The following is a 114,369-nucleotide window of genomic DNA, read 5'->3' as shown; positions in this document are numbered from 1 at the left end:
CGGAGGTAAATAATGATAACGACACGCAGTGCGTCCGCATGTGGTCAGGCCGATTTCGGCTGGTTGCAGGGGCGTTACAGTTTCTCTTTTGGCCACTATTTTGATCCCAAACTGATGGGCTACGCATCGCTGCGTGTTCTGAACCAGGAAGTACTGGCACCGGGCGCCGCATTTCAGCCGCGTACCTATCCTCAGGTCGATGTGCTGAACATCGTGCTGCAGGGTGAAGCTGAATACCGCGACAGCGAAGGCAACACCATCAGCGTGCGGGAAGGAGAGGCGCTGCTGCTCTCTGCCCAGCAGGGGGTAAGTTACACCGAAATTAACCTGAGCAAAGATCGTCCGCTGACACGCATGCAGCTGTGGCTTGCCGCCTGTCCGGAGCGTGAAAATCCCAGGATGCAAAAGATTGCCCTGACGGAAGGCCGGTTGTCTCAGCTGATCGCCTCGCCGGATGGGATAGATGACAGTCTGCAGTTGCGTCAGCAGGTGTGGATTCATCAGGTTGAGCTGGCGCCGGGCGAACAGCACTCGCTGCGGATACAGGGGCCACGCGCCTATCTGCAGTCAATTCATGGTTCGCTGGAGGCGATGTCCGGCACAGATCATCAGGAAAAGCTGGGCTGTGGCGATGGTGCGTTTTTGCAGGAAGAGAAGCTGTTGCAGCTGAAAGCGAAAACCGCGACCCGCGCGCTGGTCATCGATATTCCGGTCTGAAAATCGGGCAATAAAAAAGGCGGCCATAGCCGCCTTTTTGCCTTTTAGCGTGTTACTTCAGCATGGTAAAGGCGGTGGTGACGTGTTTCACGCCACTGACGCGGCTGGCGACATCAGCCGCGGCCTGCGCTTCCTGTTGTGTCACCAGACCCAGCAGGAACACTTCGCCATTCTCCGTCGTCACCTTCACGTTGGAGGATTTCACCTGATCGCTGCCCAACAGCTGCGAGCGGATTTTGGTGGTAATCCAGGTGTCTGACGACGTGGTGCCCAGCGTCACTTTCTGGCCGATGCGGATCTCGTTATAGACCTCGGTTGCGCCATCAACGCCCATGGTGATCTGTTTGGCACGATTGGCGATCTCCTGCGAAGGCGCCTGACCGGTCAGCAGCACTTTGCCCTGATAGGCGGTGGCGACAACGCGGGCATCGGTTTTAATCTGCTGATCTTTTGCCAGCGCGTTCGTGACGCGTAGCTCCAGCGTGCCGTCATCAACCTGTGTACCCACCGAGCGGGGATCCGTGGCCGTTTTGGTGGCAACAGCTGCGCCGCCAGCGACGACCGCCACGCAGCCCTGCAGTAGCATGGCGGTTAACAGAATAGCTATAGCATTCAATGCTTTCATTCGTGCTCCTTCAGTCATTCCTGATGGGGAAAGAGAGTGTTATCGATCAGATCGCATAGGCAATTAACGGTGAGCATATGCATCTCCTGAATACGGGCGCTGCGGTGCGACGGAATGCGGATTTCCACATCCTGCGGACCCAGCAGTCCGGCGAGCTCTCCGCCATCATACCCGGTAAGCGCAACGATAGTCATATCGCGTGTCACCGCTGCTTCTACGGCCTTAACGATGTCACGGGTGTTGCCACGGGTCGAGATGGCCAGTAACACATCACCTGCGTGTCCCAGCGCGCGTACCTGCTTGGCATAGATCTCATCGTGCAGACGATCATTCCCAATCGCGGTCAGCATCACGTTGTCGGCACTTAACGCCAGCGCCGGTAAGCTGGGGCGTTCGGTCTCGAAACGATTGATCATGCTGGCGGCGAAGTGCTGGGCATTGGCGGATGAGGCACCGTTGCCACAGCTCAGGATTTTATTGCCATTCAGTAACGACTGCACCAGCGTCATGGCCGCGCGGGAGATGGCATCGGGCAACGCCTCGGCTGCGGCAATCTGAGTCTGAATACTTTCGGTAAAACACGCTTTAATTCTTTCCTGCACACGACCACCTGGTTCTAAACGTCTGCATTAAAGGCATTCGGCAGCCACTCGAGCGCCGTGCCGGTAATGGCGATGATGTCGAAACGGCAATTCACTGTTTCAAAACTGCCGCCGCGTTGCGCCAGCCAGAGAGCGGCAGCGCGCAGCAGCTTTTGTTGTTTATTCCGGGTTACGCTGGCGAGCGCGCCACCATAACGCGCATCGCGTCGGTAGCGGACTTCAACAAACACCCAACAGTGCCCGTCACGCATAATCAGGTCAAGTTCACCATTGCGAAAGTGAACATTACTGGCGACCCATATCAGGCCAGCCTGCTCCAGATAGCGCCGGGCATCTTCTTCATGTCCGGCGCCAATCTGACGGCGATTTAGTTGGCCGGTGCGATTTCGCCCCGGCGATACTGGTTCCATGTCAACTTCCTGTTGATCACACAATCCGTGTCGGCGCTGAGCTTGCCGGTATTGCCATCCAGCGTGAAGCCAGGTGACTGGCGCATCTGGTTAAAGTGGTTCGCCAGCGTCCAGGCATCCATACCCATGGCATAGAGGCGCACCAGCGAGTAGTCATTATTGAATGACTTCGATGTCTGCTGCATCAGGCCAGGATTGCTGCCGGAGAGCAGCGGAATATCGCTGAACTGCAGGCCATCCATTTCTAACCGGAAGTCCGGGCCAGCGCCGGCCTGCGCGCTGCGCGAACTGGCGTAGAGCGAGATATTGCTGCGACTGCCGGTGCGCATGGTGATCATCGGTTTGATCAGCTGCAGTTCATCCTGGGTTGAGACGATGTAGACCGCATCGATGCCACCGCCGCTGCTGGTGCTGACCACATCAGGCGTGCTCTGTTGCGGTGCCGGAATGGTCAGGCCCGCAATGGAAACGCCCTGGGGCTCAGCAGGTGCCGCATTGACCGGCGTACCTGACAGGCTGATGCCCGCGCCGCTGTTAATGCCCTGTTTCAGCTCAGCGGTCGAGCCAAAGCGCTGCTGCATGACGGTGCTGCCACCCAGCGTCTGCCACTCCTGTGCAAAAGCGTTTGTCACGCGATCGCCAAGGCCGCTGCGCGGAACCAGCAGCAGCGGCTGACGTTTGCCCTGGTCCCAGATATGGTGCGCGGCATCGCGTGCTTCGTCTTCAGGAGAAAGCGCAAAGTAGCAGATATTCGGATGGTTCTGGATCTTTTCCGGCTCATTGAGCGCCAGCACGTTTAAGGGTGTCTGGCTGTTGGCGACCTTCTCAACGTTGCTCTTCAGCAGTGGGCCAACCACGATAGTGGCGCCATCCTGCTGTGCCTGCTGCATCACCTGCTCAATCGGCTGGCTGCTGGTGTCATAGACCTTGATCTGAGCGTTGCTGGCCGGTGCGGCGGCGGCAGGCTGAGATTGAGGCTGTGACTGAGGCTGTTGCTGTTGCTGTGGTGTGGTGGTAGCAGACTGCTGCGGTGCGCTGATCGGATCGGCAGACGATCCCGCAGCGGCGGCAGGTTGCGCGCTGGCTGTTGCATCCGCAGCGGCGGGCTGGGCAGTTGCTGCCGCAGGCTGTGCGACCGGCGCGGATACGCCGTTCTTCGCGTCGTTAAAGCCTTTCTGGATGGCATTCGCGAACACCTGTGCCTGGCCATTCAGCGGCAGCAGCAGCGCGATGATGCTGGTAGAGGCTTTGGTGTAGTTCTGCATCTGGCTCAGCTGCGTCGGTAACGTTTTGGCCGCCGGGTTCTGCGGATAGCGAGTCTGCCAGTCTTTGATGCCGGACTTCAGCATTTCTGCATCCTGGGCATTAGCACGCCAGACCGCGAGCAGATCCAGCCAGCCCTGCAGCACATTTTCGTCGGCATTGATCACCAGGTTGCTGGCTTCCTGTGGCGACATCTGCGTCAGGGTCTGCCAGGTAGCGTCAATATTGCTCTGATGATCGGCGTCTTTCAGCAGCGGTTCCTGAGCAATATAGTTGCGCAGCAGTGAGAGTGAAGGGCGGCCCTGCGCGCTGGCAATTTGCAGGCTGTAGTAACGCGCCAGCTGATCCTGCGACAGTGCGCTGGTCTTTACCGCTGCTAACAGCGGTTCAGCGTCTTTGGATTTCTGCTGGGCAATCAACAACTGCGCTTTCAGCAGCAGAGATTCCTGTTGCTGCGTCTCAGAGAGCTGCTGCGGCAACTGGCTCAGTTGCTGAGTGGCCTCGGGATACTTTCCTTCCTTCAGCAGGGCGCGGATTGCGAGTAATTGCCAGTCGGTCTTGCTATCATCGCTGCTTTGCTGCGCTTGCTGCAGATAGTAAGCGGAGCTGGCGGTGGCTGGCCCCTGAATATTGACGGTTGAGGTTTGCGGCGCCTGACCGCTACATGCGGCTAAAATCAGCCCGGCAAGAATGACAGGCAGAAAGCGTCCTGCTTTATGACGAACGACTTTTGAAGGAAGCATACTGTATCCAGTGATGTTTTTTTCAAGATGCTCAATATTAAATCGGCAATTCGGATGAAACAATGAAACAACTCGATCGGGCAGAGATTTCTGCCAGCACGCTCTACATCGTTCCAACCCCGATTGGTAATTTGGGTGATATCACCCAGCGGGCGCTGACGGTGCTTTCGAGCGTCGATCTGGTCGCTGCGGAAGATACACGTCATACCGGGCTGTTGCTACAACATTTCGCCATCAATGCGCGACTCTTCTCACTTCATGACCACAACGAGCAGCATAAGGCTGAGCTGCTGCTGACGAAGCTGCAAGAGGGTCAAAGCATAGCCTTAGTTTCCGATGCTGGCACGCCGCTGATTAACGATCCGGGCTACCATCTGGTGCGCCGCTGCCGTGAAGCGGGCATTCGTGTAGTGCCGCTACCGGGCGCCTGTGCCGCCATTGCCGCATTGAGCGCCGCAGGACTGCCATCCGATCGTTTCTGTTACGAAGGGTTTCTGCCCGCAAAAACCAAAGGCCGTTGCGATGCCCTGCGAGCGCTGGTGCAGGAGCCACGCACGCTGATTTTCTATGAATCAACCCATCGTTTAGTCGACAGCCTGCAGGATATGGTGAGTGAGCTGGGGCCTGAGCGCTACGTTGTGCTGGCTCGTGAGCTGACCAAAACCTGGGAGTCGATTTATGGTGCGCCGGTCGGCGAGCTGCTGGCCTGGGTCAAAGAAGATGAGAATCGTCGTAAAGGCGAGATGGTGTTGATTGTTGAAGGGCACAAGGTTGACGATGACGATGCGTTACCCGCTGATGCGCTGCGTACGCTGGCGCTGTTGCAGAAAGAGCTGCCGTTGAAGCGCGCGGCTGCGCTGACCGCTGAGATCCACAGCGTGAAGAAGAATGCCCTTTATAAGTATGCGCTGGAGCAGCAAGAGGCGTGACAAATGCCTTCGGATGTCCTATTATCCCGCGCCGAAGCTGACCAGACAGTCGCCGCTTTGTCGTCGTCCTCACTTGTGGGGAGACGGGCAGAGGGGAGGAAAGTCCGGGCTCCATAGGGCAGGGTGCCAGGTAACGCCTGGGAGGCGCAAGCCTACGACCAGTGCAACAGAGAGCAAACCGCCGATGGCCCAGAAATGGGATCAGGTAAGGGTGAAAGGGTGCGGTAAGAGCGCACCGCGCGACTGGCAACAGTTCGTGGCACGGTAAACTCCACCCGGAGCAAGGCCAAATAGGGGTTCACAAGGTACGGCCCGTACTGAACCCGGGTAGGCTGCTTGAGCCAGTGAGCGATTGCTGGCCTAGATGAATGACTGTCCACGACAGAACCCGGCTTAACGGTCAGCTTCGACTTTTTACCAGAAACCCCGCTCCGGCGGGGTTTTTGCTTTTGCGGGCTATGTGCAGGCAGCGATGAATGACTGTCCACGACGCTCTCTATGAAAAGAACGCGGCTTAACGGTCAGCGTCGACTTTTTACCAGAAACCCCGCTCCGGCGGGGTTTTTGCTTTTGCGGGCTATGTGCAGGCAGCGATGAATGACTGTCCACGATGCGCTCCATGAAAAGAACGTGGCTTACCGGTCAGCGTCGATTTTTTACCAAAAACCCCGCTTCGGCGGGGTTTTTGCTTTGTGGCGCTATACGAATGCAGCTTAACCGCGGCCGTGCGGTTCATCCCAGTCAAACGCTGGCCCAAGCGAAATCACGCCGTTCGGGTTAATGGTCTTGTGACTGCAATAGTAGTGGTGACGGATATGCGGCAGATTGACTGTCTCTGCAATGCCCGGCATCTGATAGATATCACGCAGGAAACCGCTCAGGTTTCTGTAATCACTGATCCGGTGGCGATCGCACTTAAAGTGAGTCACATAGACGGGATCAAAGCGCACCAGCGTGGTCCACAAACGCAGATCCGCTTCGGTCAGCTGATCACCGGTAAGATAGCGATGCTGGCCCAGGAGCTGCTCCAGTCGCGACAGCGAGTGGAAAAGCGCCGTTACTGCTTCATCGTATGCGGACTGCGAGGTAGCAAAACCCGATTTATAGACGCCGTTGTTCACCGTGTCGTAGATCCAGCTATTCAGCTCATCAATCTTTTCGCGCAGTGCAACGGGATAGTAGTCGCCGGCACGGGCACCGACCGCATCAAACGCACTGTTGAACATGCGGATGATATCAGCCGATTCATTGCTGACGATGGTGTTCTGCTGCTTGTCCCATAATACCGGCACGGTTACACGGCCACTGTACTGCGGGTCAGCATGCAAATAGAGCTGATAAAGGAACTCGTTCTGATAGAGCTTATCGCCCGTCGCATCCTGAAAGGTGTCATCGAAGGTCCAGCCGTTCTCCAGCATCAACGGATGCACCACGGAGACGTCGATCATGCTATCCAGACCCTTCAGCTGACGCATCAGTAGCGTACGGTGCGCCCAGGGGCAGGCCAGCGAGACATAAAGATGATAGCGATCGCGCTCAGCAGCAAATCCCGCTTTGCCCACCGGACCGGCGCTACCGTCCGCCGTGACCCAGTTGCGAAAAGCCGACTCTGAACGTTTGAAACGTCCGCCAGTGGATTTGGTGTCGTACCAGGTGTCATGCCAGACACCGTCAATTAACTGTCCCATAGTGGCTCCAATGCAAACAGGGCGGGGTAATTTCCCCGCCCTGCTAAGTATATGTGGCATTACGCTTTATGTGAGATTAGCGCGCAATCGTCAGTGGTTTTCTTTTGCTGATCAGGCGATCAATGCTGTATGCGCCTGGACCCACCAGACCTAACACCAGGAAACCACCCGCGATAGAGAGGTTTTTCATGAACATCAACTGATTCACACCTTCGGCAAAGTTACTGTGAAACAGAAACGCGGTCAGGATGGTGAAGCCTGCAGTGAACAGGGCAGTGAAACGGGTCAGGAAACCAAACAGAATGGCCAGACCGCCGCCAAACTCCAGCAGAATAACCAGCGGCAGCATAAAGCCAGGGACGCCCATCGCTTCCATATATTGCTGAGTACCTGCATAACCGGTGATCTTGCCCCAGCCGGCCGTAATGAACAGGATTGGCATCAGGATGCGAGCCACTAATAAACCGACATCTTCGAATTTTTTCATCATCTACTCCAGCGCTATCAGGAATGCAGGGCAAGCTGCCCGCAGGGTTTATGCCCGCTGAAAGCACTACTGCGTTCATTGGGTTGATGGCTGGAGATGATAATCGCGGAGTGGAAAGGTTGTAAGCGAGATATACTGTCTGTGTTTTTCAGAAAATCTGATGAAGAAAAGCCGGCCTTTTCAGGACCGGCTATTAACAAAATTAACGCGGTGGCAGAGCCGATTTAATCATGCGCCAGGTACTCCAGGCACCGAATCCCCGTTTGGCCCAGCGTAAGAGCTTACTGGGACTACGAATGGAGTAGACGGCCAGCGCGCTGCTGCCAATAGCCAGATAGCGACGTAAGCTGAGGAAAGTAAACCAGCCACGATCGTAATGGGCGGTCCCTTCCAGCCAGTCACGCCGCGCAGCGCTTAAATCCAGCCGCTGCTGCTGCACATGCTTAAGCAGTTCATGGATGCGTTCTTCACGCTCGCGGCGGCTCATCAGCGTTGTTCCTCAAGCAAATTACGATCAGTTTCCAGCTCTTTACGCGTATGGCGTAACAGCGTTGACTGACGCGACTTGTGAAGTGTCCAGAGTCCCAGAATGACCGCCAGCAGGAACAGTGTGCCGGTTGTGATGCCAATGGCCATCAGACGGTACTGTGCATCTACTGCCCAGATAATCAGAACCATCAGGCTCATCAGACCAAATGCAGTGAACAGCATGGTCAGGCCAACCATCAACAGCAGCTGAATCAGGTTAGCTTTCTCATGCTCCAGTTCCACCACTGCCAGACGAACACGCGTCTCGACCATGCCAACCAGCGTGGTCACAATACGCTGGCCGATGTTAATGACCCCTTTAGCCGGGCCGTGGTTATGCTGTGAGTCAGCCATAGTTAACGACGCGAAATGAGCATGCCCAGTGCGACGCCAATCGCTGCACCGATGCCCACACCATGCCATGGATTTTCACGCACATAGCCTTCAGCTCTCTGTGCCGCTTCACGCGTAGTCGCAGCGATGCGCTCGCTTGATTCGCCCAGACGTTCACGTGAGCTGTCCAGCGCATCACGCGCTTTGCTGCGAAGTTTATCCAGCTCACCTTTGGATTTTTCAGTACTGCTGCTCAGTACTTCTTCCAGGGTATCGGCGAGGTTTTTCAGTTCAGCACGCAAATGTTCCGATGATGTGTCTTTAGACATAAAATACTCCTTTAACATCAGTTGGTTAATTCCAATTAATAGGGCTCCGCCTGTAACTTTTTCAGTTCCCGGCGCGCTTCATCCAGTTTTTGTTGTCGCTTAGCAATCTTTTCCCTGTCATGGCCCTCTTCACGCTCTTCCCTGAGTGCGTGCTCACGCTCTGCAACTTTCTGCTTTTGCGCGTTAATTCTTTCCAGATGGGCGGCTTCAAGCTTTTTATCGCTGCAATCTGCCCGGACTTCGGTCAGCGCGCGCTCCAGACCATTAACCCGGCGCTGGTTGTTGTGCTTTTGCGCCATCCCAATTTCACGCTGAATATCCTGCTCTTTCTGCTCACACAGCGATTCTGCTGCCAGCAGCGAACCCGATAGCGAAAACAGAGCAATGCCCATCAATACTTGATATTTCATCGGTCCTGAACCTTCCATTGCGACCTGACTCCTCATCACCTGCGCGATCTTGTGCCTGCGGGTGCTAAGAATCGACTCTCGCTTAAGCATAGACACCGATAGTAAAAAGTTCAAAGAAGACCGGGAGATAGAGCGGCTTTCAGACCGTCGCGGCATGCGGCAACGGTCTGAAAAAGAGGGAGAGGGGGATTACGCCAGCGAAAGGTGCTGAGAGTGATCGTGCTGCGCCACAATAAAGCCTTGTGGCAACAGGCGGCGCAACACCTTCTGTGCTGCCAGACTCTGTTCTTCGCTGTCAAAATGAATGATCAGCGCATCACCCGCGGGCGTTATGCTTTTGATACGAATACCTTGTGCGCTTAATTGCTGATAGAGATAAAAACCATCTGGCAGCGTTGCACCTGCATGAGAAACCCGAATCTGCACCACTGTCTCGTGCTTCATCAAAGGTGGGATCGCACAGAGCGCGACCAGCGCAAACGCGCCAGCAATCAACCACGGTAACCACCGTTTAGGAATAGCCTGCAGCAGTTTCATTACTCGGCTTTCCCGTTTTGATTCGCCTGTCGTTTACGCCATAACACCACCAGCGATCCCACCAGGCCAAATACCAGCAGCGCCAGTGGCAGCATCATCAGGAAAAACATCATCTCATCTTCGTAACGACGGAAAATCGGGGTTTTTCCCAGCGCGAAGCCGATTACGGTCAAAATTACCACCCACAGGAATGCACTTACCCAGTTAAAGAACTGAAAACGGGCATTGCTGAGGCCTGACAGCCCGGCAATGGTGGGCAGCAGCGTTCGGACAAAGGCGATAAAGCGACCAATCAGCAGGGCAGATAAGCCGTGACGGTGAAACATGCTGTGCGCGCGCAGGTGGTATTGGGCTGGCAGATGAGAGAGCCATTTCTGAACCGTGGGCGTATTACCCAGCCAGCGGCCTTGTATGTAGCTCACCCAGCAGCCCAGACTGGCGCCGGTCGTCAGAACCAGAATCGTTAAAGGGAAACTCATGGTGCCTTTGGCAATCAGTACGCCGACCAGAATCAGCAGACTGTCACCTGGCAGGAATGCGGCAGGAAGAAGGCCATTTTCTAAGAATAAAATCATGAACAACACGCCGTAAATGGCCCATACCAGCGTGGGATCGGAGAGAGTCTCATAGTCCTGTTGCCACAGGGCATGCAGCAACGCTTGCAAAATATCCATCAATCATTCCTGAACATCATTGTTAAACATGTCCCACAGGGACTTAAACGCAGACCGGCATTTCGTTATAAATTTTAGGCGCGCAGCCTGGGCGGGATTTTCCGGATCCTTCCAGAATCGATTGTTAAATCAGCAACTTTATAAACCCTTGTCGCAAAGGGTAATAAAAGGGCGATAACTGTAACAAAAATCGCCTGTCTGAGACAGTAAAACTCTCTTGCGAACAGGAGTTTTACCTTGTGAAACGCCCTGTAAAAAGGAGCTTTACATGACCTGACACTATTGCAGATTAACTGACCATCTCAGGCTGTTTTCAGGCGCTTTTAGCGGGCGTTATTGGACCCATCAGGCAGGATGACCGGATTCTCACCGAACATGTAACGATCCACGTTAAATTCAAAATCATCCGCCGTCGCGTTAAACAGCATCTGTTTAGTATTTTCCAGATGTTGCCACATCGCCAGTTTGCTGGCGGCGGGATCTTTACGCATCAGCGCTTTGAGAATCTGATCGTGGTCGTCGCACCAGCTGAGAATGCTGCGCTGGTCGATATGTTCATGAAGTTTGAGCCAGTAGGGATTGTGCAGGCGGTGCAGCCACATTTTTTCAACGATGGCGGCTAAAGCACTGTTCTGGGTGGATTGCGCGATGCGCACATGAAACTGCATGTCCCACTCGGAATCACGGAAGTGATCCTCCTGGCGGGCTTTTTCCTGAATCGCCATCAGGTCGATAATGTCCTGACGCGTGACCTGGGTGGCTGCGAACTCGGCCACATTACTTTCAATGAGCTGGCGCGCCTGCAGTAGCTCAAACGGGCCAAAGGTGGCAAATTCCAGCTGGCTGCTGGTGGGGGCGATGCGGTTCTGCTGCTGGCTGGCAATGACGTGAATACCCGATCCTTTACGGACCTCAACATAGCCTTCTACTTCCAGCATGATGATCGCTTCACGGACAACGGTGCGGCTCACTTCCATCTCTTCGGCAATCAGGCGTTCAGCAGGCAGTTTGTCGCCCACCGGATAGATTCCGGTTTCAATGCGGCTTTTGAGCTCGCTGGCAAGCTGTTGGTAGAGTCGACGGGATTCAGTGAGGTCCATAGCACAATCCTGGTAGCAGACAGATAAGTTGTTATACCACTTCAGGCGGTGCGAGGAAATGGGCTGGCTCGCGCCAGCCCGGCAAATCAATTGTGAACGGCGCTGGCTGGTGGAATCACCGTTTCCGCTTCCAGCTCTGAAATCGGTTTATTTTTCAGGACGGTCCAGATCACTGCGGCACCCAGCAGATCGAACACCGCCAGGGCAGCAAACAGCGGGCTGAAGCCCAGCGTATCGGCCAGGGCACCCACGACCAGCGCAAACATCGTGCTGGCGGTCCAGGCTGCCATGCCGGTCAGGCCGTTAGCCGTCGCGACTTCATTACGGCCGAAAACGTCTGACGACAGGGTAATGAGCGCACCTGAAAGGGCCTGATGCGCAAAGCCGCCGACGCACAGCAGACCAATGGCGACGTAAGGGCTGGTGAACAGGCCAATGGTGCCTGGCGCAATCATTAACAGCGCACCCATCGTCACCACCATTTTACGGGAAACGATCAGGTTAACGCCGAACCAGCGCTGAAACAGCGGCGGCAGATAGCCGCCCAGGATGCAGCCGAAGTCCGCGAACAGCATCGGCATCCAGGCGAACATCGCAATCTCTTTCAGATTGAAGCCGTACACCTTAAACATAAACAGCGGAATCCAGGCGTTGAAGGTTCCCCACGCCGGTTCTGCCAGAAAACGCGGCAGAGCAATGCCCCAGAACTGGCGGTTACGGATAATCTGCAGCGCCGACATTTTGCGGGTGTTGCCGGTCTGATGCTGCGCTTCCTGACCGGAGATAATGTAGTCGCGCTCTTCATCACTCAGCTTCTTCTGCTGTTTCGGATGTTTGTAAAACACCAGCCAGCAGAGTGCCCAGACCATGCTCAGCACACCGGTCATGATAAAGGCCATCTGCCAGCTGTGTGCCACGATTGCCCAGACCACCAGCGGCGGAGCCAGCATCGCACCGATAGATGAACCGACGTTGAAGTAGCCCACCGCGACCGAACGCTCTTTGGCCGGGAACCACTCACTACTCGCTTTGAGACCCGCCGGGATCATCGCCGCTTCAGCCGCACCGACGGCACCACGCGCCAGAGCAAGGCCGCCCCAGCTGCCTGCCATCGCCGTGGCGGCACAGAAGATTGCCCACAGCACAGCAAACACGGCGTAGCCGACTTTGGTGCCCAGCAGATCCAGCACATAACCCGCCACCGGTTGCATCAGCGTATAGCAGGCTGAATAGGCCGCAATGATGTATGAATACTGCTGAGTAGTGATATGCAGCTCTGTCATCAATGTCGGGGCCGCCACGGCGATGGTATTACGGGTCAGATACCCTAATACCGTACCGATCGTCACCAGTCCAATCATGTACCAGCGTAACCCTTTGATCTTACGCATCCTCTACCTCTTCCAGTTCTGTATGCGGTCTTGCCGCTGTTGTTATCTGGAGCGGGACAGCCCGTGATGCAGCTCTGCTCACGCCCGCAGGTTCTGTCTGAGCAACCCTGTTCTTACCTTGCCATTTGTGGGCCGCTAACGACCTCACGATAGGACGAGAGCCTAACTTGTTATACAACTTTAAAAGTTGAGAGCCATCACAAAAACCCTTTCTGCACTGTGGGATACTGGAAACCTGCGTAATGACAGCCATTTAGCGCGCTGCGGGCGACAAAAATGTCCATGACGGTAGCCAGACATCGCCGTTTATGTGAGCAGGATCGCAAATAAATCCGTAACGGACTAAAATTGGTATGATAACTTTGGGCCATCAGTGGTTCAGTAGATGAGGAAGCATGTATGTCACGTTTCATGACCGAGGATTTTTTGCTGGATAGTGAATTCGCCCGCCGTCTCTATCACGACTACGCGAAGGATCAGCCGATTTTCGACTATCACTGCCACTTACCGCCGCAGCAGATTGCCGAAAATTATCGCTTTGCCAATCTTTATGACATCTGGCTGAAGGGCGATCACTACAAGTGGCGGGCAATGCGCGCCAACGGTGTGGCTGAGGCGTTCTGTACCGGCAATGCCAGCGATCGTGAAAAGTTTGACGCCTGGGCGCGTACCGTGCCGCACACCATCGGCAACCCGCTCTATCACTGGACCCATCTGGAATTACGCCGGCCTTTCGGCATTACCGACACGCTGCTTTCTGAGAAAACGGCTGACAGCATCTGGCATCGCTGCAATGAACTGCTGGCGCAGGATAGCTTCACCACGCGTGGCATCATGCAGCAGATGAAGGTGAAGATGGTCGGCACCACAGACGATCCGCTGGATGACCTGCGCCATCACCGCGCGCTGGCAGACGACACCAGTTTCAGCGTTAAAGTGCTGCCAAGCTGGCGTCCGGACAAAGCCTTTAATATCGAAGCCGACACCTTCCTGCCGTGGATTGAGACGCTGGAACAACTGACCGACATCAGCGTGCAGCGTTTTGACGATCTGCGCAGCGCACTGTATCAGCGGCTGGATCACTTTGCGGCGCATGGCTGTAAAGTCTCGGATCACGCGCTGGATGTGGTCTGTTATGCCGAGGCGGACGACGCCACGCTGGATGTGATTCTGGCGCGCCGTCGCAGCGGTACAGCACCGAATCCGCACGAAACGGCGCAGTTCAAAACGGCGGTACTGGTCTGGCTGGGCAGCGAATATGCCCGCCGTGGCTGGGTACAGCAGTATCACATTGGCGCACTGCGCAATACCAACCCACGCCAGTACCAGTTGCTGGGGCCGGATGTGGGCTTTGACTCCATTAACGACCAGCCGCTGGCTGAACCGCTGGCCCGCCTGCTGGGCGCACAGAACCTTAATAATGCGCTGCCGAAAACCATCCTCTATTGCCTGAATCCGCGCGATAACGAAGTACTGGCGACGATGGCAGGCAACTTCCAGGGTGAAGGTCAGGCGGGGAAAATGCAGTTTGGTTCCGCCTGGTGGTTCAATGACCAGCTGGACGGTATGCAGCGTCAGATGACCCAGCTGGCGCAGATTGGCCTGCTGAGCCGCTTCGTCGGGATGCTGACCGACAGCCGCAGCTTCCTCTCTTACACCCGCCACGAATATTTCCGCCGGTTGCTGTGCCAGATGATTGGCCGCTGGGTAGAGCAGGGTGAAGCGCCAGCCGATGAAGCGCTGTTAGGCCAGATGGTTCAGAACATCTGCTTCAACAATGCGCGCGATTACTTCGGCATCGAGCTGGGAGCCTGATGATGAAAAGGCTAAACCGCCACGACTTCCCGGGCGCACGCTATCGCGACCGGGTGATTCAGTTCGGCGAAGGTAACTTCCTGCGCGCCTTTATTGACTGGCAGATTGACTGGCTGAATGAACATCAGGGCACCGATGCCGGAATTGTGGTGGTGCGGCCGCGCAACCGTGAAGTCAGCGACAGCCTGAATCAGCAGGATGGCCTCTACACCACGCTGATCCGCGGACTCAACGATCAGGGCGAGCAGGTCAGTGAAACCCGGCTGATCCGCAGCCTCAACCGTGAGATCCAGCCCTGGCAGCAGTTTGGTGAATTTATGGCGCTGGCCCGGAATCCCGACCTGCGCATGGTTTTCTCCAACACCACTGAGGCGGGCATCGCCTTTGTTGGCACGGATCAGCTCACCGATCAGCCCGCCAGCAGCTTCCCCGGCAAACTGACGCAGCTGCTGTGGGCGCGCTATTCCCATTTCAATGGCGCCAGCGATCGTGGCTGGCTGGTGGTGCCGTGTGAGCTGATTGACCATAACGGCGACGCGTTGCGCGATCTGGTGCTGCGTTACGCCGATCACTGGCATCTGCCATCCGAATTTAAAACCTGGGTTCATGAGCACTGTGCTTTCTATAACACTCTGGTTGACCGCATCGTTACCGGCTTTCCGGCGGAAAGCGAGCAGTTGCAACGTGAACTGGGTTATGAAGATCGCTATCTGGTGGCGGGCGAAGTCTACTACCAGTTTGTGATTCAGGGGCCGTCGGCGCTGTTCAGTGAACTGAAACTGGCGGCGCTGTCGCCACACGTGCGTCATGTGGATGACATTGCGCCCTATAAAGCGCAGAAAGTGGCGATCCTCAATGGCGCACATACCGCGATGGTGCCGGTGGCGTTTCTGGCCGGTCTTGAAAGTGTCGGGGAGGCGATGGCCGATCCGGCGATTGCCGGATTTGTGGATAACCTGCTGCGTCATGAAGTGATCCCGACGCTGGATCTGCCAGCCGATGAACTGCACGCCTTTGCTGATGCGGTACAACGCCGCTTCCGCAATCCGTTCATTCGCCATGCGCTGCTGTCGATTGCGCTTAATGGCATGACCAAGTTCCGCACCCGTCTGTTGACGCCACTGCTTGCCGCGCATCAGCAAACGGGCAACTGGCCGACACACATCACTTTTGCGCTGGCGGCGCTGATCGCCTTTTATCGCGGCGAGTCAGCCGGTAAAAGCTGGCCATTACAGGATGAGCCGCAGTGGTTACAGCACTACGCCGACGCCTGGAAAGCACTTGATGCGGATCAGCTGTCACCGCAACAGCTGGTGCACGGCGTGCTTAGCGACGCGCAACACTGGGGCGAAGATTTAACCCGTCAGCCCGGACTGGCTACGGTTGTCACCCAACACCTGCAAAATATCATCGCCCACGGAATGCGTGAGGCGCTGAGCCAACTGAGATAACGCTATGCAAGACGCAATTAAAATTGATCCCCGCGACAATGTCGCCGTGGCGTTACGTGACTTAGAGGCGGGCGCCACCATAGAGCTGCCACCACTGAGTGTGTCGGTGCAACAGGCGGTCGGGCGCGGGCATAAATTTGCCCTGCATCCTATCGCCCAGGATGAGCTGGTGATCAAGTATGGGTTGCCGATTGCCCATGCCACCCAGCCTGTGGCCGCCGGTGAGTTAATCCATTCGCAGAACGCCCGCACCAATCTCAGCGATCTGGATGAATATGCGTATCAGCCTGAGTTCGTGACCTTACCGCCGCAGCCGGGTGATCGTGAGGTACAGATCTATCGTCGTGCTAACGGCGAAGTCGGCATCCGCAATGAGCTGTGGATCCTGCCGACCGTCGGCTGTGTAAACGGCATTGCGCGTCAGATCCTGCAGCGTTTCCTGAAAGAGACACAGGAGGCCGAAGGAATCGATGGCGCATTCCTGTTCAGCCACACCTTCGGCTGTTCGCAACTGGGGCAGGACCACGAAAATACCCGCACCATGCTGCAGAATATGGTGCGCCACCCTAATGCGGGTGCGGTGCTGGTGATTGGTCTCGGTTGTGAAAACAATCAGGTCGATGTTTTCCGTGAGACCCTCGGCGCGTTTGAAAGCGACCGGGTCGAATTTATGGTGTGCCAGCAGCATGATGATGAGGTTGAAGCCGGGCTGGAGCGCCTGCATGCCTTGTATGAAAAAATGCGGCATGACCGGCGTGAACCAGGCAAACTCAGCGAGCTGAAGTTTGGTCTGGAGTGCGGCGGTTCGGACGGTTTGTCTGGCATCACGGCCAACCCGTTACTGGGGCGTTTCTCGGACCAGATGATCGCTAATGGCGGCACGACCGTGCTGACTGAAGTGCCAGAAATGTTTGGCGCAGAGCGGATTCTGATGAGTCGCTGTCGCGACGAAGAGACCTTCGGCAAAACAGTAGCCATGATCAATGACTTCAAGCAGTACTTTATCGATCACCAGCAGCCCATCTACGAGAATCCGTCGCCGGGCAATAAAGCAGGCGGCATCACCACGCTGGAAGAGAAGTCACTGGGCTGTACTCAGAAAGCGGGGCAGAGCCAGGTCGTCGATGTGCTGAAGTATGGCGAGCGGTTAAAAACGCCTGGTCTCAATCTGCTGAGTGCGCCAGGCAATGATGCCGTCGCTACCAGTGCGCTGGCGGGCGCCGGTTGCCACATGGTGCTGTTCAGTACCGGACGCGGCACGCCATATGGCGGTTTTGTGCCAACAGTGAAGCTGGCGACCAACACGCCGCTGGCGGAGAAGAAACCGCACTGGATCGACTTTAATGCCGGACGGTTGATCGAGGGCATGAGCATGGATGCGCTGCTGGAAGATTTTGTCGACAGCATTGTGGCGATTGCCAGCGGTCAGCCGACCAACAACGAGAAGAACGACTTCCGCGAGCTGGCGATTTTCAAAAGTGGTGTGACGCTCTAAAACCAAACGCGATCTTGTTCTTTCAGATAGCTCAAAAGCTCAGAGAGCGGGTAGCAGAGTCCGAAGAGCAAAGCGTCCCGCGCCAGGGAAGGCGCGGGCCGAGCGTGCAGGGATGCGTAAAGCGACTTTGCGATCGGACTCTGCCATCCGCGAAGAGCACAGGATTAACAGACGGTAATAACTATCTTAAGCCCGGCTGGCTTCGCGCTCTGCTTCTGCCTGACAGACGGCGGCAGTAAACAGAATATCAGTAGAGGAATTCAGCGCGGTTTCCGCCGAATCCTGCAGTACGCCGATAATAAAGCCGACCGCCACCACCTGCATCGCCAGGTCATTCGGAATGCCGAACATATTGCAGGCTACCGGAATCAGCAGCAGCGAACCGCCCGCCACGCCCGATGCACCACAAGCGCAGAGTGACGCCACCAGACTCAGCAGAATCGCCGTCGGCACATCAATGCTGATCCCCAGCGTATGCACCGCCGCCAGCGTCAGCACGGTAATCGTGATCGACGCACCCGCCATACTGATGGTTGCGCCCAGAGGAATCGACACCGAATAGGTATCCTCATCCAGATCCAGACGTTTCGCCAGCGCCATATTCACCGGAATGTTGGCAGCAGAACTGCGGGTAAAGAAGGCAGTGACGCCACTTTCACGCAGGCAGGTGAAGACCAGTGGATAAGGGTTACGGCGGATTTTAGAGAACACCAGCATCGGGTTCACCACCAGTGCCATCAGCAGCATACAGCCGATCAACAGCGCCAGCAGATGCGCATATTGCCACAGTGCCCCAAAGCCGGTTGAAGCCAGAATCGATGCCACCAGACCGAAAATACCGACTGGCGCGCAGCGGATGACGCAGCGTACCAGCCAGGTTACGGCATGAGACGCATCATTCAGCAAGGCGCGGGTGCTGTCACTGCTGTGACGGAACGCCAGCCCCAGGCCAATGGCCCACACCAGAATGCCAATATAGTTAGCCTGCATCAGCGCGGTGATTGGGTTGGCGACCATGCTCATCAGCAGCCCATGGAGCACTTCGGTGATGCCGGAAGGAGGAACGATTTCCGTTGTGCCTGCCGCCAGTGTAAGTGTCTGCGGAACCAGATGGCTGAAGACCACCGCGACCACCGCCGCGAAAAAGGTGCTCAGCAGATAGAGCATGATAATTGGCCGGATATTACTTTTCTGGCCCTGCTGGTGGTTGGCAATCGAGGCGATCACCAGCATCAGTACCAGCAATGGCGCGACCGCTTTCAGCGCACTGACAAACAGTTCACCCAGCAGACCGACTGCCAGCGCGGCATCGTGTGAAATCCAGGCGAGCGCCACACCAGCGATCAGCCCAATCAAGATTTGCTTCACCAGGCTTCCGGCGAGCAGCGTGCCCAGACGTGCGGAGAAAGTTTTCTGCATAATATTTTCTGTATTTTGTCGCGGATGTAGTTTCAGACGCGATGTTTTACATCGGCTAAAACGGTTTGCCCGGCGGAGTATAAGGAAAACATCAGATGAGAAAAGAGAAAGTTCTGTCAGTGTGGCGCAGGTCAGATTTTAATTATGCTGAATAGTGGAAGTGTGACAGAGGGATGAAATGGCACGACAGTCTGTCGCAAAATAAAACAGGGGCATACGCTGCCCCTGCAGGTAATTATGGTGCGATCTTTTTCTGATCTCTTTTGCGGTTAACCCAGGCATTAATCAGCAGGGTTGAGGCCAGAATGGCGCCGACCACACCCAGTGAGATACCAACCGGGATATGGTACAGGTCCACAATCAGCATCTTAAAGCCGATAAACACCAGCACAATCGCCAGACCATACTTCAGCATCGAGAAGCGTTCTGCCACGTTTGCCAGCAGGAAGTACATGGCACGCAAGCCCAGGATAGCGAACAGGTTTGAGGTCAGCACGATGAACGGGTCGGTGGTTACGGCGAAAATGGCCGGGATACTGTCGACGGCAAAGATCACATCGCTGAGTTCCACCATGATTAGCACCAGCAGCAGCGGGGTCGCAAACAGCACGCCGTTTTTGCGGGTAAAGAACTTCTCGCCGTCGAGATCATCGGTCATGCGTAAATGCTTACGCAACCAGCGCACCACCGGTTTGTCACCCACTGCACCGTCATCCTCTTTCGCCAGCGCCATCTTCACACCGGTAAACAGCAGGAAGGCACCGAACACATAGAGGATCCAGCTGAACTGGGTGACCAGCCAGCTACCGGCAAAGATCATGATAGTACGCAGCACGATAGCGCCTAACACACCGTAGATCAGTACACGGCGCTGCAGGTTAGCCGGAATAGAGAAGTAGCTGAACAGCATCAGCCAGACGAAGACGTTATCTACCGCCAGCGCTTTTTCCAGAACGTAGCCGGTCAGGAAGGCGAGCGTCTGGGTGTTAGCGACTTCACGTCCCACGCTGCCCTCCAGATACCACCAGAAAGCGGCGCTAAACAGCAGTGAGACGGAAACCCAGATCAGCGACCAGACAGCCGCCTGTTTGAAAGACATGGTCTGCGCGCCGCGGCGTCCCTGCAACAGCAGGTCGATAGCCAGCATGATAAGCACCACAACCGCAAAGCTGCCCCAGAGTAAAGGCGTACCCACAGTTTGCATATTCGTATCCTGTCTTAAAAAGAAAAAAAACGGCTGAAGTCAGAAGACGTCAGCCGCTTATTTTTGTGTAAGCAAACCTCGCCTTCCGGCAAGGTCTCACTTACAACACAGAAATCGATTCCGGGTTGCCTGATGACCGGATGCTTTCGCAACGTAGTGACGATCAATCAGCTTACAAGTTACTCCCCTTTGCAGGAGAGTAAGTTACGGTTTAGCCGCACAGGAAGCAACCTATCTCAGACATATTTAGAAATATTTACACAGCAGCCTGATCGGCCGGGAAGATGACACCGGTCTGGCGGCGGATTTCGGTCAGAAGCGCGGCGGTAATCCGCGAAACCTCCAGTCCGGGATGGTCCACCTGACGCTGCTCAACCAGCCGGGCAAACGCAGCCGCTTCATATAGCATGGTGTTGATATGCTGCGGCTCACTCAGCGCCTGCTTTTCAGCACCACGAGGAATAAAGTTCAGCTTCTGGCACTCCGAAAGCTTCTCAATGACCAGCGTACCCGCTTCACCCTGAATTTCGCTGGGCAGTGAAGAGTCACTCACCTTGGAATGCAGAATCGTCACGTCGAAATCGCCGTAGCTCAGCACCACCACGCCATGGGCATCCACGCCGCTCTCCAGCAACGTCGCGGTGGCCTGCACACGGTCTGGCTCGCCCCATAGTGCTACTGCCGATGCCAGGCAGTAATAACCGATATCCATGACTGAGCCATTCGACCAGCGGGGATCAAAGGTATTAGGGTTCTCGCCGTTGAGATAACGCGGATAACGTGAGGAGTACTGGCAGTAATTCAGCAGGGCTTTTCGCAGTGTACCCACGTCTGGCAGCGCCTGCTTCAGCCGCTGGAAGTTTGGCAGGCTGGCGGTTTTAAACGCCTCGAACAGCACCACCTGATGCTCACGGGCGCAGGCGATCATCTGCTCCACTTCCGCCAGGTTAGAGGCCAGCGGTTTTTCGCAAATCACATGCTTGCCGTGCGACATAAACAGCAGCGCCTGCTGGCAGTGCAGGGCGTTGGGGCTGGCAAGATAGACCGCGTCGATCTCCGGGCAGGCGGCCAGGGCATCCAGTGAGGTAAAGGTCTGTTTGCAGGGATAATCAGCAATAAAGGCGTCGGCCTGCTGCTGACTGCGTGAGTAGACCGCACAGAGCTTCATCGCTCCGGTTTCATGGGCGGCATCAATAAACTGGCGTGTAATCCAGTTTGTTCCCACAATGGCAAAACGAATCACGTCATCTCTCCGGCAGCGTTAAAGCGGCAGAGTAACATCTCCCCGAGGCGGTGCAAGGGGGCCGGGTACGCAAGGATTGATCCTGCGATCCGCATTCCAATAATATGCTGAAGCCATGATATTCAGGCATCAACCAGGGAGCGAAGGTGAAAGCAAGTAAGCACGCATTAAACTGGACCACACTACTGATCGCCATTCCGGTCGGGTGTGCGGCGTCGCTGGTGACGCTGGCTTTTCGCGGCGTGATAGAACTGATCAACCATCTGCTCTTTGCCCGAAGTGGCGAAATTACCGAATCCCTGCATCTCTGGCCGTGGATCTTCTGGCCGCTGCTGGTGGGGGCGGGCGGGGTGCTGGCGGGCTATTTTTTGCGTTATGCGGTCGCCATTGAGCAACAGCAGACGGTGAAAACGGATTATCTTGAAGTGATCAACGCCCGACTCGATGCGGTACCGACGCGAACCTCGCTGTTCCGTGCCTTATCGTCGATTGCCAGTATCGGCAGCGGTGCGTCGATCGGTAAAGAGGGGCCGATGGTGCAGCTTTCGGCGCTGTGCGGCAGTGCGATTGGCCGCCTGTTACCGGCCTCACTGAACCTGAAAAACAGTGACGTGGTGGCGATGGCGGCTGCGGCGGGCCTGGCGTCGGTCTATCATGCGCCGCTGGCCTCGGCGATTTTTGTGGCGGAGATTGCGTTTGGTATTTCTGCGCTGCAGCGGCTGATCCCTCTGATTATCGCGTCGGCGACAGCGGTGATGACCATGTGGACGCTGGGCTTCCGCAGCGCGCTCTATCCGCTGGCAGACGCAAACTTCGCCATGGATCTCAGCAGCCTGTTGATGACGGTGGTCATTGGTTTGAGCGCCGGTCTGGCGGGCTGGCTTCTGATTAAATGCATCGCCCGCAGCAAAGTGCTCTTCAGTGGCATCGCTTCTCTGCCCTTGCGCCTGGGCGCGGGTGGATTCGCCGTCGGCTTACTGGCGCTGATCTCTACTGATATTCTCGGCAACGGCTACGAAGTGATCGTCAAGGTCATGGCAGGCGACTATCTGCTGCCGGGCCTGCTGCTGTTGCTGGTGCTGAAAACCCTCGCCACCAGCCTGTCTGTGGGGTCGAACGCTGTCGGCGGACTCTTTACGCCTTCGCTGCTGATAGGCGCGCTGCTTGGGGTGATTATCGCGATGATCGGGGCGGCGCTGCATTTGCCGCTGGGCAATGTGCTGCTTTATGCCGCGATTGGCATGGCAGCGGTGCTGGCGGCGGTCAGTCAGGCGCCATTGATGGCGATGCTGATGGTGCTGGAGATGACGCTGAATAGCAGCCTGCTGTTTCCGCTGATGATAGCAACGGTGCTGGCGTCGATGGTGGTCTATCGCCTGCAATCCGCCAGTACCTATCCAGTGGTGAGTCATCACTTCAGCCGTTCAGAGGCGAAGTATGATTTCGATAACATGCGTATAGCTGAGCTGATTATTCCTGGTGCGGCATTGCAGCCGGAGGAGTCAGTGGGGCAGGCGCTGGCAGTCAGCTCGCTAAAACGTGAACGCTACGTCTATGTAATCAACGCTGCAGGGGCATTCCTTGGCGTAGTGTCGATTCATGAGATCTCACGGCGGGTGCTGGCGCAGGAGATAACCCTCGACTCCCCGGTGCAGTGCGTCATGGATCAGGATTTCCCGGTGGTCTTTCAGAATCAGAGCATGCGTGAGGGATGGGAGGCGTTTGCCGCGGTCACGCTGGAGCGTCTGCCGGTGCTGAATAATCCTCAGGAGCGACGCTTTCTGGGGGCGCTGACTAAAACCAGCCTGATTCAGAAAGCGCAGGAGTTTCTTTAAGCCGCATTGCCGCGCATCGCCTGGTCAGTCATCCACAGGCGTGCGTCAAATTCGAGCTGGTGGTAATCCGGCTCCATATGGCAGCAGAGCTGGTAAAACGCTTTATCGTGGTCTTTCTCTTTCAGGTGGGCCAGCTCATGCACCACGATCATCCGCAGAAATGGCTCAGGGGCGAGGCGGAAAAAGTTTGAGATACGGATTTCCGCTTTCGCCTTGAGTTTGCCGCCCTGAATCCGCGAGATAGCCGTATGCAGTCCAAGTGCATGCTTCATCACCTTGATCTTGTTATCCCACATCACTTTGCTGATTGGCGGCGCGTTGCGCATATAGCGGTTTTTCAGCGCCTGCGTGTAGTCATACAGCGCCTTATCACTCATCACGTCGTGGGTGTCAGGATAGCGTTCCTGCAGAAATGCACCTAAGCGCTGGTGGGCGATTAGCGTCTGGACCTGCTCAAGAAGAGGGGCAGGATAACCCTGAAGGTATATCAGTGAGGACATTAGGGATTCCTGGCGAAAGACAGTATACTGCGCCCCCGATTTTGGGGCGAAAATCAATCAAAGTGTACCACGCCGGAGAATTCATGAGCCAACTTGAACTGAACGATCGCACACTGATCCTGCATCGCTTCCCGCAGATGCGTGACGAAAGTCCATTACAAGCCTGGGATGCGGCTGATGAATACCTGTTACAGCAGGCGCTGCCAGAAGGACCCGTGCTGATCTTCAACGACAGCTTCGGGGCGTTAACCTGCGCACTGAATCCGCGCACTGTCTGGCACGTCAGCGACTCCTGGCTGAGCCAGCAGGCCGCCCGCCAAAATCTGAGCTTCAATGAGATGGATGACAGCAACGTGCACTTTGTTGATAGCCTGGCTGAGCTGCCCGCGGCTCCGGCGGCGGTGCTGATTAAAGTGCCTAAAACGCTGGCGCTGCTGGAGCATCAGCTGCGTGCCATTCGTGAAGTCGTCACGCCAGATACGGTGATTGTGGCGGCGGCGCGCGCCAAAGAGATTCACAACTCGACTCTGCAGCTGTTCGAACAGATCATCGGTGAAACCAAAACCTCACTGGCCTGGAAAAAAGCGCGCCTGATCTACAGCCAGTTCAGTCAGCCTGAACTGCGTGAGGCCACGCCGACGCTGGTCTGGCCGCTGGATGGCACCTCTTATCAGATCCACAACTACGCTAACGTCTTCTCGCGTTCTTCGCTGGATATCGGCGCACGGCTGTTTGTGCAGCATCTGCCGGAAAACATTGAAGGTGAGATTGTCGATCTGGGCTGTGGCAACGGTGTGGTAGGGCTGGTGGCGCTGGAGCAGAATCCGCAGGCCGAGGTGCATTTCCTTGATGAGTCTTATATGGCGGTCGCCTCCAGCAAGCTTAACGTGGAAGTAAACCGTCCTGATGACCTGTCGCGCTGTCAGTTCCTGGTGAATAACGTGCTGAGCGGCTATCCATCAGATCGGCTGCACGCGGTGCTGTGCAACCCGCCATTCCATCAGCAGCACGCTGTTACCGATCATCTGGCATGGCAGATGTTCCGCGATGCGAAACGCTGCCTTCAGTATGGCGGCGAGTTGCGTATTGTCGGCAACCGCCACCTCGATTATCACCACAAGCTGAAGAAGTTGTTCGGCAACTGTACACTGATCGCCTCAAACCAGAAGTTTGTGGTGCTGCGCGCGGTGAAAATGCGCTAGTCAGATCGTCAAAGCGAGTTGCGTCGCCTGTGCTATCGCGCGGCGCGCATCCAGTTCCTCCGCGACATCTGCGCCGCCTATTACGGTTACCACCTGTCCTTTTGCACGCAGCGCGGCTTCCAGTTCGCGCTGCGGCTCCTGTCCGGCACAGATAATCACGTTATCGACCTCCAGCAGCAGCATTTCACCGTTACGCCGCAGGTGCAGGCCGCTGTCATCAATGGCCAGATATTCAATGCCGCCCCACATCTCCACGCCGCGCGCCTGAAGGCTGGTGCGATGAATCCAGCCGGTCGTTTTTGCCAGCCCGGCACCCGGTTTCCCTGATCGGCGCTGTAATAGCCAGATTTGCCGTGATGCGGCAGGCGGCTGTGGGGCAACCAGGCCGCCGCGCTGCGTCAGGCTGTGGTCGATGCCCCATTCGGCGTAAAACGCCGCCAGATCCTCGTCATGCGACGGCTGAGACAGATACTCCGCCACATCAAAGCCAATCCCACCCGCGCCAATAATCGCCACCCGTTTACCCACCGGGCGCTTATCGCGCAGCACCTCCAGATAACTCAGCACGCTGGGGTGATCGATGCCCGGAATAGCCGGCGTACGCGGCTTAATGCCGGTTGCGAGCACCACTTCATCTGCGTCACTCAGGGTATCTGCCGTGACCCGCCGGCCGGTCTGAACTGTCACGCCTGCTGCTGCCAGCTGATAGCGGAAATAACGCAGCGTTTCACTGAACTCAGATTTGCCGGGAATCTGCCGGGCAATATTGAACTGACCGCCAATCTCGGGCGCGGCCTCATAGAGCGTCACCTGATGTCCGCGCTGCGCCGCCTGCAGGGCAAACGCCATCCCGGCCGGGCCGGCACCCACCACTGCCAGTCTGCGCGGTGCGGTGCTGGCGATGACCGGCATCAGCGACTCATGGCAGGCGCGCGGATTGACCAGGCAGGAGGTGATTTTACCGGCGAACACCTGGTCAAGGCAGGCCTGATTACAGGCGATGCAGGTGTTGATGCTGTCCGGTTCGCCGCGCTGCGCTTTGCTGACAAAGGCGGGGTCGGCGAGGAAAGGGCGTGCCATCGACACCATATCGGCACAGCCCGACTGCAACAGGGCCTCAGCGACAGCGGGATGGTTAATACGGTTGGTGGCGATCACCGGCACCGAAACGTGGGCACGCAGGCGCTGCGTCACCCATGCAAAGGCCGCGCGCGGCACGCAGGTGGCGATGGTCGGGATGCGCGCTTCGTGCCAGCCGATGCCGGTATTGAACAGCGTGACGCCGCACTGCTCCAGCTCGCCCGCCAGCAACAGGGTCTCCTCCAGCGAACTACCTTCTTCGATCAGGTCGAGCATCGACAGCCGGAAGATAATGATAAAGGCGTCACCGGTAGCTGCGCGAACACCACGGGTAATTGCCAGTGCGAACTGCATCCGCTGGCGGAAGTCGCCGCCCCAGCGGTCGGTGCGCTGATTGGTGTGTTTCACCAGAAACTGATTAATCAGGTAGCCTTCGGACCCCATGATCTCCACACCATCGTAACCTGCCTGCTGGGCCAGCCGCGCGCAGCGGGCGAAGTCCTCAATGGTCTGTTCAATCGCCGCCTCGCTCATCGCCTGGGGCGTAAATGGGTTAATCGGTGCCTGACGGGCGGAGGGCGCGACCAGATCGGGCTGATAGCTGTAACGACCGGTATGCAGGATCTGCAGTGCAATTTTTCCCTGATGCTGATGCACCGCTTCTGTGATTTGTCGATGCCAGCTGCATTGTGCTTCGTCGGTGAGCATCGCGCCATGCGCGGTGGTAACACCCTGCGCATTGGGGGCGATGCCGCCGGTGACAATCAGCGCCACGCCTTCCCGTGCCCGCTCGCCGTAGAACGCCGCCAGCCGGGCTGCGCCATCCGGATGCTCTTCCAGGCCGGTATGCATCGACCCCATCAGAAAGCGGTTTTTCAGGCGGGTAAAGCCAAGATCCAGCGGCGTAAACAGCGCAGGATAATCAGGATTGACGGACATGGTAATCACTCACAGCAAAGTGGTCGGATGAGTTTACTCTAGCCACTTCTGCATTAAAAAAAAGTGAAAGAATGTCAGGGTGTGAGTGAAATCATAAACATCGGCAGGTGAGCAGGGCGAGCGTGCGCAGGGAACCCGGGCCTTAGGCAACACGGCCATCCGTGGCGTGCGTGGCTTTTAATGTTTCTGGCTCTGAAACCGTTAACGCCGCCGGATCCACGAATAGCGCGAGCGATAGCCGCTGCTATGGTGGGTATTGAAGCGGTAGCTGGAACCGCTCTCGGCCATGCAATAGGTGCAGACATTAACGTTGTCGATCTGCGCGGCCGGCACACCCGCGTTGACCAGCAGCTGCGTCGCCAGTGCGGGCAGATCGAACCAGACACCCTGCTGATGGGCTGCGGCCTGTGGACGTTGTGCTTGTGGGTTTACCGGTTGATTCCGGTGCCAGCGTAGCCCGCTGGCAAACGCTGGGTTCTGCGCAATCTCCGCCAGCTGCGGTTCGGCCAGCTCATAGCAGCAGGGGCCCATCGCCGGGCCAATCGCCACCACCAGATCCTGCGGGTTGCAGCCCTGCTCGCCCAGTTTTTCCACGGCGCGGGTCAGCACACCCGCCAGTGTGCCCTTAAGTCCGGCATGCACCGCCGCCACGATCCGCTGTTGGCGGTCGGCGAACAGCACCGGCAGACAATCGGCGGTGTAGACCGCTACCGGTCGCATTCCGCTGCCGATCACGCCATCGGACTCACAGCTTTTGGGCGGAATGTTCTCACTATCGGTGACCACGGTTGCGCTGTGGCGCTGATGTCCATAGGCGGCATCGGCGGGAGGTGGCTCACCGGCTGGCTGAAACGCATAATCGAGCCACTCCAGCGAATCGAGCAACGGCGAGCGCGGGATCACGGCCATAAGAATCTCCTGTTATAACAGCGTGCGTTGGGCTGCCAACAGCTTACGTTAACTGCTACATTTTTGAAGCTTCTCCTCAGACCTTTCTCACCTTAAGGATGAAATGATGAAAACCTCCGCAAAACTCGCAGCATCCGGACTGGTCGCGCTGCTCCTGACCGGCTGCGCCTCGTCGACACATCAGACCGCGCAACAGCAACTCGGTCAGCAATCGGTGATGGCTGTAAACTGGTTCCAGCAGTCTGGCGAATATCAGGCGCTGACCTGGCAGGCGTTTAACACCGCGCGCATGGCATTTGATCAGGCACCGTCGCTGACCGGCAAACCCAAAGCGGTGATTGTCGATCTGGATGAAACCATGCTGGATAACAGCGCCTACAGCGCGTGGCAGGCGAAAAACGGCCAGCCGTTCAGCAGCAAAACCTGGTCAGCCTGGACGCAGGCGCGTCAGGCGAAAGCGGTGCCGGGCGCGGTTGAGTTCGCGCGTCATGTGACAGAAAATGGCGGCACGCTGTTTTATGTGTCGAACCGCGATCAGAAAGATTACGCTGCCACGGTCGCCAATATGCAGCAGCTCGGCTTCCCTGACGTCAGCGATAAAACGGTACGTCTGAATACCGACAGCTCCAATAAGCAGGCACGTTTCGATGCCATCAAAAATGCGGGCTATAACGTGGTGCTTTACGTCGGCGATAACCTCAACGATTTTGGTGGGGCGACCTGGCATAAAGGGAATCAGACGCGTCGCGATTTCGTGAATCTTAATCATCAGCAGTTCGGGACGCAGTTTATCGTGTTACCTAATCCACTCTACGGCGACTGGGAGAGCGGAATGGCGGAAAACTACAATAAGCTGACCCCGGAACAGCAGTTGTCGGTGCGTGAATCACGTCTGCAGAGCTGGAACGGTAAATAATTCGTCAAGAAAAAGAGCCTGCTCGTTCAGGCTCTGTTTATTATTGGTCCTTATTTACTTACTGTCGTCACTATTTTCCTGCAAATTAAATTAATCATCTCTTGCTCCCTTCTTAACTCAATACAGGTATATCTGACTGGCTTATACCCATTAAGCCGGTTGATTGTGCTAATGGTTAATTTTTTAATTAAGAGGATTCCTGGTGAAATGAACGCTGGCTGGTATGGTGCTGAAAAACCCCTTTGTTAGTGCTTGTATTTATTTGTCAGCATTAACTTTAGTTAATTTTCTAAAATCATGATTTTAATCTATTAAAAATTAATTCTGGTGATTCCTTTTCATCTTTGCTGCTTAATTAAATTTACGTAACCCTGACTCTTACTGACGGCAAACTGACAAAACCCGTGAGAACAAAGCGTTGTGAAATATTGCCCGTGCATTGGGAATGGTTAGCGTCTATAACCTTTTTCTGTGATTCAGTTCTTATTTCCCTGGCGGCTCATGCTTTATTTGTGTGCCGACACATGTTGTGGTTAGCCAGGATGCGACATCCCGGTAGTAGAGAGAAGATGATTGTGACGACACTTAAACCCTTATTAGCGAAAAATCGCAGTTGGGCCTTGCAGCGCCGCCAGCGTAATCCGGATTATTTTAAAAAATTCCTTCATCAGCAAAAGCCGCACTCACTCTGGATAGGTTGCTCTGATAGTCGCGTTCCGGCTGAGGTATTAACCGGCTCCCATCCTGGCGAACTCTTTGTACATCGTAATATCGCCAATATGGTGATTGAGGACGACGACAATTTGCTGAGCGTACTGCAATACGCGCTCTTCTTTCTCGGTGTGAAACGCATTGTCCTTAGCGGCCACTATGGCTGTGGCGGCGTAGAAGCCGCGCAAAACCTGCCGGGCAGCGTGCTGGACGGACAGGAAAGCGCGCTGGCGAGACGTATTCAGACGCTGCGAAATGACATTCAGCAGGGGCTGGCAGAAAGCCCGGCCTCAGACGTGGCGCCGGGTGAACAGCTTGATCGGCTGGTTGAGGCCAACGTGAAGGCGCAATTCGCCAGACTGGTGAAATCTGAACCGGTCCGGCAAATCTGGCAATCGGGCCAGGAACTGGAGGTGTTTGGTTGTGTTTATGACCTGCGCTCCGGTCATCTCAAAGAACTGATTCATCAATCTGCAGAGGAACCTTCATTATGAACCTCGATACCCTGCGTCGCGATATTCCGGCGGGTCTGGTGGTGTTTCTGGTCGCCTTACCGCTCTGTCTTGGCATCGCACAGGCCAGCGGATTACCGCCGTTTGCCGGTCTGCTGACGGGTGTGATTGGCGGTCTGGTCGTGACGTCGCTGAGTCCATCCCGATTTGCCGTCAGTGGCCCGGCAGCGGGCCTGGTCACTATCGTGGTCGCCTCAATGGCGTCGCTAGGCAGCTTCTCCGCGTTTCTCACCGCACTGATTATTGCCGGGGCGCTGCAATGCCTGTTTGGTCTGCTGCGTGCCGGACGGTTTATTTCGCTGGTGCCGGGCAGCGTTATCAAAGGGATGCTGGCCGCGATTGGTTTGCTGCTCATCATGCAGCAGATCCCGGTGGCACTGGGTGCCGCTGGCGATGCGGAGCTGGTGTCGCTGGTGACCGGCGAGATGACCTTCTCGCTGCCCGCCATCGTGGTAGCAGGTGTTGGTCTGGCCATTTTATGTCTCTGGACCACCGCACCGGTGAAACGGATCAAGGCGCTGGCCTGGATCCCCGGCCCGCTGATTGCCGTGCTCATCGGCTGCCTGGCTACCGTGATGGGTGGGAGGCTGTTTCCTGAGATGACGCAGGGTCTGGCTCGCATTTCGCTGCCCGCTTTTGACAGCGTCTCTGCGCTGGTGGCGGAGCTGGAAACGCCTGACTGGATGGCCTGGCAGAATCCGCAGGTCTGGGTGGTTGCGGTGACCTTAGCCCTGGTCGCCAGTCTGGAAACTCTGCTGAGCCAGGAGGCGCTGAAAAAACTGCGTCCTCAGACGCCCGCGCCGTCGCCCAACAAAGAGATGTTCGCGCAGGGTATCGGTAACCTGGTGGCCGGTTTCCTTGGCGCGATGCCGATCACGGCGGTGATTGTGCGCAGTTCAGTGAACGTCAGCGCGGGCGCGCAGACCAAATTGTCGATTTTCATTCACGGTGTACTGCTGCTGATTTGCGGCATGTGGTTTAGCGAGATGCTGAATGCCATTCCGCTGGCCAGCCTCGCTGCCGTACTGCTCTATACCGGTTATAAACTGGCGACACCGCGACTGTTCGTTGAGCAGTTCCGGATGGGCGCGCAGCAGTACGTGCCGTTTCTGGCCACCATCGTTGGGATTATCACGCTGGGTATGCTGGTCGGTATTGGCATCGGTATCGCCACCCAGATCCTCTATAGCATCTACAAGAGTCATCGCAACGCACTGCAGCTCACCCGCTATGATGACCACTATGTGCTGCGCTTTCAGCAGAACCTGACCTTTATGCATAATCCCAGGCTCCAGGGATTGCTGGATGAGATCCCAGAGAACAGCGTGGTCATCGTTGATAACGACAATGCGGAATATATCGATCCCGACGTCAAAGCGGTGCTGAAAGATTTTGGCGATAACGCTGATAAACGCGGCATTCGCCTGAGTCAGTGGCCGGTTGCGGTAAAATAGCGATAAACGCAACGGTAAAGTCGTTTGAGAGGCAAAAATCGGATATCTCGGATATCCGATTTTTTTATTTGCGAGGCATAATAAGTCCCCAATTTTTACTGTCATCTGATGGGGTTAGACTCTTCAGGGTCACTTTGCGGAGTCAGCCCAGGAAGGGCGGTTGACCGCCGGATGACAGTGAGAGTATCCAGGATTTAATCATTCTGACACCACGCGCCTGTGCAGGCTGACGTGGACAGCCAGCCTCTCTGCGACAAGGTCCGGATGTATGCGCATGCAGCTGTTTGAAGAGCACAACGCTAAGAAGAACGCATTTTCGCTGTTTTTAGTGACGTTGTTATTTTGCTTTATCGGCGGACACCTGCGCATCCCACAGGAGCTGTCACTGTTCTGGCCAGTCAACGCGATCGTCACTGGCGTTATCGTCCGAAATCCTTATCTGCATCAGACCCGCTATTACCTGGCTACGTTTGCTGGCATGGTGTTTAACGACACTGTTTTTTCAGGCTGGGCGCTTTCTGCCTTCACGCTGAACCTGGCGAATCTTCTGTTTGTGCTGATAGCGGTTACGCTGCTGATAAAGCATCGTCAGAATGATTCCGGAAGGGAGCGTATTATCAATGTGTTACGTATTTTCCCCGCCTGCCTGCTGGCCGCGTTAGCCTGTGCCAGCTGGGGGGCACTGGCACAGCAGGCTGATTTCACTGTCGGTCTGGCGATGGCCTGGGGTGAGTGGTTTAGTGAGCAGTTCTCTACCGGGCTCATGGTGCTGCCGTTTTTGCTGACGCGTGACTGGTCGTCGCTGTCAGCCCGCCAGTTTTTGCAGCTGCGCAAGCTGGCACCCGTTATCGCTCTGATCTTTTCGATGATGATTGGGGCAATAATGGGTGGCGCAGGTAGCCTGACGTTACCGGTTCCGGCGCTGGTGTGGTGTGCCATCGTGTTGCCGATGCCGCTGACCAGCCTGGTGATTCTGCTGAGCGGTATTGTCGAAATCATTCTGGTTTCGCACGGCGTAATGAACATTCAGGGCGATGATACCCTTCTGCCCGTCAGCCACCTGACCTCGGCGCGGCTGGGTGTGGCGACTATCGCAATTAGCCCGCTGATCGTGGCCGCGAGCATGGATGCTATTCGCCAGCTGAATCAACGGCTCGCGCTGCGCGCGAATTACGATTTCCTGACCCGGCTGCTGTCGCGTTCCGGCTTATATGAAAGCCTGCGTGCGGAGCCTATTTTCCCGGATCGTAAGGTGGGTGTGATTCTGTTGGATGTCGACTACTTCAAAGCGATTAATGATAATTTTGGTCATGACGCGGGAGACAGCGTGCTGGAAGAGATCGCTCGCCGGATGCAGCAGGTTATCGGTAAAGAGGGACGCGTCTGCCGGTTTGGCGGAGAGGAATTTGTGGTGGTGCTGTTCGACCAGAATCCCGCAAAGCTTTATTTTCTCGCCGAGAGCATCCGGCAGAAGATGGCGAAAGAGAAATTCTGGCTACAGGGCAGTACGGCTACCGTGACCGTCAGCCTGGGGCTGGCGCATAGCAGTGCCGGAGAAGCGACGGAGTGGCACCGTGTGATTAACCGGCTCATTTCGGCGGCGGATAAAAACCTCTATCTCTCGAAGCGCAATGGCCGTAATCAGACCTCACCCGTCAACTATTGCGGTATCTCCAGCGACGTAGCATAACGCCACGCCGCCGGGGCGGGTCAGCTGACGCTGCTTTTCAGCGTGCTGGCCTGCTGGTGGCGTTCAATCGCCAGGTCGATCAGACGGCTGATCAGATCCTGATAGCTGAGCCCGGCCGCCTGCCACAGTTTCGGGTACATGCTGATATTGGTAAAGCCGGGCAGGGTATTCACTTCATTGACGATAATTTCGCCGTCGTCAGTCAGGAACACATCGACGCGCGCCATGCCAAAGCACTCCAGCGCGGTAAAGGCCTTGATGGCGACATCACGAATCGCATCGCTGGTTTCCGCTGCGATGGCCGCCGGGACCACCGTCTGTGCTCCGTTCTCAGAAATATATTTGGTGTCATACGAGTAGAAGGCGTCATGCACCACCACTTCGCCGCAGGGGCTGGCTTCAGGTGCATCGTTGCCCAGCACCGCGCACTCAATCTCCCGACCTTTTATCCCCTGTTCAATCAGTACTTTGCGGTCAAAGGAGAAAGCCAGTGCCAGCGCGGCATCAAACTCTTCAATGCTATCTACTTTGCTCACGCCCACTGAAGAACCCTGGTTGGCGGGTTTGATAAATAGCGGCAGTCCAAAGCGGGCAATCACGGCCTCTGGATCCAGATGGGCGCGTTGTGCCTGAGTGACGCTCAGCCACGGCGCGACGTTGAGGCCGGCATCGCGTAGCAGGCGTTTGGTGAAATCTTTATCCATGCTCACCGCAGAACCCAGCACATCGGAACCGACGAACGGTAAAGAGGCCATACGCAGCAGACCCTGCAGAGAACCATCTTCACCCAGCGTACCGTGAACAATCGGGAAGATAACGTCGATTTGCGACAGTGGATGGGCGTTGTGACGGGTGATGATTTGCTGCTGCGTCTTGCCCGGCACCAGCGCCACATCTTCAGCGGCGTGATTCAGTGCGATCAGCGCCGGATTTTCAGCGTTAAGTAAGAAATTGGACGCATCATTCAGACGCCAGTGTCCCTGTTTGTCGATGCCCAGCAACACCACGTCAAACCTGGTTTTGTCGATCGCCTCAAGGATATTTTTGGCCGACTGCAACGACACCTCATGCTCGGCCGACTTCCCGCCAAACACTATCCCTACCCGCAACTTTGTCATCTGTTTTGCCCACTGAAAAAATCAAAACCACAAGATAGCATGGGGTTTGCGCGGGTTAAATTACCTGAAATCTAAATGCTGGCGACAGTAATTGCCTCGTCAGGCTGTTTTAATCGCAGCTACCTTTTCTCCATACGTTATCGACAGGTCGCAGGGATAACTTCGGATGAAGAGCGGTTGCAGATCAGAAAGGATGAGAGATGACTAAATCTGACGATCAGGCAGAGGGCAATGCGGGATATCGCCAGGTTTGGCTGGAGAATATCACAACCCGTTGTCGTACCTTACCCAGTATGGTGTTGCGGGCGCTTTCGGGATAATGATCTGCGATGTGGCGATGACGCCACATTCAGGACTATCGCTGACGATTCGCGGTGCCGCTTGAGAGGATGAAAACTGTGAGCTGAGGTAAAACGGTCAGCGTGGAAGATAGCTTCTGCCAGTCTCGCTTGTGTTCACACCAGCAAATATGAGGATGAGTACGTTTTCTCAGTTGCTCTCATCTTTGTGCGGCACATCATTTCTTTTTTGGTCGGGCGTTATCTTGCATAAAGGTTCGTAGGCAAGACCTGAGATCTTCCTGGTGTCCTTGGCGGGCTTCTTCTCCTTTCGCTTTCCCGACATGACAGGCCACGCGCTAAATAACTCTGAGAGTATTTCGAAAATCTGATGCATAGCTGTTGCTCACTTGTTCGAGTCAGGCAATGCCAATGACTTTAACATGAAGCTAATATTTAATGGGCCGGATTTATGAGAGGCGTTGAGGGTTAGTTACAGGTGAGAAACCGGGTCGCTGTTTCCGGCTTCAGCCATTATTGATGCGTGGTGGACTCTTTGAAACCGTCTACTGATTCTGCTGTGTGGCGCCAGCCGTGCCATTGATGATAAAGACTCGCAGAAGGCTCTGCAATTCACGGTCTTGATTCGGGCTGCTCAGGATAATCAGTTGAGGATTTCCCATGGCAGTGAAAATGCATCGCCACTTTGCCGCCACTCGAAAAGCCAGTAACAAAAAAGCCGCTTCAACGAGCGGCTTAAGTATATGTTTTTTTTATCACTAAATTTGGTGGCCCCTGCTGGGTTTGAACCAGCGACCAGGGTATTATGAGTCCCAATTCGAAGTGAGTTAAATCAGTAACTTACTGATTTTTATATTTTCTTTAGGCCGAATAGAGACAGAAAGCGTTTAATAGCATTGCGCTCTGCTGCCAATTATTTTGAAAACTAGTCAACTAAAATCCGTAACCAATCACGGTTACTAAGAATTCGATAGAAAGGTCGTAAACGTGTTCTCACGTAAGTGATCAGTTGATGTTCACTCATCTCTGAAGCTCTGGAGTTAAAAACGGGTACTGCTTCGTCGTAAAGCTCCCAATAAAAATTAGAAATTAAATTCGTTATTCTGGCGAAAGCTCTTGGCGGATAATCCGAAAAGTAGTGAGTAAAAAACGCCAACCTTTTTTCTATCTCATTGGATGATGAATCTGTTATTAAATAACTTATCTCCCTCCTGAGCCAAACTAACGCGCTGTAATAAATGTCTGGATTTTGAATGTTTTTTTCACGTTGATAAATGCGTAGGTATTTTTCTACATCATGGCGGTCTGGTGTGGGTTCGAGATTCAATGATGCCAGAATCAGGAGTGTGTCTGATTCTTCTCCAGCTATAATCTCTCTTTCTGCCCAATTTGTTATTGCTTTAATGAAATCATCCAAACCGATTACTTCGAAGGTCTCACTGAATACCTTTAGGCATAGTAGATCTTCTAAGCTCAGTTCATTATTATGGCATTCCATTTTCATCACAATTCCATTCTATTCAAAGGATTTAACAACATCGCTTCAGACAAATGGTCTGGTGCAAAGTGTGCGTATCGCATCGTTACCTTAATATCCGTATGTCCCAATATCCGTTGAAGCACAAGGATATTGCCACCATTCATCATGAAATGAGAAGCAAAAGTGTGGCGTAAAACATGCGTTAGCTGTCCGGCAGGTGTCTCAATGCCTGCGCGCTGCATTGCCTTTCTAAAAGCTGAATAGCACGTAGAAAAGAGTGGCTGCGCCTTTCTGCTTAATGGCAACTCAGCCTGCAACTTCTCAGTGATCGGCACTGCACGGTTTTTCTTGCCTTTAGTTTTTACGTAGATTATCTGACCCGCACGAATCTGGTTCCCTTTCAAACCTTCTGCTTCACTCCAGCGTGCTCCAGTAGCAAGGCAAATTTTAACGACTGTCGTTAAATCCTTAGAACGGCTACTCTCACATTCGGCAAGTAACGTGCGTATCTCATCAATGGTGAGATAGGCCATCTCTGATTCACTGATTTTAAACTCGCGCACGTTCTCTAACGGGTTCGGTGCGGCCCATTCATCTAACCGCCGCAGTTCATTAAACATCGCCCTGAAATATGCCAGCTCTAGATTTACCGTGCGCGGCGTAACCGTCTTTACTCGATTGGAGCGGGTGATCTTCCCGCTTAATAGCTGCTCGCTGTAGGACGCAAAAATCTTCGCGTTGAACTCGGTAGCGAGTGGATTTCCCATCGCTTCGCAGGCGAACGCCATCGTAGTTCGCCGCTTCTCACCATCCGCCAAGGTGATGCCATGCGTGTTGAACCACAATTCAACCAGCTCAATTATCCGGCGCTTATCTGTTTTCTCACCCAGCCAAGGCTTGTCCTGACGCTGATCTTTTACGAACTTCTTAAAAGATTGCGCTTCGCCTTTGATGGCGAACTGGCGGCGTATTCTCTTACCGTCTCGGCCGTTCGGGAAAACCTGAGTCTGCCATTCCCCAGTGGGTAATTTACCTATCGCCATGCTATGCCTTTCTCTGAGCGGGCAACGACTTGCTCAAAAACTTGATATTATGGCCGCGCTCACCGCCTGGATGAAGTACGTATGGGCAGTGCAGATCACCAATGTGTTAGCCACGCCGCATATCAGTTGGCCCGAAAAGCCCGCCTGACGGGCGAACTGGCAATGGATTAACAACCTGTCACACAGATGGTAAAGTAAAATTCGCTAACCATTTAACGAAAGGGATCAGCAGGTATGGATACAACAGAGCAACTGGATGGTACGTATTATTTCAACCAATTGCCTAATCTGACGCCGCAGGAGTTGCTGTTCTGGATACTTATTGATGAGACACAAAAGCAACTAGGCGTTCAGGATATTTTGGCCGTTGCGGGACTAATTCTGGGCAACAATAATATCGACGTACCAGGGAAACCTAACACGGCAACCCCCGGTACTTCCGTTGCGTCGCTCTTTTTCCGCAAACACCTTTCTTACAAATTCCGGCGCCGCATTCTGCCAACGCTGACCGCCAAATCTTTCAGCCTGCGTGGGCTGAAGATTTTTTGGGTAAATAATCTGGGGGCATTTGTAGGCAGAGCCGTGCCTGTTGTCGGATGGTTGATTCTGGCAAACGATGTTGCACAAATTAGTTTCCACACTGTCCATCGCTATAACCTGATTGTGCGACCGGAGGATAAAATCTGGTGAATAATATGACAGCAACCCCTGATGCAGTGCGCGAATTTATTCTGCGTGAGCTGCCGCTGGTGACGACGTTTCTGTTGAAGAAAATTGAAGTCGGCGACGATGACATTCTGCAGGAACAGTTCGAGGCGGATGATATCGCTGAAATGGCGAAAAAGTTTTTTAATGACTTTGATGTGCAGCCCGCAGGCTTCAATCTTGTCGTTTATTTCCCCTGGAAAACCTCCTCGCTGTTCTCACGCAAAAATGTAAAACAGGATAAAGAGCCACTGACCATAAGAATGTTTATTGAGTCAGCCCGTGCAGGGCGCTGGCTTTTCTGATTGCTCACAGCAGGTGATAAAGTTCCCCGTTTTGTCAGCTGCCACACAATTACAATAATATGATTTACCTTCCCTAAGGCCTGACCATAACGGAACTCCTTCACAGAAGTATCGCCATATAACACAGAATTATCACCTGGACGCCGCGAAACCGCACAACAGGCCAGCCGTTGCAGAAAACACCCGTACAGCGGCAGGTTGAAAGCCATTATCCGGAGCTGGCCAGCGGTCTGCACCTGCCTAAAATGGCGCGTGTTGTTGCCCCGTCTGAGGCGGTTAAAAGCGGAAACTTTGCTGACCCATTCAGGCCGCGCTATGCCGTCGATCTGCAACTGCTGGACGCTGACGGCAATCCGGACGGCAGCACGCCGGTTTATCCTGCCGTGCCGCTGCCCGTTCCGATGGCCGGTAATGATTCGGGGATGTTTCAGTTTCCGCCAGAGGGGACGCTGGTTGAGGTCGGGTTCACCGGCGGACGTCCAGACAAGCCGTTTGTGCGCCAGACCATGCCGGAAGGGACCAGCCTGCCGGACGTGAAGCCGGGCGAACAGCTGCAGCAGCAGCGCGCGGAAGTATCACAGCGCGTAACGCAGGCGGGAGACTGGGAGCGCCAGACCGATCAGGCCATCCGTGAAACATCGATGAGTCGTGAAGTTAAAGCCGATACGGAAACGCGAGAACTGGTCAGCAGGGAAACGACTGTCAAAGCCACGGACAAAACCACGGTGATCGGCACGTCGTCACTGATGGCCGGGGCAATTCAGCACGTAACCACCGGCAGTTACAGCGTGGCCGCACAGCAGAGCCAGCTGATTACAGTGGGCGGTGATACGGAAACGGACGTCACCGGCAGCGTGGCGATAAAAGTCGGTCAGGCACTAACTGAAAAAATTGGCCAGCTGCGCCAGAGCATTGCCGGGACGCGTCAGGAGATTATCGCGCCGGTGGTGTGGATTGGTTCGGAGAAGATTAACGTGGCCCAGCTGATGCTTGATACCGTGGCCCTTGTGCAGCAACTGGCAGAACAGCTGGCCAGCCACACGCACCCGTCAACCGGCCAGCCCACGAACAGCAGTGCCATCGCGCAGAGTGGCCAGCAGGCCGCCGCGCTCAGTTCGAAATATTCCCCCGTCATCGGCAAGTAAGCCAGCACACTAACCCGCTATCGCAGCGGGTTTTTTATTGCACGTCACCAGAACGCCTCAGACGCACGCCACGCCACGCACAGGCGCGCCCATCACGCACGACAACCATAAACAGATCATCCGCACAGCGCGGCACTGGCTGCGCGTCAGCCCCGGCAAAATAATCGTCGCGCAGACAAAATCGGCGCTACACCGCACCCGCCTGCAGGTTTTGCATCATAAAATTTTTTCAGTTTTATTTTTTTACAAAGGGCATGGCCAGACCGCGCCGGGGCTGGGGTTCTATCGGATTTCGCCAACTGAAAAGATTGAAAAGGATTTCAGCGCTTTTCTGTTTTGAGGATCTAAAGTGGATCTCGTCTTAAATTCATCTAACTGAATTTTAAGGATATTATTTTTTTTGGTCGCCTTCCGGATCTCAGGCGGATCTCTGTAGGTTGTTTGTGACCAAGCAGCAATTCCAGACAGGCCAAGGGCTGCAGAGGTTTCGGGACTTTTTGCAGAACTGAAAAACACAGCAAGAAAAACACTGTTATTATACGCAGTATTGATATTGGCAAGAGGGCGGAGAAATGCGACGTTTTTCACTCAATGGCGCAATTTTATGTTCATAAAATTTAGAGAAAACACACTTGCGATACGATCTAGAAGAAAGAAAAAGAGGCTTGACTAGGTGCTTATGAGTGTTAGGAAAGGGAGTAAAAAACCCCGCAGGGCGGGGTTTTATGCTGCTTTAGGTTCATGCGGCTGACCAGATTGGTCCATTGCAGAACAACTTAAAGCTTCAACATCTTGTACATTGAACTTTTGCCAAAACGATGTGGCTTCGGCTATCAACGAGAGAGTTTCCGTAACATCGAAGCTAATCTCTTGAGTATTCATAACTTACCTTAGTATTTTAACCCTAACGGGGAGTAAGTAGTGATGTTAGGCATTCATATGAGTACCTGACGATGTCGTCACTATAAGATAATATTTTACTATTATCAAATCTTGATGCTTCTGGAAGTTCTTAAAGCGACTATTGAGGCTTCAATACTTGCTTCGATAGTTTCGATAGATGCTGAAAGATGAGGTACACAAGTTACATCTTCGTAGAATCCGGAGCTACGATACCGAGACAAGTTATCATCTGTTGGGTTGAGGATGTAAATTTCTTCCATCTTAGTAGCTTTGGCAAGAGTGTGAGCATAGATCATCGCGGACAGCCAAACCTTACCAGATATAGGGCCTTTACTATGTTTCTGGAAATTTTCCATCATGCATACGTTAAGCCTAGTTCTGCGAAAATCAAGCTGGCAAAGAATCACCCCACCTAAGACCGCGTCAGGCGCATCAACAATTTTCATTGATACGTCTAGGACGCCATTACTTACATCGATTAATGGTTCGCCATAAGTCTCTATCGCCCACCTCCAGTCTAAAGACCCGAAAGCGCCACTCTTCAATAGGGCAATATCCTGCTCATTAAGCCGACCGTACCCGATTGGCCATTTAAAATTATCAGCGACTGCTTGGACCGCATTCACAGCAAAAATATGAACGTTACTAAGCGAAAGCATACTCTTTTCTTTTATTAATTATTCGTTGCTAGGCATGGTATATGGGGGCGGCGAGGGATTCAACTACATGCACGTCCATTACTGGGGGGGAAAAAAAGGGACAGTAAAATAATGGAAACAAAAATCCACCTTATGGAAGATGGCTTAACTGCATGATATGTCTAGTTAAATTTGGTGGCCCCTGCTGGGTTTGAACCAGCGACCAAGCGATTATGAGTCGCCTGCTCTAACCACTGAGCTAAGGGGCCAGCGGAGCGGGGATTATAAAGTATCTCTTCAGGACGATCCAGCACTCAGCTACCGGTTGCTGAAATAAGCAGCAGCGATTTACCTGCTGATTTATATAACAAATCTGGCAACGCCTGGCGCAGTAGTCGCAAATCGGCACGGATAATGCTTCCCCGTGCCTTAAGTAAAACCCGATGTCAGGTGCTATGGCAGATGACTGACTCAGCCCTGACGGTAGCGGGATGCTGATCGATTCCTTGAAAGATGGGGAACCATGGCGCCACGTGCCTGATCGTAGTCGTGCCACATCTGCAGATCTTCCAGCGCCGGAATAGTTACCGTCTCCTTGCTGTCGAGTCCGGCCAGCGCGGCGTCCACCATCTCATCAACGTCCATCAGCATTTCAGCCGGGATTTCATTAATAGACTGGCCTGCGCGATCAAAAATCTCTGTACGGGTTGCGCCGGGTAACACCGCCTGTACCTGCACACCGCTCTCCGCAAGTTCACGCTGCATGGCGCGCGTCAGGGTCAGCACATAAGACTTAGTGGCGTTATAGGCGCCATTGAACATCTCATGCACCAGCGACAGCACCGAGGCGATATTGATAATAATGCCGTGACCGCGTGCTTTAAATGCCCGGCCAGCCGCCTGTGCCAGACGCGTCGGTGCCAGAATATTTAACGCCAGCATGCTGTTGATGCGTGTGATGTCCGCCTCCAGAAACTCGCTTTCGACACCCATGCCTGCGTTGTTCAGCAGCAGCGTAATCTGTGCGTTGTTTGCGAGCTCTGACTCCACGCGCTGCAGGTCCTGCTCATGCGTTAAGTCAGCCTTCATCACGGTTACCCGGATATCGTGCTGTTGTGTCAGCGCATCAGCCAGTGTGGTGAGTCGTGCCTGATCCCGTGCGACCAGGATGAGGTCATAACCGCGTGCTGCCAGTCGTTTTGCGTACGTTGCACCGATACCGCTGGATGCGCCTGTGATTAATGCTGTGCCTGATTGTGACATGTTTGCTTCCTCGTATGATGGTCGTCATAACGGTTATCAATATGACGACCATCATATGATTCGTCAAGCTGGAATATGATGAGTGTAATAATTACTATAATAGCCAGAAGCCATGCAGTTAAAACCGCAGGAGATGAGATGGAGAAGCAGAGCAGCAAGATGCAGACCCGCCAGCGTATCCTTGATGAGGCGGCCAGCGTGATGCGTGAAACCGGCACTGAAGGGATTGGAGTGGCGGCGCTGATGAAGCGGGTTGGCCTGACACATGGCGGCTTCTATGCACATTTTGCGTCACGCGAGGAGCTGGTTGAGGAGGTGCTGAAACATATGTTTGCTGAATCTGATACCTTCAGGCCTGCTAAATCCGTGACCCAACCAGCAACGCAGCTGGCTGATTTTATTGATAGCTATCTTTCCGAGGCGCATCGCAATGCACCGGCTCAGGGCTGTCCGCTGGCGGCACTGGTGAGCGAAGTGGCCCATCTTCCACAGCCGACACGGCAGATCTTCGCCCAGGGCTTCAATACGATGCATGCCGGTCTGGTGCAGATACTGCGTGAGCTGAGATTGCCGGATGTGGAAGCGCTGGCCTCCAGCATGCTGGCAGAGATGGTGGGCGCACTGGCGCTGGCACGGGCCTGTCCGGATGCTGAGCGGGCCAGTCAGATGCTGCAACGCAGTCGCGACGCGCTTAAGCAGCGTACGCTGGAGGTGGCGGCATGAGTGAGCATGCTATCCGCGACATTATCAGCTCCGATCTTGATGTGCTGTTCTGCGGCATCAATCCAGGTCAGTCAACGGCCCATCAGGGATTTCACTTTGCGCATCCCGGAAACCGGTTCTGGAAGGTTATTCATCTGGCGGGATTCACCCGGCAGCAGTTGAAGCCGGAAGAGGAGCAGCGCCTGACGGAAACTGGCTGCGGCATCACCATGCTGGTAGAACGGCCAACTGTGCAGGCAAATGAGCTTGCGCCTGATGAGCTGCGGGATGGCGGTAAACGCCTGATGGAGAAGGTTCTGGATTATCAACCCGCCGCGCTGGCCATTCTGGGTAAGGATGCATTCCGTCGTGCTTTTAAACAGAGCAAAGTCGAATGGGGCAAACAGCCGATATGTATGGGGAAAACCCAGGTGTGGGTGTTGCCGAATCCCAGCGGACTGAATCGTGCATCACTGGACGAGATGGTCGGGGCGTATCGTCAGCTCTGGCTGGAACTGCATCCGGAGAGTCACTGACGTCCGGCAGGGCAGGGGAGTGGCGCGAACAGGGAGGCATAAATAACCCCGGCGAACCGGGGTTTTTGTCGGACTTAATCGTCGAGGAAGCTACGCAGCACTTCCGAACGGCTCGGATGGCGCAGTTTACGCAGGGCTTTCGCTTCAATCTGACGAATACGCTCACGCGTAACGTCGAACTGTTTGCCCACTTCTTCCAGCGTATGGTCCGTGTTCATATCAATACCGAAACGCATGCGCAGCACTTTCGCTTCGCGCGCGGTCAGGCCAGCCAGCACGTCATGGGTGGCAGAACGCAGGCTCTCTGACGTAGCAGAATCCAGCGGCAGCTCCAGCGTGGTGTCTTCGATAAAATCGCCCAGATGTGAATCTTCATCATCACCAATCGGCGTCTCCATAGAGATCGGCTCTTTAGCGATTTTCAGCACTTTGCGGATTTTATCTTCTGGCATCAGCATACGCTCAGCCAGCTCTTCCGGCGTTGGTTCGCGGCCCATCTCCTGCAGCATCTGGCGCGAAATACGGTTGAGCTTGTTGATTGTCTCGATCATATGCACCGGAATACGGATGGTACGCGCCTGGTCGGCGATAGAGCGGGTGATAGCCTGACGGATCCACCAGGTCGCATAAGTCGAGAACTTGTAACCACGGCGATATTCAAACTTATCTACCGCTTTCATCAGGCCGATATTACCTTCCTGAATCAGGTCGAGGAACTGCAGACCACGGTTGGTATATTTCTTCGCAATCGAAATAACCAGACGCAGGTTAGCTTCCACCATCTCTTTCTTAGCGCGACGCGCTTTGGCTTCACCGATCGACATGCGACGGTTAATATCTTTGACCTGTTCAATGGTCAGGCCGGTCTCTTCTTCCACCTGTGCCAGTTTCTGCAGGGAACGCATCACGTCATCCTGCACTTCCAGCAGCTTTTCAGACCACGGCTTGTTCATCGCCAGAGCGGCTTTGAACCAGCTTTCGTTGGTTTCGTTGCCGGTAAACAGCGTGATGAAGTTCTTCTTCGGCATTTTGCACAGCTCAATACAGAGCTTCATGATCAGACGTTCCTGAGTACGGACACGTTCCATCATGGTGCGCATGCTGCCTACCAGGTAGTCGAACTGCTTCGGTACCAGGCGGAACTGTTTGAAGACGTCAGAGAGGTTCTGGATTTCGGCAACGGCAGCAGCATGACTGCGACCTTTGCTCTTAATCACGCTGCGGGTCGCTTCATACTGCTTACGCAGGTCAGAAAACTTCTCGCGCGCCAGTTCCGGGTCGATTGAGTTATCGTCGTCGGAGCTGTCGTCATCCTCTTCATCTTCTTCTTCATCGTCGTTACGATCGGCTTCAGAAAGTTCAGAGCCTACGTGCGTTGCCGTTGGGGCAATATCTTCTTCTGCGTTAGGATCGACGAAACCGGTGATCAGGTCGGAGAGGCGTGATTCGCCTGCTTCAACTTTGTCATACTGATCCAGAAGATAAGTAATGGCTTCAGGGTATTCGGCGACTGAACACTGAACCTGGTTGATACCGTCTTCAATACGCTTAGCGATGTCGATTTCGCCTTCGCGCGTCAGCAGTTCAACGGTACCCATTTCACGCATATACATGCGAACCGGGTCGGTAGTGCGCCCGATTTCAGATTCAACGCTGGATAACACCTGAGCGGCAGCTTCTGCGGCATCTTCATCAGTATCGGAGCTGTTTTCGTTCAGCATCAGATCGTCGGCATCCGGGGCTTCTTCAACCACCTGAATACCCATGTCGTTAATCATCTGGATGATGTCTTCGATCTGATCTGAGTCGACGATATCTTCCGGCAGATGGTCATTGACCTCAGCATAGGTCAGATAGCCTTGCTCCTTACCACGGGTGACAAGAAGCTTGAGCTGTGACTGCGGGTTTTGCTCCATAAGACGGTATCCACACTTCTGTTAAATTAGATTGGTGTCGGTCGGCAGCGCGCCAACAATAAGCAGTGAAGGCGTTTAGTTCTTGCCGCTGCCTTCGTCGCGGCGTGGGCTTTGCCCATCAGTAATCGGCACTTAAGCCGCTTGTTAACTCTGTGCTAAGGGCCTGGCTTACTCGCCATTCTGTTCCCCGGCAGTGCTCGCTCTCCTCACGTACATCAGTACGCTCCGGGAGCTGTGCGCTGGCGGTAACCAGACTGGCATCGACGCCTGCGGCCTTTAAAATTTGTGCTAAGGGCCTGGCTTACTCGCCATTCTGTTCCCCGGCAGTGCTCGCTCTCCTCACGTACATCAGTACGCTCCGGGAGCTGTGCGCTGGCGGTAACCAGACTGGCATCGACGCCGACCCTTAAAATTCGTGCGGCTGCCCTTTCATGATTCGGAATGGACAGCATGCTGAAAACGGTTATTTTCTGGCAAACGCCTGACTGAGTGTCCAGAATTCACGGCGCTCATCGGCGCTGAGTCCCTGAGTGCGCTCACGCGCAATCAAAAACTCCAGGCGCTCTTCAAGCGCTGCATCATAGATGCTGGCCAGCGAGTCCTGAAACACCGCTTCGGCTTCTTCATCTACTATCATGTGGTTCCAGATCGCCAGTGTTTCAAGCGTCTGACTAAAATTTGTTCCGCGATATAACTCTAGTAGCTGACCGGTGGTCAATCCAGGATTCTCATTACAACGGCCCACTAATTCAATAAATAGCGGTAAACCCGGCATTTTTGACTCAGACAGCCCATCCAGAGAAGGCACCATCGTGGCCAGTTGTGGGTTCTGAATCAGTAACGCAATCAGTACACGCATGGTGGTACGCTTCAACGGAGGCGCAACAGGTGCGGTTCCGCTTGCGGCCTGCTTCGGCATCAGCTTTTCAAGCTGATTATCGTCAAGAATACCCAGTTTATTCCCCAGCTCCTGACGCATATAAATACGTAAGGTCTCACCGGGGATCTGCGTTATCAGCGGTAAAGCCAATGTGCTCAGGCGCGCTTTTCCATCGCGTGAGCTCAGATCCACCTGCGGCAGCAGGCTATCAAATAAAAACGAAGAGAGCGGCATCGCCTGCTCCATCCTCGCTTCGAAGGCGACTTTACCCTCTTTACGTACCAGCGTATCCGGATCTTCACCATCGGGTAAAAACATAAAGCGTAGCTGACGACCATCATTCATGTAAGGCAATGCGGTCTCGAGCGCACGCCAGGCCGCTTCACGACCCGCTCTGTCGCCGTCGTAACAGCAGATCACGGTGTCGGTACTGCGAAACAGCAACTGAATATGTTCAGCAGTGGTTGAGGTGCCTAATGACGCAACGGCATAATCGATGCCGTACTGCGCCAGCGCAACCACGTCCATGTATCCCTCGACCACTAACAGGCGGGCGGGTTCAGGATGGTTCTTAACGGCTTCATACAGGCCATAGAGCTGACGGCCTTTATGAAAAATGGGTGTTTCCGGTGAGTTGAGATACTTCGGCGTATCGTTACCCAGCACGCGTCCGCCAAAACCAATGACGCGTCCACGCTTATCGCGGATCGGAAACATGACGCGGTCGCGAAACCGGTCATAGGTACGGCCTTTGTCATTGCTGACCAGCATGCCCGCTTCCATCAATGACTCGCGGTCTTCCGATTGCTTGCCAAAACGTTTGAGAACGTTGTCCCAGCCGGCTGGCGCATAACCTATAGCGAAATGATTGATGATGTCGGCGCTCAGACCACGACGATCAAGATAGTCGCGTGCTGGCTGCGCACTGGATTGCTGCAGGCCCTGCTGATAAAAACCGTTCAGGTTCTCCATCAGCTGATACAGGCTCTGGCGCTGATGGCGTTCCATCTGGCTGGGCCCGCTGCCTGCTTCGTAAGGCACGTCTAAACCGTGGGAAGTGGCGAGCTCTTCAATACTTTCAACGAACTCCAGACGATCAAAGTTCATTAAAAAGTCGATAGCATTGCCGTGTGCACCACAGCCGAAACAGTGATAGAACTGTTTTTCGCCGTTTACGGTGAAAGAGGGCGTTTTTTCATTATGGAAAGGACAGCACGCATGGAAATTCTTACCCTGCTTTTTCAGCTTAACGCGGGCATCGATAAGATCCACGATATCCGTGCGGGCAAGTAAATCGTTGATAAATACGCGTGGAATTCGTCCAGCCATACGCCCCAGATTTTCAGCTCATAAACGGCGACAAGCCGCGCTTCCTTTCGGAAAGCACGGCCTTTTACTTGACTCTGTCTGCGTGAATCACGCGGTGGAGGCGAACCTCCGGAACGACTTAGTACAGACGAGTGCGGCGTGCGTTTTCGCGAGCCAGTTTCTTGGCGTGACGCTTAACTGCTGACGCTTTAGCGCGCTTACGTTCGGTAGTCGGTTTTTCATAGAACTCACGACGACGAACTTCAGCCAGAACGCCTGCTTTCTCGCATGAACGCTTGAAGCGACGCAGTGCTACGTCAAATGGCTCGTTTTCACGTACTTTAATTACCGGCATGTAACTCTCACCTCGATAAAATTCGGTTTTTGCTGCTGACTGCGGCGCCAGCACATTTCAAAATGGTGCAGCATTTTACTCCAACTCGCGTTGGTTTGTAAAGCACCAAGGATAATTTGAAACCAACAGGAGCGTTTGCCTGTGCGGCTGCCGGTTTTTCCAGGGGCGGGAGTATAGCGCACTCTTTAGCCGACAGAAAATGACTTTTTACGCCGGATGTCCGCGCTGCACATCCTATTGCTGTGATAAACTGCGCGCCGCAAGAATGAGGTGATGCAATGCGAATTCTGGGTATTGAAACGTCGTGCGATGAAACTGGCATCGCTATTTATGATGACGAGGCTGGATTACTGGCTAACCAGCTCTACAGCCAGGTAAAACTGCACGCCGATTATGGCGGTGTGGTACCGGAACTGGCCTCACGTGATCACGTGCGTAAAACCGTGCCGCTGATTCAGGCCGCACTGAAAGAGGCCGGTCTGGCGCCGCAGCAGATTGATGCCGTAGCCTACACAGCGGGTCCCGGACTGGTTGGTGCGCTGCTGGTCGGTGCCACCATTGGTCGCGCCCTGGCATTTGCGTGGAAAGTGCCTGCGGTGCCGGTCCATCATATGGAAGGCCATCTGCTGGCGCCGATGCTGGAAGAGAATCCACCGGAATTTCCGTTTGTCGCCCTGCTGGTCTCGGGCGGACATACTCAGCTGATTAGCGTTACCGGCGTCGGTGAATATGTGCTGCTCGGTGAATCGATCGATGATGCCGCGGGTGAAGCCTTTGATAAGACGGCGAAGCTGCTCGGTCTGGATTATCCGGGTGGGCCAATGCTGTCGAAGATGGCGCAGCAGGGCACAGCGGGACGCTTTACCTTCCCGCGTCCGATGACTGACCGTCCGGGCCTGGATTTCAGCTTCTCCGGCCTCAAAACCTTTGCTGCGAATACCATTCGCGCCAATCCTGACGATGATCAGACCCGTGCTGATATCGCCCGTGCGTTTGAAGATGCAGTCGTCGATACGCTGTCGATCAAATGCAAGCGTGCACTGGATGAGACAGGCTTTAAGCGTCTGGTGATTGCGGGCGGTGTCAGCGCTAACCGCACACTGCGCGAGCAGATGGCGATCATGATGCAAAAGCGCGGCGGAGAGGTGTTCTACGCCCGTCCTGAGTTCTGTACCGATAACGGTGCGATGATCGCGTATGCGGGCATGGTGCGGTTAAAAGGCGGCACCCGAGGCGAGTTGAGCGTCAGCGTGCGACCGCGCTGGCCGCTGGCGGAACTGCCCGCCATCTGATGTGAAAAAAGCCGGCTTGCCGGCTTTTTTTATGGTTGAGATTTCTTTTTGCGCTTCCAGATCTTGCCTTCCTGACCCCGCCACAGCCGCTGAATATTGTCGTGATGACGCAGCAGGATGAGACACGAGAGCATGGAGACCGGGAACGTGAACTGCGGTTTGAACCACCAGACATAAAAGGGCGCGATCAGGGCGCTGACGATGGCACCCAGCGAGGAATAGCCGCTGAGTAAGACCGTTAACAGCCAGGTCCCGGTAACCAGCCCGGTTAAGTCCCAGCCAATTGGCGCTATCGCGCCGAATGCAGTCGCCACGCCTTTGCCGCCGCGAAAGTGAAAGAACACCGGGTAGATATGACCCAGACAGGCCGCAATGGCGGTCAGGCCGAGATAAAGCGGCGTGACGTGCATCAGATAGGCCAGCCAGACCGGCACCATCCCTTTCAGCACATCAAACACTAATACGGTTGCTGCGGCGGCTTTGCCGCCCAGACGCAGTACGTTGGTCGCACCGGGATTGCCGGAACCGTGTGTGCGCGGATCGGGCAGGCCAGCGAGTTTGCAAACCAGAATCGCACTGGAAATCGAGCCGCAAAGATACGCGAAAATAATCATACCAAGCGCGAAAGCACTCATAACACCGTACCGTTCCCTTTAGGGTCGTTTTGATCTCATCAACTGTGGATAATACGCATAATCCGCCGGAAGTGGTATCCGGCTTAGCCAAAAACAGAGACCCTCATCATGGATATCGTATTTATAGAACAACTCACGGTGTTCACCACCATTGGCGTTTACGACTGGGAACAGGGCATACAGCAGAAGCTGGTGCTCGATGTCGAAATGGCCTGGGATAACCGTCTGGCGGCCAGCAGCGACGATGTGAAAGATTGCCTGAGCTATGCGGATGTCTCATCGGCGATCCTGACGCATCTGAACGGGGGGCGTTTTGCCCTGGTTGAGCGGGTTGCTGAAGAAATCGCGGATCTGTTGATGAACCGTTTCAGTTCGCCTGGCGTGCGAATAAAGGTAAGCAAACCGGGGGCTGTAGCCCAGGCGGCGCAGGTTGGCGTGCGAATTGAGCGCGGGACTATTCCTAAATAAATACGATGTGATTGCCATCACAATGAAACCAAACCAAATTACTGTCTGTCATAGCGTGTGCCGTTTCGTTACAGCAGGCGAAACGGTGTAGACCTTAAGGTTTAATTCAGGCTTATAGCGGCATAATTTCAGGCGATAGCAGTGCGCTACCGCCTTTTTAATGGTTTGAAACGGATAGAGGGAACATTTGATGGCAGATATTCATCAGCTTTGGGTAGCTGCAATCCTGGGCGTTGTGGAAGGGCTGACCGAATTTTTACCGGTCTCTTCCACAGGGCACATGATTATAGTGGGTCACCTGCTGGGCTTTGAAGGTGAAAAAGCCGAGACCTTTGAAGTTGTGATTCAGTTAGGATCAATTCTGGCTGTGGTAGTGATGTTCTGGCGCCGTCTGTTTGGCCTGATCGGCATCCACTTTGGCGAAGTTAAACATGAAGGTGTCGGCACCGGCCGTCTGTCGTTGATCCACATCCTGCTGGGTATGGTGCCGGCGGTGGTTGTGGGTCTGGTCCTGCACGATCAGATTAAAACGCTGTTTAACCCGATCAACGTGATGTACGCGCTGGTGGTGGGGGGCGTTCTGCTGCTGGCTGCTGAGTACCTCAAGCCAAAACAGCCGAAAGCCGTCGGCGTTGATGATATTACCTATCGTCAGGCGTTCATGATTGGCTGTTTCCAGTGCTTAGCACTGTGGCCGGGCTTCTCACGTTCTGGTGCAACCATCTCGGGTGGCATGCTGATGGGCGTGAGCCGTTATGCCGCGTCAGAGTTCTCCTTCATCCTGGCAGTGCCAATGATGATGGGTGCGACCGTGCTGGACATGTACAAGAGCATCGGTTTCCTGACAATGGCGGATTTCCCGATGTTCGCCGTCGGCTTTGTCACGGCGTTTATCGTGGCGCTGATTGCGATCAAAGCCTTCCTTGAGCTGATTAAGCGTATCTCTTTCGTCTCGTTCGCGATTTATCGCTTTATCGTGGCGGCAGCGGTTTACATGGTCTTCATGTAAACCCTGGGCAGCCTGCTAGTCAGGCTGCCTGATCGCCAGACCCTGCGCGACGGCGTCAATTCGTCGCCGCGTCATCTCTTCCCGCACCTCTGCACCTTTAAACCCTGCTTCGACGACCGCTTTAGTCGGCACCGCCTGCGCCAGCGCAAAAGCACGACGCAGATAGTCGCCCTGTGGATAAGGCATGCTCTCCAGTCCAGCCCGCCCACGTGCATCCGCTTCGCTGGTCAGCGCCATCTGTTCAATGCGCTGCGGCTTACGCCAGGCATCGATCCGATCAAACAGTGCCACCAGTGATGCCGGGGATTGCCGTTCGATGGTGTGCACAATGTCGTGGAATTCGGTCACGATTAACGCCAGATCGCGAATCGCGTTAGGTACCCGCAGTCGCTGACACAGCGCCTCAACCAGTGGAACGCCCGCCAGTCCATGACCGTGGTGGCTCGGCCACAGTTCAGGCGGCGTCAGCGCCTTGCCGACGTCATGGAACAATGTGGCGAAGCGCACATCGATCTCGCTGGAGAGGGCTGCAGCCATCGCCAGTGTCATCAGCGTATGAACACCGGTGTCGATTTCCGGGTGCCATTTAATCGGCGCGGGAATACCAAACAGATTATCCAGCTCAGGAAACAGCACCTGCAACGCACCGCAGTCACGCAGAACCTGAAAATAGACCTGAGGATTACGGGCACTCAGCGCCTTTTCCGTCTCTTTCCACACGCGTTCGGCAGTGAGATTCGACAGCTCGCCGCTGTCGGCCATCTGCTGCATCAGTTGCTGGGTTTCGGGGGCAATACGAAAGTTGAGATGAGCAAAACGCGCAGCAAAGCGCGCGACGCGCAATACCCGCAGCGGATCTTCACTGAAGGCTTCAGAGACATGACGCAGCAGGCGCAGGGCAATGTCACGCTGGCCATTATAGGGATCGACCAGTTCGCCGTTTTCATCCTGCGCGATAGCATTGATGGTGAGATCGCGGCGCTGTAAATCCTGCTCCAGCGTCACATCGGGCGCGGACCAGGTGACAAATCCAGTGTAGCCTTTCCCGTTTTTCCGCTCGGTCCGTGCCAGTGCATACTCTTCGCGACTGACGGGATGCAGGAAAACGGGAAAATCACGACCGACCTGTTGATAACCCTGCTCAAGCATGGCTTCGGGTGTGGAACCAGTGACAACCCAATCTTTATCTGTAACCGGCAGATTCAGCAGCGCATCACGCACCGCACCGCCAACAAGAAACGTCTTCACGCAAAACTCCAGAGAAAAAGAAATGATCTGCATGCCGGGCACGTCCCGCGCCTGAAATCAGCAGTGCATCTCATTTTATTGTTGCACAGATTCCCCGGATTGCAGACATGCCAAGAGGGGGATCCTGCGATCCCCCGTGAAAACCCGACAGAATGGGTCAGTTCATCCAGCGATCGCTTTTCTTGCGGCGCGGCAACATATGCGGCAGTAGCAGTCCCAGCAGCAGGCCGACACCCAGCACGCCGCCACCATACATAAACCACTGCATAATGATGGTGCGCTGTTTGTCATCCAGCTGAACGTTGGCGGCGCTGACTTTCTTCTGCGCGACAATCAGCTCATTTTTGAGCTTCTGATTTTCGCCTTTCAGCCCATTAATCACGCCGTCGCTGCTGGCGACTTTGTTCTGCATCTCAGCGGTACGCTGGTTCCAGCTGTTGTCGATATTATCCAGCTTGGCCGTCAGATCCTTCACCTGCTGCTCAAGCTGCGGCACCCGGGTGCGCAGGCTCGGATTTGCGCTGAGCTGAGACAGAGGAATCCAGGTGGTGCGGCCTTCCGAATCACGGATCTGGCCATAATGAGTATCGTTGTTGGTCTGTAACAGCTGAACTTCTTCCCCGGCATTCAGCTTACCGAGCAGGCGGAACTGATCGCCCGGCCCGCTACGAACCCAGGTCGAAAGCTCATCAGACACATAACGTTTTTCGTCGGCATGGGCAGGTGCAAGGCTGCTAAGGGCCAGCAAAGTGAGTCCAGCGAGTGTAATTTTTTTCATTCGATTTCGTTTGGCTTAGTCTGACTTAAAATTTACCGGCACAGTCTGGAGAGGCCTCGCATAAATCTGAATGAGAACTATCCTGGTCTCATGAGAGTGCGAAAAGGTCTGCGAAAGAGCAAAGAAAGCAGAGACAGCGCGGCTTCTGTGCATTAATCTTCGCCTGATAACCCCTTGCCCTCCAGGCGACAGCATGAGTAACCTGCTGATAATCGCCTGAAATATGCAGGAAAAACCCTCTTAAGTGCCAGCGGCGTAGTGAATAAAAAATTATGACCATCGAAATCGAACTAAAGTTCATTGCAACTCCCCAGGCAGCCGGGAAACTGGCTGAACTGCTCTCCACTCTGCCGCATCAGCATCAGGCTGCTCGCGAGCTGACCAATATCTACTTCGAAACCGACGATAACCAGCTGCGACGCTGGGACATGGGATTGCGTATCCGTGGCGTTGACAAGCGCTATGAAATGACGCTGAAAGCCGCGGGGCAGACGCTTGGCGGACTGCATCAGCGTCCGGAATACAATGTAGAACTCAGTGAGCCAGTGCTCGACATTGCGCGCCTGCCCGCAGAGATCTGGCCGCAGGGCACCGATGTCACTGCGCTGCAGCCGCGCTTACAGCCGCTGTTCACTACCCATTTCCAGCGTGAAGTCTGGCTGATCACCGCAGGCAACAGTGAAATTGAAGTGGCATTTGATCAGGGCGAAGTCACGGCGGGTGAGCTCAGCGAACCGTTGTGCGAGATCGAATTAGAGCTGAAACGGGGTGAACGCCAGGATCTGCTGGCCTTTGCGCAGCAGCTGGTGGCGCTGGGCGGTCTGCGTATGGGCAGCCTGAGCAAAGCCGCCCGAGGCTATCAGCTGGCCCAGGGTAATCCACCGCGTCAGGTTGAGGCGTTCCCGCTGCTGAAAGCCGGTGCGAAAGCGACTGTGGAGCAGGGTATGGTCGCCTCAATGTCGGCGGGGCTTCGTCACTGGCAATATCATGAAGAAGTCTGGCTGCGTGGTAACGCGGCGGCGCAGGACGCAGTGCGCGAAGCGCTGGATCTGCTGCGTCAGGCGTTCAGTCTGTTTGGTGCGCTGGTGCCGCGTAAAGCCAGTAGCGCTCTGCGTCAGCAACTGACCACGCTGGAAGAGACGCTGGTGAATGAAGAGCAGGAAGCCACCACGTTCTGCTTATCTTCCCTCTCTGTTGAGACGCAACTTGCGCTGACCCACTGGCTGGCGGAATCGCAATGGCGTCAGTGGATCGACGCTAAAGGAGAAGCCAAGCTTCAGGGATCGTTTAAACGCTTCAGCGATATCATGCTGAGCCGTGTTAATGCCGATCTGAGAGAAACCTTCATTACGGTAAAACAGCCTAATGAGTATCAGGACAAAGCCACCCGCCTGGCGCGTCAGCTGCTGACGGTGCACCTGCTGGCGGGTTCTTATCCTGTGGAAACGGTGATGGCCTGGCTTGATCCCTGGCAGCAACTGCAGTCAGCGATTCACGAAAAACAGACGTCCGGATTAGCCTGGCTGACGTCGCAGGCCCTGAAACAGCAGCCGTTCTGGCTCACCAGCGGCGCTGCCCGCTAAGGGACATTCCGTCACGCCATCAAGGAGGGAGTTATGTTGTCAGCACTGCCCGCGTTGCTACGCGACCAGGCCGAAGCGGCCGCCCGACAGCTGAAGATTCCGCTGGATTCGCTCAGCCCGGAGCAGGCAACCGGACTGGCTTTCAGCGATTTTGTGCTGGAAAACCTGCAACAACATCCCGACTGGTGGCAGACGATGCTCGACCAGCCGCCTCAGCCTGAAGAGTGGCAACACTATTCTGCATGGCTGAATCAGGCGCTGAATGCAGTCGACAGCGAAGCGAGCCTGATGCGCGAACTGCGGCTGTTTCGACGCCGTATGCTGGTACGTGTCGCCTGGATGCAGGCTCTGCAACACGCGACGACCGAACAGAGCCTGCAGCAGCTCAGCGTATTAGCTGAAGTGCTAATCAGCCGGGCACGTGACTGGGTCTATCAGGATTGCTGTCGCGATTTTGGTACACCCTGTAATGCGGAGGGTGATGCTCAGCCGTTGCTGATTCTGGGCATGGGCAAGCTGGGCGGCGGCGAACTCAACTTCTCCTCTGATATCGACCTGATTTTTGCCTGGCCGGAAAACGGCACCACACGCGGCGGACGGCGTGAGCTCGACAACGCCCAGTTCTTTACCCGCATGGGACAGCGGCTGATCAAAGTGCTGGATCAACCCACCATGGATGGCTTTGTCTATCGGGTGGATATGCGGCTCCGTCCGTTTGGCGACAGCGGCCCGCTGGTGATGAGTTTTGCCGCGCTGGAAGATTATTACCAGGAGCAGGGGCGCGACTGGGAGCGTTATGCCATGGTCAAAGCGCGGCTGATGGGCGATGACCACGATCGCTGGAGTCTGGAGCTCCAGCAGATGCTGCGGCCCTTTGTTTACCGGCGCTACATCGACTTCAGCGTGATCCAGTCTCTGCGTAACATGAAAGGGATGATCAGCCGCGAAGTTCGTCGACGTGGGCTGAAAAACAATATCAAACTGGGCGCGGGCGGCATCCGTGAAACGGAGTTTATCGTGCAGGTGTTCCAGCTGATTCGTGGCGGACGAGAGCGCTCGCTTCAGCTGCGATCGCTGTTGCCGACGCTGGAGGCGATCAAAAATCTGGCCCTGCTTCCTGCTGAGCAGGTCGATGCACTTTGCGACGCTTATCTCTTCCTGCGGCGGCTGGAGAATCTGCTGCAAAGCCTGGGCGACGAGCAGACCCAAACGTTGCCAGAGGATGAACTGCATCGTGCCCGTCTGGCATGGGCGATGGATTGTGTCGACTGGGATGCTCTGATGACGCGGCTCGACGGTCAGATGGCGGCGGTACGCGCCATCTTTGACGAGCTGATTGGTGAAGATACTCCAGACATTGGCGATCAGCGTGAGCTGGCGGAGTTTCAGGTGCTGTGGCAGGACCAGCTGGAGGATAGCGAGCTGGCGCCGCTGGTCCCGCAGCTCAGCGACGAGCAGCGATTAACGCTGCATCAGACACTGGAGGCGTTTCGTCAGGATATCAATCGACGCACTATCGGTCCGCGTGGTCGTCAGGCGCTGGATCAATTGATGCCGCGACTGCTGAGCGAAGTCTGCCCGCGTGACGATGCGGCTGTCACACTGAGTCGCCTGACACCGCTGCTGATCGGCGTGCTGACCCGCAGTACCTATCTGGAGCTGCTGACCGAATATCACGGTGCGCTGCGTCACCTGATTCGCTTGTGCGCCGCCTCACCGATGGTGGCCAGCCAGCTGGCGCGTCACCCCTTGTTGCTGGATGAATTACTCGATCCCGCCACGCTCTATCAGCCGACGGCCACCGACGCCTATCGCGATGAGCTGCGTCAGTACCTGCTGCGCATCCCCACTGAGGATGAGGAGCAGCAGCTGGAAGCTGTGCGGCAGTTTAAGCAGGCGCAGCATCTGCGCATTGCTGCGGCTGATATCGCGGGCACGCTGCCCGTGATGAAAGTCAGTGACCATCTCACCTGGCTGGCAGAGGCGATTATCGAATCGGTCGTCCGTCAGGCGTGGAATATGATGGTACAGCGCTACGGGCGTCCTTCGCATCTGAGTAATGAACATGAGCGCGGCTTTGCGGTGCTGGGCTACGGCAAGCTGGGTGGCTGGGAGCTGGGTTACAGTTCCGACCTGGATCTCGTCTTCCTGCATGACTGTCCGGCTGACGCGGTAACAGAAGGGGAGCGCAGCATTGATGGCCGTCAGTTCTATCTGCGCCTGGCCCAGCGCATCATGCATCTCTTCAGTACCCGCACTTCGTCCGGCATTCTTTATGAAGTCGATGCGCGGCTGCGTCCTTCGGGTGCGGCGGGCATGCTGGTCAGTACCTTTGAGGCCTTTGAGGAGTATCAGCGCAGTGAGGCCTGGACCTGGGAGCATCAGGCGCTGGTCCGGGCGCGCGTAGTATTTGGCGAGGCGACACTGGGTGAACGTTTTAACGTAATCCGTCAGGCGATTCTCTCACTGCCACGCGCCGCGGATGCGCTGCAAACCGAAGTACGCGAGATGCGTGAAAAGATGCGTACTCATCTCAGTAACAAACATAAAGGGCGCTGGGATATCAAAGCCGACGCGGGTGGCATCACCGATATTGAATTCATCGCCCAATATCTTGTCTTACGCTACGCCGCTGAGCAGCCTGAACTGACGCGCTGGTCTGACAATGTGCGCATTTTTGAGCTGATGGCGAAGTACCATAAAATGCCCGCAGATGAAGCGCAGGCGCTGTCGCAGGCCTATGTGACGCTGCGCGACGCACTGCACCATCGCGCCCTGCAGGAGTTGCCTGGTCACGTTGAACCTGAGGCGTATGCAGCGGAACGGCAGACGGTGATGAACAGCTGGCAGCGCTGGCTGGTAACCCCTGCGTCTATCCTGGCGTGATGCTGATAGCACAAATCGCAACTGTGCTATCATCCGCGCACTATTTTTAATGCAGTCTGGAGTGTCTGGAATGAAAGTGACTCTGCCCGCGTTCGGCCAAGCCTCAGTGCTGGTTGTTGGCGATGTAATGTTGGATCGTTACTGGTATGGCCCAACCAGCCGTATCTCCCCTGAAGCGCCGGTGCCGGTGGTGAAAGTGGACACGGTTGAAGAGCGCCCTGGCGGCGCGGCAAACGTAGCGATGAACATTGCAGCACTCGGTGCCGCGTCGCGCCTGATTGGCCTGACCGGTGAAGATGATGCGGCGCGCGTGTTGAGTAACACGCTGAAAGACGTCAACGTTCATTGTGACTTTGTGGCGATCAAAAGCCATCCGACGATTACCAAACTGCGCGTGCTTTCCCGCAATCAGCAGCTGATCCGTCTCGATTTTGAAGAGGGATTTGATCAGGTTGATCCGGCGCCGATTCATCAGAAAATGCGTGAGTCACTGGCAGCAGCAGGTGCACTGGTTCTGTCCGACTACGCCAAAGGCGCGCTCTCCAGCGTGCAGACCATGATTACGCTGGCGCGCGAAGCGGGCGTGCCGGTATTAATCGATCCGAAAGGCACTGATTTTGCGCGTTACCGGGGCGCGACGCTGCTGACGCCGAACCTCTCTGAATTTGAAGCCGTGGTCGGCAAATGCAAAAACGAAGAAGAGATCGTCGCGCGTGGCGCGCAGTTAATTGCAGATTTTGATCTCGCTGCGCTGCTGGTGACCCGTTCAGAAAATGGCATGACGCTGCTGCAGCCGGGCAAAGCACCGCTGCATCTGCCGACTCAGGCACAGGAAGTTTATGACGTGACCGGTGCCGGCGACACGGTGATCGGCGTGCTGGCTGCGGCTCTGGCTGCGGGTGACTCGCTGGAAGAAGCCTGTTTCCTGGCCAATGCCGCGGCGGGTGTGGTGGTGGGTAAACTGGGTACGTCGACTGTCAGCACCGTCGAGCTGGAAAATGCGATTCACGCCCGCCCGGAACAGGGTTTTGGCATCATGACGGAAGCGCAGTTAAAAGCCGCCGTTGAGATGGCCCGCCGTCGCGGTGAAAAAGTGGTGATGACTAATGGTGTATTCGACATTTTGCATGCCGGCCATGTCTCCTATCTGGCAAATGCCCGCAAGCTCGGCGATCGACTGATCGTCGCGGTGAACAGTGATGCGTCAACTAAACGTCTGAAAGGCGAAAGCCGCCCGGTGAATCCACAGGAAAACCGGATGATAGTGCTGGGCGCACTGGAAGCGGTCGACTGGGTGGTGGTATTTGAAGAGGATACGCCGCAGCGTCTGATTGCAGGCATTCTGCCGGACCTGCTGGTCAAAGGTGGCGATTACAAGCCGGAAGATATCGCGGGCAGTAAAGAGGTCTGGGCAAATGGCGGCGACGTGCAGGTGCTGAACTTCGAAGACGGTATCTCTACCACCAACATTATTAAAACCATTCGCGGTAGCTGAAGCAGAGCAGTAAGCGGGAGCCGGGCTCCCGCTAAACCGCTTATTCTGGCTTATTATCCGCAGCAGGCTTCGCCACGTCGGCAGCCGGTGCCGGTGACGCCGCTGGCGAACTCGCTACGGAGGCAGAAGGGGTGACTGCTGCAGAAGTGGTGACAGGTGCCGTTGCGGTCGGTGGCGTACCGGCTGACGAACCCTGACTTTCCAGCTGGGCCAGACGTTGTTCCAGCGCCGCCAGTTTCTCACGCGTACGCAGCAATACCTGCGTCTGCACATCAAACTCTTCACGGTTGACCAGATCCATACGGGTCAGCTGCGCCTGAAGAACCTGACGAATTTTCTTCTCGACATCATCACCAAACTCACGAACACCTTTAGGCATCGCTTCGTGAACCTGACGGGCAAGTTGTTCAATTTTTTTCGTGTCGATCATGATGATTTCCTGGTTACGGGAGCTGTGTCAGCGTGTTTACCAACGTAATAAGTGTTAAGTGTAATGCCAGAAATGAAAAGGATAAACCTCAAATCGGTAACGCAGGAAATGCAAAAGCAATTGCGCTATTGATGATTGCCGCTTCAAACGATCGGCGTTATAGTTTAAAGGCTTATTCTCAGGGCGGGGCGCAATTCCCCACCGGCGGTAAATCAGCTTCGGCTGAAAGCCCGCGAGCGCTTTATCTTGATGAAAAGAGAGATAAAGGTCAGCAGATCCGGTGTAATTCCGGGGCCGACGGTTACAGTCCGGATGGGAGAGGGTAACGACTTCTGTCGGACAATTGTGTCTGCTTCACGTTATTGCCACGTCTTTTTGACGTCACTCCTAAGCACGCCCTGATTCTGGTAACCCATACATTTTAAGGTTTTTATTACCATGAATCAGACGCTACTTTCTGAATTTGGCACGCCTGAACAGCGTGTAGAACGTGCTATCGCCGCCCTGCGTGAGGGACGCGGTGTGATGGTACTCGACGATGAAAATCGTGAAAACGAAGGCGACATGATCTTCGCCGCAGAAACCATGACGGTTGAACAGATGGCGCTGACCATTCGTCACGGCAGTGGCATCGTCTGCCTCTGCCTGACCGAAGCGCGTCGCCAGCAGCTCGATCTGCCTATGATGGTGGAGAACAACACCAGCTCCTTTGGCACCGGATTCACTGTGACCATTGAAGCCGCAGAAGGCGTCACCACGGGTGTCTCCGCTCAGGATCGTATCACCACTATCCGTACAGCTATCGCCGACAATGCCAAACCTTCTGACCTGCATCGCCCGGGCCATGTCTTCCCGTTGCGCGCCAGCGAAGGCGGTGTATTAACACGTGGCGGACATACGGAAGCGACCATCGATTTAGTGACGCTGGCCGGCTTCAAGCCTGCCGGTGTCCTTTGCGAACTGACCAACGATGACGGCAGCATGGCTCATGCACCCGAAGCGATTACTTTCGCTCGCCAGCACAACATGCCAGTAGTGACTATCGAAGACCTGATTGCATGGCGTCGCACGCACGAAACGCGCCACGCCAGCTAATCGTTCTGCTGCATTTAACGGGCCCCTTTCGGGCCTGTTTCCTTTGTGCCGTCCTCAGGATGGCCCGGGGTTTAATTCTTCGCATTCCTTCTCTTTTATCCGATAAATATCTGAAATTCCTGCTACGTTAAATTTCATTCAAATTTCCTGATGATCTCCATCATGCTTATCAGCGTGATAAAGCGGCGAATGCGCGTATCGTAGTGGCTATCAAACAGACGATCCCGGGGATCACGAATGAGCCAGTTACGTATGCCAGCGCTGTTTTTGGGTCATGGCAGCCCAATGAATGCCCTTGAAGAGAACCGCTATACCGCCGCATGGCGTCATGCGGGTGACACTCTGCCACGTCCACGTGCGATTATTGCGGTTTCAGCGCACTGGTATACGCGCGGCACCGCCGTGACAGCAATGGCTCATCCTAAGACGATTCATGATTTTGGTGGCTTCCCGCAGGCGCTGTTTGACACACGCTATCCGGCGCCGGGATCGCCTGAACTGGCCCAGCAACTGGCAGAGCTTTTAGCGCCTGTCGACGTAAAGCTTGATCAGGAATGGGGACTGGATCATGGATCATGGGGCGTCCTCATCAGGATGTATCCCGATGCCGACATTCCGGTCGTGCAGCTAAGCATTGATGGCACTAAACCAGCGGCGTGGCACTTTGAGATGGGCCAGAAACTGGCTGCGCTGCGCGATCAGGGTGTGATGATTGTTGCCAGCGGCAACGTGGTGCATAACCTGCGTAAAGTGCGCTGGGACGGCAACAGCGAAGTCTATCCGTGGGCCAGCAGTTTTGAGCAGTTTGTCCGCGATAACCTGGCGGTGCAGAGCGATGCGGCTTCTCATCCGCTGGTCAACTTTATGGACCATCCGGGTGCGGCGCTGTCTAATCCAACACCCGAACACTATCTGCCGCTGCTGTATGTGCTGGGCGCACGTCAGCCGGATGAAACCATCAGCATTCCGATTGATGGCATGGAGATGGGTGCAATCAGCATGTTGTCGGTTCAGGTAGGTTAGGGCAAAGCTAAGAGAATACAGGCCAGAAGCTGACCTGTATTCTCGCGGCGCGTTAGCCGATAAATGCGTGCGGGTAGAAACGGGAGAGATCCTGAGTGATCAAATCGCGATCTTCACGCAGGCCAATACCCGCCGGTTGATCGTCAATCAGCCAGCTGCCGATCAGCGTATAGCTGTCGCCAAATTTAGGCAGAGGATGGAACTGCTGAACGATCATTCCCTCTTCACCGTATGGCCCATCAACGCGGGCAATCTCCTGACCATTTTTTACGATCCGGATATTGGCACCTTCACGTGAAAACAGCGGCTTCACCACATATTTGTCCATGTGCGGAACGTCATCTTCGGCGAACCAGGCGGGCAGCAGGTTAGGGTGATTCGGGAACATTTCCCACAGCAACGGCAGCAGGGCTTTGTTCGAGACGATGCTTTTCCATGCCGGTTCAAGCCAGCGTACGCCAGCATCACCCAGCTTGGTTGAGAACATCTCACGCAGCATAAACTCCCACGGATAGAGCTTGAACAGGTTACTGATCACCTGATCCTGAGCGTCAGTAAATTCCCCTTTTTCGCCCAGGCCAATTTCATCTATATAGAGAAATTCACTCGGCAGCCCCGCTTCAGTAGCGCAGTCCTGAAGATATTGCACGGTGCCACGATCTTCGTCGGTGTCGCGGCAGCAGGCGAAGTGCAGCCAGTTAAAGCCGTGCTGCTGATGTAATGCGGCAAAACGTTCAATCAGCTTTTCCTGCAGGCTATTAAACTGGTCACTGCCTGCCGGGAGCTGACCTGCGTTGAGCTGATCTTCCAGCCACAGCCACTGGAAAAACGCCGCTTCATACAGGGAGGTCGGCGTATCGGCATTGTTCTCCAGCAGCTTCACATCGCCTTTGCCATCCCAGGCAAGATCAAGGCGTGAGTAAAGCGAGGGCTGACGCTGATGCCATGAATCGCGCACGAAGTCCCAGGTGTGTTTTGGGATGCGGAATTTGGTCAGCAGCGCTTCGCTGTTTACGACCTTATCCACGACCTGCAGGCACATCTGATGCAGTTCTGCAGTGACATCTTCCAGATGCTCGATTTGCGCCAGCGTGAACTGGTAATAAGCATCTTCACACCAGTAGGGTTCGCCATGCATGGTATGAAAACGAAAGCCAAACTCGGTGGCTTTTTCACGCCAGCCTGGGCGTTCTGAAATGGCAATGCGTTCCATTGGGGCGTTAGCCTCCCATTGATCGGCTGGATGTGCCGCTGGCGCTGCTACGCTGCATGCTATTCTGTTTCGCGACGGTTTCACCAAAGCCACCACGGGTAATGGTGGAGGTCGTTGCCGGTTTCGGTGCCAGCGCCGTTTTAGGCACGGTCATGGTTTTGCCGGAAGTGGCAGCACCATAGTTACGGCCGGAGGCATCAACAAACTGGCCGTTTGCCGGGCTGCGGGCATTTTTCGGTGAGAATAGCGGTTGCTGCGCAAAGCCCGAACCACCGCCCATCATGCGGCCCATCATGTAACCGGCCATTAGTGGCATCCAGAAGCTGCCGCCACTCTGCTGCGATTCAGCATTGGTGGTGCCAACGCCCGCCTGAGCCGGTGTCTGCTGACACTGATTTTCACCAAATTCAGCGACACAATCTTCACGCGTGGCATATTTTGGCGCAGTACGTTCAGCCTCTTTTTTAGCCTCATTGAATGCGGTAGTACACTGCGCACTCTGGCCCGGATTGGCTTTCGAACAGTCATCCGCATTCTGGTACATCGAAACCGTTTCATCGTTCTGTTCGCAGCCAGCGAGCATAAATACGGCTGAAACGGCGATAGCAACGGGCGTCAAGTGGCGTGCCTGCCAGCTTTTACGAAAAGCGGCATAGCGAATAGATTTTGTGCGTTTCATTATGATTATCCTGTGCCCAAAGGTAGCGCATAGAATAGGGGAAGGGGGGGTAAAATTGAAGCTGGAGGCCTGATACAACAGGGATCTTTACTTAGTTATACGTTCAACAGAGAGACGGGCCGCAAAGCAGCCCGTCCACTGATTATTGACCGAAAGGATTACCGCTGCTGTGGCGAGCCGCAGGACGCGCTGCCTCAGACGAGCCAGTTGCCACCGGACCGCTATCCACACGAGCGGTCTGCTGGGCATTTTCCGGCGCCACCGTTTCCGGGGAAGTCGGAATCTCTTTACCCAGCTGGCTGTTCAGTTTCTGCAGGCTCTGCTCGTTGAGCGTACCCAGTGCATAGCTGATATTCAGCTGGTTAATCAGGTAGCTATAACGCGCATCAGAGAGCTGCTGTTTCGCGTTGTAGAGCACGGTCGTTGCATCCAGCACATCGACGATGGTACGCGTACCCACCTGATAGCCCGCTTCGGACGCATCCAGTGAGCTTTGCGCAGAGACGACTGCCTGTTTGTAGGCGTTGATGCTGCTGATAGACGCATTCACGTTGTTAAACGAGGAGCGTACCGTCTGTACTGCTGTGCGGTGAGCGCTTTCCAGCTGTTCGCTGGCGCTGACAAAATTGTATTGCGCCTGTTTCACCTGAGAGGTAACGCTGCCGCCGCTATACAGTGGCAGTGAGAAACTCAGGCCAACCTGGTTTGAACCGGTAATTGAATCGGTAGAACCCTGGCTCTGGTTTGCACGGCTGCCGCCATATTTGCTGTTTGACATGCCGGTGGAGGCGGTCAGATCCAGCGTCGGCATATGGCCGGTTTCCGCTGAGCGAATCTGCTCACGCGCCAGATCCTGATTCAGGCGCGCAGAGAGCAGTGACAGGTTACGGCTTTCTGCCTGCTTAAGCAGCGCACTCACCGCTTCGGGCTTATCGGTTCTGAAACGATCAATGCTCAGCGAAGCCAGCGACATATAGTCCATGCCGGTAATCTGACGCAGCGTTTCTACGTTGTTATCAAGATTGTTACGCGCGGTCACTTCATTGGCCAGCACGCTGTCATACTGCGCACGGGCGTTCTGAACATCAGTGATGGCAACCAGGCCAACGTTAAAACGCTGGGTGGTCTGATCCAGCTCGCGGTAGATAGACTGTTTCTGCGCTTCAGTGTAAGAAAGGGTATCAATCGCTTTCAGCACGTTGAAGTAGGCCGTTGCGGTGTTCAGAATCAGATCCTGCTGCGCCACCTGATAGGTCACATCCTGAATACCGGCGGTCTTTTCCTGCAGAGTCAGCGCGCGCCATTTCGACATGTCGAAAATAGTCTGGGTTAAATTCAGAGAGCCGCTGGTCGTGTTGGAATGAAGACCACTACTGTCGCGATAACCGTTATTATAGGCGTAGTCTGCACCCAGTCCGAGCTGAGGTAATAATGGGCTACGCGCTTCGTTGATTTTCTCAAAAGCAGAATCACGATCGGCAGCGGCGCTGCGCAGATCCGGGTTGCTCAGACGTGCTTGCTGGTAAACCTGAAGCAGGTCTTCGGCCTGGCTGGCGAAGCTGAAACCGCCCAGGCTAAGCCCAATAAAAAATGGGAGCAGTTTTTTCATTTGCATTCCTTTTGTTGCAGCAAATTGCAGTGGGTGCGCTGCCGGGTAAGCCAAAAAATTATCGCCGATTCTAGCAGAGGGCAACTGTGAGATAAGTTGGCTGAAAGTGCCTTCTATCTCTAATCTACGTAAATATTTCAGAAAGAACTACTTACATGGAGCACGGTTACAGGCTTTTTTCGCTCCACCCCAATCTGCACAAGGAACCTGATGATGCCGGAAGAAAAAAAATCCCCTGTGACTTTCACAAAAAACGATGTAGAAATTATTGCACGAGAAACACTCTACAAAGGTTTTTTTTCCGTTGAGCGATACCGCTTCCGCCACCGCCAGTTTAATGGCGAAATGAGTGGAGAAGTGCAACGCGAAGTTTTTGAGCGCGGACATGCTGCCGTGCTGCTACCTTATGATCCCTTACGCGATGAAGTGGTGCTGATTGAACAGATCCGCATCCCGGCTTATGACAGCAGTGCTTCACCCTGGCTGCTGGAGATGGTCGCCGGTATTATCGAACCCGGTGAATCAGTCGAGCAGGTTGTGCGCCGTGAAGCTGTTGAAGAAGCAGGATTGGACGTCGGTCGGGTTAAGCCAATGCTTAGCTATCTGGCCAGCCCTGGCGGCACCAGCGAACGTTTATCGGTGCTGATTGGGGAAGTGGATGCCAGCCAGGCAGAGGGATGCCATGGTCTGGAGGAAGAGAATGAGGATATTCTTGTCCATGTGGTGAGCCGCGAACAGGCGTACCGCTGGGTGGAAGAGGGGATAATTGATAATGCGGCGTCTGTCATCGCCTTGCAATGGCTGGCGTTGCACCATGAAAAACTACGCGAAGAGTGGATACAAAAATGAAACAGCGCTATACCCCTGACTTTCCCGAAATGATGCGGCTCTGCGAAACCAATTTCGCCCAGTTACGCCGCCTGCTGCCGCGTAAACATGAGGCGGGAGAATCGGTGATCTATCAGGTGAGTGGCGCCCGTTATCAACTGACGATTCAGGAGTCGACACGCTACACCACGCTGGTGGAGATCCGCCAGGTCGCACCTGCCGTGAGTTACTGGAGTCTGCCCTCGATGTCGGTCAGGCTCTATCACGATGCGATGGTCGCCGAAGTGTGTTCAACTCAACAGATCTATCGGTTCAAAGCGCGCTATGATTATCCTAATAAAAAATTGCATCAGCGCGATGAAAAACATCAGATAAACCAGTTTCTCGCAGACTGGCTGCGTTACTGCCTGGCACATGGCGCGATGGCGGTTCCGGTCTGCTGATGCGTATAATGCAGTAAATGGCGTGGAGACGAAGGAAACGCTTTGGATAGCCTGCTAACTCTTCCTGCAGCGAACGGTTCCGAAATCAGGATTTTGCAAATCACGGATACCCACCTGTTCGCGGGAAAACATGAATCGCTGCTTGGGGTGAACACCTGGTCGAGCTACGACGCCGTGCTGGATGCGATTATTGCGCAACATCGCGACTATGACCTGATCATCGCCACGGGCGATCTCGCCCAGGATCACTCTATCGAAGCCTATCAGCATTTTGCTGAGGGCATCTCTCGCTTGCCGCGGCCCTGCGTCTGGCTACCCGGTAATCACGATTTTCAGCCCGCAATGGTGGATACACTGGCGGCAGCGCACATCAATGCCCATAAGCAGGTGCTGGTGGGTGAGCAGTGGCAGATTGTGTTACTCGACAGCCAGGTCTACGGTGTTCCGCATGGAATGCTGAGCGACTATCAGCTGGAGTGGCTCGACAACGCGCTGGCCCGCTTTCCGCAACGGCATACGCTGGTTATGCTGCATCACCATCCGCTGGCCTCTGGCTGCACCTGGCTCGATCAGCACAGCCTGCGCAATTCGCATCAGCTTGATGCCGTGTTGCAGCGCTACCCGTTAGCCCGGACGCTGGTCTGTGGCCATATTCACCAGGAGCTGGATATGGAATGGCATGGCCGTCGGGTGCTGGCGACGCCGTCTACCTGTGTCCAGTTCAAACCGCACTGTACCAGTTTTGCGATTGACACCGTGGCTCCCGGCTGGCGCTGGTTTACACTGCATCCGGATGGCGGCCTTGAGACCGAAGTGAACCGGCTTGACACCGACGCTTTTCGTCCCGATTTAGACTCCGAAGGATACTGACGCGTGGCAGCACTGCTCTATCTGCACGGTTTTAACAGTTCGCCGCAGTCCGCGAAGGCGACTCAGTTCCGGCAATGGTTAGCGATGCAGCACCCGGAGATCGACATGATCGTGCCACAGCTGCCGACCTTTCCCGCTGATGCGGCGGCAATGCTGGAAGACCTGGTGCTGAGCCGCAGTGGCGAAACCCTGGGCGTGGTAGGATCGTCGCTGGGCGGTTATTACGCCACCTGGCTGTCTCAATGTTTTATGCTGCCGGCCGTTGTCGTCAATCCCGCAGTACGCCCTTTTGAACTGCTGGTGGATTTCCTTGGCGAAAATCAGAATCCCTACACGGGCCAGCAATATGTGTTAGAGTCACGCCACATTTACGATCTCAAAGTAATGCAGATTGAACCGCTGGAAGCGCCCGATTTACTCTGGCTGCTGCAACAGACCGGCGATGAAGTTCTCGATTACCGACAGGCACTCGACTATTACAGCGCGTGCCGTCACACGGTAGAAGAGGGCGGAAATCATGCATTTACTGGATTCGAGCGCCATTTCCCGCAGATTCTGGACTTTCTTGGTCTGAATCATCCCTGAGTAATGCGGAAATCGCACCAATTTCACCCTTCTAATCAGACATTTACGATGAGTCAATCAAACTATAACGCGGATGCCATTGAGGTCCTGACTGGCCTTGAGCCTGTTCGCCGTCGTCCGGGCATGTACACCGATACGACGCGGCCCAACCATTTGGGTCAGGAAGTGATTGATAACAGCGTCGATGAGGCGCTGGGCGGCCACGCGAAGCGGGTTGAAGTGATTCTGCACGCTGACCAGTCGCTGGAAGTTATTGATGACGGGCGCGGCATGCCGGTGGATATTCACCCGGAAGAGGGCGTACCTGCTGTCGAGCTGATCCTGTGTCGTCTGCATGCGGGTGGCAAGTTCTCCAATAAAAACTATCAGTTCTCGGGCGGTCTGCACGGCGTCGGCATTTCTGTGGTTAACGCCCTGTCAAAACGCGTCGAAGTCACGGTGCGCCGTAATGGCGAAATCTATGACATGGCGTTTGAAAATGGGGACAAAGTTCAGGATCTCACGGTTACCGGCACGGTGGCGAAACGCAACACCGGTACGCGCGTCCACTTCTGGCCTGATGAAAGCTTCTTCGACAGCCCACGCTTCTCGGTATCACGCTTATCCCATCTGCTGAAAGCCAAAGCGGTGCTCTGTCCTGGCGTTGAGATTGTCTTTAAAGACAAACTGAACAATACCGAACAGACCTGGTGCTACGAAGATGGCCTGACGGACTACCTGTGCGAAGCGGTGAATGGCTTACCGACGCTGCCGGAAAAACCCTTTGTCGGCAGTTTTGCCGGCGATGTGGAGGCGGTGGACTGGGCGCTGTTATGGCTGCCGGAAGGCGGTGAACTGTTAACCGAAAGCTACGTTAACCTCATCCCGACGATGCAGGGCGGGACACACGTTAACGGTCTGCGTCAGGGACTGCTGGATGCGATGCGCGAGTTCTGCGAATACCGCAATATCCTGCCGCGTGGCGTCAAACTCTCAGCGGAAGATATCTGGGATCGCTGTGCCTATGTGCTGTCGGTCAAAATGCAGGATCCTCAGTTTGCCGGGCAGACCAAAGAGCGTCTCTCTTCACGTCAGTGCGCAGCCTTTGTCTCTGGCGTCGTCAAAGATGCCTTCAGCCTGTGGCTGAACCAGAACATTCAGACGGCAGAACAGCTGGCTGAGCTGGCGATCTCCAGCGCCCAGCGGCGTATGCGGGCAGCCAAAAAAGTGGTGCGTAAAAAGCTCACCAGCGGTCCGGCGCTGCCGGGCAAACTGGCGGACTGCACCGCGCAGGATCTGAATAAAACGGAATTGTTCCTTGTCGAAGGGGATTCGGCAGGCGGATCGGCCAAGCAGGCGCGCGATCGTGAATATCAGGCGATCATGCCGCTCAAGGGCAAGATCCTGAATACCTGGGAAGTCTCGTCCGATGAGGTGCTGGCATCACAGGAAGTCCATGATATTTCTGTGGCGATCGGCATTGATCCTGACAGCGAAGATCTTTCGCAGCTGCGTTACGGCAAAATCTGCATTCTGGCGGATGCGGACTCAGATGGTCTGCATATTGCCACGCTGCTCTGTGCGCTGTTCGTCAAACATTTCCGCTCACTGGTCAGCAATGGTCACGTCTATGTGGCCATGCCGCCGCTTTACCGTATTGATCTCGGTAAAGAGGTCTACTATGCGCTGGATGAAGATGAGAAAGAGGGCGTGCTGGAGCAGCTGAAACGCAAAAAGGGTAAACCTAACGTTCAGCGCTTTAAAGGGCTGGGTGAAATGAACCCGCTGCAGTTGCGTGAAACCACACTGGATCCGAATACCCGCCGCCTGGTACAGCTGACTATCAGCGAAGAGGATGTCGATCAGACGATACGCATGATGGATATGCTGCTGGCGAAAAAACGTTCCGAAGACCGGCGCAACTGGTTGCAGGAAAAAGGCGACACGGCCGATATCGACGTGTAAAAGACAGGACGCGAAAGCGTCCTGTTTTGTTTATGCTTGCACCTGTACACCTTCATCGAACCTGGCTGATTTAGAGAGCAGAGACAGCAATCTTGTGAAAATTACCCTGGAAGAGCTACGTGCCTGGGTGGCGGTGGTAGACAGTGGTTCCATTACTGCGGCGGCATCCCAGCTGGCGCAGACCAGTTCAGGCATCAGCCGGGCACTCTCCCGGCTGGAGAGCAAGCTGCAGACCACGCTGTTGCATCGCACTACCCGACGGCTGGCGCTGACCGAAGAGGGTCAGGTTTTTCTGGAGCATGCGCGCCAGATCCTGGCCTCCGTTGAGCAGGCCGAAGAGCAGATTGCCCTGCGGCGCGAGATGCCGTCAGGACGGCTTCGGGTGAACGCTGCCACACCCTTCATGCTGCATGTGATTGTGCCGCTGGTAGACGATTTCCGCGCCCGTTATCCGCTGATCCAGCTTGAGCTGAATACCGACGATATTATGATCGATTTGCTGGAGCAGCAGACGGACATTGCTATTCGTATCGGTGAACTGCGTGACTCTACATTACATGCACGGCTGCTCGGCAGCAGTGCGATTCAGTTGATGGCCAGTCCGGCCTATCTGGCAAAAGCGGGCACGCCACAAAGCGTGGCCGATCTCGCACAGCATCAAAAAATCGGCTTTAGTCATCCTGAATCCCTCAACGTCTGGCCGGTCCTGCAGCCTGATGGTGATTTCATGCGTATTAAGCCGACTATCTCAGCTTCCAGTGGCGAAACCATCCGGCAGCTGGCGCTGGCGGGACAGGGCATTGCGCGTATCTCCGACTTTTTCAGCCGGGAAGATTGCGCCACTGGCCGGCTGGTGCCTGTACTCTCCGCGGAAACCCGCGATCTGCGCCTGCCGGTGCATGCGGTTTATTACCGAAACACCACGCTCTCTTCGCGCATCGGCTGCTTTCTGGATTTTCTTCGCAGTGAGATTGATCGGCGGCAACTGCTGTAAGCCGGTCTGCCAGAAACAAAAAAACCTCTGTCGCAGGACAGAGGTTCAGATAGATGACAATTACGCATTCGGGCACATCTGACCGCAATGCATTCGCTCAGCGCGCAGGGGCCAGGGTCAGAGGAGGAAAACGTCCCGCGGCCTGGGACAAAAACGCCGGGAGCGTTTTTGAACAACGCAACGCGTTGGCCCGGTAACGGGCGCACCTCAGGGATGAGGTGCGTAATCGCGCGGGCCGGGCATGTCATGGATGACGGCTTTTGCGTTTTTCCGATCTGACCCTGATCCCTGTGCCAGCTCGATCTCACAGCGACGGTGGCCGGAATTTATCCCCAGCCTTAACCCCAGCTACACAACCGCAGTAAAGCCTTCAGCACTAATCAGGCGCTGGGTTCCAGCACCAGAATCTTCACATCCACCACATCATCTTTAATGATGCTGCGATGCGCATCCATGTGCGGCATCTGCTGATGCTGCTCAAGATGGCGCAGGCTTTCCCACTGCTCTAACATGAAAATGGAGTCCGGCGAGTTCTGCTTCCACGGCACCTGCGCCTGATGGTCCAGCAACGCGTCATACTGATGGCAGCCATCTTCTTCTAACACCAGCGGGATCAGCTTTTTCACCGCATCCAGCACGGCCTGACGGCGACCGGGTTTAACACAAATTTCAGCAACGACGGTTAACATTCGTGAATTCCTCTTTCGTGGGAAAATAGGGGTAGCCCCTCATCATCTTACGCAAAAACGCGGCTAAGATGGGTCCGATAAGCGGCAATATCACGCGGCACGTCCGGTGCTTTGATCACATCGTTGCAGATAAAGGTCGGCAGCGCTTCCATTCCCAGGAACTGGTTGGCTTTGTGGAAGTGCAGATAGAGACCATCGACGCCAACACCTTCAAAGAACTGCTCCGGGTCAGTAAAAGCCTGTAGCGGCGCATTCCACGTCAGTGACAGCATATATTTTTTGCCCTGCAGCAGACCGCCGGAACCGTACTTCTTCGCCGCATCAGAACGGGTTCGGCCATCGCTGGCGTAGAGCGAGCCGTGACCTTCGGTAAAGACCTCATCAATGTAACGCTTCACGGTCCAGGGTTCGCCCATCCACCAGCCCGGCATCTGATAAATCACGACATCGTTGTCGACATATTTCTGCACTTCATCGGCAATCACGTAGTTGCTGTCGGCCACGGTCACTGACACTTCATGGCCCATATCACGCAGCTGACTGGCTGCAACATCGGTCAGGGTGTGGTTCAGTTCACCTTTAGAGTGGGCAAACGTTTTGCCGCCATCAATAATTAAAATCTTGCTCATGCACAGGTTGCCTCGTTTTCTGAATATGGCGCCTAGCTTACACGTGCGCCATTCCCGGAAAAATGGGAGGTAGATCACAACACTTTTGCTGTGGCAGCAACAATACGCCGGTTTATGGCACCATCGTTGGGCAAACTCACTATGAAAACAGTCAAGAAAACATCAAAATGAAAAAAATCGTTTTCTCTTTACTGCTGGCCAGCAGTGCGGTCCAGGCACAATCTCATCTCGACACCATTCTCAGTTCTAAAACGCTCAGGGTCTGCACCACCGGGGATTACAAGCCTTACAGCTTTCTTCGCCCGGATGGTCAGTATGAAGGGCTGGATATCAGCATGGCGAACGCACTGGCGACGTCGCTCGGCGCGAAAGTGGAGTGGGTACCGACCACCTGGAAAACCCTGATGCCTGACTTTCTGGCAAAACAGTGTGATATCGCCGTCGGCGGCGTCTCCGTCACGCTGAAACGTCAGCAGACCGCCTGGTTCGCCCGGCCGCTGGATGTGGATGGAAAAATCCCGCTGGTGCGCTGCACGGATAAAGACCGCTTCCAGACCATTGAGCAACTAAACCGGCCTGACGTGCGGCTGATTGAACCGGCTGGCGGCACCAACGAAGCCTTTGTACACAGCCATCTGCCGAAAGCCTCACTGACGCTGTTCCACGATAACGTCACCATCTTCCAGCAACTGGTGGATAAAAAGGCGGATGTGATGATTACCGATGCCTCTGAAGCGCGTTTTCAGCAGCAGCATTACCCGACGCTCTGTGCGATCAATCCCGACAAACCGCTACAGTATGGCGAGAAGGCTTATATGATTCCGCGTGACGATATCAGCTGGAAGCTCTATGTCGACCAGTGGGTGCATCTCAGCACCGCCACCGGCGAATATCGTGATATTGCCCGCCAGTGGATGGGCGCAAAGCCCTGACGCACTCGCGCTGAGAGTCCATGCACCTGGCGCGAGAATCAGGTACTTCCGTCGGCTGAAATCGCGCTGAGTGACGCCTGCTGTCCCGCGCTTCCCCTGTGACTAACACTGGCGAATAAGGTACTATCCTCGCCAAACCACCGCCGGGTGTCCCGCCGTTGTGGGCCACGATGTGAGGATGAGAAATTCATGAGTGAACTGACGCAGGATGGTGCAGAGCGTCTTGCCCTGCATACCTTTACCGAGGATGCGTATTTAAAATATTCGATGTACGTCATCATGGACCGCGCGTTGCCTTATATCGGTGACGGGCTGAAGCCTGTACAGCGACGCATTATCTACGCCATGTCGGAACTGGGTCTCAATGCCAGCGCCAAATTTAAAAAATCCGCGCGCACCGTGGGTGATGTGCTGGGTAAATACCATCCGCATGGCGACAGCGCCTGTTATGAAGCGATGGTATTAATGGCGCAGCCGTTCTCTTACCGTTATACGCTGGTCGATGGACAGGGTAACTGGGGTGCACCGGATGATCCCAAGTCGTTTGCAGCCATGCGTTACACCGAATCACGCCTGTCAAAATATGCCGAGCTGCTGTTAGGTGAGCTAGGCCAGGGAACGGTGGAATTTCAGCCGAACTTTGACGGCACGCTGCAGGAGCCAAAAATTCTGCCGGCGCGTCTGCCTAATATCCTGCTCAATGGCACTACCGGCATTGCCGTCGGTATGGCGACCGATATTCCGCCGCACAATCTGCGCGAAGTCGCTCAGGCCGCCATTGCGCTGATTGACGCACCAAAAACGACGCTGGAAGCGCTACTGGATATCGTTCAGGGGCCGGATTACCCGACCGAGGCGGAGATCATTACGCCGCGTGACGAGATCCGTAAAATGTATCAGACCGGTCGCGGCTCTATTCGCCAGCGTGCGGTATGGAAAAAGGAAGAGGGTGAGGCGGTCATTACCGCGCTGCCGCATCAGGTCTCCGGCGCACGCGTGCTGGAACAGATTGCTAACCAGATGCGCAATAAAAAGCTGCCAATGGTTGAGGATCTGCGTGATGAGTCTGACCATGAGAACCCGACCCGTCTGGTGATCGTGCCACGCTCCAATCGTGTCGATCTCGATCAGATAATGAATCATCTGTTCGCCACCACCGACCTTGAGAAAAGCTACCGCGTTAACCTCAACATGATCGGGCTGGATAACCGCCCGGCGGTGAAAAACCTGCATGAGATCCTGACCGAGTGGCTGGTGTTCCGCCGCGACACGGTCAAGCGTCGTCTTAATTACCGACTGGATCGCGTGCTGCGCCGCCTGCATATCCTGGAAGGATTGCTGGTTGCGTTCCTGAACATTGATGAAGTCATCGACATCATCCGTACTGAGGATGAGCCGAAGCCGGTTCTGATGTCACGTTTTGGCATCAGCGAAACCCAGGCCGAATCGATCCTCGAACTGAAGTTGCGTCACCTGGCGAAGCTCGAAGAGGTGAAGATCCGTGCCGAGCAGGCGGATCTGGAAAAAGAGCGCGATCAGCTGCAGGCCACGCTGGCCTCTGAACGCAAGATGAACACCCTGCTGAAAAAAGAGTTACAGGCTGATAGCGCCAGTTACGGCGACGATCGCCGTTCACCACTGCGTGAGCGTGAAGAAGCCAAAGCGCTGAGCGAAACCGAGCTGGTGCCGTCTGAACCGGTCACCATTGTGCTGTCGCAGATGGGCTGGGTGCGCAGCGCCAAAGGTCACGATATCGATCCGGCCGGACTGAGCTACAAAGCGGGCGACAGCTATCTGGCTGCGGCACGCGGCAAGAGCAATCAGCCGGTGGCCTTTATCGACTCCACCGGCCGCAGCTACACGCTGGATCCGACATCACTGCCTTCCGCGCGCGGTCAGGGCGAGCCGCTGACCGGCAAGCTGACGCCACCGCCGGGTGCCGTCGTTGAACAGGTGCTGATGGAGCCGGATGACCAGCGTCTGCTGATGGCTTCTGATGCAGGCTACGGCTTTATCTGTACTTTCAGCGATCTGGTATCACGTAACCGCGCCGGTAAAGCGCTGCTGACGCTGCCGGAAAATGCCCGCGTGATGACGCCGATGGCCGTCCATCATGAAGATGACATGCTACTGGCGATTACACAGGCGGGACGGATGCTGATGTTCCCGGTTGGCGAACTGCCGCAAATGTCGAAAGGCAAGGGCAATAAAATCATCTCGATTCCGTCAGCGGAAGCGGCTGCCGGTCAGGATAAACTGGCCTGGCTGATGATTCTGCCGCCGGGCAGCGCTATCACGCTGCACGTGGGCAAGCGTAAAATGCTGCTGCGAAGTGAAGAACTCCAGAAATTCCGCGCCGATCGCGGACGTCGCGGCACGCTGTTACCGCGCGGCCTGCAAAAAATTGATCGTGTTGAACTGGATGCGCCTGCGCGTCCGGCGAGCCCGGATAGCGAAGCGTAAACTACCCGGCTGACCCTGCGTCAGCCGCGGCTCAATGAGGGAACTATGTTACTGATTCTGCGTGCCATTATCGTCATCATTTATTCGATTTTAATCTGTATTTTTGGCTGTATCTGGTGTCTTTTTTCACCCCGCGATCCGCGCCACGTCGCGACGTTTGGTCGTCTGTTCGGCAAATTGTCGACGGTGTTTGGCCTGAAAGTAGAGTTGCGCAGACCGGAAGGCGCAGAGAATTATGGTAATGCGATCTACATCGCCAACCACCAGAACAACTACGACATGGTCACTGCGGCTAAAATGGTGCAGCCCTATACGGTCACCGTGGGCAAGAAGAGCCTGCTGTGGGTGCCGTTTTTTGGCCTGCTCTACTGGCTGACCGGTAATCTGCTGATTGATCGCGATGACCGGGCTAAAGCGCGCGGCACCATCGGTGAGCTGGTGGATCAGTTCAACAGCAAGCGCATCTCGATCTGGATGTTCCCGGAAGGGACGCGCAGTCGTGGTCGTGGCTTGCTGCCGTTTAAAACGGGTGCCTTCCACGCTGCCGTGGCGGCCGGTGTGCCGATCATCCCGATTGTGGTCTCGAACACACACGGCAAGATCAATCTTAACCGCTGGAACAATGGACTGGTCATCGTTGAAATGCTGCCACCGGTTGATGTTAAAGCTTTCGAGTCGTCGTCGGTACGTAAGCTGGCAACCCACTGTCGCGAACAGATGGCGGCAAAGCTGGAAGAGTTGAACGCCGAAGTCGCCGAACGCGAAAAAAACGGAAAAATCTGACCGGCGAATCACTCGCCGAACTCATCTGCAGGGATGCAACCCGGCGAGCCTTTACCGGCTCGTCGTGAACGCAGCACAGCAAAACAGATCAATAAAAACAGGGTCGGCGCTCAGCGCCAAGCGTAAAGGGTCAGAAGTTTTATGTCTTTCAGCAGACGTCAGTTCATCCAGCTTTCTGCCGGAGCGGCGCTTAGCGCCAGTGTACTACCTCATGCGGCGCGCGCCGCTTCTCCAGCTAATGGCGATACGCCACTGCCCATTCCGCCGTTACTGGAATCCCGTCGTGGCCAGCCGCTGTTTCTGACGATGCAGCGCAGCCACTGGTCCTTTAATGGTGACAATAACAAAGTGCCGGTATGGGGCATTAATGGCCTCTATCTGGGGCCGACCGTTCGGGTTTACAGCGGCGATGACGTTAAGCTGATCTACAGCAATCGGCTGAATGAGTCAGTCTCCATGACGGTCAGCGGTTTGCAGCTGCCAGGGGCGTTAATGGGCGGTGCGCCACGTATGATGTCGGCCGGTGTGGACTGGTCGCCAGTGCTGCCGATTCGTCAGGCGGCTGCAACCTGCTGGTATCACGCTAATACCCCAAACCGCATGGCTCCGCACATTTATAATGGTCTGGCGGGCATGTGGCTGGTAGAAGATGATATCGGCAAACAGCTGCCGCTGCCGAAGCATTACGGTGTCGATGACTTCCCGATTATCATTCAGGACAAACGGCTCGATAACTTCGCCACGCCAGTCTATGACCCGCCACAGGATGGCGGCTTCCTGGGTGATACTCTGCTGGTGAATGGCGTACGCAATCCCTTTGTCGAGGTGTCACGCGGCTGGGTGCGTCTGCGCTTGCTGAACGCCTCAAATGCGCGACGTTATGAGATGGTGCTAAGCGACAACCGTCCGTTTATGGTCATCGCCAGCGATCAGGGCTATCTGCCTGCACCGGTGGCGGTGCAGCGTCTGTCACTGGCACCGGGCGAACGCCGCGAAGTGCTGATAGATATGTCGCAGGGTGATGAAGTGTCGATAACGGCGGGTACGGCGGCGGGCATCATGGACAGGCTGCGCGGTTTCTTTGAGCCATCCTCTATTCTTACCTCTACCCTGATCCTGACGCTGCGACCCACCGGCTTACTGCCGCTGGTGACAGATAATCTGCCAATGCGGCTGCTGGCCGATCAGATTCTGGATGGTGTGGCGGTTCGCACGCGCGAATTCCGCATTGGCGACAGCATGCCGGGCATTAATGGCGCGCTCTGGGATATGAACCGCATTGACACGACCGCGCAGCAGGGCACCTTTGAACGCTGGATCCTGCACGCTGACCGGCCACAGTCACTGCATATTCAGGGCGTGATGTTCCTGATTAAAAGCGTGAATGGGGCGCAGCCGATGGGCGAAGATCGTGGCTGGAAAGATACGGTCTGGGTGGATGGCAGCGTGGAGCTGATGGTCACCTTCCCGCAAAGCTCATCCGATCATTTCCCGTTCGTCTATTACAGCCAGACGCTGGAACTGGCCGATCGGGGTACGGCGGGGCAGCTTGAGGTGCAGCCCACTTCATAACAGCGCGGTCAGGCTGGAAAGACCGGCCTGACCGCGTTAATTACACGCTACTCTGCAGTTCCAGGGCAGCGTGTACGCATCACCGGGCGACGCATCCCCTTAGTTAAACGTCTCCGGATCCGGACCCAGACGATTGCCGCTGTCCAGTTTCGCAATATCACTCACTTCATGCTTATCCAGACGGAAGTCGAACACCTTAAAGTTCTCTTCGATACGCGCTGGCGTCACCGACTTCGGAATCACCACCAGGCCGCTATCCAGATGCCAGCGGATCACGATCTGCGCAGGTGTCTTGCTGTATTTCTTCGCCAGCGACTTAATGATCTCCTGATCGAAGACCCCTTTGCCGCCCTGAGCCAGCGGACTCCAGGATTCGGTCTGGATCTGATGCAGCGCGTTCCACGCATGCAGCGTACGCTGCTGAAGCATCGGGTGCAGCTCAATCTGGTTTACGACTGGCGTCACACCGGTTTCATCCAGCAGGCGCTTCAGGTGCGCTTCATGGAAGTTACAGACGCCGATGCTTTTGGTCAGTCCCTGCTGCTGCAGTTCGATCATCTTCTTCCAGGCATCAACGTAGTTGTCTTTTTCCGGGCACGGCCAGTGCATCAGATAGAGATCGACCTGATCCAGTTTCAGTTTCTCCAGGCTGGTTTCCATCGCCTGCTGAACGTTCTGCTGATCGTCGTTCCACAGTTTGGTGGTCACGAAAATCTCTTCGCGCGGCACGTCGGTTTCCTGGAGCGCCTGGCCAATCGCCTCTTCATTTTTATAGGCGGCGGCAGTATCGATGGAACGATAGCCGACCTCAAGCGCTTTCAGCACCGCATGACGCGCATCTTCGATGCTGGCCTGCCATACGCCGAGTCCCAGTTGCGGCATCATATTGCCATCGCGCAGTTTGATAATGGGTTGGTCTGCCATAGTTGCTCCTTTCCGTTGCGGTTAATCCGTGAGATTTCACTGTGCTTAAGTCTAGCCAACAATTCTCAGCCTGCTTAGCTCAGTCGATAACAGCACGCCTGGTCTTATGCCCGATTCGGTAAATTTATTGCCTGATTCTCCTGGCTGCTGGCGATTCAGGCATTCGCACGGCAAACTGGCTTTTTGGCTGAAAAAGGAGTCGCTATGGCGCACGATGCACTGTGTCACCGGCTGGCACAGCAGGTCGTCACGTTAATGACCCACGGTCACGACCGTCTCTGTCCGGTCGAAAATGTGTCGCTGATTTATGCGAATCAATATCGTCCGCGTACGCCGATGATGTATCAGCCCGGCATTGTGATCCTGTTTCAGGGCAGCAAAACCGGTTATCTCGGCAGCACCGTTTTTCAGTATGACGCCAGCAAGTATCTGATGCTCACCGTGCCGCTGCCGGTGGAGTGCGAAACCTGGGCTTCGCCGGAGATACCCATTGCCGGGCTGTGCCTCAACGTCGATACCGCCAGTCTGCAGGATCTGCTGATTGAAATTGGTGATGACGATCAGTTTCAGCCGCAGCCACAGACCTCGGGCATTCACTCGGCCTGGCTGACGGAGCCGATGCTGTGTGCCGCTGAGCGACTGCTGGATGTGATGACCCAGCCGCGCGATGCGCGGGTGCTGGGGCCGCACATCGTGCGGGAAATTATCTACTATGTGCTGACCGGCCCGATTGGCGGCGCACTGCTCTCACTGGTGAGCCGACAGACGCAGTTCAGCCTGATCGCGCGCGCCCTCCGGCGGATTGAGAATCACTATGCGGAAAACCTCAGCGTCGATGCGCTGGCGGCAGAAGTGAACATGAGCGTTTCAGCCTTTCACCATAACTTCAAAGCGGTAACGCAAACCTCGCCACTACAGTATCTCAAGCGCTATCGCCTGCATCAGGCGCGATTGCTGATGCTGCACGATGGACTGAAAGCGAGTGCGGCGGCGGTGCGGGTTGGCTATGAAAGTCCTTCGCAGTTCTCGCGGGAATTTAAACGTTATTTTGGCGTGACGCCGGGGGAAGAGGTTAATCGTGTCAGGCAGACGGTGACGGATTCCTCTTTGTAGGTCGCCGATCCGGCCGCCCGGAGGCGGCGGATCCCGAGGCTGTGGGCACGTCAGGCGCGTTTCTGGCGACGCTGTTTCCAGATCACCAGAATGCTGCCGAACAGACCGAGCACCAGCAACACCATCGGCAGTATCATCAGAATCGCCATCACCTGATCTTCATGACGCTTGATGAACGGCACCTGGCTGATGCCATAGCCAAAGGTCACCACAATGCCGACCCACAGCAGACCGCTGAGCCAGTTAAACAGCTGAAAACGACTGTTCTGTAAGCCCGCAATGCCCGCCATGGTAGGCAGGATGGTGCGGATAAACGCGAGGAAGCGGCCGACCAGCAGCGCCATCAGACCGTGACGGTTAAACATATTCCAGGCGCGCTGGTGATACTGCGCGGGCAGATGCATCAGCCAGCTCTTAACCAGTCGGGTATTGCCCAGCCAGCGACCCTGCAAATAGCTCAGCCAGCAGCCGAGGCTGGCAGCTGTCGTCAGGATCACCATGGTCGGTACAAAATCCATCACCCCTTTAGCCACCATCGCGCCTGCCAGCAACAGCAGACTGTCTCCCGGCAGGAAAGAGGCGGGTAACAGACCATTTTCCAGAAACAGCGTCAGAAACATCACGCCATACACTACCCATACCACATCCGGATTTGCCAGTGCGGCAAAATCCTGATGCCAGAGCGCCTGGACAATCTCGTGTAAAACACCCATTAGCGATTCCATCACGTCACAAGGAACAATCCGTCTGCGTTCAGACAGTACAGTGAACTCACCAACAATCTGAACGATGCGGGATAAATTTTAACAACAAATGAGCCGCTGCCCGGCAAACACTGCGGGCCACCGCGACCCGGTTTATCTTCTGTTTACTTTCTGTTGAGCGACTCAGCGCGTCAGGCGCGAAAAACCGGCTTCCAGGTCAGCCAGCAGGTCATCAACATGCTCCAGGCCAATATGCAACCGCACCAGCGTGCCGGTGAAATCCACACCGCCCGCCGGACGAATCTCTGCCAGCTCTTCCGGCTGATTCGCCAGGATCAGCGATTCATAGCCGCCCCAGGAGTAAGCCATGCTGAAATGATGGAAGTGATCGAGATATTCCGCCAGCTGGGGTGTGTCTAATTTTTCCTGCAGGATAAATGAGAACAGGCCGCTGCTACCGTTAAAATCGCGCTTCCAGAATTCATGACCTTTGCTTTGCGCCAGCGCCGGGTGATTCACCCGCGCCACTTCGGGACGCGCCGCCAGCCACTCTGCCACCTGAATTGCGCTCTCTTCATGCTGGCGCAGACGGGTACCCAGCGTGCGCAGACCCCGGCTTGCCATGTAAGCGGTATCGGCATCGGCCATCTGGCCCATAAGATAGGAGTTCTCGCGCAGCTGGTCGATGCAGCGCGCATTAGCGACTGCGGTACCAATCATCGCATCGCTGTGACCAATCAGATATTTGGTGCCGGCCTGAATGGAAATATCGATACCGTGCGCCAGCGCATTAAACAGAATACCGGCCGCCCAGGTGTTGTCGATCATGATGATCGCCTCGGGCGCTTTGGCGCGTACAGCCGCCACAATCGCTGGAATATCCTGAACTTCCATGGTGATAGACGCGGGGGATTCCAGGAAAACAACCCGGGTATTCGACTGAACCAGTTCACCGATTTCGCTGCCGATGCAGTGATCGAACCAGCCCGTAGAAACCTGCAGCTTAGCCAGAATTTTCGTACAGAAGTCCTGCGTCGGTTCATAGACCGCGCCACTCATCAGCACGTGGTCACCCGCTTCAACAAATGCCAGAATCGCATTGGCCACGGCAGCCGCGCCGCAAGGGTAGAGCACGCAGCCTGCGCCGCCTTCCAGCTCGGTCATCGCATCCTGCAGCGCAAAGTGCGTCAGGGTGCCACGACGGCCATAAAAGAGTTCACCTTTTGCCCGACCGGCGGTGGCGCGTTTTTTCTCCGCAACGGTATCAAAAACCAGTGAGGAGGCCCGTTGAATCACGCTGTTCACCGAGCCCTGGGTATAACGCTTGCTGCGTCCTGCATTGACGAGCGTGGTATCAATTTTTCTGGTGGTCATGAGTCGCCTTTACCGCTTCGGACTAAGCTCTCACGTTACCACGAAACAGCCAGCAGGGTTGAGACTCAATGGTGATTATCAGAGTGCATCGCAGGAAAAAAAACGGCCCGCTCACGGGCCGTTTTTCTTTGCGTTACATCACGCCCATCAGGCGCGGTAACCAGAGCGAAATGGCGGGAATATAGGTAATCAGCATCAGAACGATAAACAGCATGCCGTAGAACGGTAGCATCGCCCCGACCACCTGCTCAATCTTCTGTTTACTTACCGCGCTGGCGACAAACAGTACTGTGCCGACCGGCGGCGTAATGAGACCGATGCCGAGATTGGTCAGCATGATCATGCCGAAGTGCACCGGATCGATGCCCAGTGAGGTCGCCACCGGCAGCAATACGGGCGTGAGAATCAGAATCAGCGGCGCCATATCCATCAGCGTGCCCACCACCAGCAGCAGGATGTTGATGCACATCAGAATCACATATTTATTATCAGAGAGGCTGGTAAAGGCTTCGGTGATCATCGTCGGCAGTTGCATGAACGTCATCACCGCACCAAACCCGGCGGCGAAAGCGATCAGCACCATCACGATGGTGACGGTTTTAATGGTACGAAACAGCAGGATATGCAGCTGATTCCATTTAAAGTCGCGATAGATAAACATGGTGACGAAAAAGGCCCAGATACAGGCGATCGCCGCGGACTCTGAGGCGGTGAAAATACCGGAGAGAATCCCACCCATGATGATGACCACGGTAAACAGGCCCCAGAACGCGTCAAAGAAAATCTTCAGCGCCTGACGAAACGGAATGCGCTCGCCTTTGGGATAGCCGCGTTTGCGTGCGAACCCCAGGCACATCACCATCAGGCAGCCTCCCAGCATCAGTCCCGGCAGGATACCTGCGACAAACAGCGAAGAGATGGTGACCATGCCGCCGGTTGCCAGCGAGTAAATCACCGAGTTGTGACTGGGTGGCGTCAGCACGGCCTGAACGGAGCCGCTGGCCGTTACCGCAGCGGCAAAATCACGCGGATAGCCTTTCTCCTCCATCTGCGGGATCATCACCGAACCAATCGAAGCGGTGTCCGCGACTGACGATCCGGAGATGGCACCAAAGAAGGTCGACGCGACGATGTTAACCAGTGAGAGGCCACCGCGAATAAAGCCGACAAAGATATAGGCGAAATTGACCAGCCGCCGGGCAATCCCACCCTCCGCCATGATCGCACCCGCAAGAATAAAGAACGGGATGGTCAGCAGCGAAAATTTGTTAATGCCATTAGTTATCTGAATCACCACCGCTTCCAGGGGCAGATCGATCCACCAGGCGCCGATAAAAGCGCTCAGGCCGACCGCAAACGCGACCGGAAACCCCACCAACAGCAACACCAGCAAACTGCCTATCAAGATTAATGCATCCATCTTCTGCTCCGGATTAGTGGGTGCCGCCCAGTGTGACAATGGGTCGCTGACTTTGATCGCCGGTCAGCAATCGCTCAACAACAAACAGCAGGGTGAAGATCGCGCCAATCGGGATCGGCAGATACATTTCGCCGTAGGTCACCGCCGGCAGTGAGGCGAGCGTCTGCACCCACATCGCTTCACACAGGCTGTAACTGGCCTGGAAGATCACCAGACAGGTGATGATCATCAGCAGATCGCAGACCCGCAGCATCAGGCGCTGGCGGGCAGGTGACAGACGATCAGTGACCATTGACACGCAGATATGTGTTCCGGCACGAAAGCCGACCGGCGCGCCGATAAAAGTGAATATGATCATGCAGATAATGGCGACCGGTTCTGGCCAGGAGAGTGCGCCGTTCATCACGTAACGGGCGAAGATGCCAACAGGAATGACCGTCACCATGATCAACAGCGCCACGGCGGCCACCAGCATGCACAGCAGATAAAGCCCATCCATCAGACGCGTATAAGCAGACATAATTAATACCTGATTTAGCACGCCACACGGCAGTGTGGCGCGGGAAGGGTTATTTCACGTCGGCGATTCGGGTCATCAGATCCTGATATTTGCCGCCGAATTGATCGCGCACCGGCTGGGTAGCCTTAACGAAGTAGTCGCGGTCGGTCTGCTGGAAGGTCACGCCACCGGACTTCATTTTGGCGATCGACTGTTCGGTGTAGGTCGCCCAGAGCTGACGCTCTTCATCCTGTGCCTCTTTACCGAGCTTTTTCAGCAGTGTCTGATCGTCGGGTTTCAGGCGATCCCAGGCACGTTTCGAAAACAGAATCATCTCTGGCTGAATAAAGTGGCCGGTGAGGGTGTAGTACTTCGCGACCGGCATGTAGTTGTGGGCGACAAAGGTAGGTGGGTTGTTCTCGGTGCCATCGACCACGCCGGTCTGCATCGCACTAAAGACTTCGCTGACGCCCATTGCCACCGGATTTGCGCCCATCGCTTTCAGCGTCGCCAGTGAAATGGCGCTGTTCTGCACCCGGATCTTCATACCTTTAAGATCGTCGGGTTTTGCCAGCGGCTTCTTGGTGATCATGTTGCGCTCACCGGCATCCGTCCAGCCCAGGAAGACCATGCGGGCGTTGGGATCCTTATCAAACTTGCTGGCAATCTCGCTGCCTATCTCACCATCCAGCACTTTATGCATGTGGTCGATGTCGCGAAAAACGTAGGGCAGGGTCAGCACGCTGGTTTCCGGGGCGATAGACGTGACCGGAGCCAGTGAGACGCGGATCATATCGATGGCGCCCAGCTGCACCTGTTGCAGCGTCTGGTCTTCATCACCCAGCACGCCACCGGCGTAGATCTTCATCTCCAGCCGTCCATCTGTGGCCTGTTTGAGTTTGTCGCCCATGTGTTGCAGGGCAACCACAGTGGGATAGCCGGCTGGCTGCACTTCAGCGACTTTAATCACCTGTGCCGTGGCGGTGGAACTTATCATGATTGCCGCCAGGGCACTGGCCAGGCATGTTTTTGTCAGTCTCATTATTTTGTCTCCCGCAGAGGTAGGACGGCCTGGAGTCTGGGCTAACCGCAGAGTGCCGTGTGGAGCCAGCATAGTGAAAATGCGTCTGAGTAAAATGCAGTAATGTTGATTGAATGAATGGCGTCACATTTTGAAACGTTGTTTTAATAAATTTTCATGCAGCTTCACATTTTCGAAACGTCCCTGACGGAAAGTGTGCAAAGCTGGTCAAAGCGAGGTCTGTGACCAGGGTTGGGTTTGTAAATACTAATGAGAACTACTATCAATTCGCCGCCATTTTGCTATTATTCGCGCTTGTTTCGCATCCCTGAATCAGAAGTTGGAGAAGCAGCGTGGTAGCCAGTGATTTGATGCAAACGGACCTCTCCGTTTGGGGCATGTATCAACATGCCGATATCGTGGTAAAGGTCGTCATGATTGGCCTGTTGTTGGCATCGGTCGTGACATGGGCAATCTTTTTCGGCAAATATGCTGAACTCAGCGCCGCTAAGCGCCGCCTGAAGCGTGAGCAACTGGCGCTGGGCGAAGCCCGTAGTCTTAATGACGCCGCCCGCATTGCTCAGTCGTTTACCGGTCACAGCCACAGCGTCGTGCTGCTGAACGATGCGCAGAATGAACTCGAATTGTCGGCAGGTGTGGAAGATACCAACGGCATTAAAGATCGCACCAGTTTCCGCCTTGAGCGCCGCGTGGCTGCTTTCAGCCGCCATGCAGGCCGGGGCAATGGCTTCCTGGCAACCATCGGCTCTGTCGCCCCGTTTATTGGTCTGTTCGGCACTGTCTGGGGCATCATGAACAGCTTTATCGGTATTGCGAAAACCCAGACGACGAACCTTGCGGTGGTGGCACCGGGTATCGCAGAAGCGCTGCTGGCAACGGCGGTGGGTCTGGTCGCTGCGATTCCGGCGGTGGTGATTTACAACGTCTTTGCCCGCATGATCGCTAACTACAAAGCCTCGCTGGGTGATGTTGCCGCTCAGGTGATGCTGTTGCAGAGTCGTGACATCGACCTGGGCACTGTGGCCAAAGAGGTTCCACGTCCCGCGACCGCCCAGAAACTGCGCTTAGGGTAAGCTGTTATGGCCATGCGATTAAACGACGATCTGCAAACCGACGGTGAAATGCATGAGATTAACGTGACGCCGTTTATCGACGTCATGCTGGTTCTGCTGATCATCTTTATGGTAGCCGCGCCACTGGCGACGGTCGACGTGCGCGTCAATCTGCCCGCCTCAACCAGCGCGCCGCAGCCGCGCCCGGAGAAGCCAGTTTATTTGTCTATTAAAGCGGATAAGCAGCTCTACGTCGGTAACAATCAGGTTACGCCTGACTCGCTGGTGAACGTGCTGACCAGCCAGACGCAGGGCAACAAAGAGACGACGATTTTCTTCCAGGCGGACAAGTCGGTGGATTATGAAACCCTGATGAGCGTCATGGATAAACTGCGCACGGCGGGCTATCTGAAAATCGGGCTGATGGGCATGGAAACCGTGAAGAAATAGCGAATTATCGGGCATCCTTAGAAGGCGACTATTGAGGTCGCCTTTTTTTATGCTGGCTCTCTGACCACATAAAATCGGGTCAAGCAGTGCTCAAGCCGATCACTTATGCTGCCTGATTCGGATTGTTAATTTGTTGTTACTTATGTACATAGATTTGTAAATTGCAATGGTGACTCACGTCACATTAATCCCGCTTCAGTCAGGCTAAAACGGCTAAAAAACAATAGGAAGCCGTTATGAGTCACACCCCGTCTTTACAAAAGCCGCCGAAAAGTGCTGCCCGAACTATCTTCAACGTCACCAGTGGTAACTTCCTGGAGATGTACGACTTCATGGTGTTTGGCTACTACGCGACCGCCATTTCAAAAACCTTCTTCCCGGGTGATGACCCGTTTGCTTCCCTGATGCTGACCCTGATGACCTTTGGTGCCGGCTTCCTGATGCGCCCGCTGGGGGCGATCATTTTAGGTGCCTACATCGACCATCATGGGCGCCGTAAAGGCCTGTTGCTGACGCTGGGCTTAATGGCGATTGGTACCCTGACCATTGCGGTGGTACCGGGTTACGCTACCTTAGGCGTGGCAGCACCGATTCTGATTCTGCTGGGGCGTCTGTTGCAGGGCTTCTCGGCGGGGGTTGAGCTGGGTGGCGTATCGGTCTATCTGGCCGAAGTTGCACCCAAAGGACGCAAAGGCTTCTTCGTGAGCTGGCAGTCGGGCAGTCAGCAGATTGCGGTGATCTTTGCTGCCCTGCTGGGCCTGATGCTGAATCATCTGCTGGCGAAAGAAGCGGTAACGGAGTGGGGCTGGCGTATCCCGTTTGTGGTTGGCTGTCTGATTGTGCCGTTCCTGTTCTATATCCGCCGGATGCTGGAAGAGACTGAAGCGTTCAGTAAACGTAAACATCACCCGAGCATGACGGAAATCATGCAGTCGGTCGCCAGCAACTGGGCGCTGGTGCTGGCGGGCATGCTGATGGTGGTCACCACCACGGTGATGTTCTACATGATCACCGCTTTTACGCCGACCTTTGGCAAAACTGTATTGATGATGAGCGACAAGCAGGCGTTTCTGGTGACGCTCTGTGTGGGTGTTTCCAACCTCTTCTGGCTGCCGCTGATGGGTACGCTGTCGGACCGCGTGGGACGACGTCCGCTGCTGATTATTTTTACCCTGCTGATGATTGCCACCACCTGGCCGGTGCTTCACTGGATGGTGGGATCGGCCAGCTTCGCTCACCTGCTGGAAGCTGAGCTGTGGCTGTCGTTTCTCTATGCCAGCTATAACGGTGCGATGGTGGTTTATCTGGCAGAAATTATGCCTGCTGAAGTGCGCGCTGCCGGTTTCTCCATGGCTTACAGTCTGGCAACGGCGCTATTTGGCGGCTTTACACCTGCCATCTCCAGCTATCTGATTCACGCCACCGGTGACAAAGCGATGCCTGGCGTCTGGCTCACCTTTGCGGCGGTCTGCGGGCTGATCGGTACGCTGTTGATTGGCCGGATGGTGAAGCAGTATCAGCGGCGTCACAGCGCCACAACGACGGTCAGCGCGTCACTTTAAAACGATAAATCGACGACCACGCTGTCGCTGTAATTTCCCGCAGGCGGCGTGTTCTGAGTGGTCAGGATGCGCGCGGTGTAGTTAAAGCCGCGCGTCAGTCCATCCGCTGATACCGCTGTCGAGGTGGTACTGCTCCAGCGTTCAGTGCCTGCCGCTCCCCAGCGATTGCTGGTGGCACTTTTATAAATCTCATAACTCAGACGGTTCGCTCCGCTCGCCATGTTCCTGACGCTGCCCGCCGGATAACTGCCATTGTTCAGCCCGACGGTATAGGTACTGCCTTTACTGCACAGCACGTTAATGGTCTGTGATACAGCGGAGAAGCTACTCACCAGCGGCGCACTGCCAAAGCTGATGTTGGGTGCGGTGATCGTCGTGCAATCGTTGGTGAGGACAGCGGTAACGTTAATCGGAATCACGCCGCTGCCTTTCTGCTCGCTTAAACAGAGATTACCCACGCCAATGCTGGTGCAGATGCGGTAAGTCACAGCCATATTTAGCGTAACGGAATAGGTTCCCGCTGCAACCACCTGACCGGGAACAGTGCGCAGATAGACGGGAAGGGCAAAGTTAAGACTGCCCAGCAAACCTGCCAGATTTATCAGGGTTTGTGAGCTGTAAACAAACGGCGTGCTGCCAATCGTCAGTTCGCTGGCGCAGGCGCTGTCGGTGCAGAGCCGTACTGGCACATTATCGCTGCCGGTGTCACCACTGCGTTTCAGGACGCCCCGTGTGCCGCTGATATTGGTCGCGCCGGTCAGCTGAAACGTTATCTGGTTATTGCCAAGCAGTGACAACGCCGAGCCTGCGCCACAGTTGACGTTGGCGTTAGTGGTCACCGAGCTGACGGTGGTATTCGCCACAAACGTCGTGACCGAGCCGAAGCTGGCGGTCGACGCGGGCAGACCGCAGGCGGCGTAGCTCAGCGACGGCAGTGTCAGCAGCAGGGCAGCCAATAACAGAGATTTGATCATGGTTGGGTTCCGGACGTGAAAGATTCAGCGGGAGAGGCGGCGCTGCCTGCGGCGGGCGCGGGCAGCGCGCAGGTCAGAGGGCCATAGGTTTTCAGCGCCTGCGGCTGACCGCTGGCGATGCGCAGTTCGGTTTCACAGCGGCGGCCATCGGGCGTCACCACCTCCATCGGGTTTCTGGCAGTGAGATTTTCCATCCAGACGATGCCATCCCAGCCGACATACTCAGTGGCATGATCCGCACGCTGTACCAGGCTTGAGACTGGCAGCGGCTGGCCCTGTGCATCAACCAGAATCACGCTGGCAGAGCGCAGTTTTTCCACCGGGAAGTTAAGCAGGTAGCCGCTCTGACGTTTCACCGCAAAACGCTGCTCAACATGGGGCGTGGTCATATCGGCGGGCAGGTCGAGGGTGTCGATATCATATTTGGCCGGGTAGTAGCTGCTGATGGCGGGGACCAGCAGATAGCCCTGTTGGTTAGTGCGTCCCATCGACTGATTTTCATAGCGGACATTAACGTCGGGATAGCCCGTTTTCACCAGCACAAAAGCGTCGTTGATGGCGTTGGCGGCAAAGACGCTGTTGTCCATTAATACCAGTGCACCGGCGACATCGGCCCACTGAGTCAGATTGTCATCATCACCGTAGAAGCCCCCCGAGGTGTCGATATGGTTATTGCGGTAGCGCAGACTGCCCTGCCGGTAGTCGCCACTGTCGCCACTGTCGCCACTCTGATTCGCCCATGAGGCATCCCAGGCGAATCCACCGTCGCTGGGCATGGCACTGGAGGCATAGAGACGCTGGCTATCGCGACCGCGTTGATCGCGCTCGGTGCTGATCGCCGCGCTGCCCTGCTCGCCAAACGGGATCACCAGCGAGAGCGCACCGGTCCAGCTCTTCTCCTCCTGATCGCGGCTGGCGGAGACATAGAGGCTGCTGTTTCCCCACAGATTCTTACTCCATGAGAGGTTCCACAGGCGGGTGCGATCGCCCTGGCCGTCGGTGATATCGATGAAGGCGGCGCCGACGCTGCCAAAGCGGTTCAGTGAGATGCTGGCGCTGTATTGGGCAGTGCGGCGCGATAGCGTGTAACGGCTATCCGCCTGACTACCGGCACGGCTGCCGACCAGGGCCAGATTGCCAAAGTCGCTGCTGCGCTGGGTCTGCTGCGTGCCGATGTTGAACCAGCGATTGTTGTACTGATAGCCCCAGCTATATTGCCTGCCGCTGTCGCCATCAAGATGACTTTGTGCCACCGCGCCGTTAACCACGCCCCAGCTGCCAACCCGAAGCTGACCTCCCAGCCCACCCATCGCCAGATTTTCGCTGCCCTCGGCGTGACTCTCCAGCGTCAGCCAGTCGGTTATGCCGTAGCGATATGAGCCACTGGCGGCAGCCGCACCGTAATCGAAGTTTTTAATGCCGTAATTTTCGCGAATCGCCCCGGCGGAGATAGCGTAGTCAGCCAGCCCCGATTTCAGCAGATTGCTGGAGACATAAAACGGCATGGTGGTGGTGACGCGTCGGCCGACCGCATCCGTGGTGGTGATCACCGCGTCACCCGCACCATTGACGAATGGCACATTGGTTAATGACCAGGGGCCAGGCTGCACATTTGCCTGACCGGAGCGATAGCCATTGATAAAGAGATCGACGGTGGAGGGGACTGCAGCCTGGCCAGAGAAGGCGGGTAGCGGATAGGTCACCAGGTCAGGACGGACGCTGAAGTCGCGACCCACACTGATGCCGCCGAGTCGGATGCTGCTGCTCCAGGCAAGCGAGTCAGTCACCAGATCCCCGACCCGCCAGCTCATCACCGCGTTCTCATCTTCATTGCTCCACCAGCTGTCGTAACGGATATAACCGTTGTCCTGATAAGCGGGGCTGCCTTCCAGCTGCTGCTGCCAGACGCCGTTGGTAGAGACGTGTCCGGCATCACCGAACAGGCGCAGTTCGTTCCAGGCAGAAAGCCGGGTGCCGGTGGTATCGGTACGGCTGGCGTAGAGATCGTAGTTAATCAGCGCGCCGGCGCTGGTGCGCCCCGGATAGCGCGGTCCGTTCTTCGCCTCGCCAATCACCTGACCGGGAAGCCATTCCGGTGGTACGGTGAGCAGCAGCCGCTGACGGGCGGCGTCATATTCCACACTGACGGATTGCAGGCTGCTGACATCGATCTGCGCCTGCTCACCCAGCTTATCCAGTGGCAGACCGGCACGTTGCAGATCGCCGCTACGCAGCCAGAAATGGTCGTTGCGCTGCTCGACTGGCACAATGTTGCCGTTTTCCTGCTGGTTAATCACCAGCTCCAGCATATATTGCTGACCGCTGCTGCTGGTCTGCAGGCTGTGCGGTGGCGGCAGGGATGAATAGGTCTCCGCCAGCACAGGATCCGGCGTTAAGGCGTAAATGACGCTGGCTACCGTCAGCGCGCAGGGATGCAGGGAAAAAGGTCTCATTCAGCGCTTATTTCTGGGCAGCGCTGCGCCACGGGCTCTTGTTGACCTCTGCAGTGAGTTCGCCGCTGACCGGCGTGGTGAGTGGCCAGCGATATGTGCTGTCCGCGAGCACATAGCCATATAAACCGTCGCCCAGTCTGCGACCGCCGATAGTCACATTGCTCAGTCGGGCATGGCCATTGCCGCTGTTGGTCAGCTGCAGCCAGCGCTTGCCTCCCTCGCTAATCTGTTGCCAGCGCAGAGCCGGACGGGCGCTGTCGGTGGAGAGCCCGGTGCCATACACGAACAACGGCACTGAGTAACGCATCTGAAAGGTCAGCCCGGCCTGATTCTCGCCAGGATTGCGCGGCGTGGGAATCTCATCCAGCACCACCCGATAAGCCTGCTCTTTACCGGCCGCAGGCGGCGTCTGTTTAATCAGTCTGACCAGCTGTTTTTGTCCTGGCTCCATTCGCACCATTGGCGGGCTGGCGACCACCCGCTGCTGGGTCTGGTACTGTTCCTGTCCATTGATTTGCTGCCAGCTGAAAACACGGATCTGCATCATCGTGGTCGTGTTACCGCGATTCTCCAGCCAGAGTTCGCTGGCTTTCTCTTCAGGATTAATGGCGGGATCGATAGGCCATATCATCACAGAGTTAGCAGCAAAGGCTGCATGGAAAAGGGGAGAACTTAACAGCAACAGCAGGGCGCGCAGTGGCTTCATGATCGTATCCTTGTTTTCTATCGCCTCACCAGCTCAGGGTGACGGTCAGCGTATCGGTATAAACGCCGGCGCGCGCAGTGCCGGGCAGTTGCAGCTGGCCATAGATCGGCAGCGTAATGTTATTAGCATTGCTATAGCTCAGCGGCACCGCCTGATTGACCGGGATCACCGTGGTGCGGCTGGCATTACTAAAGAGCGTATAGGGAACGGTATTGCTGAAGTTGGGCAGTTTCAGGTTGCGGGTGGTCGTGAAGTTGGCGCCCTGATTAATGCTCATGCTCAGCGTGGTGCCCGGCGTGCAGGCAAGATTTATCGAGGTACTCTGCACAAAGCTGGCGCTGGCGGGAGTGGCCGCCACGCCAGACTGTGTGCCAAAGTTAAGTGTGCCGAAAACACCGGTATTGGTTCCGGATATTACGCAGCCTGCCACGACAGAAGCCGTGACCTGAAAGGTGCTGGTGGGCAGGCCCCAGGCGCTGAAACACCTTATCAGCAGAGGCAGACCGCATGCGATCATCAGGCTGGATCGCCAGAGAACCACCCTTATCTACCTGCGACAGTCGTTAATAGTTCACGGCAACGTTAATCGTATCGGTATAAGTTCCGGCAGGAATCAGGGGATTAAAACCGCCGCCAATAACCCGGCCATAAATGGCGTAGTTGGTGCCCAGTGTTGGGTCCGTGGTTCCACTGGCGGCGATTGGCGTATTGTTGGCGATAGCCGTGGTAAAAGAGGCGTCACTGTAGAGGGTATAGGCGATGCCCTGTGCATTATCCGATCCCAGAACCAGATAACGTGGTGATGCAGAGGCGGTGCCATAAATGGTCGCTGGCGCAGTATTGCTGCTGGTCACCACCACGTTATAGTCCTGACCCGTGGTACAGCGGACAAAAATACCGTTACCCGCCGCACCGACCAGCGTGGCGTTCAGGGTGTCGAAGGTCGCTGCACTGCTACCAAAATTCAGGGTACCGAAGTTAACGCCCGCCGTAGCTGACTGACCGTTAACCAGGCAACCCGTGGTCAGCGTTAACGTGGCATTGATGGTTCCCGAGGTCGTTGCCGCCTGGGTTAAGGGTGTCATTGCGACAGTTAATCCTGCAGCGGCACACAGAAAAAGCTTGAGTTTCATAATATTTCCTTACGGATTATCGAGAGTCAGTGCTTTTTCACCCGGTGTTTATTAACGATTCAACTCAAAATGATGAAATAAAAATTACAAGGCGGTTAGTGCCACTGTCCTGAGGAAAATCTTAGACTTAAGAATGATGATTTATATTAGTTTTACTTACTATAGATCAGTTAAAGCGTTACGCGAAGCCCTGCCAGTTATTTTTCATTAATCAAATGGCCTAAGTGGCCGATAACCCAGTAACAGCAAGCCATAAAAGCAAGAAAGAAAAAGAAAACTCTTTGTTTTTTCGGTCTCTGGCATGCTTTCCGCTTCGGTGATATGTTCCTTTACCAATCAGACATAATAACGATTTACCGGCTGTCTCAGCAGGCGGGAAATAAGATGCAGGTTTAAAATGCCCTGCGTCTGGGGGCGCGCTTTACCGGGCCTCCGGGATAACAAAAAACCGAAATTTAATGACTTTCACCCAATGGGTGTTTTTTGAATCATTTTCTGACTTTACACAGCACCCGTTTCTCAGCGGGTGGTGAGGAGCTGCACATGTTGCTTGTCACCTGGGATAGCGTTTTGATCTGCGTTTCGCTGATCGTCGCGTTTATTGCCTCATTTACAGCGCTGGATACTGCCGGAAGGGTGGCGGTATCCCGTGGCTGGAGCGCCCGATTCTGGTTGCTGGCAGGCGGTACTGCGATGGGGATTGGCGTCTGGGCAATGCATTTCATTGGTATGCTGGCGATGATGATGCCGATGACGATGCGCTATGACACGCGGCTGACGATACTCTCGCTGCTGGTGGCGATCATGGCGTCAATGTTTGCTTTTGGCCAGACAGCAGGCGGCCTGCATCTCACCCGTTATCGGTTACTGCGCGGCACACTGATCCTGAGTTCAGGGATTGTCGTGATGCACTACCTCGGCATGTATGCGCTGCTGATTGAGCCGCGACCTGAGTGGAATCAGCTGCGGGTAGTGCTCTCCGTGATCATTGCGTTTGTTGCTTCGGGCGTGGCGCTGTGGCTGGCGTTTCATCTGCGCCAGGGTGACCATCATCTGCTGCTGATGCGGGGACTGGCCTCACTGGTGATGGGTATGGCCATTGCTGGTATGCATTATGTCGGCATGTCGGCAGCCCGATTCAGCGAGAGCAGTATGATGCAGCCGGGTGGTGTGAGCAATCCAGGACTGGCGGTTTGGGTAACGCTCATTACGCTGATTATTCTGGGCATTACGCTGCTGAGTTCCATGCTGGATGCCCAACTGCGTGCCGCGCGACTGGCGACCCGACTCAGACACGCTAACCAGGAACTGCGTCAGCTGGCAATGCATGACAATCTGACCGCGCTACCCAATCGGGCCATGCTGGAGCAGCAGCTCGATCTGGCGATTAAACAGGCTATGCTCAACGAAAATCGCTTTGCCGTGATCTACATGGATCTTGATGGGTTCAAAGCGGTCAATGACACCTGGGGACACCACGTCGGTGATCGGTTGCTGGTGGCCGTGTCGGAACGGCTGCGTAGCCAGCTCAGCAACACGATGCTGCTGGTGCGTCTGGGAGGCGATGAATTTGTACTGATGGCGGAGACATGTGATATCACTCCAGCCCGTCAGCTGGCGCAAAAACTGGTCAAAGTGATCAGTACGCCGTTTGAACTGGATCGCTATGTGTTACACGTTTCCCTCAGTGCGGGCATTGCGATATTCCCGCTGCACGGTCGTAACCGGCAGGAGCTGTTATTCAATGCCGACTCGGCGATGTACCACACTAAACACAGCGGACGTAACGGCTGGTGCCTGTTTGAGCCGGCGATGAGTGATGCAACGCAGCATCAGCTGGCGCTGGCAAACGATCTGTGGGAGGCGATCGATCGGCAACAGATGCGACTCTTTTATCAGCCCAAATTCCGTTCCGGCGGCACACGGCTAATGGGATTTGAAGCACTGCTGCGCTGGCAGCATCCGCAACGCGGGTTGCTGACGCCTGAGCTGTTTCTGCCGCGCGCCGAAAAAACTGGCCAGATCGTTGCACTGGGCAACTGGGTGATGGATGAGGCCTGCCGTCAGCTGAAAATCTGGCATAACCAGGGCAACAGCGACTGGACGGTCTCGGTCAATCTCTCCGCGTTGCAGTTTCACCAGCGTGATTTACTCCACACGCTGATGCAGACGCTGGCGCGTTACCAGTTGTCAGGCAGCGCACTGATGCTGGAAATCACGGAAGCGATTGCCATGCGTGATCCCCTCTTCAGCCAGCAACGTATTCGTGAACTGCAGCAGGCGGGCGTCAGTGTGGCCATTGATAATTTTGGCATCGGCTATGCCAACCTGTTGCATCTGAAAGATCTGGATGCCAGCGAACTCAAAATCGACCGCAGCTTTATTAACTGCCTGCGACCCGGCAGTGAAGATGCGACCGTGGTCAGCGCCATGCTGACCCTGGCGCAGAGTCTTAACCTGCGCATGGTGGCGGAAGGGGTTGAGACAGAAGAGCAGCAGCACCTGCTCACCAGCCTGGGCTTTGATGCGCTGCAGGGATATCTGCTGGGCAAGCCGACGCCAGCGGATCGCATAGAGGCGTTTCGTTTTGCCGGACTGCGACCCCCTCTGGCATCAGCATCCGTCTGACGCTGACGATAGATTTCAGCACTCAGAGTGAGTGGAAAGATGCAGGGTTCGCGGCTCATTAACCGGCGGGCAGTGCCGATAATTAAGAAAAGAAGTTTTAAAAATCCCTTACCTAAACACAAGCACGGCTTTTCGCGGGAACGCACTATGTTAGCAACCTCATACGACTCTTTTATCGTCATCGTCTCCGTTCTTGTCGCGATGCTGGCTTCGTTTACCGCCTTAGATATGGCGGGACGGGTGGTGCACTCCACGGGCAAAGTCGCGCTGGTCTGGCTGTTTGGCGGCGGTTTCTCCATGGGCATCGGCATCTGGGCGATGCACTTCATTGGCATGTTGTCGATGAACATGGAGATGGTGATGAGCTACAACGCCGGGCTGACCGCCTTCTCCGCTGCCATCGCGGTCTGCGCATCGATATTTGCCCTGTGGCTGGTCTGCAGTGGCGATTTGCCCCTGCCGCGCCTGGCGGGCGGCGCACTGATTCTCGGCAGCGGCGTCGTGGCGATGCACTATACCGGGATGGCAGCCCTGATGTTCTCGCCGGGTATTGTCTGGCGGTGGGGCTGGATAGGCCTTTCGGTGGTGATCGCGCTCGCCGCTTCTGGCGCAGCGCTGTGGCTGGCGTTTAACCTGCGTGAAGGTCAGACTGGCCGGGTGACCCTGCTGCGTATTGGCGCATCCGTAGTGATGGGCTGTGCGATTGCGGGCATGCACTACACCGGCATGATGGCGGCAGAGTTTCCCGCTCACAGCCATTCGATGGGGCAGGGCGTTAACAGTAACTGGCTGGCGATTCTGGTCACGGTAGTCACTATCTCAATCCTGGGGATTACTCTGCTGGTCTCGATGCTGGATGCGCGGATGCAGGCGCGCACCTCCATTCTCGCCAGCTCACTGGCTGAAGCGAACCGCGAGCTGGCACAGCTGGCGCTGCACGACAATCTGACTCGCCTGCCAAACCGCATTCTGCTGGAAGATCGACTGGAACAGGCGATCAACAAAGCCAATCGTGAGCAGACGCTGTTTGCCCTGATGTTTATGGATCTGGACGGATTTAAGGCGGTTAACGACGCGTTCGGGCATCACATTGGCGACCGTCTGCTGGTGGGTGTGACCGAGCGGATGAGCCAGCAGATGGCTGGCTATTACACGCTGGCGCGACTCGGCGGTGATGAGTTTGTACTGCTGGTGGAGATCGACGATCCCAACGATGCGGCGGCCATTGCCGATAAACTGGTGAAAGCGGTGGACCGTCCGTTTGATATCTCACGCTATGAGCTGGTGGTCTCGCTGAGCCTCGGCATCGCTGTCTATCCTGGCGATGGCGAGGATGAGCGTGAACTGATGTTCAACGCCGATGCGGCGATGTATCACACCAAAAATAATGGCCGCAATGGTTACACCTTTTTTCAGCCCTCAATGAACATTCAGGCGCAGAGCCAGCTTCAGCTGAACAATGATCTCTGGCAGGCGCTGGATAACAATGAGCTGCGCCTGTTCTATCAGCCAAAATATTGCGCGCCACGCGGCCCGCTTCTTGGTTTCGAAGCGCTGCTGCGCTGGGAACATCCAAAGCGGGGTCTGTTATCGCCTGACAAATTTCTGCCAATGGCGGAAAAAACCGGGATGATTGTCAACATCGGCAATTGGGTGATTAATGAAGCGTGTCGCCAGTTGCGCCAGTGGCATTTGCAGGGCCATACGGACTGGTCAGTGGCGGTGAACCTGTCGGCGCTGCAGTTTGAGCAATCGAATCTGGTAGAGACAGTGGTAGATGCGCTGGCAAAACATCAGATTCCGGCCGAACTGTTGACGCTGGAGGTGACGGAAACCACTGCGATGCGCGATCCCGATGAGAGTGTGCGTATTCTCACCCAGCTGACTCAGCTTGGGGTGAAAGCCTCGATTGATGACTTTGGCACCGGCTACTCCAGCCTGCTCTACCTGAAAAGGCTACCGGCCAGCGAACTTAAGATCGATCGGGCCTTTGTGAATGAACTCCAGCATCAGCCGGAAGATGCCACCATCGTGTCGGCGATTGTGGCACTGGCGCAGTCACTGCAATTGAAAGTGGTGGCCGAGGGCGTTGAAACCGCTGAACAGCAGGCCTTTCTGACCGGCCTGGGTTGCAATACGCTGCAGGGCTTCCTGCTGGGCAGGCCGGTTCCCGCGGAACAGGTGCCGGAGCTGGCTAACTTTGTGGTAGCAGAAGACGAAGAGGTCGTTACGGATATCCGCCAGATGAGTGAAGCTGAACCGCTGCTGACACCGCAGGTTGCTGCGATCTGACACACCTGACACAGCGTAGCATCCGCGTGAATTGAGACGATAAGCGATTCGCACCGCCTGTCATTGATCGCCTGCCGTGGTAAAGTCTCGCGGCCAGATTATTCACGGTAAAACAGGGAGAGGCGACCCGTGGCGAAATACCAGCGATTGATGGATGAGATTCAGCAGCAAATAGAGGCCGGCATCTGGCTGCCAGGCACCCGTTTACCTTCGTTGCGTCAGCAGGTTGCGCAGCAGGGTGTCAGCCTGATGACCGTGTTGCATGCCTATGAGTTGCTGGAAAGCCAGGGCTGGATCGTTTCTCGTCCTCAGTCAGGTTACTACGTGGCACCGCGTGCCCTGGCGCCCGCACCGCTGAGCGTGGCGATCAGCGAACAGGTTGATATCAACGACTTTGTGTTTGATGTATTGCAGGCCACGCGCGATCCCGCCATCGTGCCGTTTGGTTCTGCTTTCCCTGATCCCGCTCTGTTTCCGCAGCGCCAGCTCATGCGCTCGCTGGCAAACGTCTCTCATCATCTCACCCCAACGGATGCGCTGCACAATCTGCCGCCTGGCAACGCCACGCTGCGACAGCTGCTGGCCCAGCGCTATGCGCGCCAGGGCATTACGCTGTCGCCGGATGAAATTGTCATCACCAGCGGGGCACTGGAGGCACTCAATCTCAGCCTGCAGTCCCTGACCGAGCCGGGCGATTACGTGATAATTGAGCATCCGGGTTTTTATGGTGCGCTGCAGGCGATTGAACGGCTCAAACTCAAGGCGCTGGCAATTCCGGTCGATGCAAAGCAGGGCATCGACCTTGCCCAGTTGGAGGAGGCCCTGCAGCGCTGGCCGGTGAAAGCCTGCTGGCTGATGACGACGCTACAAAATCCGCTGAGCGTGACCTTAACCCCGGAGCGTAAACAAGAGCTGGTCGAACTACTGGCGCGTTATCAGGTGCCGATGATTGAAGATGATGTCTATGCCGAACTCTGGGCGGGTGATGTTGCGCCGCTGCCGGCTAAAGCCTGGGATCGTCAGGGGAACGTGCTGCATTGCGGCTCGTTTTCAAAGTCGCTGGTGGCAGGATTTCGCGTTGGCTGGGTTGCGGCAGGGCAACATGCGCAGCGCATTCAGCGGCTTCAGCTGATGAGCACGCTTTCTACCAGCGCGCCAATGCAGCTGGCGCTGGCCGATTTCCTCGCTACGCGGCGTTACGACACCCATCTTAAGCGGCTGCGACAGATTCTGGCGAAACGACAGCAAATGGTGCGCCAGGCATTACTGAAAGTACTGCCACCGCAGTCAACGGTCAGTGAAGGGCGCGGGGGCTATTTTCTTTGGGTGACACTGCCGGACCATATTAATACGACCCGGCTCTATCAGCAGGCGCTGGCGAAGGGGATCAGCATTGCACCGGGGCAGTTATTTTCGGCAGGAGAGCAGTTCAGCCACTGTTTTCGGCTGAATACCGCCTGGCCGTGGGATAGCCGGGCCGAGGCGGCAATAGAAACGCTGGGTCAGTTGATGGCGAAGCCGCTGGCAGATTAAACCTGCGCCGCTTCCTGGTGACCCCAGGTCAGGTAGTAGACATCATAGAAGTCCACTTCCCCTTTTTGCGTCAGCAGACGCTGGATGCCTGTCTTCACCCGTTCCGGTGCTTCAGGCAGCGACAGAATGCGAGAGATAGCCTGCTCGCGCACGGGCTGAATGTAATACCACTCGCCGTTGTAGCAGACGCGCAGATCGAGTGCATCAATATCTTCAAAGCGATATTTCGGATTGATATCCAGCAGCATCAGAACACTCATGACCAGCACAAATGCGGTGGCAAACCAGAAGGCGGGCCAGCCGAGCATCTCGGTAGAGAAAATCAGCGCCACGCACAGGCCGTAGCAGAGATACATGACTGCCCAGAGGCCGGGGTGTTTTTTCAGAAACGAGAGGCTAAAGCGCGGCAAATTGTCGCGACGTTCTTCGCGATTAAGCGTAGCGATCTCGTCAATCAGGATTTGTTTAATAGCGTCCATTTGTTACCTCACTGTCATCTGTTAGCTATTACAACAGATAACAGTCAAGCATATCAGAAACAGATTCGTGCATTTTTTATATAACAGTTGATAAAACAGTTGTTGGCCATCCTCCCACCTGACATTTTGCAACACTTTGCCGCAGTAAAAACCGCTACCCTCTGCCACCCATGCACACTCTTGCCCTATTGTTAACGATACATTTGGCTTTAGGCAGCAATATCAGTCAATTATCCAAAATGTGTTGTCTGGCGCACATTGCATTGTGCCGCGGGTTTGCCACACTTAATAAAAAACCGGAGAACCTGTATGTGTGCCTCATCCTCCAGCCTGATGTTAATGATGTCCTTTGCCGCAGGCACTTTCTCGGCCGGGGCTTCTGATAATCCTCAGCATCTTATGCTTGGCATCCCGTCGGGTGGCGTCCCGAATAACCCGTTACCTCTGATTATCTGGCCGCGCGTGGTGCCGGAAGATGAGGAAATCGCGACGTGGTTTGAGAAAACGTTTGAAGAGAACGGCTGGCCACCCGCCTGGCGCTATCCGATTTTTCCCTACACCCACTTTCATCCCAACACCCATGAATTGCTGGGCGTGGCGGAGGGCTGGGCAGAAGTACTGTTTGGCGGCGACAGTGGCCGGATGGTGACGCTGCGCGCCGGTGATGCGGTGCTGATTCCGGCAGGCGTCGGCCATCGTCAGGTCAGCGCCAGCGACGACTTCATGGTGATTGGTGCCTATCCGCACGGCATGTCGCCGGAGACGCTGCGTGATGAACCGGCTAAGCTGAAAATGGCCCAGGAACAGGTAAAAAAAGTGCCACTGCCGACGCAGGACCCTTTCACCGGTAAAGAGGGCGCATTGACGGAGATCTGGCAGCCGATTGCCGCCATGCATTTACAGCAACAGATGGACCTGTAGAGACCTGCGTCCGTCGTGAAATGGTTAAGCGCGAGCACGGCTCGCGCTTTGCTTTTCTGGCCTGAAATCTCTTTTAAACGTTAATGCCATGGGCCTAATCCTGTTGTCATTCCATTGAATATTTGTCCGCCGCTGCCGATATATCACCTGCTAATATTAGTTATTCTTCTTAATGCGCTTGTGTTTGCAGACCTTTTCCGCTTTAGTCTCGGCCAGTTTATTAAGAACATTCCTAAGCCACTACCCGGCTATCGAGCAGCAGGCAAATAACAATGGATAATAACTCTGATGTCATCTATCGCATGCTGGTACAAAGCGTGATCGATTATGCGATCACCATGCTTAAACCGGACGGAACCGTCGCCAGCTGGAACGGCGGAGGCCTGCACGTCCTGGGTTACAGGCCAGACGAAATTATTGGTCAGCACGCCACCCTGTTTTACAACGAAGAGGATCGTCGTCGCGGTCAGCTGCAGCGTGAACTCGATATTGCGGCGAACGCCGGACGGTTTGAAACCGAAGGCTGGCGCTGTCGTAAAGATGGCAGCACCTTCTGGGCGCATGTGGTGATCTATCCGATCCGCAATGAAGTGGCCCGGCTGGTCGGATTCGCCGCTATCTGCCGTGACTGTACCCGGCAGCAGGAGCAGCAACACAAAGAGCGGGAGCAGGAGTCGCGCTTCCGTCTGCTGGTGGAAGGCGTCACCGATTACGCCATCTACATGCTCGATCATGACGGCAACGTGGTGAACTGGAACGCGGGTGCACAGCGGGCCAAAGGCTATGTGGCAGAAGAGATCGTCGGTCAGCATTTCTCCCGCTTTTACAGCGCGCAGGATCGGCTGAACCATGTCCCGGAGCAGAACCTGCAAACCGCGTATCGCACCGGCCGTTTTGAAGATGAGGGCTGGCGTTATCGCAAAGATGGCAGCGCCTTCTGGGCGCATGTCGTGATCGACACGATCCGCGGCGATCAGGGCCAATTGTTGGGCTACGCCAAAATCACCCGTGACTGCACCGAACAGCAGCGCATTCGCAGTGAGCAGCGGGAGCAGGAGCAGCGTTTCCGTCTGCTGGTAGAGGGCGTCACTGATTACGCCATCTATATGCTCGACGTCGACGGCGTGGTGGTGAACTGGAATGCCGGTGCCGAGCGCGCCAAAGGATATAAGGCAGAAGAAGTGGTCGGTCAGCACTTCTCACTGTTCTACAGTTCCCATGAGCGGCTGAACCGGACGCCGGAAGCTAACCTCGGTATCGCGCTCAAAACTGGCCGCTTTGAAGATGAGGGCTGGCGTTACCGCAAAGATGGCAGCGCTTTCTGGGCGCATGTGGTGATCGACGCCATCCACGATGATGACGGTAAGCTGGTCGGTTTCGCCAAAATCACGCGTGATCGCACCGAACGCCGTGAGCAGGAGCAGCAGATTCTGCGCGCCCGCGATCTGGCTGAAGCTCAGAGCACTCAGAAAACCGCGCTGTCCAAATTTCTCGATAACATCATCGCGAACATTCCCTCCTGCGTGATTGTGGAAGATGCGATCACACGTGAAATTCTGCTGGTTAACGACCGCACTCAGCAGCTGTTCGGCCTGTCGAAATCACTGATCGTCAACAAGCGCCCGCACGAATGCATGTCCCCTGAACTCAGTGACTACTTCAATAATCTGGCCGATGTTGCGCTGCGCAGTGAGGGCATGCATGAGCGTGAGCAACTGCTGATGACCGCCAGCGGCGAGCGTATCCTGCATACCCGCGCGACCGCGATTAATGGTCAGGATGCACGTCGTAACTACTTAATGCTGCTAGTGGAAGATGTCACCGACCAGCGCGCAGCCGATGCCCGAATTCACCATATGGCGCATCATGACAACCTGACCAGCCTGCCTAACCGCATTTTGTTCCGCCAGCGTCTGAGCGAAGCCTTACGCACCGCTGGACAGATGCAACGCCAGACTGCTGCGCTCTGCCTTGACCTTGATAACTTTAAAAATGTGAACGATGCGCTGGGTCACCAGATTGGCGATGAGCTGTTGCGCAGCGTGGCTAAGCGTCTGCGCAACGCGCTGCGTGATCAGGATACGCTGGCGCGTATTGGTGGCGATGAGTTCGCCATCGTGCTGCCTCACGTCGCCGGTAATGATGAGGCGAGCGCAGTAGCTCAGCGCCTGATCGAGGCGATTCGTCCACCGGTTAACATTGAAGGCCATAATCTGTCGGTGGGGCTGAGCGTGGGCATTGCGCTTAGCACCACCATCACTAATACGCCGGAGCAGCTGCTGCGCTGTGCTGACATGGCGCTGTATGAAGCCAAGCGCAATGGCCGCAATCGTTATGAACACTTTACGCTGGAGATGGATGATGTGGCGCGCAGTCGGCGCCTGATTGAAAACGATCTGCGTGATGCGATCAGCGGCGGACACCTTCGGCTCTACTATCAGCCCATCACCAACGGCGATCATCACACCATTATTGGCTACGAGGCGCTGATGCGCTGGCATCATCCGATTCGTGGCTTGATCATGCCTAATGACTTCATCCCGATTGCGGAAGAGACCGGCCTGATTCATATGCTGGGGGCGTTTGCACTCTATGAAGCCTGTCGTGAAGCGGCGAGCTGGGAAGGGGAGCAGTCGGTTTCGGTCAACCTCTCTCCGCTGCAGTTTAAAAACAGCTCGCTGGTGCCGGTGGTGGAAGGTGCGCTGAAGGAGTCGGGTCTTGATCCGGCGCGGCTGGAAGTCGAGATTACCGAATCGGTGCTGCTGGATGACTCACTGGGAAACATCCGGACGCTGCAAAATCTCAAAGCGCTGGGCGTACAGATTGCACTGGATGATTTCGGCACCGGCTATTCGTCGCTGAGCTATCTGCGCTCTTTCCCGTTCGACAAAATTAAAATCGACAAATCGTTTATCAACGATATGGGCGACAGCCGCGAGGCGCTGGCGATTATCCGCGCCATCACCGGCATGAGCCGCAGTCTGGATATCCAGATCACCGCCGAAGGGGTAGAGAGCGATGAGCAGTTTGCTAAGCTGCGCGACGAAGGCTGTACGCTGTTCCAGGGCTTCCTGTTTGGACGGCCTCAGCCATCGGAACTGCGGCTGAAAACGCTGGGTTAACCCGCGCGGAATGAGTCGACGCTGGGATAATCAATGCTGGATCAATCATAAAGGCCATGCTGCTGGACCGGCGCATGGCTGAGATTATCGCGGATGCGTCGCACCGACTCACGCACCACCAGCCTGCCATTCAGTAGCAGACTGCCGGTCGGCGTTCCGGGATTCAGCCGCATCTCCTGCAGCATTCTCACTGCCGCCGCACCCAGCTCATCACGCGGCACCTGCACCGAGGTCAGCGGAATATCGTGGATAGCGGCCAGGTTAAACCCATCCATGCTCATCACCGAAATATCCTGCGGTACCCGTAAACCAGCCTGCTCCAGGGCCGTGACGGCACCTGCTGCAATGTAATCGCCGCTGGCGAGAATCGCCGTAGGGCGCAGCGCATCAGGGCAATGGCGCAGATATTCACCCAGCCGTTCCGCTGCCTCATTGCTGCTGAAACTGTTGAGGGTCAGCAGATGCTGACGACTGTCAAAGCGCAGGTTCATGGCGTGCCAGGCGTCCCGGACGCCCTGAAGTCGCTGCTCCATGGTGTAGCGGCGCAGGCAGTGCAGCGAGAGAATTTGCCGGTGTCCCTGCTCAAACAGATAACGCGCTGAAAACTCTCCGATCAGCTGATGATGCGGCGAGACCGAGGGCAGGCGCATACGACGATCTCGGGCGTTAATCAGCACGCAGGGTTTGTTCATCTCTGCCGCCAGCTGATGAATATGCTCATCATCAATGCCAATCAGCAGCGCCGCTTCGGTCTGCTGCATCTTATCGATAAACAATGCCGCATCACTTTCCACCTCTTCCAGGGGGCAGTAGCGCAGCCGCACTTCATGCGGCTCCACCGCCTGACTGATCCCCTGAATGACCTTGTAATAAAAAATATCACTGCGTACATCGAAGGCGCGGGGCGGGGCAAAGACCATCAGGTTATTCAGCAGCAGGCGACCGCTATGCAGATTGGTCAGCACGCCCTGCTGCTGCGCCACGGCCAGCACTTTATCGCGGGTGGCGGGCCGGGTATTGGCTTTACCCGCCAGTACGCGCGACACCGTGCTGATCGAGACGCCGCTCAGTGCCGCAATTTCACCCACTTTCAGCCTTTGTTTCATTCTGTGATCGCCTTCAAATCTGCTAATGAAAAATTTTTCATAGTCTGCTGAATCGCGTCAGATAAGCGTTTCAGTGCCCATTTCTGTCGGGTTAAAGCCTGCCATGAAAATCGTTGCAAAAAAGTGGCTGTACCCACGTTTCGCACTTTTCTAAGTTCGTGAAAAGGACACGCGGTACGCCAGCTGGCGGTGTGCGTCATCAATGGTAATCAGGAGTGGCACAATGAGCCTCGAATCAACAACGAAACCCATCAGTGCGTCACGCACGGTGCGCGTGATTAAAAATTTACGCTGGTGGATGCTGGGAATGTTCCTGCTGGGTGTGACCGTCAACTACATCACCCGCAACTCGCTCGGCATTCTGGCACCGGAACTGAAAAACAGTCTGCATATGAGTACCGAGCAGTACTCCTGGGTGGTCGCTGCGTTTCAGCTGGCTTACACCCTGTTTCAGCCTGTTTGCGGCTGGCTGATCGATGTGATCGGACTGAAGATGGGGTTCCTGATTTGTGCGCTTATCTGGTCGGTGACCTGTCTGCTGCACGCCGGTGCGGGAAGCTGGCTGCATCTGGCGCTGCTGCGTTTCGTCATGGGTGCGTCGGAAGCGGCGGCCACACCGGCTAATGCCAAAGCGATTGGTGACTGGTTTCCCAAAAAGGAGCGTCCGGTTGCGGCGGGCTGGGCGGGCGTCGGCTTTTCGATTGGTGCCATGCTGGCTCCCCCGATTATCTATGTCGCCCATATTACTTTTGGCTGGCAGGGCGCATTTCTGCTGACCGGCGGCCTGGGCCTGCTGTGGGTGGGACTCTGGTGGTGGGGCTATCACTCGCCGGAGAGCCATCCTCGTCTTTCAGATGAGGAACGTGCCTTCATTAATCAGGATAATGAAGCCATCGGTGAAAAACTGCCGTTCTTCACCGCGCTGAAAGTGATTGGTAAAGAGAAGAAATTCTACGGCATTGCGATTCCTGCGTTTCTGGCCGAACCGGCCTGGGCGGTGCTGAGCTTCTGGGTGCCACTCTATCTGGCCAATGAGCGCGGCATGGATCTCAAGCAGATCGTGATGTTCGCCTGGCTGCCATTCCTGGCTGCCGACCTCGGCAGCGTCGCCAGCGGTTATCTGACCAAAATCTATGTGCGCTGGTTTGGCATGACCCGCGTCAACTCGATCGTCGCCAGTTCGGTGACCGGCGCCCTGCTGATGGTCTCGCTGGCGCTGATGACGCTGGTGAAAGATCCCTGGCTGGCCATTGCCCTGATTTCCGTTGGTGGCTTTGGCCATCAGGTGATCTCCTGCATGCTGAGTGCGCTGGTGGTCGAGCGTTTCGATCGCCGCCAGATGGCCACTGTCAACGGCATGCGCGGCTCCTGCGCCTGGATCGCCAGCTTTATCTTCTCGCTGATTATCGGTGTCACCGCCGATACCATCGGCTTCAATCCGCTGTTTGTGGCGATGGGCTTTTTTGACCTGATTGGTGCCGTTTTCCTGGTGATGCTGATCGCCGAACGCCGCCAGCGCCCTGCTAACCCATAAGGATATCGCGATGAAAACCCTGAAGAACTGGACGCTGCATCAGCAGGCCGATCACTTTGTTGAGCTCAAGGTCGAACAACGTCATTTCCTGCGGCTTTATGTGCTGGAAGAAAAGCTGATGCGCGTGCTGCTGAAACGCGACGGTGAGCTGGCGCTGAACCGCACCTGGAGTATTGCGCCCGGTCAGGATGTGCCCTGGGAGGGACGTGACCGCGAGGCGCTGGATGGTTTTACGTTACCAACGTTTCAGGTGGAGCACGATGCGCAGCAACTGCGTCTCAGCACGCAACAGCTGCGCGTCACCGTGCATCAGCCGCTCTGCCTGAGCTGGGAGCAGTTTGATGGGGAGAGCTGGCAGCCGCTGACCGCCGATCGCCACACCGGTGCCTATCTGTTGAATGCGCACGGCGACGGTGTCGAGCACTATCAGCGTCGTCAGCCGCAGGATCGGGTGTATGGTCTGGGTGAGAAGAGTGGCGACCTGAACCGCGTTAACCGTCGTTTTGAGATGCGTAATCTCGACGCCATGGGCTACAACGCCGCCAGCACCGACCCGCTCTACAAACATATTCCGTTTACCCTGACGCAGCGCGATGGCGTCAGCTTCGGCCTGTTCTATGACAACCTCAGCAGCAGCTGGCTCGATCTGGGGAATGAGCTGGATAACTACCATCTGCCTTATCGCCGTTACCGCGCCGAGGCAGGTGATCTCGATTACTACATGATGCTCGGCCCGACGCTGCTCGACGTGACCAAAGCTTTTGTGCGTCTCACCGGACGCACGCTGTTTCAGCCGAAGTGGAGCCTGGGTTACAGCGGTTCTACCATGCATTACACCGACGCGCCGGACGCACAGCAGCAGCTGCAATCCTTTATCCGTCTGTGTCGCGAGCATGAGATTCCCTGCGACTCGTTCCAGCTCTCATCCGGTTATACCTCGATTAATAACAAGCGCTACGTCTTCAACTGGAACTACGACAAAGTCCCGAATCCCAATGCGCTGAGCGACGCGTTTCATCGTGCCGGCATGAAGCTGGCGGCCAACATCAAGCCCTGTCTGCTGCAGGATCATCCTCGCTATCAGGAAGTCGCATCACAGGGGCTGTTTATTCGTGACTCTGAGCAGGATCGCCCGGAGCGATCGGTGTTCTGGGATGACGAGGGATCGCACCTTGATTTCACCCATCCGCAGGCGGTGCGCTGGTGGCAGGAGAATGTGACTCAACAGCTGCTGGAAAAGGGCATCGATTCCACCTGGAACGACAACAACGAATATGAGGTGTGGGATGGCGAAGCGCGTTGTCACGGTTTCGGTCAGCCGATTGCTATCAAGCATATCCGTCCGGTAATGCCGCTGCTGATGATGCGCGCCTCGATGGAAGCCCAGCAGCAGTTTGCGCCAGACAAACGCCCTTATCTGATCTCCCGTTCCGGCTGTGCCGGAATGCAACGCTATGTGCAGACCTGGAGCGGCGATAATCGCACCAGCTGGCAGACTTTGCGCTACAACATCCGCATGGGGCTGGGCATGAGCCTGTCCGGGCTGTTTAACGTCGGACACGATGTCGGCGGCTTCTCTGGCGATAAGCCTGATGCCGAGCTGTTTGTGCGCTGGGTTCAGAATGGCGTGATGCATCCGCGTTTTACCATCCATTCATGGAATGACGATCACACGGTGAACGAGCCGTGGATGTATCCGGAAGTGACACCGATGATCCGCGAGGCGATCCGCCTGCGCTATCGGCTGATGCCTTACCTTTACAATCTGGCGTGGCAGGCGAGCGAAGAAGATGAGCCAATGCTGCGTCCGACCTTCCTCGATCATGAACAGGACCCGCAGACTTATCAGGAGTGTGATGACTTTATGCTGGGTCGCGATCTGCTGGTTGCCAGCGTCGTAGAGCAGGGCGCGCGCAGCCGCGATGTCTATTTGCCGCGTAACCGTGGGGGCTGGTATGACTGGCACAGCGGTAAAGTGTTTGCGGGCGGCGAAACCATCACGCTGGATGCACCGCTGGATCGGCTGCCATTGCTGGTGCGGGCTGGTGCGATCATCCCACTGGGCGAATGTGAAACCACGACGGATGCCCGCCGCGACACGGTACGGCAGTGGCAACTGTGGCCAGCACCAGAAGGCATAACGACTCAGGGCGAAATGTTTGATGATGATGGCGAGAGCCATGGCTGGCAGCAGGGCAATGCACTGTGGCTGAGCTGGACATTGTGCAGCAGCGCTAGCCGAATCGACCTGACGGTGGAAAAACGTGGCGATTACCAGCCCGCCTGGCGCGAGATCGCGCTGTTATTGCCTGAAGGCGAACATCGTGAGCTGTGGGTGAATGGCGATAAAGCGGCAAGTTACCGGCTGGAATAGCGGTGCAGTAGTGTCAGCAAGACGGAAATAAGATCGGCCCCGAAAAGGGGCCGATAAATATTATTCTGCGTGATTCTCGGTGCTCATGCGGCCCAGATCTTTATCGACCAGGAACAGACCGTTGCCGCTGTTGCTGACCAGCGCCAGTTTATCCAGCACAGTTTTGAACAGCTTCTCTTCTTCGTGCTGCTCAGCCACATACCACTGCAGGAAATTGAAAGTAGAGTAGTCCTGTGAAGTCATAGCAGCGTGGGCCAGCTCATTGATTTTGCTGGTGATCAGCTGCTCATGCTCCAGCGCCTGCTGCAGAATTTCATTCAGCGAGGTAAAGGCGACGGGTGGTGCGGCAATGGTGCCCAGCACCGGCATGCCGCCAGTATCGCTCAGGTAGTCAAACAGACGCTGCATGTGCTGCATCTCTTCGCGTGAATGCATCTTCAGGAAGGAAGCGGCACCCTCAAAGCCTTTGTCGCTGCACCAGGCGCTCATTTGCAGATAAAGATTGGCAGAGAAAAATTCCAGGTTCAGCTGGTCGTTTAAACGCCCAGTCATTTCAGCAGTCAGCATGGCCGAGTCCTTTTAAGAAGATGTTAAATACAGATGTAAAGTCGGTGAATTATGCATCAAACATGTGCGTAATGTGAAGCCTTTTCGGCAAAATAAGCTATTTTATCTGATTGATTTAAATAGAATTATTTCGGAAATTGAATGCGACCAATTCTCATCCTGCATCATACTTTGCCGGCCAATTAATTCAGGGTAATCAGCACCATGATAGTGCGACCGGGGGTGTTCATGCTGGTGCAGGCGCTGCAGCGACAGGTCAAATAACCGCATTCTGATGACGACCCGAAAATATAACGTTGCGGTATGGCAACGTTATTCCGGAGAAAAGTATATAGCCGGCATGAATAAAACGTCCCATCGCGACAGACGAGACAGTAATAATCATGTTTACAACTGCTCTGGCATAAATCCTGCTTGAAACTCACTTCCCAACGTTGAAATTTGCAATGCCAGGGAATTTGCGGCAAGGCAGTTATCAGGAGAAAGAAATGTCAGACGAGAGTGTGGTTAATCCGGTGAAACTGACGGCGACCAAAGGCAGTTATGTGTCGTTAATTTTTGCCATTCTGTTTTTTTCAGGGCTGTTTTATCACGTCGAGGGCCTTTCATGGTTAGGTGCGTTCGACTTCACCACTCTGGGCGGCAGCTTTGGTACCATGAAAGATCCCGCCAGTAACACCTTTCTGGGCGCAGGCGGACTCAGCGCCAAAGCGGGTTTCCTGTTTGCGCTGTCGCTGACGCCCACGGTGATGCTGGCGCTGGGCGTGCTGGAAATCTTCACCCACTATGGCGCGATTCGCGCAGCGCACCGGTTGCTGACACCTTTGCTTAAACCGCTGATGGGATTACCTGGCCATTGCGGTCTGGCGTTAATCACCGACCTGCAAAGCACTGATGCGGGCGCGGCATTAACCAAAGAGATGGCTGATCAAAAGCAGATCAGCAAAAAAGAGGTGGTCGTCATGAGTGCCTGGCAATATTCCGGTGCCGGGTTAATCAATAATTACTTCGCCATCGGTTCAGCGCTGTTCGCCTCCATGACACTGCCGATTATTATTCCGCTGTTATTAATGTTTGTTCTTAAATTTGTCGGTGCGGCGATAACGCGCGCTGTGTTAAACAGTGTTTATAAAAAGGATTTCGCTGATGGAAAATAAAATCGCAACCAGCAGTAATCCCTTTGATGTGTTTGTAACCGGCGCGCGTAAAGGCTTTCACATCGCCATTCATAATCTCATGCCGAATGTGGTGATGGCGTATGTGCTGGCTGAGGTGCTGAATCTGCTCGGCATCATGCAGTTTCTCGGGCATGTTTTTGCGCCGGTGATGGGGCTGTTTGGTCTGCCGGGTGAGGCGATTACTGTGCTGCTCACCGCGTGGCTCTCATCGTCGGCAGGCACGGGTGTCGCGGTCAGCCTGCTGACCAAAGGGCTGCTGACCGGTGCGGATATTACGATTCTGGCCCCGGCAATTTTCCTGATGGGATCGCAGCTGCAATATATGGGGCGGCTGCTGGGCGTGGCTGATGTGCCCAAAAAATACTGGCCGCTGCTGATGCTGGTGAGCATCATTAACGCGCTGATCGCAATGTCTGTTATGCGTCTGTTTATTCAGGAGTAACGCTGTGTCTGAGGTTTTAGAGCATTACCACTATTTGCATGAAATTCCGGAGCTGGGTTTTCAGGAGGTGAAAACCTCGGCTTATATCGCGGACCAGCTGGAGAAAGCGGGCCTGAAGGTAACGCGTAACATCAATAACACCACCGGTATTGTGGCGGAGATCGACAGCGGTGTTCCGGGTCCGGTGCTGGCACTGCGCGCGGATATGGATGCACTGGGTCACATCATTGATGGCGTGCCGTGCGCGCGTCACACCTGCGGTCACGACGGTCACTCATCGGTCGTGCTGACGGCGGCGACGGCGCTGCTGCAGAAGGGCACGGTGAAACGTGGCCGGCTGAAGATCCTGTTCCAGCCCGCCGAGGAGCTGGGTGCCGGGGCGCTGGCAATGATCGAAGGTGGCGCTCTGGATGATGTGGAGATGATTCTTGGCTTCCACCTGCGTCCGCTGGAGGAGTGTGTCGTCGGCCAGGCGGTGCCTGCGGTACTGTACTCCGCCTGCAGCACGCTCGAAGCCACCATCAAAGGCCAGCCCGCCCATGCGGCGCGTCCGCATCTGGGTGTGAATGCGCTGGATGCGGCCGTACAGGCAGTGCAGGCGGTTAACGCTATCCATCTTTCGCCCGGCCTGACCTGGAGCGTCAAAGCGACTCGCTTCCTGTGCGATGCGGGTGTCACCAACTCGGTGCCGGATGAAGCGCGCGTAGTCTGGGATCTGCGTTCGCAGGAGAACGGGCCGATGACGCTGCTGAAAGAGCAGGTTACGCGTGCCATCACTCACAGCGTGGCGGCACTGGGTGCCACTGCTGAGGTCCGCGTGCTGAAAGAGATGCCCGCCGCCGAGATTGATGATGAGGCGACGGCGGTGATCCGCGCCGCCATCGTCGAGGTGCTGGGCGAAGAGGGCGCACTGTCGACCCGCACCACACCAGGCAGCGAGGACTTTTTCTACTATCCGGTGAAGCGTCCGGGTGTGAAAGCGGGCTTCTGGGGGCTGGGTACCAACCTGACGCCAGGACTGCATCATCCTGATATGCGTTTTGATCTCAGCTCACTGGAAATTGGCGTGCAGATCTTTAAAGCCTGTGTCAGAAAGGTGCTGGGATAGAGATTAACGTTGCCCGTCTCCTTGCGGCGGGCAACGTCATTCTGTCAGGCTGGCACCCACGGTCCGGCCAGTTGGGGTTGCGGAAATCCTCCTGTGAGAATACGCAGTTCCGCATCACGTGGGGTATTGTCGCCCGCCCCCTGAATGCTGACGATATCCTGCGGGCAGGCGGAAAAGGCGACATAGCAATCCATCTCGGCGCGGAGGATGATGTAGTCTCCCGGACGCGTCACAACCGGCAGCGTTTTTAGCGTCATGCCGTCTGACTGCACCTGAATATTCATAAAGATATTAAACGACGCCAGATTGCCGTGCGGCAGCTTTACGCCCAGCGCCGCCATACTCTCAAACAGATTGTCATGGCAGTTTCGGTGCGGTTCGGTACACCCCAGAAGCTCATAACGGCGTGCATCGCATGCTGCCATAAAGGTGTCGTGTACGCCCGGCGAGGTATCTGCAACCAGCGTCAGGATAGGATGGCGCTGGCTGGTGATAAAACTGTCACCAACGTGAGGATTGAGGCGTTGGTTCCAGACGCGTGTCGCCTCCATCGACATATATTCAGTCAGGTCGTTTGCGTTATACGCCCAGCAATCCACGACCTGTGTGCCGTGCAGATTAATGACCTGCACCGCTTCGCCTTTGCGCAGTAAAACGGCTTTACCGTGACGCGCGGGGATAAGCAGCGTATCGCGCTGCGGATATTCAGCTGACATAAGATTCTCCTGACTAATGTGGCAAGGTGCGCCGGTAGCGCGTCATGCGAAATTCAATGCGGCGGGTCAGCCCGTCGAGCAGGCTGTTGAGTGCCCAGTAGCTGAGCGCTACGGTGAGGTAGATCTCCAGCGGAGCATAGGTCTCGGAGATCGCTTCCTTAGCTGCGTACATAAACTCCTGTACTGAGACGATGGAGAGCAGCGCGGAATCCTTGATCAGACCGATGAGCAACCCGACCAGCGGGGAGAGCATCTGTGGCAGCGTCTGCGGAAGTGCCACATCACGCAGTTGCTCCATCCGGCTCAGCCCGAGCACGCGACACGCCTCCCACTGACCGCGCGGCAGCGTCTCAATCGCACTGCGTATAACCTGGGCAACGTAAGGGGCGTAGTAGAGCGTCAGCGCCAGCACGCCTGCCTGCGGCGAGCTGAGGGTGATGTTATAGTCTGGCAACACGAAATAGAGCAGATAGATCACCACCAGCAACGGCAGCGCCTGGGTTAGCGCACTGTATAAACGCAACAACTTTCGCCAGAAATGGGGAGCGCGCAGCATACCGATCGCCATAATGATGCCCCACAATAACGAGCATAATGCAGCGACGGCGCAGAGTTGCAGCGTCACCGCCATCCCCTCGCCCAGTGAGGGCAGTGCTGTAAGAATCGCCTGCCAGTCCATCATAGGCGTTTCCCTCTGAGTTCCAGCCGGCGGGCAATGCGCATCAGCGGCAGCGCGATTAACAGATAGCCCGCCGCGACCAGCAGTAATACCTGGGTTGCCTCATAGGTACGTGCGATCACAATCTGTCCGGCGTAGGTCAGTTCGGTAAGCGCCACCACCGACGCCAGTGGCGTGGTCTTGAGCAGAATAGTAAATTCGCTCACCAGCATCGGCAGGCTCGATCGCACGACCTGCGGGTTGATTACATACCACCAGGTCAGCCACCGGCTCAGTCCCAGTGTGCGTGCCGCTTCGCGCTGACCGCGCGTCACCAGGCTCTGATTCACGCGCAGAATCTCTGCCACGTAAGCGCCACTATTGAATCCAATG

Annotated in this window: 103 protein-coding genes, 1 tRNA gene, 1 other RNA gene, 1 pseudogene and 1 riboswitch (1 of these 107 only partly in view); of the genes and pseudogenes, 50 read left to right on the top strand and 56 right to left on the bottom strand. The window is 55.5% G+C overall.

All coding sequences use genetic code 11. The features are described 5' to 3' along the window. The first annotated feature begins 12 nt into the window (after positions 1–12). Positions 13–717: a pirin family protein gene (locus H7K52_RS13465; RefSeq protein ID WP_182630128.1), complete on the top strand. Its 705-nt coding sequence runs from the start codon at positions 13–15 to the stop codon at positions 715–717. 52 nt (positions 718–769) lie between these two features. Here H7K52_RS13465 and dolP read toward each other — a convergent pair whose 3' ends face one another. From dolP to H7K52_RS13445, 4 genes are read right to left on the bottom strand one after another with little or no spacing between them, the layout of a single operon-like run. Beyond that, on the bottom strand, positions 770–1,342 hold the full coding sequence (gene dolP, locus H7K52_RS13460) for a division/outer membrane stress-associated lipid-binding lipoprotein (protein ID WP_008925774.1): 573 nt from the start codon (positions 1,340–1,342) through the stop codon (positions 770–772). Positions 1,343–1,356: 14 nt separating this feature from the next. After that, a complete protein-coding gene (gene diaA, locus H7K52_RS13455) occupies positions 1,357–1,944 on the bottom strand; it encodes a DnaA initiator-associating protein DiaA (RefSeq protein ID WP_003855538.1) in 588 nt (195 codons plus the stop codon). A 14-nt stretch (positions 1,945–1,958) separates the two neighbouring features. Continuing rightward, positions 1,959–2,354, bottom strand: a complete 396-nt coding sequence (locus tag H7K52_RS13450; RefSeq protein WP_003855539.1) for a YraN family protein — start codon at positions 2,352–2,354, stop codon at positions 1,959–1,961. Continuing rightward, positions 2,312–4,360 carry a penicillin-binding protein activator gene (locus H7K52_RS13445; RefSeq protein WP_140034120.1) on the bottom strand — a complete coding sequence of 683 codons (2,049 nt, stop codon included), beginning with the start codon at positions 4,358–4,360 and terminating at the stop codon, positions 2,312–2,314. Before H7K52_RS13445 ends, H7K52_RS13450 begins: the two co-directional genes overlap by 43 nt. Positions 4,361–4,422: 62 nt before the next feature. Here H7K52_RS13445 and rsmI point away from each other — a divergent pair, with 62 nt between their 5' ends. Together rsmI and rnpB are read left to right on the top strand one after the other, a co-directional pair. Further along, positions 4,423–5,289, top strand: a complete 867-nt coding sequence (gene rsmI / locus H7K52_RS13440) for a 16S rRNA (cytidine(1402)-2'-O)-methyltransferase (protein WP_003855541.1) — start codon at positions 4,423–4,425, stop codon at positions 5,287–5,289. A gap of 33 nt (positions 5,290–5,322) precedes the next feature. Then, positions 5,323–5,701: RNase P RNA component class A (rnpB, locus tag H7K52_RS13435), an RNA gene on the top strand. Positions 5,702–6,002: 301 nt separating this feature from the next. Here the strand turns inward: rnpB and H7K52_RS13430 are convergent. The 10 genes from H7K52_RS13430 to H7K52_RS13385 form a co-directional block, all read right to left on the bottom strand. After that, a complete protein-coding gene (locus H7K52_RS13430; RefSeq protein ID WP_154926747.1) occupies positions 6,003–6,977 on the bottom strand; it encodes a glutathione S-transferase family protein in 975 nt (324 codons plus the stop codon). 76 nt (positions 6,978–7,053) lie between these two features. Beyond that, positions 7,054–7,464, bottom strand: coding sequence for a DoxX family protein (locus H7K52_RS13425; RefSeq protein ID WP_182630149.1), 411 nt, complete (start codon positions 7,462–7,464; stop codon positions 7,054–7,056). A gap of 202 nt (positions 7,465–7,666) precedes the next feature. After that, on the bottom strand, positions 7,667–7,951 hold the full coding sequence (locus H7K52_RS13420; RefSeq protein WP_033733988.1) for a YqjK-like family protein: 285 nt from the start codon (positions 7,949–7,951) through the stop codon (positions 7,667–7,669). Further along, positions 7,951–8,346 carry a phage holin family protein gene (locus H7K52_RS13415; protein ID WP_003850226.1) on the bottom strand — a complete coding sequence of 132 codons (396 nt, stop codon included), beginning with the start codon at positions 8,344–8,346 and terminating at the stop codon, positions 7,951–7,953. Before H7K52_RS13415 ends, H7K52_RS13420 begins: the two co-directional genes overlap by 1 nt. Before the next feature lie 2 nt (positions 8,347–8,348). Then, on the bottom strand, positions 8,349–8,654 hold the full coding sequence (locus H7K52_RS13410) for an ElaB/YgaM/YqjD family protein (RefSeq protein ID WP_003850224.1): 306 nt from the start codon (positions 8,652–8,654) through the stop codon (positions 8,349–8,351). Between the two features lie 35 nt (positions 8,655–8,689). Next, positions 8,690–9,064 carry a DUF1090 domain-containing protein gene (locus H7K52_RS13405; RefSeq protein ID WP_033743157.1) on the bottom strand — a complete coding sequence of 125 codons (375 nt, stop codon included), beginning with the start codon at positions 9,062–9,064 and terminating at the stop codon, positions 8,690–8,692. Between the two features lie 189 nt (positions 9,065–9,253). Beyond that, the gene (mzrA, locus tag H7K52_RS13400) at positions 9,254–9,601 is read right to left on the bottom strand and encodes an EnvZ/OmpR regulon moderator MzrA (protein ID WP_003850221.1); all 348 of its coding nucleotides are present in this window, start codon (positions 9,599–9,601) and stop codon (positions 9,254–9,256) included. Further along, positions 9,601–10,275 carry a DedA family protein gene (locus H7K52_RS13395; protein WP_003850219.1) on the bottom strand — a complete coding sequence of 225 codons (675 nt, stop codon included), beginning with the start codon at positions 10,273–10,275 and terminating at the stop codon, positions 9,601–9,603. The genes mzrA and H7K52_RS13395 overlap by 1 nt, the downstream gene beginning before the upstream one ends. 323 nt (positions 10,276–10,598) lie before the next feature. Then, entirely contained in the window at positions 10,599–11,375 is a 777-nt protein-coding gene (gene exuR, locus H7K52_RS13390) for a transcriptional regulator ExuR (RefSeq protein ID WP_003850218.1), read from the bottom strand. An 86-nt stretch (positions 11,376–11,461) separates the two neighbouring features. Beyond that, complete coding sequence (locus H7K52_RS13385) at positions 11,462–12,766, bottom strand: MFS transporter (protein WP_003850215.1); 1,305 nt, start codon at positions 12,764–12,766, stop codon at positions 11,462–11,464. A gap of 399 nt (positions 12,767–13,165) precedes the next feature. Here H7K52_RS13385 and uxaC point away from each other — a divergent pair, with 399 nt between their 5' ends. From uxaC to H7K52_RS13370, 3 genes are read left to right on the top strand one after another with little or no spacing between them, the layout of a single operon-like run. Then, positions 13,166–14,581, top strand: coding sequence for a glucuronate isomerase (gene uxaC, locus H7K52_RS13380; RefSeq protein ID WP_182630127.1), 1,416 nt, complete (start codon positions 13,166–13,168; stop codon positions 14,579–14,581). 2 nt (positions 14,582–14,583) lie between these two features. Continuing rightward, complete coding sequence (locus tag H7K52_RS13375) at positions 14,584–16,032, top strand: tagaturonate reductase (RefSeq protein ID WP_033761942.1); 1,449 nt, start codon at positions 14,584–14,586, stop codon at positions 16,030–16,032. A 4-nt stretch (positions 16,033–16,036) separates the two neighbouring features. Beyond that, positions 16,037–17,527 (top strand): UxaA family hydrolase, encoded by a 1,491-nt coding sequence (locus H7K52_RS13370; protein WP_008925766.1) that lies wholly within the window; start codon positions 16,037–16,039, stop codon positions 17,525–17,527. Positions 17,528–17,713: 186 nt separating this feature from the next. Here the strand turns inward: H7K52_RS13370 and sstT are convergent, their stop codons facing one another. From sstT to H7K52_RS13355, 3 genes are all read right to left on the bottom strand, one after another. Further along, a complete protein-coding gene (gene sstT, locus H7K52_RS13365) occupies positions 17,714–18,946 on the bottom strand; it encodes a serine/threonine transporter SstT (protein WP_008925765.1) in 1,233 nt (410 codons plus the stop codon). 235 nt (positions 18,947–19,181) lie between these two features. Next, entirely contained in the window at positions 19,182–20,150 is a 969-nt protein-coding gene (locus tag H7K52_RS13360; protein ID WP_003850208.1) for a TerC family protein, read from the bottom strand. A gap of 256 nt (positions 20,151–20,406) precedes the next feature. Beyond that, complete coding sequence (locus H7K52_RS13355) at positions 20,407–21,393, bottom strand: Gfo/Idh/MocA family protein (protein WP_182630126.1); 987 nt, start codon at positions 21,391–21,393, stop codon at positions 20,407–20,409. Positions 21,394–21,539: 146 nt separating this feature from the next. Between H7K52_RS13355 and H7K52_RS13350 the strand changes: the two genes are divergently transcribed. Continuing rightward, positions 21,540–23,228, top strand: a complete 1,689-nt coding sequence (locus H7K52_RS13350; RefSeq protein ID WP_008925762.1) for a chloride channel protein — start codon at positions 21,540–21,542, stop codon at positions 23,226–23,228. Here the strand turns inward: H7K52_RS13350 and H7K52_RS13345 are convergent. After that, on the bottom strand, positions 23,225–23,728 hold the full coding sequence (locus H7K52_RS13345; protein WP_182630125.1) for a M48 family metallopeptidase: 504 nt from the start codon (positions 23,726–23,728) through the stop codon (positions 23,225–23,227). The genes H7K52_RS13350 and H7K52_RS13345 overlap by 4 nt on opposite strands. 83 nt (positions 23,729–23,811) lie before the next feature. Here H7K52_RS13345 and rlmG point away from each other — a divergent pair, with 83 nt between their 5' ends. Continuing rightward, positions 23,812–24,930, top strand: a complete 1,119-nt coding sequence (gene rlmG / locus H7K52_RS13340) for a 23S rRNA (guanine(1835)-N(2))-methyltransferase RlmG (RefSeq protein WP_078804996.1) — start codon at positions 23,812–23,814, stop codon at positions 24,928–24,930. On the opposite strand, the gene H7K52_RS13335 is transcribed toward rlmG, so the two are convergent. Together H7K52_RS13335 and H7K52_RS13330 are read right to left on the bottom strand one after the other, a co-directional pair. Then, a complete protein-coding gene (locus tag H7K52_RS13335) occupies positions 24,931–26,949 on the bottom strand; it encodes an NADPH-dependent 2,4-dienoyl-CoA reductase (RefSeq protein WP_182630124.1) in 2,019 nt (672 codons plus the stop codon). It abuts the gene before it with no gap. Positions 26,950–27,150: 201 nt separating this feature from the next. Then, positions 27,151–27,858 (bottom strand): purine nucleoside phosphorylase YfiH/LACC1 family protein, encoded by a 708-nt coding sequence (locus tag H7K52_RS13330; protein ID WP_008925758.1) that lies wholly within the window; start codon positions 27,856–27,858, stop codon positions 27,151–27,153. A 106-nt stretch (positions 27,859–27,964) separates the two neighbouring features. On the opposite strand from H7K52_RS13330, the gene H7K52_RS13325 reads away from it, so the two are divergent. The 4 genes from H7K52_RS13325 (at position 27,965) to H7K52_RS13310 (ending at position 33,141) form a co-directional block, all read left to right on the top strand. After that, positions 27,965–28,774, top strand: coding sequence for a 5'-nucleotidase, lipoprotein e(P4) family (locus H7K52_RS13325; protein ID WP_182630148.1), 810 nt, complete (start codon positions 27,965–27,967; stop codon positions 28,772–28,774). Between the two features lie 569 nt (positions 28,775–29,343). Continuing rightward, positions 29,344–29,979, top strand: a complete 636-nt coding sequence (locus H7K52_RS13320; protein WP_008925756.1) for a carbonic anhydrase — start codon at positions 29,344–29,346, stop codon at positions 29,977–29,979. Further along, positions 29,976–31,451 carry a SulP family inorganic anion transporter gene (locus H7K52_RS13315; RefSeq protein WP_008925755.1) on the top strand — a complete coding sequence of 492 codons (1,476 nt, stop codon included), beginning with the start codon at positions 29,976–29,978 and terminating at the stop codon, positions 31,449–31,451. Before H7K52_RS13320 ends, H7K52_RS13315 begins: the two co-directional genes overlap by 4 nt. Positions 31,452–31,719: 268 nt before the next feature. Continuing rightward, on the top strand, positions 31,720–33,141 hold the full coding sequence (locus H7K52_RS13310; protein ID WP_008925754.1) for a GGDEF domain-containing protein: 1,422 nt from the start codon (positions 31,720–31,722) through the stop codon (positions 33,139–33,141). A 20-nt stretch (positions 33,142–33,161) separates the two neighbouring features. On the opposite strand, the gene ddlA is transcribed toward H7K52_RS13310, so the two are convergent. From ddlA to H7K52_RS13295, 3 genes are all read right to left on the bottom strand, one after another. Beyond that, entirely contained in the window at positions 33,162–34,259 is a 1,098-nt protein-coding gene (gene ddlA / locus H7K52_RS13305; protein WP_078804990.1) for a D-alanine--D-alanine ligase, read from the bottom strand. 1,224 nt (positions 34,260–35,483) lie between these two features. Next, positions 35,484–36,062 (bottom strand): hypothetical protein, encoded by a 579-nt coding sequence (locus tag H7K52_RS13300; RefSeq protein WP_154926753.1) that lies wholly within the window; start codon positions 36,060–36,062, stop codon positions 35,484–35,486. Beyond that, positions 36,062–37,081, bottom strand: a complete 1,020-nt coding sequence (locus H7K52_RS13295) for a phage integrase (protein WP_182630123.1) — start codon at positions 37,079–37,081, stop codon at positions 36,062–36,064. Before H7K52_RS13295 ends, H7K52_RS13300 begins: the two co-directional genes overlap by 1 nt. Here H7K52_RS13295 and H7K52_RS13290 point away from each other — a divergent pair. From H7K52_RS13290 to H7K52_RS13275, 4 genes and pseudogenes are all read left to right on the top strand, one after another. Then, positions 37,080–37,229 carry a tail fiber assembly protein gene (locus H7K52_RS13290; protein WP_140915511.1) on the top strand — a complete coding sequence of 50 codons (150 nt, stop codon included), beginning with the start codon at positions 37,080–37,082 and terminating at the stop codon, positions 37,227–37,229. The two genes, H7K52_RS13295 and H7K52_RS13290, sit on opposite strands and share 2 nt — an antisense overlap. An 86-nt stretch (positions 37,230–37,315) precedes the next feature. Continuing rightward, positions 37,316–37,771, top strand: a complete 456-nt coding sequence (locus tag H7K52_RS13285; protein ID WP_140915509.1) for an STM2901 family protein — start codon at positions 37,316–37,318, stop codon at positions 37,769–37,771. After that, on the top strand, positions 37,768–38,091 hold the full coding sequence (locus H7K52_RS13280) for a DUF1493 family protein (RefSeq protein ID WP_008925748.1): 324 nt from the start codon (positions 37,768–37,770) through the stop codon (positions 38,089–38,091). Before H7K52_RS13285 ends, H7K52_RS13280 begins: the two co-directional genes overlap by 4 nt. Positions 38,092–38,222: 131 nt before the next feature. Further along, positions 38,223–39,236: pseudogene (locus tag H7K52_RS13275) on the top strand (hypothetical protein); the annotation flags it as partial. A gap of 723 nt (positions 39,237–39,959) precedes the next feature. Here H7K52_RS13275 and H7K52_RS13270 read toward each other — a convergent pair. The 4 genes from H7K52_RS13270 to H7K52_RS13255 all read right to left on the bottom strand — a co-directional run bounded on the left by H7K52_RS13270 (position 39,960) and on the right by H7K52_RS13255 (position 42,040). Continuing rightward, positions 39,960–40,118, bottom strand: coding sequence for a hypothetical protein (locus tag H7K52_RS13270; RefSeq protein WP_182630122.1), 159 nt, complete (start codon positions 40,116–40,118; stop codon positions 39,960–39,962). A gap of 104 nt (positions 40,119–40,222) precedes the next feature. Next, positions 40,223–40,798, bottom strand: a complete 576-nt coding sequence (locus H7K52_RS13265; protein WP_008925746.1) for a hypothetical protein — start codon at positions 40,796–40,798, stop codon at positions 40,223–40,225. 172 nt (positions 40,799–40,970) lie between these two features. Then, positions 40,971–41,046: transfer RNA gene (locus tag H7K52_RS13260), tRNA-Ile, on the bottom strand. 202 nt (positions 41,047–41,248) lie between these two features. Next, a complete protein-coding gene (locus tag H7K52_RS13255) occupies positions 41,249–42,040 on the bottom strand; it encodes an SDR family NAD(P)-dependent oxidoreductase (RefSeq protein ID WP_182630121.1) in 792 nt (263 codons plus the stop codon). A 138-nt stretch (positions 42,041–42,178) separates the two neighbouring features. On the opposite strand from H7K52_RS13255, the gene H7K52_RS13250 reads away from it, so the two are divergent. Together H7K52_RS13250 and mug are read left to right on the top strand one after the other, a co-directional pair. After that, on the top strand, positions 42,179–42,763 hold the full coding sequence (locus tag H7K52_RS13250; RefSeq protein ID WP_182630120.1) for a TetR/AcrR family transcriptional regulator: 585 nt from the start codon (positions 42,179–42,181) through the stop codon (positions 42,761–42,763). Continuing rightward, positions 42,760–43,278: a G/U mismatch-specific DNA glycosylase gene (gene mug, locus H7K52_RS13245; RefSeq protein ID WP_003848430.1), complete on the top strand. Its 519-nt coding sequence runs from the start codon at positions 42,760–42,762 to the stop codon at positions 43,276–43,278. The genes H7K52_RS13250 and mug overlap by 4 nt, the downstream gene beginning before the upstream one ends. Before the next feature lie 74 nt (positions 43,279–43,352). Here mug and rpoD read toward each other — a convergent pair whose 3' ends face one another. The 3 genes from rpoD to rpsU all read right to left on the bottom strand — a co-directional run bounded on the left by rpoD (position 43,353) and on the right by rpsU (position 47,737). Beyond that, the gene (rpoD, locus tag H7K52_RS13240) at positions 43,353–45,194 is read right to left on the bottom strand and encodes an RNA polymerase sigma factor RpoD (RefSeq protein WP_003848431.1); all 1,842 of its coding nucleotides are present in this window, start codon (positions 45,192–45,194) and stop codon (positions 43,353–43,355) included. A 463-nt stretch (positions 45,195–45,657) separates the two neighbouring features. Continuing rightward, positions 45,658–47,403: a DNA primase gene (gene dnaG, locus H7K52_RS13235; protein ID WP_039659379.1), complete on the bottom strand. Its 1,746-nt coding sequence runs from the start codon at positions 47,401–47,403 to the stop codon at positions 45,658–45,660. A 118-nt stretch (positions 47,404–47,521) separates the two neighbouring features. Continuing rightward, positions 47,522–47,737, bottom strand: coding sequence for a 30S ribosomal protein S21 (rpsU, locus tag H7K52_RS13230; RefSeq protein WP_001144069.1), 216 nt, complete (start codon positions 47,735–47,737; stop codon positions 47,522–47,524). Between the two features lie 278 nt (positions 47,738–48,015). Here rpsU and tsaD point away from each other — a divergent pair, with 278 nt between their 5' ends. Further along, positions 48,016–49,029: a tRNA (adenosine(37)-N6)-threonylcarbamoyltransferase complex transferase subunit TsaD gene (gene tsaD / locus H7K52_RS13225; protein WP_003848434.1), complete on the top strand. Its 1,014-nt coding sequence runs from the start codon at positions 48,016–48,018 to the stop codon at positions 49,027–49,029. Positions 49,030–49,058: 29 nt separating this feature from the next. On the opposite strand, the gene plsY is transcribed toward tsaD, so the two are convergent. Beyond that, entirely contained in the window at positions 49,059–49,664 is a 606-nt protein-coding gene (plsY, locus tag H7K52_RS13220) for a glycerol-3-phosphate 1-O-acyltransferase PlsY (RefSeq protein ID WP_003848436.1), read from the bottom strand. A 108-nt stretch (positions 49,665–49,772) separates the two neighbouring features. Here plsY and folB point away from each other — a divergent pair, with 108 nt between their 5' ends. After that, positions 49,773–50,132 carry a bifunctional dihydroneopterin aldolase/7,8-dihydroneopterin epimerase gene (folB, locus tag H7K52_RS13215; RefSeq protein WP_003848437.1) on the top strand — a complete coding sequence of 120 codons (360 nt, stop codon included), beginning with the start codon at positions 49,773–49,775 and terminating at the stop codon, positions 50,130–50,132. 190 nt (positions 50,133–50,322) lie between these two features. Beyond that, positions 50,323–51,141 (top strand): undecaprenyl-diphosphate phosphatase, encoded by an 819-nt coding sequence (bacA, locus tag H7K52_RS13210; RefSeq protein ID WP_003848438.1) that lies wholly within the window; start codon positions 50,323–50,325, stop codon positions 51,139–51,141. Between the two features lie 15 nt (positions 51,142–51,156). Here the strand turns inward: bacA and H7K52_RS13205 are convergent, their stop codons facing one another. Both H7K52_RS13205 and H7K52_RS13200 read right to left on the bottom strand, forming a co-directional pair. Then, complete coding sequence (locus H7K52_RS13205; RefSeq protein ID WP_033761440.1) at positions 51,157–52,389, bottom strand: multifunctional CCA addition/repair protein; 1,233 nt, start codon at positions 52,387–52,389, stop codon at positions 51,157–51,159. Between the two features lie 157 nt (positions 52,390–52,546). Continuing rightward, positions 52,547–53,167 carry a TIGR04211 family SH3 domain-containing protein gene (locus H7K52_RS13200; protein WP_003848440.1) on the bottom strand — a complete coding sequence of 207 codons (621 nt, stop codon included), beginning with the start codon at positions 53,165–53,167 and terminating at the stop codon, positions 52,547–52,549. 272 nt (positions 53,168–53,439) lie between these two features. On the opposite strand from H7K52_RS13200, the gene H7K52_RS13195 reads away from it, so the two are divergent. From H7K52_RS13195 to hldE, 3 genes are all read left to right on the top strand, one after another. After that, positions 53,440–54,750, top strand: coding sequence for a CYTH domain-containing protein (locus H7K52_RS13195; RefSeq protein WP_078804986.1), 1,311 nt, complete (start codon positions 53,440–53,442; stop codon positions 54,748–54,750). 33 nt (positions 54,751–54,783) lie between these two features. Then, the gene (gene glnE / locus H7K52_RS13190; protein ID WP_182630119.1) at positions 54,784–57,636 is read left to right on the top strand and encodes a bifunctional [glutamate--ammonia ligase]-adenylyl-L-tyrosine phosphorylase/[glutamate--ammonia-ligase] adenylyltransferase; all 2,853 of its coding nucleotides are present in this window, start codon (positions 54,784–54,786) and stop codon (positions 57,634–57,636) included. Between the two features lie 70 nt (positions 57,637–57,706). Beyond that, positions 57,707–59,131 carry a bifunctional D-glycero-beta-D-manno-heptose-7-phosphate kinase/D-glycero-beta-D-manno-heptose 1-phosphate adenylyltransferase HldE gene (gene hldE, locus H7K52_RS13185; RefSeq protein WP_003848444.1) on the top strand — a complete coding sequence of 475 codons (1,425 nt, stop codon included), beginning with the start codon at positions 57,707–57,709 and terminating at the stop codon, positions 59,129–59,131. 40 nt (positions 59,132–59,171) lie between these two features. Here hldE and ubiK read toward each other — a convergent pair whose 3' ends face one another. Beyond that, positions 59,172–59,561 (bottom strand): ubiquinone biosynthesis accessory factor UbiK, encoded by a 390-nt coding sequence (gene ubiK / locus H7K52_RS13180; protein WP_003848446.1) that lies wholly within the window; start codon positions 59,559–59,561, stop codon positions 59,172–59,174. Positions 59,562–59,731: 170 nt separating this feature from the next. Further along, a riboswitch (FMN riboswitch) is annotated at positions 59,732–59,889 on the top strand. A 110-nt stretch (positions 59,890–59,999) separates the two neighbouring features. Between ubiK and ribB the strand changes: the two genes are divergently transcribed. Beyond that, positions 60,000–60,656, top strand: coding sequence for a 3,4-dihydroxy-2-butanone-4-phosphate synthase (gene ribB, locus H7K52_RS13175; protein WP_003848447.1), 657 nt, complete (start codon positions 60,000–60,002; stop codon positions 60,654–60,656). A gap of 237 nt (positions 60,657–60,893) precedes the next feature. Beyond that, on the top strand, positions 60,894–61,679 hold the full coding sequence (gene ygiD / locus H7K52_RS13170; protein ID WP_003848449.1) for a 4,5-DOPA-extradiol-dioxygenase: 786 nt from the start codon (positions 60,894–60,896) through the stop codon (positions 61,677–61,679). Between the two features lie 52 nt (positions 61,680–61,731). Here ygiD and H7K52_RS13165 read toward each other — a convergent pair whose 3' ends face one another. The 3 genes from H7K52_RS13165 to tolC all read right to left on the bottom strand — a co-directional run bounded on the left by H7K52_RS13165 (position 61,732) and on the right by tolC (position 65,180). Then, on the bottom strand, positions 61,732–62,892 hold the full coding sequence (locus H7K52_RS13165; RefSeq protein ID WP_182630118.1) for a glutathionylspermidine synthase family protein: 1,161 nt from the start codon (positions 62,890–62,892) through the stop codon (positions 61,732–61,734). Between the two features lie 7 nt (positions 62,893–62,899). Then, entirely contained in the window at positions 62,900–63,571 is a 672-nt protein-coding gene (locus H7K52_RS13160; RefSeq protein ID WP_003848451.1) for a DUF1190 family protein, read from the bottom strand. A 142-nt stretch (positions 63,572–63,713) separates the two neighbouring features. After that, a complete protein-coding gene (gene tolC, locus H7K52_RS13155) occupies positions 63,714–65,180 on the bottom strand; it encodes an outer membrane channel protein TolC (protein WP_003848452.1) in 1,467 nt (488 codons plus the stop codon). 213 nt (positions 65,181–65,393) lie between these two features. On the opposite strand from tolC, the gene nudF reads away from it, so the two are divergent. The 6 genes from nudF (at position 65,394) to H7K52_RS13125 (ending at position 70,844) form a co-directional block, all read left to right on the top strand. Then, positions 65,394–66,029 (top strand): ADP-ribose diphosphatase, encoded by a 636-nt coding sequence (nudF, locus tag H7K52_RS13150; RefSeq protein WP_033761442.1) that lies wholly within the window; start codon positions 65,394–65,396, stop codon positions 66,027–66,029. Continuing rightward, positions 66,026–66,451, top strand: coding sequence for a DUF1249 family protein (locus H7K52_RS13145; protein ID WP_182630117.1), 426 nt, complete (start codon positions 66,026–66,028; stop codon positions 66,449–66,451). Before nudF ends, H7K52_RS13145 begins: the two co-directional genes overlap by 4 nt. A gap of 42 nt (positions 66,452–66,493) precedes the next feature. Continuing rightward, the gene (gene cpdA / locus H7K52_RS13140; RefSeq protein WP_003848455.1) at positions 66,494–67,321 is read left to right on the top strand and encodes a 3',5'-cyclic-AMP phosphodiesterase; all 828 of its coding nucleotides are present in this window, start codon (positions 66,494–66,496) and stop codon (positions 67,319–67,321) included. Between the two features lie 3 nt (positions 67,322–67,324). Further along, positions 67,325–67,906 carry an esterase YqiA gene (gene yqiA, locus H7K52_RS13135; RefSeq protein ID WP_154926777.1) on the top strand — a complete coding sequence of 194 codons (582 nt, stop codon included), beginning with the start codon at positions 67,325–67,327 and terminating at the stop codon, positions 67,904–67,906. A 48-nt stretch (positions 67,907–67,954) separates the two neighbouring features. Then, complete coding sequence (gene parE, locus H7K52_RS13130) at positions 67,955–69,850, top strand: DNA topoisomerase IV subunit B (RefSeq protein WP_003848457.1); 1,896 nt, start codon at positions 67,955–67,957, stop codon at positions 69,848–69,850. Positions 69,851–69,944: 94 nt separating this feature from the next. Next, positions 69,945–70,844: a LysR substrate-binding domain-containing protein gene (locus H7K52_RS13125; protein ID WP_003848458.1), complete on the top strand. Its 900-nt coding sequence runs from the start codon at positions 69,945–69,947 to the stop codon at positions 70,842–70,844. A gap of 380 nt (positions 70,845–71,224) precedes the next feature. Here the strand turns inward: H7K52_RS13125 and H7K52_RS13120 are convergent, their stop codons facing one another. Continuing rightward, the gene (locus H7K52_RS13120) at positions 71,225–71,533 is read right to left on the bottom strand and encodes a putative quinol monooxygenase (RefSeq protein WP_003848459.1); all 309 of its coding nucleotides are present in this window, start codon (positions 71,531–71,533) and stop codon (positions 71,225–71,227) included. A 47-nt stretch (positions 71,534–71,580) separates the two neighbouring features. Beyond that, positions 71,581–72,162 carry an NAD(P)H-dependent oxidoreductase gene (locus H7K52_RS13115; RefSeq protein WP_078804982.1) on the bottom strand — a complete coding sequence of 194 codons (582 nt, stop codon included), beginning with the start codon at positions 72,160–72,162 and terminating at the stop codon, positions 71,581–71,583. A gap of 167 nt (positions 72,163–72,329) precedes the next feature. On the opposite strand from H7K52_RS13115, the gene H7K52_RS13110 reads away from it, so the two are divergent. From H7K52_RS13110 to ftsP, 4 genes are all read left to right on the top strand, one after another. After that, a complete protein-coding gene (locus tag H7K52_RS13110; protein ID WP_050540841.1) occupies positions 72,330–73,094 on the top strand; it encodes a transporter substrate-binding domain-containing protein in 765 nt (254 codons plus the stop codon). A gap of 189 nt (positions 73,095–73,283) precedes the next feature. Then, the gene (gene parC / locus H7K52_RS13105; RefSeq protein WP_003848464.1) at positions 73,284–75,557 is read left to right on the top strand and encodes a DNA topoisomerase IV subunit A; all 2,274 of its coding nucleotides are present in this window, start codon (positions 73,284–73,286) and stop codon (positions 75,555–75,557) included. Positions 75,558–75,602: 45 nt separating this feature from the next. Further along, entirely contained in the window at positions 75,603–76,340 is a 738-nt protein-coding gene (locus H7K52_RS13100) for a 1-acylglycerol-3-phosphate O-acyltransferase (RefSeq protein ID WP_003848465.1), read from the top strand. A gap of 141 nt (positions 76,341–76,481) precedes the next feature. Then, entirely contained in the window at positions 76,482–77,912 is a 1,431-nt protein-coding gene (ftsP, locus tag H7K52_RS13095) for a cell division protein FtsP (protein WP_003848467.1), read from the top strand. 99 nt (positions 77,913–78,011) lie between these two features. Here ftsP and dkgA read toward each other — a convergent pair whose 3' ends face one another. After that, positions 78,012–78,836 carry a 2,5-didehydrogluconate reductase DkgA gene (gene dkgA, locus H7K52_RS13090; RefSeq protein WP_003848468.1) on the bottom strand — a complete coding sequence of 275 codons (825 nt, stop codon included), beginning with the start codon at positions 78,834–78,836 and terminating at the stop codon, positions 78,012–78,014. A 204-nt stretch (positions 78,837–79,040) separates the two neighbouring features. Here dkgA and H7K52_RS13085 point away from each other — a divergent pair, with 204 nt between their 5' ends. Then, on the top strand, positions 79,041–79,949 hold the full coding sequence (locus tag H7K52_RS13085) for an AraC family transcriptional regulator (protein ID WP_008925731.1): 909 nt from the start codon (positions 79,041–79,043) through the stop codon (positions 79,947–79,949). Between the two features lie 50 nt (positions 79,950–79,999). Here the strand turns inward: H7K52_RS13085 and H7K52_RS13080 are convergent, their stop codons facing one another. The 5 genes from H7K52_RS13080 to H7K52_RS13060 all read right to left on the bottom strand — a co-directional run bounded on the left by H7K52_RS13080 (position 80,000) and on the right by H7K52_RS13060 (position 84,988). Beyond that, positions 80,000–80,662: a DedA family protein gene (locus tag H7K52_RS13080; RefSeq protein WP_003848472.1), complete on the bottom strand. Its 663-nt coding sequence runs from the start codon at positions 80,660–80,662 to the stop codon at positions 80,000–80,002. Between the two features lie 174 nt (positions 80,663–80,836). Beyond that, positions 80,837–82,027 (bottom strand): cystathionine beta-lyase, encoded by a 1,191-nt coding sequence (gene metC, locus H7K52_RS13075; protein ID WP_078804979.1) that lies wholly within the window; start codon positions 82,025–82,027, stop codon positions 80,837–80,839. Between the two features lie 133 nt (positions 82,028–82,160). Beyond that, entirely contained in the window at positions 82,161–83,447 is a 1,287-nt protein-coding gene (locus H7K52_RS13070; protein WP_003848476.1) for a TRAP transporter large permease, read from the bottom strand. Between the two features lie 13 nt (positions 83,448–83,460). Next, positions 83,461–83,967: a TRAP transporter small permease gene (locus tag H7K52_RS13065; protein WP_110411002.1), complete on the bottom strand. Its 507-nt coding sequence runs from the start codon at positions 83,965–83,967 to the stop codon at positions 83,461–83,463. 49 nt (positions 83,968–84,016) lie between these two features. After that, positions 84,017–84,988: a TRAP transporter substrate-binding protein gene (locus H7K52_RS13060; RefSeq protein WP_008925729.1), complete on the bottom strand. Its 972-nt coding sequence runs from the start codon at positions 84,986–84,988 to the stop codon at positions 84,017–84,019. A 350-nt stretch (positions 84,989–85,338) separates the two neighbouring features. Here H7K52_RS13060 and exbB point away from each other — a divergent pair, with 350 nt between their 5' ends. The 3 genes from exbB (at position 85,339) to tcuC (ending at position 88,052) form a co-directional block, all read left to right on the top strand. After that, positions 85,339–86,061, top strand: a complete 723-nt coding sequence (gene exbB, locus H7K52_RS13055) for a tol-pal system-associated acyl-CoA thioesterase (RefSeq protein WP_181162245.1) — start codon at positions 85,339–85,341, stop codon at positions 86,059–86,061. A 6-nt stretch (positions 86,062–86,067) separates the two neighbouring features. Next, complete coding sequence (exbD, locus tag H7K52_RS13050; protein WP_182630116.1) at positions 86,068–86,490, top strand: TonB system transport protein ExbD; 423 nt, start codon at positions 86,068–86,070, stop codon at positions 86,488–86,490. A gap of 236 nt (positions 86,491–86,726) precedes the next feature. After that, positions 86,727–88,052, top strand: coding sequence for an MFS transporter (tcuC, locus tag H7K52_RS13045; RefSeq protein WP_182630115.1), 1,326 nt, complete (start codon positions 86,727–86,729; stop codon positions 88,050–88,052). Here the strand turns inward: tcuC and H7K52_RS13040 are convergent. The 5 genes from H7K52_RS13040 to H7K52_RS13020 are packed head-to-tail and all read right to left on the bottom strand — an operon-like array spanning position 88,049 to position 93,318. After that, positions 88,049–89,026, bottom strand: a complete 978-nt coding sequence (locus tag H7K52_RS13040) for a Csu type fimbrial protein (RefSeq protein ID WP_182630114.1) — start codon at positions 89,024–89,026, stop codon at positions 88,049–88,051. The genes tcuC and H7K52_RS13040 overlap by 4 nt on opposite strands. Then, positions 89,023–91,479, bottom strand: a complete 2,457-nt coding sequence (locus H7K52_RS13035) for a fimbria/pilus outer membrane usher protein (protein ID WP_182630113.1) — start codon at positions 91,477–91,479, stop codon at positions 89,023–89,025. Before H7K52_RS13035 ends, H7K52_RS13040 begins: the two co-directional genes overlap by 4 nt. A 7-nt stretch (positions 91,480–91,486) precedes the next feature. Next, positions 91,487–92,185, bottom strand: coding sequence for a fimbrial biogenesis chaperone (locus H7K52_RS13030; protein WP_003848490.1), 699 nt, complete (start codon positions 92,183–92,185; stop codon positions 91,487–91,489). Positions 92,186–92,210: 25 nt separating this feature from the next. Beyond that, complete coding sequence (locus tag H7K52_RS13025; protein ID WP_008925723.1) at positions 92,211–92,702, bottom strand: Csu type fimbrial protein; 492 nt, start codon at positions 92,700–92,702, stop codon at positions 92,211–92,213. Positions 92,703–92,748: 46 nt separating this feature from the next. After that, positions 92,749–93,318, bottom strand: a complete 570-nt coding sequence (locus H7K52_RS13020) for a spore coat protein U domain-containing protein (protein WP_033761412.1) — start codon at positions 93,316–93,318, stop codon at positions 92,749–92,751. Between the two features lie 543 nt (positions 93,319–93,861). On the opposite strand from H7K52_RS13020, the gene H7K52_RS13015 reads away from it, so the two are divergent. The 3 genes from H7K52_RS13015 (at position 93,862) to H7K52_RS13005 (ending at position 99,771) form a co-directional block, all read left to right on the top strand. After that, on the top strand, positions 93,862–95,946 hold the full coding sequence (locus tag H7K52_RS13015; RefSeq protein WP_182630112.1) for a putative bifunctional diguanylate cyclase/phosphodiesterase: 2,085 nt from the start codon (positions 93,862–93,864) through the stop codon (positions 95,944–95,946). A 147-nt stretch (positions 95,947–96,093) separates the two neighbouring features. Beyond that, positions 96,094–98,238 (top strand): putative bifunctional diguanylate cyclase/phosphodiesterase, encoded by a 2,145-nt coding sequence (locus H7K52_RS13010; RefSeq protein WP_182630111.1) that lies wholly within the window; start codon positions 96,094–96,096, stop codon positions 98,236–98,238. Between the two features lie 129 nt (positions 98,239–98,367). Then, positions 98,368–99,771 (top strand): aminotransferase-like domain-containing protein, encoded by a 1,404-nt coding sequence (locus tag H7K52_RS13005; RefSeq protein WP_105099908.1) that lies wholly within the window; start codon positions 98,368–98,370, stop codon positions 99,769–99,771. On the opposite strand, the gene H7K52_RS13000 is transcribed toward H7K52_RS13005, so the two are convergent. After that, the gene (locus H7K52_RS13000) at positions 99,768–100,250 is read right to left on the bottom strand and encodes a YlaC family protein (protein WP_003848494.1); all 483 of its coding nucleotides are present in this window, start codon (positions 100,248–100,250) and stop codon (positions 99,768–99,770) included. The genes H7K52_RS13005 and H7K52_RS13000 overlap by 4 nt on opposite strands. A 309-nt stretch (positions 100,251–100,559) precedes the next feature. Here H7K52_RS13000 and H7K52_RS12995 point away from each other — a divergent pair, with 309 nt between their 5' ends. Next, positions 100,560–101,171, top strand: a complete 612-nt coding sequence (locus H7K52_RS12995; protein ID WP_003848496.1) for a cupin domain-containing protein — start codon at positions 100,560–100,562, stop codon at positions 101,169–101,171. Positions 101,172–101,443: 272 nt separating this feature from the next. Beyond that, entirely contained in the window at positions 101,444–104,293 is a 2,850-nt protein-coding gene (locus H7K52_RS12990) for a bifunctional diguanylate cyclase/phosphodiesterase (RefSeq protein ID WP_078804974.1), read from the top strand. Positions 104,294–104,334: 41 nt separating this feature from the next. On the opposite strand, the gene H7K52_RS12985 is transcribed toward H7K52_RS12990, so the two are convergent. Continuing rightward, complete coding sequence (locus H7K52_RS12985; RefSeq protein ID WP_003848500.1) at positions 104,335–105,399, bottom strand: LacI family DNA-binding transcriptional regulator; 1,065 nt, start codon at positions 105,397–105,399, stop codon at positions 104,335–104,337. A gap of 223 nt (positions 105,400–105,622) precedes the next feature. Here H7K52_RS12985 and H7K52_RS12980 point away from each other — a divergent pair, with 223 nt between their 5' ends. Both H7K52_RS12980 and H7K52_RS12975 read left to right on the top strand, forming a co-directional pair. Beyond that, on the top strand, positions 105,623–106,933 hold the full coding sequence (locus H7K52_RS12980; protein ID WP_003848505.1) for an MFS transporter: 1,311 nt from the start codon (positions 105,623–105,625) through the stop codon (positions 106,931–106,933). 10 nt (positions 106,934–106,943) lie between these two features. Continuing rightward, complete coding sequence (locus tag H7K52_RS12975) at positions 106,944–109,307, top strand: glycoside hydrolase family 31 protein (RefSeq protein WP_078804973.1); 2,364 nt, start codon at positions 106,944–106,946, stop codon at positions 109,305–109,307. Between the two features lie 60 nt (positions 109,308–109,367). Here the strand turns inward: H7K52_RS12975 and ftnA are convergent, their stop codons facing one another. Next, a complete protein-coding gene (gene ftnA / locus H7K52_RS12970; protein WP_003848509.1) occupies positions 109,368–109,874 on the bottom strand; it encodes a non-heme ferritin in 507 nt (168 codons plus the stop codon). 488 nt (positions 109,875–110,362) lie between these two features. Here ftnA and H7K52_RS12965 point away from each other — a divergent pair, with 488 nt between their 5' ends. Genes H7K52_RS12965 through H7K52_RS12955 form a run of 3 tightly spaced genes read left to right on the top strand, consistent with a single transcriptional unit; the run spans position 110,363 to position 112,602 of the window. Further along, complete coding sequence (locus H7K52_RS12965) at positions 110,363–111,031, top strand: nucleoside recognition domain-containing protein (protein WP_078804972.1); 669 nt, start codon at positions 110,363–110,365, stop codon at positions 111,029–111,031. After that, positions 111,021–111,494: a YjiG family protein gene (locus tag H7K52_RS12960; protein ID WP_003848518.1), complete on the top strand. Its 474-nt coding sequence runs from the start codon at positions 111,021–111,023 to the stop codon at positions 111,492–111,494. The genes H7K52_RS12965 and H7K52_RS12960 overlap by 11 nt, the downstream gene beginning before the upstream one ends. A gap of 4 nt (positions 111,495–111,498) precedes the next feature. Beyond that, positions 111,499–112,602, top strand: a complete 1,104-nt coding sequence (locus H7K52_RS12955) for a M20 peptidase aminoacylase family protein (protein WP_182630110.1) — start codon at positions 111,499–111,501, stop codon at positions 112,600–112,602. A 44-nt stretch (positions 112,603–112,646) separates the two neighbouring features. Here the strand turns inward: H7K52_RS12955 and H7K52_RS12950 are convergent, their stop codons facing one another. The 3 genes in view from H7K52_RS12950 to H7K52_RS12940 are tightly spaced (at most 13 nt apart) and all read right to left on the bottom strand, a layout consistent with a single transcriptional unit that may run on beyond the window. Continuing rightward, positions 112,647–113,318: a DUF1989 domain-containing protein gene (locus H7K52_RS12950; protein ID WP_008925714.1), complete on the bottom strand. Its 672-nt coding sequence runs from the start codon at positions 113,316–113,318 to the stop codon at positions 112,647–112,649. A 13-nt stretch (positions 113,319–113,331) separates the two neighbouring features. After that, positions 113,332–113,997 (bottom strand): amino acid ABC transporter permease, encoded by a 666-nt coding sequence (locus tag H7K52_RS12945; RefSeq protein ID WP_033743155.1) that lies wholly within the window; start codon positions 113,995–113,997, stop codon positions 113,332–113,334. Further along, positions 113,997–114,369: the 3' portion of an amino acid ABC transporter permease gene (locus H7K52_RS12940; protein ID WP_003848526.1), read on the bottom strand. The gene runs 278 nt beyond the window's last position; the window shows 373 of its 651 coding nt (coding positions 279–651); the start codon falls outside the window, past its right edge; its stop codon occupies positions 113,997–113,999. Before H7K52_RS12940 ends, H7K52_RS12945 begins: the two co-directional genes overlap by 1 nt.

The organism is Pantoea hericii (assembly GCF_014155795.1).
GTDB classification, from domain to species: Bacteria; Pseudomonadota; Gammaproteobacteria; order Enterobacterales; family Enterobacteriaceae; genus Pantoea; species Pantoea eucalypti.
The sequence above is the reverse complement of the archived record's forward strand: the minus strand, read 5'-3'. Positions and strand labels throughout refer to the sequence as shown.

What these genes read in the sequence shown, in the direction of transcription:
- H7K52_RS13465 (WP_182630128.1), top strand. Translation starts at nt 13, where the DNA reads ATGATAACGACACGCAGTGCGTCCGCATGTGGTCAGGCCGATTTCGGC.
- dolP (WP_008925774.1), bottom strand. Translation starts at nt 1,342, where the DNA reads ATGAAAGCATTGAATGCTATAGCTATTCTGTTAACCGCCATGCTACTG.
- H7K52_RS13450 (WP_003855539.1), bottom strand. Translation starts at nt 2,354, where the DNA reads ATGGAACCAGTATCGCCGGGGCGAAATCGCACCGGCCAACTAAATCGC.
- H7K52_RS13445 (WP_140034120.1), bottom strand. Translation starts at nt 4,360, where the DNA reads ATGCTTCCTTCAAAAGTCGTTCGTCATAAAGCAGGACGCTTTCTGCCT.
- rsmI (WP_003855541.1), top strand. Translation starts at nt 4,423, where the DNA reads ATGAAACAACTCGATCGGGCAGAGATTTCTGCCAGCACGCTCTACATC.
- H7K52_RS13430 (WP_154926747.1), bottom strand. Translation starts at nt 6,977, where the DNA reads ATGGGACAGTTAATTGACGGTGTCTGGCATGACACCTGGTACGACACC.
- H7K52_RS13425 (WP_182630149.1), bottom strand. Translation starts at nt 7,464, where the DNA reads ATGAAAAAATTCGAAGATGTCGGTTTATTAGTGGCTCGCATCCTGATG.
- H7K52_RS13420 (WP_033733988.1), bottom strand. Translation starts at nt 7,951, where the DNA reads ATGAGCCGCCGCGAGCGTGAAGAACGCATCCATGAACTGCTTAAGCAT.
- H7K52_RS13415 (WP_003850226.1), bottom strand. Translation starts at nt 8,346, where the DNA reads ATGGCTGACTCACAGCATAACCACGGCCCGGCTAAAGGGGTCATTAAC.
- H7K52_RS13410 (WP_003850224.1), bottom strand. Translation starts at nt 8,654, where the DNA reads ATGTCTAAAGACACATCATCGGAACATTTGCGTGCTGAACTGAAAAAC.
- H7K52_RS13405 (WP_033743157.1), bottom strand. Translation starts at nt 9,064, where the DNA reads ATGAAATATCAAGTATTGATGGGCATTGCTCTGTTTTCGCTATCGGGT.
- mzrA (WP_003850221.1), bottom strand. Translation starts at nt 9,601, where the DNA reads ATGAAACTGCTGCAGGCTATTCCTAAACGGTGGTTACCGTGGTTGATT.
- H7K52_RS13395 (WP_003850219.1), bottom strand. Translation starts at nt 10,275, where the DNA reads ATGGATATTTTGCAAGCGTTGCTGCATGCCCTGTGGCAACAGGACTAT.
- exuR (WP_003850218.1), bottom strand. Translation starts at nt 11,375, where the DNA reads ATGGACCTCACTGAATCCCGTCGACTCTACCAACAGCTTGCCAGCGAG.
- H7K52_RS13385 (WP_003850215.1), bottom strand. Translation starts at nt 12,766, where the DNA reads ATGCGTAAGATCAAAGGGTTACGCTGGTACATGATTGGACTGGTGACG.
- uxaC (WP_182630127.1), top strand. Translation starts at nt 13,166, where the DNA reads ATGTCACGTTTCATGACCGAGGATTTTTTGCTGGATAGTGAATTCGCC.
- H7K52_RS13375 (WP_033761942.1), top strand. Translation starts at nt 14,584, where the DNA reads ATGAAAAGGCTAAACCGCCACGACTTCCCGGGCGCACGCTATCGCGAC.
- H7K52_RS13370 (WP_008925766.1), top strand. Translation starts at nt 16,037, where the DNA reads ATGCAAGACGCAATTAAAATTGATCCCCGCGACAATGTCGCCGTGGCG.
- sstT (WP_008925765.1), bottom strand. Translation starts at nt 18,946, where the DNA reads ATGCAGAAAACTTTCTCCGCACGTCTGGGCACGCTGCTCGCCGGAAGC.
- H7K52_RS13360 (WP_003850208.1), bottom strand. Translation starts at nt 20,150, where the DNA reads ATGCAAACTGTGGGTACGCCTTTACTCTGGGGCAGCTTTGCGGTTGTG.
- H7K52_RS13345 (WP_182630125.1), bottom strand. Translation starts at nt 23,728, where the DNA reads ATGTCCTCACTGATATACCTTCAGGGTTATCCTGCCCCTCTTCTTGAG.
- rlmG (WP_078804996.1), top strand. Translation starts at nt 23,812, where the DNA reads ATGAGCCAACTTGAACTGAACGATCGCACACTGATCCTGCATCGCTTC.
- H7K52_RS13335 (WP_182630124.1), bottom strand. Translation starts at nt 26,949, where the DNA reads ATGTCCGTCAATCCTGATTATCCTGCGCTGTTTACGCCGCTGGATCTT.
- H7K52_RS13330 (WP_008925758.1), bottom strand. Translation starts at nt 27,858, where the DNA reads ATGGCCGTGATCCCGCGCTCGCCGTTGCTCGATTCGCTGGAGTGGCTC.
- H7K52_RS13325 (WP_182630148.1), top strand. Translation starts at nt 27,965, where the DNA reads ATGAAAACCTCCGCAAAACTCGCAGCATCCGGACTGGTCGCGCTGCTC.
- H7K52_RS13320 (WP_008925756.1), top strand. Translation starts at nt 29,344, where the DNA reads ATGATTGTGACGACACTTAAACCCTTATTAGCGAAAAATCGCAGTTGG.
- H7K52_RS13315 (WP_008925755.1), top strand. Translation starts at nt 29,976, where the DNA reads ATGAACCTCGATACCCTGCGTCGCGATATTCCGGCGGGTCTGGTGGTG.
- H7K52_RS13310 (WP_008925754.1), top strand. Translation starts at nt 31,720, where the DNA reads ATGCGCATGCAGCTGTTTGAAGAGCACAACGCTAAGAAGAACGCATTT.
- ddlA (WP_078804990.1), bottom strand. Translation starts at nt 34,259, where the DNA reads ATGACAAAGTTGCGGGTAGGGATAGTGTTTGGCGGGAAGTCGGCCGAG.
- H7K52_RS13300 (WP_154926753.1), bottom strand. Translation starts at nt 36,062, where the DNA reads ATGAAAATGGAATGCCATAATAATGAACTGAGCTTAGAAGATCTACTA.
- H7K52_RS13290 (WP_140915511.1), top strand. Translation starts at nt 37,080, where the DNA reads ATGCTATGCCTTTCTCTGAGCGGGCAACGACTTGCTCAAAAACTTGAT.
- H7K52_RS13295 (WP_182630123.1), bottom strand. Translation starts at nt 37,081, where the DNA reads ATGGCGATAGGTAAATTACCCACTGGGGAATGGCAGACTCAGGTTTTC.
- H7K52_RS13285 (WP_140915509.1), top strand. Translation starts at nt 37,316, where the DNA reads ATGGATACAACAGAGCAACTGGATGGTACGTATTATTTCAACCAATTG.
- H7K52_RS13270 (WP_182630122.1), bottom strand. Translation starts at nt 40,118, where the DNA reads ATGAATACTCAAGAGATTAGCTTCGATGTTACGGAAACTCTCTCGTTG.
- H7K52_RS13265 (WP_008925746.1), bottom strand. Translation starts at nt 40,798, where the DNA reads ATGCTTTCGCTTAGTAACGTTCATATTTTTGCTGTGAATGCGGTCCAA.
- H7K52_RS13255 (WP_182630121.1), bottom strand. Translation starts at nt 42,040, where the DNA reads ATGTCACAATCAGGCACAGCATTAATCACAGGCGCATCCAGCGGTATC.
- H7K52_RS13250 (WP_182630120.1), top strand. Translation starts at nt 42,179, where the DNA reads ATGGAGAAGCAGAGCAGCAAGATGCAGACCCGCCAGCGTATCCTTGAT.
- mug (WP_003848430.1), top strand. Translation starts at nt 42,760, where the DNA reads ATGAGTGAGCATGCTATCCGCGACATTATCAGCTCCGATCTTGATGTG.
- rpoD (WP_003848431.1), bottom strand. Translation starts at nt 45,194, where the DNA reads ATGGAGCAAAACCCGCAGTCACAGCTCAAGCTTCTTGTCACCCGTGGT.
- dnaG (WP_039659379.1), bottom strand. Translation starts at nt 47,403, where the DNA reads ATGGCTGGACGAATTCCACGCGTATTTATCAACGATTTACTTGCCCGC.
- rpsU (WP_001144069.1), bottom strand. Translation starts at nt 47,737, where the DNA reads ATGCCGGTAATTAAAGTACGTGAAAACGAGCCATTTGACGTAGCACTG.
- tsaD (WP_003848434.1), top strand. Translation starts at nt 48,016, where the DNA reads ATGCGAATTCTGGGTATTGAAACGTCGTGCGATGAAACTGGCATCGCT.
- plsY (WP_003848436.1), bottom strand. Translation starts at nt 49,664, where the DNA reads ATGAGTGCTTTCGCGCTTGGTATGATTATTTTCGCGTATCTTTGCGGC.
- folB (WP_003848437.1), top strand. Translation starts at nt 49,773, where the DNA reads ATGGATATCGTATTTATAGAACAACTCACGGTGTTCACCACCATTGGC.
- bacA (WP_003848438.1), top strand. Translation starts at nt 50,323, where the DNA reads ATGGCAGATATTCATCAGCTTTGGGTAGCTGCAATCCTGGGCGTTGTG.
- H7K52_RS13200 (WP_003848440.1), bottom strand. Translation starts at nt 53,167, where the DNA reads ATGAAAAAAATTACACTCGCTGGACTCACTTTGCTGGCCCTTAGCAGC.
- H7K52_RS13195 (WP_078804986.1), top strand. Translation starts at nt 53,440, where the DNA reads ATGACCATCGAAATCGAACTAAAGTTCATTGCAACTCCCCAGGCAGCC.
- glnE (WP_182630119.1), top strand. Translation starts at nt 54,784, where the DNA reads ATGTTGTCAGCACTGCCCGCGTTGCTACGCGACCAGGCCGAAGCGGCC.
- hldE (WP_003848444.1), top strand. Translation starts at nt 57,707, where the DNA reads ATGAAAGTGACTCTGCCCGCGTTCGGCCAAGCCTCAGTGCTGGTTGTT.
- ubiK (WP_003848446.1), bottom strand. Translation starts at nt 59,561, where the DNA reads ATGATCGACACGAAAAAAATTGAACAACTTGCCCGTCAGGTTCACGAA.
- ribB (WP_003848447.1), top strand. Translation starts at nt 60,000, where the DNA reads ATGAATCAGACGCTACTTTCTGAATTTGGCACGCCTGAACAGCGTGTA.
- ygiD (WP_003848449.1), top strand. Translation starts at nt 60,894, where the DNA reads ATGAGCCAGTTACGTATGCCAGCGCTGTTTTTGGGTCATGGCAGCCCA.
- H7K52_RS13165 (WP_182630118.1), bottom strand. Translation starts at nt 62,892, where the DNA reads ATGGAACGCATTGCCATTTCAGAACGCCCAGGCTGGCGTGAAAAAGCC.
- H7K52_RS13160 (WP_003848451.1), bottom strand. Translation starts at nt 63,571, where the DNA reads ATGAAACGCACAAAATCTATTCGCTATGCCGCTTTTCGTAAAAGCTGG.
- tolC (WP_003848452.1), bottom strand. Translation starts at nt 65,180, where the DNA reads ATGAAAAAACTGCTCCCATTTTTTATTGGGCTTAGCCTGGGCGGTTTC.
- nudF (WP_033761442.1), top strand. Translation starts at nt 65,394, where the DNA reads ATGCCGGAAGAAAAAAAATCCCCTGTGACTTTCACAAAAAACGATGTA.
- H7K52_RS13145 (WP_182630117.1), top strand. Translation starts at nt 66,026, where the DNA reads ATGAAACAGCGCTATACCCCTGACTTTCCCGAAATGATGCGGCTCTGC.
- parE (WP_003848457.1), top strand. Translation starts at nt 67,955, where the DNA reads ATGAGTCAATCAAACTATAACGCGGATGCCATTGAGGTCCTGACTGGC.
- H7K52_RS13120 (WP_003848459.1), bottom strand. Translation starts at nt 71,533, where the DNA reads ATGTTAACCGTCGTTGCTGAAATTTGTGTTAAACCCGGTCGCCGTCAG.
- H7K52_RS13115 (WP_078804982.1), bottom strand. Translation starts at nt 72,162, where the DNA reads ATGAGCAAGATTTTAATTATTGATGGCGGCAAAACGTTTGCCCACTCT.
- H7K52_RS13110 (WP_050540841.1), top strand. Translation starts at nt 72,330, where the DNA reads ATGAAAAAAATCGTTTTCTCTTTACTGCTGGCCAGCAGTGCGGTCCAG.
- parC (WP_003848464.1), top strand. Translation starts at nt 73,284, where the DNA reads ATGAGTGAACTGACGCAGGATGGTGCAGAGCGTCTTGCCCTGCATACC.
- H7K52_RS13100 (WP_003848465.1), top strand. Translation starts at nt 75,603, where the DNA reads ATGTTACTGATTCTGCGTGCCATTATCGTCATCATTTATTCGATTTTA.
- ftsP (WP_003848467.1), top strand. Translation starts at nt 76,482, where the DNA reads ATGTCTTTCAGCAGACGTCAGTTCATCCAGCTTTCTGCCGGAGCGGCG.
- dkgA (WP_003848468.1), bottom strand. Translation starts at nt 78,836, where the DNA reads ATGGCAGACCAACCCATTATCAAACTGCGCGATGGCAATATGATGCCG.
- H7K52_RS13085 (WP_008925731.1), top strand. Translation starts at nt 79,041, where the DNA reads ATGGCGCACGATGCACTGTGTCACCGGCTGGCACAGCAGGTCGTCACG.
- H7K52_RS13080 (WP_003848472.1), bottom strand. Translation starts at nt 80,662, where the DNA reads ATGGGTGTTTTACACGAGATTGTCCAGGCGCTCTGGCATCAGGATTTT.
- metC (WP_078804979.1), bottom strand. Translation starts at nt 82,027, where the DNA reads ATGACCACCAGAAAAATTGATACCACGCTCGTCAATGCAGGACGCAGC.
- H7K52_RS13070 (WP_003848476.1), bottom strand. Translation starts at nt 83,447, where the DNA reads ATGGATGCATTAATCTTGATAGGCAGTTTGCTGGTGTTGCTGTTGGTG.
- H7K52_RS13065 (WP_110411002.1), bottom strand. Translation starts at nt 83,967, where the DNA reads ATGTCTGCTTATACGCGTCTGATGGATGGGCTTTATCTGCTGTGCATG.
- H7K52_RS13060 (WP_008925729.1), bottom strand. Translation starts at nt 84,988, where the DNA reads ATGAGACTGACAAAAACATGCCTGGCCAGTGCCCTGGCGGCAATCATG.
- exbB (WP_181162245.1), top strand. Translation starts at nt 85,339, where the DNA reads ATGCAAACGGACCTCTCCGTTTGGGGCATGTATCAACATGCCGATATC.
- exbD (WP_182630116.1), top strand. Translation starts at nt 86,068, where the DNA reads ATGGCCATGCGATTAAACGACGATCTGCAAACCGACGGTGAAATGCAT.
- tcuC (WP_182630115.1), top strand. Translation starts at nt 86,727, where the DNA reads ATGAGTCACACCCCGTCTTTACAAAAGCCGCCGAAAAGTGCTGCCCGA.
- H7K52_RS13040 (WP_182630114.1), bottom strand. Translation starts at nt 89,026, where the DNA reads ATGATCAAATCTCTGTTATTGGCTGCCCTGCTGCTGACACTGCCGTCG.
- H7K52_RS13035 (WP_182630113.1), bottom strand. Translation starts at nt 91,479, where the DNA reads ATGAGACCTTTTTCCCTGCATCCCTGCGCGCTGACGGTAGCCAGCGTC.
- H7K52_RS13030 (WP_003848490.1), bottom strand. Translation starts at nt 92,185, where the DNA reads ATGAAGCCACTGCGCGCCCTGCTGTTGCTGTTAAGTTCTCCCCTTTTC.
- H7K52_RS13025 (WP_008925723.1), bottom strand. Translation starts at nt 92,702, where the DNA reads ATGATCGCATGCGGTCTGCCTCTGCTGATAAGGTGTTTCAGCGCCTGG.
- H7K52_RS13020 (WP_033761412.1), bottom strand. Translation starts at nt 93,318, where the DNA reads ATGAAACTCAAGCTTTTTCTGTGTGCCGCTGCAGGATTAACTGTCGCA.
- H7K52_RS13015 (WP_182630112.1), top strand. Translation starts at nt 93,862, where the DNA reads ATGTTGCTTGTCACCTGGGATAGCGTTTTGATCTGCGTTTCGCTGATC.
- H7K52_RS13010 (WP_182630111.1), top strand. Translation starts at nt 96,094, where the DNA reads ATGTTAGCAACCTCATACGACTCTTTTATCGTCATCGTCTCCGTTCTT.
- H7K52_RS13000 (WP_003848494.1), bottom strand. Translation starts at nt 100,250, where the DNA reads ATGGACGCTATTAAACAAATCCTGATTGACGAGATCGCTACGCTTAAT.
- H7K52_RS12995 (WP_003848496.1), top strand. Translation starts at nt 100,560, where the DNA reads ATGTGTGCCTCATCCTCCAGCCTGATGTTAATGATGTCCTTTGCCGCA.
- H7K52_RS12990 (WP_078804974.1), top strand. Translation starts at nt 101,444, where the DNA reads ATGGATAATAACTCTGATGTCATCTATCGCATGCTGGTACAAAGCGTG.
- H7K52_RS12985 (WP_003848500.1), bottom strand. Translation starts at nt 105,399, where the DNA reads ATGAAACAAAGGCTGAAAGTGGGTGAAATTGCGGCACTGAGCGGCGTC.
- H7K52_RS12980 (WP_003848505.1), top strand. Translation starts at nt 105,623, where the DNA reads ATGAGCCTCGAATCAACAACGAAACCCATCAGTGCGTCACGCACGGTG.
- H7K52_RS12975 (WP_078804973.1), top strand. Translation starts at nt 106,944, where the DNA reads ATGAAAACCCTGAAGAACTGGACGCTGCATCAGCAGGCCGATCACTTT.
- ftnA (WP_003848509.1), bottom strand. Translation starts at nt 109,874, where the DNA reads ATGCTGACTGCTGAAATGACTGGGCGTTTAAACGACCAGCTGAACCTG.
- H7K52_RS12965 (WP_078804972.1), top strand. Translation starts at nt 110,363, where the DNA reads ATGTCAGACGAGAGTGTGGTTAATCCGGTGAAACTGACGGCGACCAAA.
- H7K52_RS12960 (WP_003848518.1), top strand. Translation starts at nt 111,021, where the DNA reads ATGGAAAATAAAATCGCAACCAGCAGTAATCCCTTTGATGTGTTTGTA.
- H7K52_RS12950 (WP_008925714.1), bottom strand. Translation starts at nt 113,318, where the DNA reads ATGTCAGCTGAATATCCGCAGCGCGATACGCTGCTTATCCCCGCGCGT.
- H7K52_RS12945 (WP_033743155.1), bottom strand. Translation starts at nt 113,997, where the DNA reads ATGGACTGGCAGGCGATTCTTACAGCACTGCCCTCACTGGGCGAGGGG.